This is a genomic window from Pantoea sp. R13S299, assembly GCF_048515925.1.
Lineage (GTDB): Bacteria > Pseudomonadota > Gammaproteobacteria > Enterobacterales > Enterobacteriaceae > Pantoea.
Window position 1 is genome coordinate 2,004,525 of record NZ_JBLYEF010000001.1, and the last position, 114,504, is coordinate 2,119,028.

The 114,504-nt window shown below is 55.4% G+C and carries 106 protein-coding genes, 6 tRNA genes, 1 other RNA gene and 1 pseudogene (1 of these 114 cut by a window edge); 45 read left to right on the top strand and 69 right to left on the bottom strand.

Going from position 1 to position 114,504, the window contains the following annotated elements:
- Positions 1-31 precede the first annotated feature (31 nt).
- The 16 genes and pseudogenes from ACN1CO_RS09545 to ACN1CO_RS09620 form a co-directional block, all read right to left on the bottom strand.
- Positions 32-1,423 carry a VasL domain-containing protein gene (locus ACN1CO_RS09545; RefSeq protein ID WP_419138742.1) on the bottom strand — a complete coding sequence of 464 codons (1,392 nt, stop codon included), beginning with the start codon at positions 1,421-1,423 and terminating at the stop codon, positions 32-34.
- A gap of 168 nt (positions 1,424-1,591) precedes the next feature.
- Positions 1,592-1,996, bottom strand: coding sequence for a hypothetical protein (locus ACN1CO_RS09550; protein WP_419138743.1), 405 nt, complete (start codon positions 1,994-1,996; stop codon positions 1,592-1,594).
- 95 nt (positions 1,997-2,091) lie between these two features.
- Positions 2,092-2,562, bottom strand: a complete 471-nt coding sequence (locus tag ACN1CO_RS09555) for a hypothetical protein (protein ID WP_419138744.1) — start codon at positions 2,560-2,562, stop codon at positions 2,092-2,094.
- 14 nt (positions 2,563-2,576) lie between these two features.
- Positions 2,577-3,032: a type VI secretion system baseplate subunit TssE gene (tssE, locus tag ACN1CO_RS09560; RefSeq protein WP_419139008.1), complete on the bottom strand. Its 456-nt coding sequence runs from the start codon at positions 3,030-3,032 to the stop codon at positions 2,577-2,579.
- Entirely contained in the window at positions 3,032-3,574 is a 543-nt protein-coding gene (gene tssJ / locus ACN1CO_RS09565; RefSeq protein ID WP_419138745.1) for a type VI secretion system lipoprotein TssJ, read from the bottom strand. The genes tssE and tssJ overlap by 1 nt, the downstream gene beginning before the upstream one ends.
- Positions 3,552-4,637: a type VI secretion system baseplate subunit TssG gene (gene tssG / locus ACN1CO_RS09570; RefSeq protein ID WP_419138746.1), complete on the bottom strand. Its 1,086-nt coding sequence runs from the start codon at positions 4,635-4,637 to the stop codon at positions 3,552-3,554. The genes tssJ and tssG overlap by 23 nt, the downstream gene beginning before the upstream one ends.
- A complete protein-coding gene (tssF, locus tag ACN1CO_RS09575) occupies positions 4,601-6,355 on the bottom strand; it encodes a type VI secretion system baseplate subunit TssF (protein ID WP_419138747.1) in 1,755 nt (584 codons plus the stop codon). Before tssF ends, tssG begins: the two co-directional genes overlap by 37 nt.
- Positions 6,356-6,397: 42 nt before the next feature.
- A complete protein-coding gene (gene tssA, locus ACN1CO_RS09580) occupies positions 6,398-8,602 on the bottom strand; it encodes a type VI secretion system protein TssA (RefSeq protein ID WP_419139009.1) in 2,205 nt (734 codons plus the stop codon).
- Positions 8,582-9,673, bottom strand: a pseudogene (locus ACN1CO_RS09585) (ImcF-related family protein); the annotation flags it as partial. The gene tssA and the pseudogene ACN1CO_RS09585, both read right to left, overlap by 21 nt.
- Entirely contained in the window at positions 9,595-9,840 is a 246-nt protein-coding gene (locus ACN1CO_RS09590; RefSeq protein WP_419139021.1) for a hypothetical protein, read from the bottom strand. The pseudogene ACN1CO_RS09585 and the gene ACN1CO_RS09590, both read right to left, overlap by 79 nt.
- A complete protein-coding gene (locus ACN1CO_RS09595; RefSeq protein WP_419138748.1) occupies positions 9,837-11,045 on the bottom strand; it encodes a hypothetical protein in 1,209 nt (402 codons plus the stop codon). The genes ACN1CO_RS09590 and ACN1CO_RS09595 overlap by 4 nt, the downstream gene beginning before the upstream one ends.
- A gap of 41 nt (positions 11,046-11,086) precedes the next feature.
- Complete coding sequence (locus ACN1CO_RS09600; protein ID WP_419138749.1) at positions 11,087-11,716, bottom strand: hypothetical protein; 630 nt, start codon at positions 11,714-11,716, stop codon at positions 11,087-11,089.
- A gap of 1,278 nt (positions 11,717-12,994) precedes the next feature.
- A complete protein-coding gene (locus tag ACN1CO_RS09605) occupies positions 12,995-13,597 on the bottom strand; it encodes a hypothetical protein (RefSeq protein WP_419138750.1) in 603 nt (200 codons plus the stop codon).
- 14 nt (positions 13,598-13,611) lie between these two features.
- Positions 13,612-15,042 (bottom strand): hypothetical protein, encoded by a 1,431-nt coding sequence (locus ACN1CO_RS09610; RefSeq protein ID WP_419138751.1) that lies wholly within the window; start codon positions 15,040-15,042, stop codon positions 13,612-13,614.
- 34 nt (positions 15,043-15,076) lie between these two features.
- Entirely contained in the window at positions 15,077-15,577 is a 501-nt protein-coding gene (gene tssB / locus ACN1CO_RS09615; RefSeq protein ID WP_419138752.1) for a type VI secretion system contractile sheath small subunit, read from the bottom strand.
- 567 nt (positions 15,578-16,144) lie between these two features.
- Positions 16,145-17,014 (bottom strand): helix-turn-helix domain-containing protein, encoded by an 870-nt coding sequence (locus ACN1CO_RS09620; RefSeq protein ID WP_419138753.1) that lies wholly within the window; start codon positions 17,012-17,014, stop codon positions 16,145-16,147.
- A 177-nt stretch (positions 17,015-17,191) separates the two neighbouring features.
- On the opposite strand from ACN1CO_RS09620, the gene ACN1CO_RS09625 reads away from it, so the two are divergent.
- Entirely contained in the window at positions 17,192-18,091 is a 900-nt protein-coding gene (locus tag ACN1CO_RS09625; protein ID WP_419138754.1) for a DMT family transporter, read from the top strand.
- A gap of 35 nt (positions 18,092-18,126) precedes the next feature.
- On the opposite strand, the gene ACN1CO_RS09630 is transcribed toward ACN1CO_RS09625, so the two are convergent.
- Positions 18,127-18,360 (bottom strand): hypothetical protein, encoded by a 234-nt coding sequence (locus ACN1CO_RS09630; protein ID WP_090958994.1) that lies wholly within the window; start codon positions 18,358-18,360, stop codon positions 18,127-18,129.
- A 285-nt stretch (positions 18,361-18,645) separates the two neighbouring features.
- On the opposite strand from ACN1CO_RS09630, the gene ACN1CO_RS09635 reads away from it, so the two are divergent.
- Positions 18,646-19,872, top strand: a complete 1,227-nt coding sequence (locus ACN1CO_RS09635; protein ID WP_419138755.1) for an MFS transporter — start codon at positions 18,646-18,648, stop codon at positions 19,870-19,872.
- Positions 19,873-19,920: 48 nt separating this feature from the next.
- Here ACN1CO_RS09635 and ACN1CO_RS09640 read toward each other — a convergent pair whose 3' ends face one another.
- On the bottom strand, positions 19,921-20,796 hold the full coding sequence (locus ACN1CO_RS09640; RefSeq protein ID WP_419138756.1) for an SMP-30/gluconolactonase/LRE family protein: 876 nt from the start codon (positions 20,794-20,796) through the stop codon (positions 19,921-19,923).
- A 263-nt stretch (positions 20,797-21,059) separates the two neighbouring features.
- On the opposite strand from ACN1CO_RS09640, the gene ACN1CO_RS09645 reads away from it, so the two are divergent.
- Positions 21,060-21,233 (top strand): hypothetical protein, encoded by a 174-nt coding sequence (locus tag ACN1CO_RS09645; protein ID WP_419138757.1) that lies wholly within the window; start codon positions 21,060-21,062, stop codon positions 21,231-21,233.
- 75 nt (positions 21,234-21,308) lie between these two features.
- On the opposite strand, the gene ACN1CO_RS09650 is transcribed toward ACN1CO_RS09645, so the two are convergent.
- The 4 genes from ACN1CO_RS09650 to ACN1CO_RS09665 form a co-directional block, all read right to left on the bottom strand.
- Entirely contained in the window at positions 21,309-21,590 is a 282-nt protein-coding gene (locus ACN1CO_RS09650) for a lipoprotein (protein WP_419138758.1), read from the bottom strand.
- A gap of 274 nt (positions 21,591-21,864) precedes the next feature.
- Positions 21,865-22,671 (bottom strand): hypothetical protein, encoded by an 807-nt coding sequence (locus ACN1CO_RS09655; protein WP_419138759.1) that lies wholly within the window; start codon positions 22,669-22,671, stop codon positions 21,865-21,867.
- Positions 22,672-22,680: 9 nt separating this feature from the next.
- Entirely contained in the window at positions 22,681-23,133 is a 453-nt protein-coding gene (locus ACN1CO_RS09660; protein ID WP_419138760.1) for a universal stress protein, read from the bottom strand.
- 7 nt (positions 23,134-23,140) lie between these two features.
- Positions 23,141-23,926 carry an IclR family transcriptional regulator gene (locus ACN1CO_RS09665; RefSeq protein WP_419138761.1) on the bottom strand — a complete coding sequence of 262 codons (786 nt, stop codon included), beginning with the start codon at positions 23,924-23,926 and terminating at the stop codon, positions 23,141-23,143.
- 149 nt (positions 23,927-24,075) lie between these two features.
- Between ACN1CO_RS09665 and ACN1CO_RS09670 the strand changes: the two genes are divergently transcribed.
- The 3 genes from ACN1CO_RS09670 (at position 24,076) to ypdK (ending at position 26,983) form a co-directional block, all read left to right on the top strand.
- Positions 24,076-25,674, top strand: a complete 1,599-nt coding sequence (locus ACN1CO_RS09670; protein ID WP_419138762.1) for an MFS transporter — start codon at positions 24,076-24,078, stop codon at positions 25,672-25,674.
- A 2-nt stretch (positions 25,675-25,676) separates the two neighbouring features.
- Entirely contained in the window at positions 25,677-26,705 is a 1,029-nt protein-coding gene (locus tag ACN1CO_RS09675; protein ID WP_419138763.1) for an HlyD family secretion protein, read from the top strand.
- A 203-nt stretch (positions 26,706-26,908) separates the two neighbouring features.
- Complete coding sequence (gene ypdK / locus ACN1CO_RS09680) at positions 26,909-26,983, top strand: membrane protein YpdK (protein WP_099257831.1); 75 nt, start codon at positions 26,909-26,911, stop codon at positions 26,981-26,983.
- A 51-nt stretch (positions 26,984-27,034) separates the two neighbouring features.
- Here the strand turns inward: ypdK and alaC are convergent, their stop codons facing one another.
- Together alaC and ACN1CO_RS09690 are read right to left on the bottom strand one after the other, a co-directional pair.
- A complete protein-coding gene (gene alaC / locus ACN1CO_RS09685) occupies positions 27,035-28,264 on the bottom strand; it encodes an alanine transaminase (protein WP_419138764.1) in 1,230 nt (409 codons plus the stop codon).
- 117 nt (positions 28,265-28,381) lie between these two features.
- Entirely contained in the window at positions 28,382-28,906 is a 525-nt protein-coding gene (locus ACN1CO_RS09690) for a GNAT family N-acetyltransferase (protein ID WP_419139010.1), read from the bottom strand.
- A gap of 279 nt (positions 28,907-29,185) precedes the next feature.
- On the opposite strand from ACN1CO_RS09690, the gene ACN1CO_RS09695 reads away from it, so the two are divergent.
- Both ACN1CO_RS09695 and ACN1CO_RS09700 read left to right on the top strand, forming a co-directional pair.
- The gene (locus tag ACN1CO_RS09695) at positions 29,186-30,856 is read left to right on the top strand and encodes a LytS/YhcK type 5TM receptor domain-containing protein (protein ID WP_419139011.1); all 1,671 of its coding nucleotides are present in this window, start codon (positions 29,186-29,188) and stop codon (positions 30,854-30,856) included.
- On the top strand, positions 30,853-31,581 hold the full coding sequence (locus ACN1CO_RS09700; protein ID WP_003848909.1) for a LytR/AlgR family response regulator transcription factor: 729 nt from the start codon (positions 30,853-30,855) through the stop codon (positions 31,579-31,581). Before ACN1CO_RS09695 ends, ACN1CO_RS09700 begins: the two co-directional genes overlap by 4 nt.
- A gap of 154 nt (positions 31,582-31,735) precedes the next feature.
- Here the strand turns inward: ACN1CO_RS09700 and glk are convergent, their stop codons facing one another.
- Together glk and ipdC are read right to left on the bottom strand one after the other, a co-directional pair.
- Positions 31,736-32,701, bottom strand: coding sequence for a glucokinase (gene glk, locus ACN1CO_RS09705; RefSeq protein WP_419138765.1), 966 nt, complete (start codon positions 32,699-32,701; stop codon positions 31,736-31,738).
- Between the two features lie 160 nt (positions 32,702-32,861).
- Positions 32,862-34,514 (bottom strand): indolepyruvate decarboxylase, encoded by a 1,653-nt coding sequence (ipdC, locus tag ACN1CO_RS09710; RefSeq protein ID WP_419138766.1) that lies wholly within the window; start codon positions 34,512-34,514, stop codon positions 32,862-32,864.
- Between the two features lie 219 nt (positions 34,515-34,733).
- Here ipdC and mgrA point away from each other — a divergent pair, with 219 nt between their 5' ends.
- Both mgrA and ACN1CO_RS09720 read left to right on the top strand, forming a co-directional pair.
- Positions 34,734-35,723 (top strand): L-glyceraldehyde 3-phosphate reductase, encoded by a 990-nt coding sequence (gene mgrA / locus ACN1CO_RS09715; protein WP_419138767.1) that lies wholly within the window; start codon positions 34,734-34,736, stop codon positions 35,721-35,723.
- Positions 35,724-35,893: 170 nt separating this feature from the next.
- Positions 35,894-36,307 (top strand): DUF2502 domain-containing protein, encoded by a 414-nt coding sequence (locus ACN1CO_RS09720; RefSeq protein WP_419138768.1) that lies wholly within the window; start codon positions 35,894-35,896, stop codon positions 36,305-36,307.
- Between the two features lie 273 nt (positions 36,308-36,580).
- Here ACN1CO_RS09720 and ACN1CO_RS09725 read toward each other — a convergent pair whose 3' ends face one another.
- On the bottom strand, positions 36,581-37,822 hold the full coding sequence (locus tag ACN1CO_RS09725; protein WP_419138769.1) for an Nramp family divalent metal transporter: 1,242 nt from the start codon (positions 37,820-37,822) through the stop codon (positions 36,581-36,583).
- A gap of 369 nt (positions 37,823-38,191) precedes the next feature.
- Here ACN1CO_RS09725 and ACN1CO_RS09730 point away from each other — a divergent pair, with 369 nt between their 5' ends.
- Entirely contained in the window at positions 38,192-39,382 is a 1,191-nt protein-coding gene (locus ACN1CO_RS09730; RefSeq protein ID WP_419138770.1) for a NupC/NupG family nucleoside CNT transporter, read from the top strand.
- 341 nt (positions 39,383-39,723) lie between these two features.
- On the opposite strand, the gene ACN1CO_RS09735 is transcribed toward ACN1CO_RS09730, so the two are convergent.
- Together ACN1CO_RS09735 and ACN1CO_RS09740 are read right to left on the bottom strand one after the other, a co-directional pair.
- A tRNA-Ala gene (locus tag ACN1CO_RS09735) sits at positions 39,724-39,799 on the bottom strand.
- A 44-nt stretch (positions 39,800-39,843) separates the two neighbouring features.
- Positions 39,844-39,919 (bottom strand) — tRNA-Ala (locus ACN1CO_RS09740).
- Between the two features lie 361 nt (positions 39,920-40,280).
- On the opposite strand from ACN1CO_RS09740, the gene ACN1CO_RS09745 reads away from it, so the two are divergent.
- Together ACN1CO_RS09745 and ACN1CO_RS09750 are read left to right on the top strand one after the other, a co-directional pair.
- Positions 40,281-41,069, top strand: a complete 789-nt coding sequence (locus tag ACN1CO_RS09745) for a formate/nitrite transporter family protein (protein ID WP_419138771.1) — start codon at positions 40,281-40,283, stop codon at positions 41,067-41,069.
- Between the two features lie 111 nt (positions 41,070-41,180).
- Positions 41,181-41,534, top strand: a complete 354-nt coding sequence (locus ACN1CO_RS09750) for a YfeC-like transcriptional regulator (RefSeq protein WP_419138772.1) — start codon at positions 41,181-41,183, stop codon at positions 41,532-41,534.
- 35 nt (positions 41,535-41,569) lie between these two features.
- On the opposite strand, the gene gltX is transcribed toward ACN1CO_RS09750, so the two are convergent.
- Positions 41,570-42,985 (bottom strand): glutamate--tRNA ligase, encoded by a 1,416-nt coding sequence (gltX, locus tag ACN1CO_RS09755; RefSeq protein ID WP_419138773.1) that lies wholly within the window; start codon positions 42,983-42,985, stop codon positions 41,570-41,572.
- A gap of 272 nt (positions 42,986-43,257) precedes the next feature.
- On the opposite strand from gltX, the gene ACN1CO_RS09760 reads away from it, so the two are divergent.
- The 6 genes from ACN1CO_RS09760 to ACN1CO_RS09785 all read left to right on the top strand — a co-directional run bounded on the left by ACN1CO_RS09760 (position 43,258) and on the right by ACN1CO_RS09785 (position 44,322).
- A tRNA-Val gene (locus tag ACN1CO_RS09760) sits at positions 43,258-43,333 on the top strand.
- 41 nt (positions 43,334-43,374) lie between these two features.
- Positions 43,375-43,450 (top strand) — tRNA-Val (locus tag ACN1CO_RS09765).
- A gap of 36 nt (positions 43,451-43,486) precedes the next feature.
- Positions 43,487-43,562 (top strand) — tRNA-Val (locus tag ACN1CO_RS09770).
- Positions 43,563-43,566: 4 nt separating this feature from the next.
- A tRNA-Lys gene (locus ACN1CO_RS09775) sits at positions 43,567-43,642 on the top strand.
- 43 nt (positions 43,643-43,685) lie between these two features.
- A non-coding RNA gene (locus tag ACN1CO_RS09780) (RtT sRNA) lies at positions 43,686-43,819 on the top strand.
- Between the two features lie 161 nt (positions 43,820-43,980).
- Entirely contained in the window at positions 43,981-44,322 is a 342-nt protein-coding gene (locus ACN1CO_RS09785; protein WP_419139012.1) for a FlxA-like family protein, read from the top strand.
- On the opposite strand, the gene ACN1CO_RS09790 is transcribed toward ACN1CO_RS09785, so the two are convergent.
- Complete coding sequence (locus ACN1CO_RS09790; RefSeq protein WP_419138774.1) at positions 44,319-45,239, bottom strand: LysR family transcriptional regulator; 921 nt, start codon at positions 45,237-45,239, stop codon at positions 44,319-44,321. The two genes, ACN1CO_RS09785 and ACN1CO_RS09790, sit on opposite strands and share 4 nt — an antisense overlap.
- A 95-nt stretch (positions 45,240-45,334) precedes the next feature.
- Between ACN1CO_RS09790 and ACN1CO_RS09795 the strand changes: the two genes are divergently transcribed.
- Positions 45,335-46,345, top strand: coding sequence for a bile acid:sodium symporter family protein (locus ACN1CO_RS09795; RefSeq protein ID WP_419138775.1), 1,011 nt, complete (start codon positions 45,335-45,337; stop codon positions 46,343-46,345).
- 27 nt (positions 46,346-46,372) lie between these two features.
- Here ACN1CO_RS09795 and ACN1CO_RS09800 read toward each other — a convergent pair whose 3' ends face one another.
- The 3 genes from ACN1CO_RS09800 to zipA all read right to left on the bottom strand — a co-directional run bounded on the left by ACN1CO_RS09800 (position 46,373) and on the right by zipA (position 49,691).
- The gene (locus tag ACN1CO_RS09800) at positions 46,373-46,591 is read right to left on the bottom strand and encodes a DUF3820 family protein (RefSeq protein WP_003848878.1); all 219 of its coding nucleotides are present in this window, start codon (positions 46,589-46,591) and stop codon (positions 46,373-46,375) included.
- The gene (gene ligA / locus ACN1CO_RS09805) at positions 46,584-48,611 is read right to left on the bottom strand and encodes an NAD-dependent DNA ligase LigA (protein WP_419138776.1); all 2,028 of its coding nucleotides are present in this window, start codon (positions 48,609-48,611) and stop codon (positions 46,584-46,586) included. Before ligA ends, ACN1CO_RS09800 begins: the two co-directional genes overlap by 8 nt.
- Positions 48,612-48,686: 75 nt before the next feature.
- Positions 48,687-49,691: a cell division protein ZipA gene (gene zipA, locus ACN1CO_RS09810; protein ID WP_419138777.1), complete on the bottom strand. Its 1,005-nt coding sequence runs from the start codon at positions 49,689-49,691 to the stop codon at positions 48,687-48,689.
- A 218-nt stretch (positions 49,692-49,909) separates the two neighbouring features.
- Here zipA and cysZ point away from each other — a divergent pair, with 218 nt between their 5' ends.
- The 6 genes from cysZ to crr all read left to right on the top strand — a co-directional run bounded on the left by cysZ (position 49,910) and on the right by crr (position 54,864).
- Positions 49,910-50,677, top strand: coding sequence for a sulfate transporter CysZ (gene cysZ, locus ACN1CO_RS09815; RefSeq protein WP_419138778.1), 768 nt, complete (start codon positions 49,910-49,912; stop codon positions 50,675-50,677).
- A gap of 141 nt (positions 50,678-50,818) precedes the next feature.
- Complete coding sequence (gene cysK, locus ACN1CO_RS09820) at positions 50,819-51,787, top strand: cysteine synthase A (protein WP_033733457.1); 969 nt, start codon at positions 50,819-50,821, stop codon at positions 51,785-51,787.
- A 20-nt stretch (positions 51,788-51,807) separates the two neighbouring features.
- Positions 51,808-52,002 (top strand): hypothetical protein, encoded by a 195-nt coding sequence (locus tag ACN1CO_RS09825; RefSeq protein WP_419138779.1) that lies wholly within the window; start codon positions 51,808-51,810, stop codon positions 52,000-52,002.
- A gap of 172 nt (positions 52,003-52,174) precedes the next feature.
- The gene (gene ptsH, locus ACN1CO_RS09830) at positions 52,175-52,432 is read left to right on the top strand and encodes a phosphocarrier protein Hpr (protein WP_003848868.1); all 258 of its coding nucleotides are present in this window, start codon (positions 52,175-52,177) and stop codon (positions 52,430-52,432) included.
- Positions 52,433-52,593: 161 nt separating this feature from the next.
- Positions 52,594-54,321 carry a phosphoenolpyruvate-protein phosphotransferase PtsI gene (gene ptsI, locus ACN1CO_RS09835; RefSeq protein ID WP_419138780.1) on the top strand — a complete coding sequence of 576 codons (1,728 nt, stop codon included), beginning with the start codon at positions 52,594-52,596 and terminating at the stop codon, positions 54,319-54,321.
- A gap of 42 nt (positions 54,322-54,363) precedes the next feature.
- Entirely contained in the window at positions 54,364-54,864 is a 501-nt protein-coding gene (crr, locus tag ACN1CO_RS09840; RefSeq protein ID WP_090958889.1) for a PTS glucose transporter subunit IIA, read from the top strand.
- A gap of 60 nt (positions 54,865-54,924) precedes the next feature.
- Here crr and ACN1CO_RS09845 read toward each other — a convergent pair whose 3' ends face one another.
- The 10 genes from ACN1CO_RS09845 to ACN1CO_RS09890 all read right to left on the bottom strand — a co-directional run bounded on the left by ACN1CO_RS09845 (position 54,925) and on the right by ACN1CO_RS09890 (position 63,701).
- A complete protein-coding gene (locus ACN1CO_RS09845) occupies positions 54,925-56,265 on the bottom strand; it encodes an ATP-binding protein (RefSeq protein WP_419138781.1) in 1,341 nt (446 codons plus the stop codon).
- The gene (locus ACN1CO_RS09850) at positions 56,262-56,942 is read right to left on the bottom strand and encodes a response regulator transcription factor (RefSeq protein ID WP_283547370.1); all 681 of its coding nucleotides are present in this window, start codon (positions 56,940-56,942) and stop codon (positions 56,262-56,264) included. Before ACN1CO_RS09850 ends, ACN1CO_RS09845 begins: the two co-directional genes overlap by 4 nt.
- Before the next feature lie 170 nt (positions 56,943-57,112).
- Positions 57,113-57,997, bottom strand: coding sequence for a cysteine synthase CysM (gene cysM / locus ACN1CO_RS09855; RefSeq protein WP_419138782.1), 885 nt, complete (start codon positions 57,995-57,997; stop codon positions 57,113-57,115).
- An 82-nt stretch (positions 57,998-58,079) separates the two neighbouring features.
- The gene (gene cysA / locus ACN1CO_RS09860; protein WP_419138783.1) at positions 58,080-59,168 is read right to left on the bottom strand and encodes a sulfate/thiosulfate ABC transporter ATP-binding protein CysA; all 1,089 of its coding nucleotides are present in this window, start codon (positions 59,166-59,168) and stop codon (positions 58,080-58,082) included.
- Positions 59,158-60,033 carry a sulfate/thiosulfate ABC transporter permease CysW gene (gene cysW / locus ACN1CO_RS09865; RefSeq protein WP_419138784.1) on the bottom strand — a complete coding sequence of 292 codons (876 nt, stop codon included), beginning with the start codon at positions 60,031-60,033 and terminating at the stop codon, positions 59,158-59,160. The genes cysA and cysW overlap by 11 nt, the downstream gene beginning before the upstream one ends.
- Positions 60,033-60,866 (bottom strand): sulfate/thiosulfate ABC transporter permease CysT, encoded by an 834-nt coding sequence (gene cysT, locus ACN1CO_RS09870; RefSeq protein ID WP_090958872.1) that lies wholly within the window; start codon positions 60,864-60,866, stop codon positions 60,033-60,035. The genes cysW and cysT overlap by 1 nt, the downstream gene beginning before the upstream one ends.
- On the bottom strand, positions 60,866-61,882 hold the full coding sequence (locus ACN1CO_RS09875) for a sulfate ABC transporter substrate-binding protein (RefSeq protein WP_419138785.1): 1,017 nt from the start codon (positions 61,880-61,882) through the stop codon (positions 60,866-60,868). The genes cysT and ACN1CO_RS09875 overlap by 1 nt, the downstream gene beginning before the upstream one ends.
- A gap of 253 nt (positions 61,883-62,135) precedes the next feature.
- Positions 62,136-62,753 carry an RpoE-regulated lipoprotein gene (locus ACN1CO_RS09880; protein ID WP_419138786.1) on the bottom strand — a complete coding sequence of 206 codons (618 nt, stop codon included), beginning with the start codon at positions 62,751-62,753 and terminating at the stop codon, positions 62,136-62,138.
- Between the two features lie 65 nt (positions 62,754-62,818).
- Positions 62,819-63,286 (bottom strand): DUF2919 family protein, encoded by a 468-nt coding sequence (locus ACN1CO_RS09885; protein ID WP_419138787.1) that lies wholly within the window; start codon positions 63,284-63,286, stop codon positions 62,819-62,821.
- Positions 63,276-63,701, bottom strand: coding sequence for a GNAT family acetyltransferase (locus ACN1CO_RS09890; RefSeq protein ID WP_003848834.1), 426 nt, complete (start codon positions 63,699-63,701; stop codon positions 63,276-63,278). The genes ACN1CO_RS09885 and ACN1CO_RS09890 overlap by 11 nt, the downstream gene beginning before the upstream one ends.
- 207 nt (positions 63,702-63,908) lie before the next feature.
- On the opposite strand from ACN1CO_RS09890, the gene amiA reads away from it, so the two are divergent.
- The 5 genes from amiA to ampH all read left to right on the top strand — a co-directional run bounded on the left by amiA (position 63,909) and on the right by ampH (position 70,549).
- Entirely contained in the window at positions 63,909-64,754 is an 846-nt protein-coding gene (gene amiA / locus ACN1CO_RS09895) for an N-acetylmuramoyl-L-alanine amidase AmiA (RefSeq protein ID WP_419138788.1), read from the top strand.
- A gap of 100 nt (positions 64,755-64,854) precedes the next feature.
- Positions 64,855-65,769 carry an oxygen-dependent coproporphyrinogen oxidase gene (gene hemF, locus ACN1CO_RS09900; RefSeq protein WP_419138789.1) on the top strand — a complete coding sequence of 305 codons (915 nt, stop codon included), beginning with the start codon at positions 64,855-64,857 and terminating at the stop codon, positions 65,767-65,769.
- A 346-nt stretch (positions 65,770-66,115) separates the two neighbouring features.
- Positions 66,116-67,066, top strand: a complete 951-nt coding sequence (gene tal, locus ACN1CO_RS09905; protein ID WP_090958850.1) for a transaldolase — start codon at positions 66,116-66,118, stop codon at positions 67,064-67,066.
- A 58-nt stretch (positions 67,067-67,124) separates the two neighbouring features.
- Complete coding sequence (gene tkt, locus ACN1CO_RS09910; protein WP_419138790.1) at positions 67,125-69,125, top strand: transketolase; 2,001 nt, start codon at positions 67,125-67,127, stop codon at positions 69,123-69,125.
- A gap of 260 nt (positions 69,126-69,385) precedes the next feature.
- Positions 69,386-70,549 carry a D-alanyl-D-alanine-carboxypeptidase/endopeptidase AmpH gene (gene ampH / locus ACN1CO_RS09915; protein ID WP_419138791.1) on the top strand — a complete coding sequence of 388 codons (1,164 nt, stop codon included), beginning with the start codon at positions 69,386-69,388 and terminating at the stop codon, positions 70,547-70,549.
- On the opposite strand, the gene ACN1CO_RS09920 is transcribed toward ampH, so the two are convergent.
- From ACN1CO_RS09920 to ACN1CO_RS09935, 4 genes are all read right to left on the bottom strand, one after another.
- Entirely contained in the window at positions 70,546-71,619 is a 1,074-nt protein-coding gene (locus ACN1CO_RS09920; RefSeq protein WP_419138792.1) for a DUF1176 domain-containing protein, read from the bottom strand. The genes ampH and ACN1CO_RS09920 overlap by 4 nt on opposite strands.
- Positions 71,620-71,804: 185 nt before the next feature.
- Positions 71,805-72,383, bottom strand: coding sequence for a GDP-mannose pyrophosphatase NudK (gene nudK / locus ACN1CO_RS09925; RefSeq protein WP_136196802.1), 579 nt, complete (start codon positions 72,381-72,383; stop codon positions 71,805-71,807).
- Positions 72,384-72,525: 142 nt separating this feature from the next.
- A complete protein-coding gene (gene ansP, locus ACN1CO_RS09930) occupies positions 72,526-74,022 on the bottom strand; it encodes an L-asparagine permease (RefSeq protein WP_419138793.1) in 1,497 nt (498 codons plus the stop codon).
- 280 nt (positions 74,023-74,302) lie between these two features.
- Positions 74,303-74,575 carry a DUF1471 domain-containing protein gene (locus ACN1CO_RS09935; RefSeq protein WP_136196800.1) on the bottom strand — a complete coding sequence of 91 codons (273 nt, stop codon included), beginning with the start codon at positions 74,573-74,575 and terminating at the stop codon, positions 74,303-74,305.
- Positions 74,576-74,826: 251 nt separating this feature from the next.
- Between ACN1CO_RS09935 and narQ the strand changes: the two genes are divergently transcribed.
- The 6 genes from narQ to ACN1CO_RS09965 all read left to right on the top strand — a co-directional run bounded on the left by narQ (position 74,827) and on the right by ACN1CO_RS09965 (position 82,806).
- A complete protein-coding gene (narQ, locus tag ACN1CO_RS09940; RefSeq protein WP_419138794.1) occupies positions 74,827-76,515 on the top strand; it encodes a nitrate/nitrite two-component system sensor histidine kinase NarQ in 1,689 nt (562 codons plus the stop codon).
- Between the two features lie 95 nt (positions 76,516-76,610).
- Complete coding sequence (locus ACN1CO_RS09945) at positions 76,611-77,240, top strand: response regulator (protein ID WP_419138795.1); 630 nt, start codon at positions 76,611-76,613, stop codon at positions 77,238-77,240.
- A gap of 168 nt (positions 77,241-77,408) precedes the next feature.
- Positions 77,409-80,525 (top strand): multidrug efflux RND transporter permease AcrD, encoded by a 3,117-nt coding sequence (gene acrD / locus ACN1CO_RS09950; RefSeq protein WP_419138796.1) that lies wholly within the window; start codon positions 77,409-77,411, stop codon positions 80,523-80,525.
- Positions 80,526-81,097: 572 nt separating this feature from the next.
- Entirely contained in the window at positions 81,098-81,466 is a 369-nt protein-coding gene (locus tag ACN1CO_RS09955) for an ArsC family reductase (protein ID WP_419138797.1), read from the top strand.
- A 1-nt stretch (position 81,467) separates the two neighbouring features.
- Positions 81,468-82,595 carry a succinyl-diaminopimelate desuccinylase gene (gene dapE, locus ACN1CO_RS09960; RefSeq protein ID WP_419138798.1) on the top strand — a complete coding sequence of 376 codons (1,128 nt, stop codon included), beginning with the start codon at positions 81,468-81,470 and terminating at the stop codon, positions 82,593-82,595.
- 22 nt (positions 82,596-82,617) lie between these two features.
- On the top strand, positions 82,618-82,806 hold the full coding sequence (locus tag ACN1CO_RS09965) for a YpfN family protein (protein ID WP_003848800.1): 189 nt from the start codon (positions 82,618-82,620) through the stop codon (positions 82,804-82,806).
- 31 nt (positions 82,807-82,837) lie between these two features.
- Here the strand turns inward: ACN1CO_RS09965 and ypfH are convergent, their stop codons facing one another.
- The 6 genes from ypfH to dapA form a co-directional block, all read right to left on the bottom strand.
- Positions 82,838-83,518: an esterase gene (gene ypfH, locus ACN1CO_RS09970; RefSeq protein ID WP_419138799.1), complete on the bottom strand. Its 681-nt coding sequence runs from the start codon at positions 83,516-83,518 to the stop codon at positions 82,838-82,840.
- Between the two features lie 73 nt (positions 83,519-83,591).
- Positions 83,592-85,565: a tRNA(Met) cytidine acetyltransferase TmcA gene (locus tag ACN1CO_RS09975; RefSeq protein WP_419139013.1), complete on the bottom strand. Its 1,974-nt coding sequence runs from the start codon at positions 85,563-85,565 to the stop codon at positions 83,592-83,594.
- Positions 85,565-86,431: a neutral zinc metallopeptidase gene (locus tag ACN1CO_RS09980; protein WP_090958789.1), complete on the bottom strand. Its 867-nt coding sequence runs from the start codon at positions 86,429-86,431 to the stop codon at positions 85,565-85,567. Before ACN1CO_RS09980 ends, ACN1CO_RS09975 begins: the two co-directional genes overlap by 1 nt.
- Positions 86,432-86,572: 141 nt before the next feature.
- The gene (gene purC / locus ACN1CO_RS09985; RefSeq protein WP_419138800.1) at positions 86,573-87,286 is read right to left on the bottom strand and encodes a phosphoribosylaminoimidazolesuccinocarboxamide synthase; all 714 of its coding nucleotides are present in this window, start codon (positions 87,284-87,286) and stop codon (positions 86,573-86,575) included.
- A gap of 145 nt (positions 87,287-87,431) precedes the next feature.
- Positions 87,432-88,463: an outer membrane protein assembly factor BamC gene (bamC, locus tag ACN1CO_RS09990; RefSeq protein WP_419138801.1), complete on the bottom strand. Its 1,032-nt coding sequence runs from the start codon at positions 88,461-88,463 to the stop codon at positions 87,432-87,434.
- A gap of 14 nt (positions 88,464-88,477) precedes the next feature.
- Positions 88,478-89,356, bottom strand: a complete 879-nt coding sequence (gene dapA / locus ACN1CO_RS09995) for a 4-hydroxy-tetrahydrodipicolinate synthase (protein WP_010260008.1) — start codon at positions 89,354-89,356, stop codon at positions 88,478-88,480.
- 143 nt (positions 89,357-89,499) lie between these two features.
- On the opposite strand from dapA, the gene ACN1CO_RS10000 reads away from it, so the two are divergent.
- Positions 89,500-90,081 (top strand): glycine cleavage system transcriptional repressor, encoded by a 582-nt coding sequence (locus ACN1CO_RS10000; RefSeq protein WP_419138802.1) that lies wholly within the window; start codon positions 89,500-89,502, stop codon positions 90,079-90,081.
- A gap of 150 nt (positions 90,082-90,231) precedes the next feature.
- Positions 90,232-90,699 (top strand): thioredoxin-dependent thiol peroxidase, encoded by a 468-nt coding sequence (bcp, locus tag ACN1CO_RS10005; protein WP_419138803.1) that lies wholly within the window; start codon positions 90,232-90,234, stop codon positions 90,697-90,699.
- Between the two features lie 98 nt (positions 90,700-90,797).
- On the opposite strand, the gene ACN1CO_RS10010 is transcribed toward bcp, so the two are convergent.
- From ACN1CO_RS10010 to ACN1CO_RS10050, 9 genes are all read right to left on the bottom strand, one after another.
- Positions 90,798-92,363 carry a sensor domain-containing diguanylate cyclase gene (locus ACN1CO_RS10010; protein ID WP_419138804.1) on the bottom strand — a complete coding sequence of 522 codons (1,566 nt, stop codon included), beginning with the start codon at positions 92,361-92,363 and terminating at the stop codon, positions 90,798-90,800.
- A gap of 160 nt (positions 92,364-92,523) precedes the next feature.
- Positions 92,524-93,354, bottom strand: a complete 831-nt coding sequence (locus ACN1CO_RS10015; protein ID WP_419138805.1) for a phosphodiesterase — start codon at positions 93,352-93,354, stop codon at positions 92,524-92,526.
- 10 nt (positions 93,355-93,364) lie between these two features.
- A complete protein-coding gene (locus ACN1CO_RS10020; protein ID WP_419138806.1) occupies positions 93,365-94,348 on the bottom strand; it encodes an ABC transporter ATP-binding protein in 984 nt (327 codons plus the stop codon).
- Positions 94,345-95,160, bottom strand: a complete 816-nt coding sequence (locus tag ACN1CO_RS10025; RefSeq protein WP_419138807.1) for an ABC transporter permease — start codon at positions 95,158-95,160, stop codon at positions 94,345-94,347. The genes ACN1CO_RS10020 and ACN1CO_RS10025 overlap by 4 nt, the downstream gene beginning before the upstream one ends.
- On the bottom strand, positions 95,157-96,035 hold the full coding sequence (locus ACN1CO_RS10030) for an ABC transporter permease (protein WP_419138808.1): 879 nt from the start codon (positions 96,033-96,035) through the stop codon (positions 95,157-95,159). Before ACN1CO_RS10030 ends, ACN1CO_RS10025 begins: the two co-directional genes overlap by 4 nt.
- Positions 96,035-97,057, bottom strand: a complete 1,023-nt coding sequence (locus tag ACN1CO_RS10035) for an ABC transporter substrate-binding protein (RefSeq protein WP_419138809.1) — start codon at positions 97,055-97,057, stop codon at positions 96,035-96,037. Before ACN1CO_RS10035 ends, ACN1CO_RS10030 begins: the two co-directional genes overlap by 1 nt.
- Positions 97,041-98,063, bottom strand: a complete 1,023-nt coding sequence (locus ACN1CO_RS10040; RefSeq protein WP_419138810.1) for a LacI family DNA-binding transcriptional regulator — start codon at positions 98,061-98,063, stop codon at positions 97,041-97,043. The genes ACN1CO_RS10035 and ACN1CO_RS10040 overlap by 17 nt, the downstream gene beginning before the upstream one ends.
- A 126-nt stretch (positions 98,064-98,189) precedes the next feature.
- Positions 98,190-98,798, bottom strand: a complete 609-nt coding sequence (locus tag ACN1CO_RS10045; protein ID WP_033733500.1) for a DsrE family protein — start codon at positions 98,796-98,798, stop codon at positions 98,190-98,192.
- 31 nt (positions 98,799-98,829) lie between these two features.
- Positions 98,830-99,435 carry a DsrE family protein gene (locus ACN1CO_RS10050; RefSeq protein WP_283547337.1) on the bottom strand — a complete coding sequence of 202 codons (606 nt, stop codon included), beginning with the start codon at positions 99,433-99,435 and terminating at the stop codon, positions 98,830-98,832.
- Between the two features lie 753 nt (positions 99,436-100,188).
- Here ACN1CO_RS10050 and ACN1CO_RS10055 point away from each other — a divergent pair.
- Together ACN1CO_RS10055 and arsC are read left to right on the top strand one after the other, a co-directional pair.
- A complete protein-coding gene (locus ACN1CO_RS10055) occupies positions 100,189-101,652 on the top strand; it encodes a M48 family metalloprotease (RefSeq protein ID WP_419138811.1) in 1,464 nt (487 codons plus the stop codon).
- A gap of 51 nt (positions 101,653-101,703) precedes the next feature.
- On the top strand, positions 101,704-102,045 hold the full coding sequence (gene arsC / locus ACN1CO_RS10060; RefSeq protein WP_419138812.1) for an arsenate reductase (glutaredoxin): 342 nt from the start codon (positions 101,704-101,706) through the stop codon (positions 102,043-102,045).
- Here the strand turns inward: arsC and hda are convergent.
- From hda to upp, 3 genes are all read right to left on the bottom strand, one after another.
- A complete protein-coding gene (gene hda / locus ACN1CO_RS10065) occupies positions 102,042-102,743 on the bottom strand; it encodes a DnaA inactivator Hda (RefSeq protein WP_195719715.1) in 702 nt (233 codons plus the stop codon). The two genes, arsC and hda, sit on opposite strands and share 4 nt — an antisense overlap.
- A 108-nt stretch (positions 102,744-102,851) precedes the next feature.
- On the bottom strand, positions 102,852-104,135 hold the full coding sequence (uraA, locus tag ACN1CO_RS10070) for a uracil permease (protein WP_179897003.1): 1,284 nt from the start codon (positions 104,133-104,135) through the stop codon (positions 102,852-102,854).
- A gap of 137 nt (positions 104,136-104,272) precedes the next feature.
- Positions 104,273-104,899 (bottom strand): uracil phosphoribosyltransferase, encoded by a 627-nt coding sequence (gene upp, locus ACN1CO_RS10075; RefSeq protein WP_009088774.1) that lies wholly within the window; start codon positions 104,897-104,899, stop codon positions 104,273-104,275.
- A gap of 229 nt (positions 104,900-105,128) precedes the next feature.
- Here upp and purM point away from each other — a divergent pair, with 229 nt between their 5' ends.
- Both purM and purN read left to right on the top strand, forming a co-directional pair.
- A complete protein-coding gene (purM, locus tag ACN1CO_RS10080) occupies positions 105,129-106,169 on the top strand; it encodes a phosphoribosylformylglycinamidine cyclo-ligase (RefSeq protein WP_033783865.1) in 1,041 nt (346 codons plus the stop codon).
- Positions 106,166-106,804 (top strand): phosphoribosylglycinamide formyltransferase, encoded by a 639-nt coding sequence (gene purN / locus ACN1CO_RS10085; RefSeq protein WP_419138813.1) that lies wholly within the window; start codon positions 106,166-106,168, stop codon positions 106,802-106,804. Before purM ends, purN begins: the two co-directional genes overlap by 4 nt.
- Positions 106,805-107,013: 209 nt before the next feature.
- On the opposite strand, the gene pstB is transcribed toward purN, so the two are convergent.
- From pstB to ACN1CO_RS10100, 3 genes are read right to left on the bottom strand one after another with little or no spacing between them, the layout of a single operon-like run.
- Positions 107,014-107,781: a phosphate ABC transporter ATP-binding protein PstB gene (gene pstB / locus ACN1CO_RS10090; protein WP_419138814.1), complete on the bottom strand. Its 768-nt coding sequence runs from the start codon at positions 107,779-107,781 to the stop codon at positions 107,014-107,016.
- 12 nt (positions 107,782-107,793) lie between these two features.
- On the bottom strand, positions 107,794-109,428 hold the full coding sequence (gene pstA / locus ACN1CO_RS10095; RefSeq protein ID WP_419138815.1) for a phosphate ABC transporter permease PstA: 1,635 nt from the start codon (positions 109,426-109,428) through the stop codon (positions 107,794-107,796).
- Positions 109,425-111,512, bottom strand: a complete 2,088-nt coding sequence (locus ACN1CO_RS10100) for an ABC transporter permease subunit (RefSeq protein ID WP_419138816.1) — start codon at positions 111,510-111,512, stop codon at positions 109,425-109,427. Before ACN1CO_RS10100 ends, pstA begins: the two co-directional genes overlap by 4 nt.
- Positions 111,513-111,662: 150 nt before the next feature.
- Here ACN1CO_RS10100 and ppk1 point away from each other — a divergent pair, with 150 nt between their 5' ends.
- Positions 111,663-113,723 (top strand): polyphosphate kinase 1, encoded by a 2,061-nt coding sequence (gene ppk1, locus ACN1CO_RS10105; protein WP_419138817.1) that lies wholly within the window; start codon positions 111,663-111,665, stop codon positions 113,721-113,723.
- A 5-nt stretch (positions 113,724-113,728) separates the two neighbouring features.
- Positions 113,729-114,504: the 5' portion of an exopolyphosphatase gene (ppx, locus tag ACN1CO_RS10110; RefSeq protein WP_419138818.1), read on the top strand. 751 nt of this gene lie beyond the right edge of the window; the window shows 776 of its 1,527 coding nt (coding positions 1-776); the start codon lies at positions 113,729-113,731; its stop codon lies beyond the right edge, outside the window.

Here is a 114,504-nt window from a genome sequence, read left to right on the forward strand (position 1 = left end):
AATTGGCTGCATCGTATGCTTCAGATATTTTTTATTTAAATGCATTCTGTTTTATTTCTGCATAACGGGCAGTCAGTTGCTTCAGATGCATCTCCAGCTGTGCTTTGGCAGCAGCAGGCAGAGGTTCGCCTGCGGGATTTTGTGATAATGCCCTTAGCTGCTCTTCAGCCGGTATCGATTGGTTGAAAGACTGCATGGCGGAAAAAACGACTGACTTCAGCTCACTGACCGTCATGTATTTACCTTTCTGCTCATCAAGCCCGTTAAGTCTGTCGCTGAGCTTTTGTAGCGTTGTCATTCCCTGATACCAGTCAGCGAGGTGTTCTGTCGGTAATGCCATCGCATTGAGTTGTTGCTGCCACTTTTGTGCCAGAGGTTTAGCCTGCTCTGGCGAAAGCACCTGCGCCTGTTCTACAAGCTGTCGACTGAAGTGAATATTCCAGTCAGGAGGCAGTTTATCCAGTCGGGAAAGCTGCTTCTGTGTCTGGGCGATAAAGTCCTGAGGTAACGGAATCTGCTGGCGCAACACATCAATCTGCTCAGGAGCGAGGGGTGCAGGCAAGGGTGCCAGAGATGTTGCAAGCTTAGTCTGAAGTGGGTCGGGGTTGTGAATATACAGCCAACCCGACGCTGCGACGGTAATGATAATCAGCATACTTCCCATACCGGCAGCGAAGGATTTCCACTTCTTTTCCGGGTTGGATATTACCGACTGTGCTTCCGCATGCGCCATCTGTTCCGGTTGCGAGACATCCTTACTCTTAACTGTGCTATCCGGACACGTTTGCTCTGTAACTGGTACGTTGCTCTGGGCATTCACTGATAACGCGGAATCCATCATAACGGTATCAGTCAGCATGATATCTGGCTGAGTGGTTACGTCTGTTTCCGAAATACTATCAATATGTTCCAGCCGTACAGCACTGTCATGTATTAATGTCCGCAATGTATCAAGCTGGCTGAGATGTTTAAGCTCCAGACGCTGCAAAACCTCCGACAGCGTGGCCAATAATTTCTCTGCCTGAAAGAGTTGACTTAGGTGGCTATTGTCCGGCGGGAGCATACGTATCAGTTGCTGCAGCCGCTGACTCAGAGTGCTGAGAATTTCCATGCGGGCATGAACAGGCTGAGGCCAAAGCGTAACCCACTGATGAGTTATCATGGTCTCCAGTATTCTCAGCCCCTCATTCATACCCGGTATTCCGGCCAGTTGCGCTCGCGCCAGCGTATACCAGGCCGCCGTCTGAAGATCCACACCGTTATTCCTGAACAATGAGCTACAGAGTTCATCTGCATATCTCCAGTTCACATCAGGACGCGCCGGATGAGTCAGCTTGCTGATTTCACTGCGTAAAGCGGTATATTCCGGCAACGTGCGTGGATCACCACCGGTTTTGAGTGTTTGTGAAGTGATGTCATTCATGACCATTTATCCATGTGACGTATCCGGACCTGTGAAAGATTTTCGTTTATGCGGCTCCACTTTCTGCATATTCAATACTCTGCAGATACTGAAGCGCCACGGGCTCGGCGACCTTTAATCCTGACTAGTTAATCTGAACAACGCGCAAAGACACTTTCCTGCGCCGTATTAATACTGATTTCCTGAACAGACGGGTAAATGGGTGTATCCGGGCTTATTGGCCATATAGAGGGGAGCGCATGTAGGTTGGCGGGGTTGCGTAGTGAGCGATTCGTCGTTTTCTGCAACGCTTTGCTGTTTCTGTTTAATTGCCGTAGTCGTCTTCTTCGTCTGTGATTTTCGGGTGGAAGTAGAAGGCTTTAACGGATTGCTGACTTCTGAAGATGAAGAACCATATCCGGAACAGAATCGTTTAGACTGACTCAGGCTACCGTCATTACAGACGAAACTACCGTCCGATGTACAATGTGAAATGCCGCCTTTTGAGCCAGAACAGGGCTGCCGGCCACGCGCAGCTTCAGCCTGCAGGGTGAAAAGGATACTCAACACCAGTAAGAGACTTATTTTTTTCATCGCTGTATCCATGAGTTATTCCAATAACTGCTTTCATAAGTTATTCACTGTTTCGCCGGGTAAACAGGGAAAAATCATTCATATTCCAGTACTCGCTATGACAGGAGCGCGATAATAAGTCCAAAAAAAGCGCTCTCATCAAATATCTTTCCATCACGGGATAAAACACCTGGCGGAGTAAGGGTCCAGTCACTTACGCTACCTGAACGCATGAATAAACGCCCCAGTGACGTCACTCGCCTTACATCATGGAAGGCCGTCTCCACACATCCGGTTACGCCCTGACCATACAAAAAAACCGGCGTAAATTTTACGCATTGGTCGTGGTAACGCAGAACGATACCGGCAATCTCAAAAGCCCCGCCCTCCACCAGCAGATCCGTGACGGATACAGTGAACGTTTCCACATTCAGCCCGGTACCTGTTAGCCACGCGTCCATCTGCTCCTGAAGCTGAGTTATTCGCTGGCGAAACTCTGCAATATCAGCCTGAGTCTTGCTGGTAAACGAGATCGGATCGGGCTGGCTGGCCTGTAGCTTTTTGAGGAACTGTGATTTTACTGACATGGCGTTGACTGGCCTTACATAGGGGTTGCTGTGTCGAGATATTGCTGTTGCTTCAGATGGCGTAACATGACCCGACCCTCGGGCATAAACTCGGTGCCGTAACGCACAAGGCCAATGCCCCTGAGCTCAGCATCAATGGCATAGCGCAGTTCGCCAGGGACTTTCTGTTCCAGCAGGATCACGTCTATGGTTTTCAGTCGGGGCTCATATTTAAGCAAGACTGCAGAGAGCGTAGAAAGCAGTTTATGCGCGGTGCCAGGAAGCCCCTGTAGAATATTGGTCATATCCGGCAGGCCGAAATCGGGTATATGCGCCAGAGTCCCGGCGCGGCAATTCAGGATCCGTTGCATATTATCCAGCACTGAGAGGATGACCTGGTTCTGTTCACTGATCTGATGCAGAGCAAGCCCTCCGGTAAAATTACCGGCCAGCATTTCATACAGTGAAGGTGTATTGTGTCCCTGGGGCATCATTCGTCCTTGAGAAGTTGCAGAGTCAGATGATTGTTACCGGCTTCCAGAATGCGCGGCTTATCCGGATCAAGGTCTTCGCGCCCTATCACCCGCTTCCAGGTGTTGTTGACCATATCCGGGTAACGGAACAGACCCACCACCGCCACAAACTGTGCATTGGCCTCCATAGGCATATTCAGATTCGCATCGCCGCCGGGCTTTACCACCACATCGCGGGTTGCCAGCAGGTCGGCTTTGAGCACTGTGTCACCCTCTTTCAGCAACTGCTGGTAGACCATTTTGTCGAAGGTTTTGTGGTCTTTCAGTTGATAAACACGTATTACAACCGGCTCAGAGAGGGAGTTACTTTCGCGCGAATCGGTGTTGAGTGCCTCACGAGCAGTAAAATCCAGGTGCAGCACCTTAATTTTTTTGTAGAACACGGCGTTGAAGGCCGATTTGGTGCCATCGGTGACGACCTGTGTTACCCCACAGCCTGCCAGGCTGAATGCCAGCAGCGGTAACATCCAGAACGTTTTAGTCAAACTTGTACGTAACACGTCGATTTCCTTGTTGGGGTGTTGCGGGCTGCAGGCCGGAGTAATAGCCCAATTCCGTCGTAAAGGCCTGCGGGATATCGTCCGGGAGGTTTTTCTCTTCCGCGCCCAGCACGCCATTCATCCCAAGCCAGAATGGGCCTTCTCCGAGTGGTGGAGCGGCCAGCAGGCGGGTCCGGGTGGTCAGTGTGATTTTTGCCTTAAAGCGCCAGCCGAGATAAACACGCAGCATCACCAGAAAGTCCTGATACAGCAAGCCATCCGGTTTCCAGTCCTTTGCTTCCTGTTCGTTGTCCGTCGTGAGCGCAACCAGCAGCTGGCTGCCCGCATCCATCGCTTCGTCACCCAGTGGTGTATTGCCGTCAAGCAGAAAATCGTCATCAGCATAAAAGCCCAGTGGCTGACTGATCTCCACCGGTCTGAGGCAGTACGGTCTGACCTTCACGGCGGTATCCGTTGCCAGCAGGCTCACTATTGCCTGCATTCCTTCCTGCGTTTTACCGGGCTGCTGCAGCACGCCAAGCAGCGACAGAAAACGGGATACCGGGGTAGCAATACGTTCTGCGGTACCCGGTATGCCCAGCCCTACCAGGCCCAACAGTGACTGCGAGATGCTGTCGGTACCACCCGGTTCAAAGGTGGCCGGGTAGGAATATTTACGCCAGATGCGGTAAAACTGCGTCAGGATGCGGTGGCTGAAAATATCCAGAAAGCCCTGCAGTGCGTCATGCCCTTCACGGCGCTGAGTGATGTCATCGAGATAGGCGGTCGGCAGTGGTGAATCCACGCCGTACATCCCCATAAACGTGGCGCGGATGAGCGGTGGTTTACTGTCATCCTCTTCGTCATACTCCACGGCTTTTAGTTCGCTAGCCGGAAACCCCATCCCAGGATGGGGGGCAAAGCGTACCGGGTCGTCTGCGGGATGGCTGGTTGTTCCCATGAGTGGTTTGCGCGGATTCTGCTTCTCCAGCAACTGACAGAAACGATAAAAATTAATGCGGTGAAGGTCGGCTTCCAGCCGCGGTGTCAGCCGGGAATGCGGCGGTTGTGCTTCTCTTCCCATTCCAGGCGTTCTCCGGTCGGTTGCAGAATGATAATCAGATGGTTAAACAGATAGATATCGGTGTAGAGCGCGAAAAAGCGACTCAGCATCTCGCCAAACAGACAGATGTCTCCACGCCCGGCGAAGCCGTGACTGTCCAGCGTCACTTCAATCTGCACACCACGGACCAGGTAACCCTGCTCAAAACGCTCAGTTTCGCTGTGCTTCACGTCGATAATGGCTTCCAGACGACGGCGATTCATCTCGCTATCGGTCCATTCATACAGCGCCAGGGTGCCGCGCAGCACGTCGGCATTATCCATCATCGACAGGAAGCCGCTGCCGAGGTGGCTCAACACGCGCCAGTGAAAACGGTCCTGCGCCGGGGGATAACAGGGCAGCGTCGGCGCGCACAGGTTACGCACGGCTATGCTGGCTGAGGTAGTTTTCATTACCGTATCGAGCACGGTACTCTGCAGCGCACGTCGTGGCAGTTGGCCGTTGGTGCCGGTGAGCGTCAGCGACAGACTTTCGTCTTCCGGTAGCGTGTGATTATCAAACGCTTCACCGCCGAGGATAAGCCAGGTGTTGTGCAGCCCGGACGGACCGCGGCGCACGCGGGTGTGATAGTAATATTCCGGGGCTTCGTGACGCATCATTCCGCCTTTGTGGCAAAAACTCGAAAACGGCACGTAGGTGTGCTGGCTGGATGACATCACCGAATCCACCGCGTATATCTCAGTGTGGCCATCCTGCACGCGCATCGGGCGCAGCATATATTCGGTCTGCAGAGAGTTTAGTGTCAGCGGGTCAGATTCCAGCGGGAACAGGTTAATCACCGGCACACAGTTCAGGCGCAGATGCTTTTCGGTAAAGCTGAAGTCATGCTCCCAGCGTTCTGCCAGCACCACGTCGATTTCAAACCAGGAGAGCTCAGCCGGAAAGGCCACGGTCTCCAGCCCACTCAGCCCCGTGAACATAAATTTCTCACGGAAGGTGAAATACTCCAGCAGCAATTGATAGCCGCTAAAGCTGCTGCTTCCCTTCGGCCACAGGTCATCGCCATCGCCAAAACCCAGCGCGATGAAATGCCCGTCGAGAGGTCTTCTGTCTATGTCACCCGGCATCCGCATCCAGAGGCGCGCCGCGTTCATGGTAAAGGCTTCATGCATGGCGCAGGCCAGCGGTGCGTCGGCATTGAAGTAGAGCGGGATATGGCTGAGATCGACACGACTCCAGTCGGCAAGCTGGCTGCAGTTAAAGCGAAGGCTGATGACCGAGCGCCCGTCAGGGTCAGTCGACAGGCGGGCGTACTCCAGCGACAATGGCTGAAGGGTAATCTCTTTGGTTGTTGTGTACCGACAGCGCGTGCCCTTCTCACCAATCGGCCGCGAGTTCACCTCGAAACCTTTGACGATGCGCATCTGCTCTTTCATTTCGCGCCAGTCAGGGGTCAACTCCACCACCGACATTGACGGAATGGTGCGCAGGTAGTGTGGCCACAGCAGGCTGACCAGCCCTTCGGTCAGTTCAGGCAGGTCATCATCAAGCTTTTCACGCAGGCGGCCCATCAGGAAGGCAAAGCCCTCAAACAGCCGCTCCACGTACGGGTCGCGCGCGCCCGCTTTATCGAGATTGAGCATTGCCGCCTGCTCGGGGTGAGCACGGGCAAACTCTTCGCCGGCTTCCAGCAGGTAGCGCATTTCAGCGTCATAGTAACGCAGGGTTAAGTCATCCATAAAAACCTGAATATGTGTATTAAAAATGTGTGCCAGGCGTTTTTACCCGCAAAGCACAGCACTGCTTGCCGGATCGAGTGCAATCAGACCGGACAGAAGCAAATCCATCTCGGGCTGAAGCCTTGATTTATCAGTTTCACTGCGGACGGCTTTCATACGCAGCAGTCTGAGGCGACGCGATTTCACTTCAAACAATAGTGCTGGTGTCCACTGCGTGAGGGTGATTGACTGTGCGGCACTGTCGAGCTCACCCAGCAGATGCAGGGCCAGTTCATTCCTGCCCTTCTGCTCGGCCACACGGGCCATCAGCAGACGCAGCAGCCATTTGTCTTTTGTGGTGTCAGTGCCTGGGCGGGTCTGCAACCAGTGAAGGGTGGCATCCAGACCGTCAGTGTCCGCTTTATCCAGCGCTTCCGGTTCAAGCGCAAGGATATCGTTATCCGTCTCACCGACGGCACTGACCGGCTCATCCCGCCAGCCGGACATATCGTCCAGCACGCTCTGATTTATCCAGTTCAGCGTGACCTCATCGGCAAACGGCGTACCGTCGTTAAAAGCCAGCGTTTCAAGTCCGCTAAGGCGGCGCAGCAGCCCTTTCAGGTCGGCGGTGATAATGTCGGCCAATACATCTTGCCCCGACTTCATCAGGGCCTGGTGGATATACCACTGCAAATCCAGCCAGAGATGATTGGCGCCGCGCGAAAAGGTGCTGTCCGCCTGCTCCTTTATCTCCAGCCAGCTCTGTTGCAGGTACAGGCGTTTGAGCATGGCTCGCTGGTCAGCCCGCGGCGGTTCGATGCGCGTTTTCCCTTCAGCATCCGGTGCCGGAATAGCTCTCAGGGTGTCATGACGCAGACTTTTCATCAGCCGGTGTGCGGCAAGCCAGCCTTCAGGCTGCTCACGAAGATACGCCGTCAGAGTTCGGGCCTGGGCCAGCAAATCCTGACCGGAGGTGATGCGGCTCAGGACCGGCGCGTCAGGCTCAGTTGTATGCGTAGAATTCTGTGGCTGCACCTTATTACCGGCGTTCTGCGGCACCACGGCATCCACACCACCGGCCATCATCAGGCGAGATTCCAGTGCGCTGTACAGGGCATTCAGCTCTGGTCGTGACGCTTCCGGCTCAGCCTCCAGGCTGTCGCGTATCAGCAGCAGTGCACCAACAGTGCGAAGGGCATACTCGCGTGCCACCTCTGGCCAGAGTGACAGACTGTCGAGTAGACGAGAGCCTGCGAGCCACTCCAGCGCCGGTTTACGGCTACGTTCGCGCTGGGGATAAAGTTGTGTTCCATAGCGCTGCAGCAATCCCGCCATCAGCTCAAGCCCTTCAGCAAAGCCGGCTTCGCCATCCTGGTGCAGGCGCGCCCAGCAGTAATAAGTCGCAACCCGGATATCTTTAGCCGCAGTGGTCAATAACTTTTCGGCAAGCGTGCAAATCAGCCCGGTATCGATGCCGGAAAGTTTATTGACCTCCTCCCGGATACGCTGAAAATCATCGTCATAGCCGGGATCTTCTCCGGTCGGACTGGCGTCACTGACCGGGGCAAGCCAGGGCTGCCAGTTACCCTCTTTGTGCAGCACCCCGCTAAGCTCTGTTGTCAGGAAGCGTTCAATACGTCCGCTGTCCTTGCGCAAAAACTCAGCCAGCATTGGCAGGGAGGCATCACTTTTACTCGCCGCAAACGGGAAACGCCCGTCAAAGGCGGTGTGCCAGTTCGCCACTACCGAACGGCTCCATTTATCATTCAGGCTCGCCGCCGAAGGCTCAAGCACGGTTTCCCAGGCCTGGGTCAGCGGCTGCACGAACATCGTGCGGCCAAAACCGCTCCACTCTTCACCCAGGCTTGCCGCCACCAGGCTGCCGTACTGCTGGGTATCGGTCAGATCGACGCTCTTGCCCTGAAACACGGTCTGGGCGAGGGTCTGCATCATCTCCTGTGGATCAGAAGCGCTTGCCACCTGCTGCAGGCGTAAACGCACACGGGTGATGCGGGTCAGGTAGGTTTGCAGACTAAGCGTGCTGTCCGAAGACATGACGCTGCTGGCTTTGTTTTTGCCCAGAAGCTGAAGCAGCGGCCCGAAGGTGTCATCCAACGGCCCCTGAGGTCCGGCAGCGGTTTGATCAATGGCGGGCCTGTCTTTACTGTCCATAAGATTTTTTGCCGACTTGATGAGCGAGTCAGACAGCCCTTCCGTCTGCTGCCCGCCCTGCCCCTGCCATGCCAGGGTGTTCATCAGGGCAATCATCGGCGACTGACGCACGTCGCTCATCAGCGTCAACTGGTCGGTCACGTCCGCAATATTCTGCACTGGGTTCCACTGCAGGCTGTTGAGGAAGTTCAGCCAGCTTCCGGCAAAATCGATGAAATAGCGCTGGGTCAGGCGGGCTTTCAATGCGTCCGGCGAGAGGTCAGCAGAAATGGCTTTGCGGCTGTCGCTCAACACCCAGTCAATTTCATCGCGGCGGGAGTTTGCGGCTTCTTCGATAGCCTGCTGAATACCGCCCTCCCACGCCTGACGGGTGAACATGCCCGGTACCACTTCATCAGTAGTGAACAGGCGGCGGGCATCAGTACCGCTTGTCATGTCTTCCAGTGACACATCGGCAAAGTTACGGCGCACCGATTTGAGCATGTTTTCATACAGCGTACTTTCCGCGTTACGGCGGCCAATTTGCTGCAACAGCACCTGACGACTCTGGCTGAGCAGTTGCCCATCAGGCGTAATTTTCCACTGCGGCTGTTTTGGTAATTCAGAAATATAGAACGCCCATAAATCCGGCGACAGGCTCTTCCACAGGCCAGTGGAGATCCCCATCCGTGTCGGCTGTACGGTTTTCAGGGTTTGTGCGTAAAACGCGCCGTCGGCTTTATCGGGGCGGGCCATCATCAGCCAGGCCTTCAGCTGGTCATAGCCCGGTTTCGCCAGCTGTGCCCGCTGGTCGCTATTGGGGGCTGAATTTGCCAGCGCGCTGAGTTTTTGCGTCAGGACGGCATTTGCCGGGTCGCGAATCAGGCGGTTGTTTGCCACGCCGTACCAGGGAAGCATCGCGTCGAGCAACGGCTGGTTATGATCCAGACCGAAGCGCTGATACCAGGGTGCACCTTCCTGAATACGGTGTTGCAGGCGACCGGCATCATTACGCAGAGTATGCAGGGCCGTAAGATGGTAATCCGATACGGAAGGATGCTCCACCAGGGCATGAGCCTGCTCGGCTACAGAGACTATCTGCATACGGTTCACCGCGAACGACAGCAGTATTCCCATGCCGCCGCCAGGAGAAACATCGATACGATAAGGGCAGATCCTGAAATACATCCGCCGGCGATGAGCCAGTGAATTTGCTGCTGACTTCCGTCTTCAATCCCGACTATATCCGGGTGCTTCCAGACCATGAACGTCATAACGGCCAACAGCAAAAAGAAAATAACTGCGACAGCAAGATAGCGGCCTTCCGTAGTCTTCGGTGCTAAGGGTAGCTTCACGGATCCATCTCCTGTCGGGAAGCAATCGGGGTAATGAGCGTGCTCCACAGCACATTCTGTGTGGTATCACCGCAGATAATCATCTGTGGTGACTGAGTTTGTCGGGCGATTTCGGTGGCGGCAGCGATAGCCAGCCAGGGGGCCGCGGCACCGGCATGTCCCATGGATGTATCGAGCGAAATGACGGTTTCGTCCTCTATAGACTGCGCAGGGTGCGCATTCTGGCACGCGATAACTTCTGCACGCTGCTCACCCGTCAGCCCGGCAATCCACAAATTTTTCACGATATTTTCTTTGAGCGGGACGTTATAGGCGGCCATGTTCATCCCCTCCCTCAATTCACCTGACGGAGCAGCATCTGGCCGATGCAGCAACGCGAGAGGTTCGAGTGCCTCCTGGGTCAAGCGGTTGCCAAGAAGCAAAGCAACGGCTGTTTCAGCAGTATTATTTGAAACAGCCGGATCCATCTGGAGACCAACAATCAATAACATCGCATCATCTTTAATGCGGTGATCCAGCCAGTGGTTGACTACCTCCGGCCCATTGCTGTCTGTGTACTCAAGCGCGCAGGTTATGCCACTCTCCTGCCAGGCTTCCTGCCAGATATTTCTGACAGCAGGGAGTGGCAGAGATGACGAGACATCGAGGATGACAACAAGCGAAGCGTTCTCAGGAAACTGGTGAACTGGAAGATCGGCAATAAGCTCAGAGAACAAACGTGAGATAACCAATCCAGGAGTATCTTCTGGTTCTGCCGTAATACGGCTCAGCCTCCTGCTTTTTTCGCCTTTCCAGTCCGACTGCGAAATGATAATGCTGTGATTATTGAGCATATCATCAGCGACAGAACGCTTTTCGTCTTCCTGATGGGCTGTAATAAATGTCGTATTCAACACCTGAAGCGCACGACGAGACCTACGGGTCTCACTTAAGATCCATTGCTCCCGACGCCGGTCAAAACCATTCGCTTTACTGTCCTGTAATGACCAGGCCCACATGCGAATAGTGAAACACACAATCCACACAACTAATGGTGTGCCAATGGCCAACACCCAGAAGTGACTGTTATCGATGTATCGTCCGAATATCCACATAAGAATCACGCTGATGACCAGCATCGCAACCAATACGGCAAGCCAACGGGATATTTTAGGTGGAACTTGCCGGGGATAACATTTCGGAAGATCTTTCAGGGAATAAGACATTCACACTCTCATGCTTTAAAATTTCCAAATTTTAACTAAGGCTAGTCACCATCAAATGAAATGCTCTCAAGCAATTTCAATGTTTCTTTAGATAGATCTTCACCTTTATTATCCGAAGAATTAACACCAGAACCACATAGGGCATTATTTTTATGTATCAAACAAAAATAAACACTCTGGCCTAGCGTCCCATCTTTAAGTTTCGCCATGGCATTAACAGCCATAAAACCAGATGCATCTTTGCTTTTAACTTGAAATAGAGATAGATGATTTGCCTTCCCATTTTTCACATATGTAGCATCCGGAATTGATTTCCATACCTTATTCTTGTAGTCATAAACAATTTTATTATCAGCGGCACTAACACTGACCCCCTTGTTGTTAACTTGCTGTACATCATATCCTGCTTCAAATGCTTCACCAGAATACAGGCAAGTCCACTCTGATATTGGTGATTTTTTTTGGAAGTACTCATCATCAGACAATGCGGGGTATTTAAAATCACTAAAATGCATATTGCATGCATCAAAATTGGATGACGAAGAAATGTTGGCACTTGAATCAGATGACAGGGTTCTAGTTACAGATACAAATCCTGCATTAGCAGCAAGAACAGAAACCATAGACAAAGAACTGAAACCGATGATTAATGGCATGTAAATTTTTTTCATAACATTACATCCTGTGCGTACATCCTTTCTGGGATATCCTAATGACTATGAAATTTCACTTCCCCCCAGAATTAGACTATCCATACAGTTTTTCAATTGATTATTTCTTTAACTCCATCTCTCACGCTTATATATCGAATGCAGTTATTTAAGACTTTTGAGGGAGATAGATCATGACTTTGGGGTGTTATCGTCATAAATCATATTAATCAGATCATGACCTTCAATCCTTACGTTAACAAAGTTATCACCGCATATATGCTTTATCTCTTTGAACTTTTTGTCCGCAGGGGAAAAGACAAATAACCTATAGATTTTATAAGTGCCCATTCCCTCATCCAGATACCAAATACTAAAATCTTTATAGCCATCACGATTGTAACCTTCAAATGTAATGTGATTTTTCTTCTCCGATGACATTAAAATTTTCTAGATTAATCTGCTTTCCGGCGTCTATAACTGATACTTCCAACGAATCATTATCTTTCAGCAAAACCTTTGCAGAAATTTTTTTCCATTATTAACATCTAAAATGCAATTATCACATCCAATTGCAACCTTTGTAAAAATGCACAGAAAAAAATATATTTCATGATAGCATCATTAGGAATTTTGAGTGATTCTCCTGCAGGGCTTACACAGGCTGTTGCTCAAGGATATCTATTAAATTCCCACGAGCTATTTTTCTCGCACGTTTTCAAAGTTATTATCATCCATAGGATCAAATTCTGACCCAACTGGCTTCAGATTTTCATTTGCAAGATTAAAAAAAAACCCTGATTGGTTCCGATATAGGTGAGATCCTTTCCTTTTATAAAATCAATGCTAAAAACACCTTCACTCACACTCTGGTCAATTTTTATATCTGTGCTCCAAAACTATAAGAATCACATTTGTATCATGAGGACTGCCCTCATTTATTATTTTCGGCTTACCCCAGAGAATTATTTTATCACCACTACATTTAACATTATAGCCATTGATAACAGTATCAAACTTAAGAGTCTTTGTATGATTTTTAATGTCAACGGTTATCGAGTCAGTACCATTAAATATAACTCCTGATACATATGCATTAAATGAAATAAAAAAACCGGCAATTATTGAAATAATAGGATTAATTTGTTAATCCATCTATATATGAGATACTCTTATCATCACCTTCTGCGGCAGTATCTCTACAATAAAATAATATGTAGTGTATTAATAAAACCTGTCAGCTTGAACTCTATTCATTATCAACGCGATCCTAGTGTAAATTAGCATCATCACTGAGTTTTATTTAGCACACTCCTCAGCGTTTTTTCCATCCACAGATAAACTCTCGAGGTCCTTTATTTTAATTTTGCCTGCAGCTAGTTTTGAACTAAAATCTTTTGAGAAGCAAAAAAAAATGTCAGAATAAAAATATATTTCTTCAGTTTTATCTGGTGTATCACCTTCTGACTGATATAAAGCCTCGGTCACATACCATTTAATATCTTTGTTACCTTTAATAATCTGCATTTTATCGATGCCGAGGCATGGTTCAGAATCTTCGGCATATCCAGATTTATAATTCCTGTTTGGTATGAGATATTGATCATTAACTTTGAGCACTACGTTACACCGACTGTATGGCTCATCTTTACCAGGTAGTCCTTCGCGATTAAAAACAAATGGGTATGCGTTCCCTTTAACTAACTTCTGGAAAATATAATAAGGAGGAAAACCGGTGTCAGGTGCATCAATTTGATATACTTGTGATAGGCCGTAAGGTTCTCCATCCTTTAAGGTATAGCTTTTAACTGCCGATAATACATCTATATCATTCGCAGACGCGCCCAATGAAAAAAAATTAATGGCACCAACAAAACCCAACAGTAAAATTGTATTATTCATAATTAACCACCATCTCACTTGCACTGCCTGGTGTAATCAACAGTGATTTTTACAGTACTACGACCTTTTTGTACTTGAACTGTTTCTTTGGCATTTGTTGTTACGGCATCATTTAAATAGTAGAACGCATACCGTGTATAGGCCTGTCGTTCAAAATATCCATACCCGCCACCATTAACTAGAACTGAACATCTACCAATTGATTCTGACGTAATTCCATTGTCCGGGACTCGATTAATATTAATTTCGTGACTATGATGTTTTGAAACCCAATAAAAACCAGCACTATCAGTTGCACAAAACGAATCTTCAGCAACAATTTTAGGATCGTAACGTGGGTACCAACTTTTTAATAGTTCATCGTCAATAACAGTGTGTTTTTCATGGGTATGTTTATCTACAACTGTCTTTCTTGGATCTGCCCAGTAGTGTTCACTTACATTTGTTATTCGGCTATCATCGTAAACATACCCTGAATTTTCATCAGGTAACTTCAATTTCGTTCTAAATTTTCTATAATCATCGAAATTTTGCGGCCAAGTTAGCTGCATGAAACCTCTGCCATAAAATGGCTGATAATACTCAGTCGCTGGGGACACAAACTTTCCTTTGCTATTTTCCTGCCCCTTTCCGCCTTCAGTCATTGTCCTGAGCATTCCAGTCTCAATATAAATCTGTCCTAAAAATGCAGAACGTCTTGGTGGGGATATTATATTGTACTTATTACACGTATTGTTAAAATCTTTCACATACTTCTCCCACCTACCAAACGAAGTAGCCCATGGAACTGTCACATTAACTGGTTTGCTGGGGTAGCCTTCATAATATTTCCTTGGAATCATGGAGGAAATTTCTTCATGGCTAAGCCAGCCGCACGCTCTCAAATTATTTATAAGTTTAGTAGGATTGAAGTGCCAAAGGCTTCCGCTACTGAATGCTGATTCAAAGCACAGCGCTTCTGCATGAGCTTTAAATTTTGCATAATCTTCTTCCGTCATCGGATCATGCTCTTCACTTCCCGTTTTCAGCCACGAGAAGCGGGTGTCGATCGTACTTTTTTCCCATTCAAACGGGAAATGACAGATTAGCTTTCCGCACTGGTTACCGAACTCACCATCTTTCTGAAGTTTCTTAATAGCGGCTGAATTACACTGGCTGTCGCTGTCACTATCGTCATCAACCAACTGCCAGCCCGTCCAGTGAGGGAAATCAGCGTCACTAAACTTTTTAATACCGGAATCAGCAAGATTGACTACCCCCTTTCCCCCCGGGTAATTGACCGTCATCGCCTGTGCGTCCTGCCAGATATCCAGTGCACTGAGTTCGGAGACCGGATGCAGATTGATTTTTTCAAACAGGGACGCATAAACCCCACCTGCTGCAGGACGTTCCAGCACCAGACTCTCGCCAACCGCAGCATTCTCATTTTTTACAGACATCAACATCTTCCTTTTTCAATCCGTTAAATCATCGTGACCGCTATGGCTGTTTTGGTGCCAGGGCTGAAAGTTCGGCTCTGAGCTCTGCGCTTAAGGCAGGATCGATCAGGATTTTTTCCAGCTCTTTTCGGAAAGCCTGGTTGTCCAGCAGGTTAGCTTTTAAATCGCGAAGCAAATTGCGCATGGAAAGCATCGCCTTCAGCTGAGGAATTTGTCGGGAAACCTGCTCGGGGGTGAAATCTTTCATGCTCTGGAATGTCAGTGAAACACTATTTTCACTACCGTCATCGGCAAGCGTGTTTTTAACGGTAAGATTGATTTTTGGGGAGTATTCGGAAAGCACTGAGTCAAAGTTATTTTTGTTCACATTAACTTTTTTGCGCTCATTCAGTGGCGCAGACTCCAGGCCATTGCTGAAGCCGCCTGCCACCAATAATTTCAGAGGCAGTTCGGTTTTCTTGCTTGCTCCGCCCGTATGCAAATCAAGCTTTAAATTAATACGTGCCTTCGGTATTTCGGACTGAAAGGAAGAGTTAGACATGGCTGTCCCTGGTCTATTGAGTGATAGAAACCGTCACAGCCAGTGTCAAATATTAAGAACGGCTTACCCTGCCAGAAAACATTCCTGCTTTTAAACATTCATCACAAAGCAGGACCTGCGGTCAGAAGCGAGTACATTCCATTTACTGGCGATATGACGCGGTGTAGAAGCGTGAATCCGGAGATTTATTTTTCAGATAAACACCCATGGCGCTAGTTTAAAAATAGTGGGTCAACTAAAGGAAATGATAAGGTGTAACAAAAGGTAACACAGGAGGGTTGTCGTCAATAAAAATATAGTGACATGATATATAAGAGTTTTCTTAAGATTACCGCTCACACGCGCATGACACTTGAGATTACCAAATGTTTCAGTCGGCTGTTCAAGCCATAAATGAGCAGAAAAATGCCATGTAGCTAAAAAGTGCGGTTAATGGTTATTTAAGAGAATGGAGTCAGAAAAGGATGACGAGACTTAACCGAAACAGGTTAGCTTTAATGATAATTTATGTTAATGGTTTGTGGTGCCATTATGCGCTGTACATCGCGCCTGTTGTCGCTAAGACGGTCAGCGACTTCCCCGCCGACATGCCGAAGGCGTCATGCCATAGACCTGACGGAAACGGTGGCTGAAGTGCGCTGAAGAGTGGAAACCACACTGAAGAGAAATATCGGTCAGCGTCAGATCGGGCCGCGCAAGCAACGTTCGCGCACGATCCATACGACGGCGCATCACAAACTGGTGCGGCGCTTCGCCCGTGGTGTGACGGAACATGCGGGCAAAGTGAAATTCACTTAGTGCCGCTTCCTGCGCCAGCACCGCCAGGGTCAAAGGCTGGTCGAGATGCGTTTCAATAAATTCCAGAACCCGCCTTAATACCACCGGAGCCAGTCCACCCCGCACCTGGGGCAGTTGCCACTTTACTTCACTGTAGTGCTGCAGCAGATGGGTCAACAGAAGAGTGGATGCACTGCTCAATGTCAGCTGGCTGGCGGGCTGTTGCCAGTCGCTGCTCAGCAGAAAGTGCCGATAGAGTTGGGTGATGCGGTCATCAGTGGAAAAGACTTTCTCATGCAGATTTAACTGCGCCGGGCTGCGGTCCCAGACCTGTTCGGCCAGCTGCCGCAACTGGTTCTCGCTGCAATAGAGATGAACAAAGGCGAGATCGGCACGCAGATCCCAAGTCGATTCCGTGCCTGCCGGCATCAGACAAAAACGATCCGGTGCGCCACCGTTACGCCAGCCGTGCGCGGTTTTATGCCAGGTATCGTAGCCGCCCGCGACATAAAGGCTCAGGGTGTGATGATCGCTGAGGTTGGTGACGCGATCGCCACTGTTAAACCAGGCCGCCAGCTGAATGCCGTTGTTAAGTTGCACCTGATCGCGCAGTTGTGCTTTGTGGCGTTGCAGCATGTCAAAGGTCTGGTAACGACTCATCGGGGTATCAGTTCAGGTAAACAGAGTGCCAGTTTACGGATTGTACGGGACAGAGAACAGGTCACATTGGGACAGACGACAAAAATGCGCAAGATTTTGCAAATCCTGCGCAAGCCATTGCAAGAACCGATCGCTTTACTGAGGCAGACTCGACGTTTTGCAGTGGAGAATCTGGCCGTGAATCTGTTTTTGTATCTCTCAGTGGTGCTCATCTGGGGCACGACATGGATTGCTATCTATGCACAACAGTCTGCAGGCATCAGTGCCGTCACCGTCGCTGTCTTCTGGCGTTTTTTGCTGGCTTCGCTGGTCATGCTTTTGCTGCTAAAGCTGATAAAACGGCTGCATAGATTGACGTTGCAGGACCATCTCTTCTGTATGCTGCAGGGCTGCTGCGTCTTTGGCTTCAACTTTGTCTGCTTCTATTACGCGTCCGGCTATATCAGCAGCGGACTGGAGTCGGTCATCTTCTCGATGGCCGTGATGTATAACGCCATTAATAGCTGGATATTTTTCCGTCAGCGCCCTTCAGCGCGTCTGATTCCGGCGATAGTACTGGGCATGGCAGGTATAGTTGCGCTGTTCTGGCACGATCTGCGTAGCACTCAGGCTTCTGCCGGATTGATGTGGGGGATTGGGTTAAGTGCGCTGGGCACGCTGGGATTTTCATTCGGCAATATGATTAGTCAGCGGCATCAGCGTTTGCAACGCGACGTGCTGACAACCAACAGCTACGGCATGTTATACGGTGCGCTGATGATGGCACTGGTCTCGCTGCTGCAAGGGGTTTCGCTGCAGCCAACCTGGAATATGCAGTGGATTGGGGCCTTAACCTATCTGGCTATCGTGGGATCGGTGATGGGATTCGGCGCTTACTTCACACTGGTGGGGCGTATCGGCGCCAGTCGTGCTGCCTATACAACGGTGTTATTTCCGCTGGTTGCGCTGGCGCTTTCAACCCGCTTTGAGGGGTTTGAGTGGCATGTCAGCGCCATCCCTGGCCTTGTCATGATTCTGCTGGGCAATATCGTGATGTTTGCCCGCTGGCCGGCAAGCCGTCGCCGGGTCACTGTCTGACGCGGAGCGGGCTCAGGCCCGCATCCGGCTGGGCATTACGCCCACTGCTGCTGAAGAAGTTTCTGTGGTTGATTGATCGCTTTACGCGCGATCCAGTAGAGCAGAACACGCTCATCGTCACTGTCACGATCGGCCATCGACAGGAGTTTCAGTGCCAGCGTCGATTTGGTTACAGGCTGTTGTTCTGTACTGAGTTCAATCACCGCCTGACCGATGATGCAGCAAACGTCATCTTCACTGGTGCTGGATTCATATGTCCGGTCTTTCATATTTCCTCCTGTTAAGTGAGCTGTAAGCCTGGCAAATAATCTGGAAACCTGCTCACAGAAACAGCTGCCTGAAACATTATCTTACGGCTGATTACGGTTATTCATTAAGTTGCCGCTTTGCTTACTCCTGACGCGGCGTCGCGAATCCTTTCCGATGCCATTCATACCGCCTGAATGGCATTTCATTCCCTGATCCGTTCCGTTCATGCCTTTACTGCTCACGCGCGCGAATCACTGCTTTATTCTGACCGCAGTTTCCAGATTCCCGGACGGGAGAGAAAAATTATGAACCAGACTCAACAGGCTTCTTACCAGCGTTCCCGCTGGCTTACGTTGTTCGGCACAGTCATCACTCAGTTCGCACTGGGGTCAGTCTACACATGGAGTTTGTTTAACGGCCAGCTGTCACAGAAGCTGGATGCCCCCGTCAGTAAGGTCGCTTTTTCATTTGGCCTGCTAAGTTTAGGTCTGGCTACCGCCTCTTCGCTGGCCGGGAAATTACAGGAACGTTTTGGCGTACGCCGCGTCACTATCGGTGCGGGTGTGTTGATGGCGCTGGGTTTCTGGCTCACCGCCCATGCGAATAACCTGATGATGCTCTATTTCAGTGCCGGATTGCTGGTGGGTCTGGCCGATGGCGCGGGTTACCTGATGACACTGTCAAACTGCGTGAAGTGGTTCCCGGAGCGCAAAGGGATGATCTCAGCCTGTGCAATTGGCGCATATGGACTGGGCAGCCTGGGATTCAAATTTATCTGCGGGGCATTGCTGGCGACGGTCGGTCTGGAGCAGACCTTTATGATCTGGGGCGTGCTGGCAATGTCGATGATTATTGTCGGTGCGCTGCTGATGCGTGAAGCGCCACTGCAGCAGAACGGACCGGCTACTAAGGGTCAGCAGCATGCGCGGGATTACACGCTGGCACAGTCAGTGCGTCTGCCTCAGTACTGGATGCTGGCGCTGATGTTCCTGACCGCCTGCATGAGCGGCCTCTATGTGATAGGCGTTGCCAAAGATATCGGCGAAGGACTGGTGCATCTCTCTACGCAGACTGCTGCCAGCGCGGTAACGGTTATCGCGATTGCCAATCTGAGCGGTCGTCTGGTGCTGGGTGTGCTCTCTGACAAAATGATGCGCATCAGAGTCATTTCACTGGCGCAAATTGTGTCGCTGATCGGAATGAGCGTGCTGCTGTTTACCCGGATGAATGAGATGACCTTCTTCCTGTCACTCGCCTGTGTCGCCTTCAGCTTTGGCGGCACCATCACAGTATTCCCGTCGCTGGTCAGTGATTTCTTTGGCCTCAACAACCTGACAAAAAACTATGGCCTGCTCTATCTCGGCTTTGGTATCGGTAGCGTGCTGGGTTCGCTGGTCGCCTCGCTGTTTGGTGGTTTCACCGTCACCTTCAGCCTGATTATGACATTGCTGGTACTTTCCCTGTTCCTGTCACTTACCATCCGCCTGCCGCAGAATTCTGCGACAGCAGAACCAGTGTTGCAACGTCATTAACGCTGACTGACAAATACAACGGGCCGCGATTAAGCGGCCCGTTTACGTTTAGCCGCGGAATCGCGGCTCTGCCATTCCCGCTACCGCGACGTCTACAGCAAAGATATCGCCCGACTGCGGATAGCGCGCCAGCTCCTCTTCGGTACGGTCTTCGCGCGAACTGGTGATGAACAGCGTTTTAAGATCGGCACCGCCAAAGGCCACCATGGTTGGCCATTTCACCGGCAGCAGGATCTCATCGACGATTTCACTGCTCTGCGGATCGATACGCACCACGCGTCCGCCATCAAACTGTGCTGACCAGTAAAAGCCTTCGCTATCCACAGCGGCACCATCCGGTAATCCTCCTTTCGCGTCGAATCGGCGGAACAGCGTGCGTTCGCCCGGTTCGCCCTGCTCATTTAACGGATAGCGATAGAGCGCCTCATTCGGCGTGTCGCTGTGATACATCCAGCGCCGGTCGGGAGAGAATGCCAGCCCGTTGGAAATTTTAATGTCGCGCGCTTTTACCTCCAGCTTTAGATCAGGCGTCACCCGGCACAGCAGCCCGCCATTTTTGTCCTGCGGTTCCCACAGGCTGCCGCACCAGAAGTTACCCCAGGGATCGACGCGGCCATCATTAAAGCGGCTTTGCGCGGCTACTCCCGGATTCTCTGCGATTTTCTTCTCAGGTTTACCCTGCGCATCCAGCAGCCACACACCACCACGTAGTGCGGCGATCAGCCCGCCCTGCTCACGCAGACCGATGCATCCCACCTCTTCCGCCTGCGGGAAAGTCTGCAGCTCGCCGCTGGCCGGATCAAAACGGTGAATGGCCGGAGCCAGAATATCGACACAGTAGAGCACCTGCTCTTCGACAGACCAGAGTGGGCATTCGCCCAGTTCAGCCTGCAGAGCCAGAATATTTTTCACGTCATGCGCCATGTTTTTCTCCCATTGAACTGACATGCTAATAATGTAGTGGTAAAAACTTTCAAATGAGAATTATTTTCGCTTGATTTTAAGACTATTCTCTTTGATAGTATTTATTATTCAGTTCATTCCGATTTATTTAATTCCCTCTGCTGCAAAAGGCAGCATTCTGAAATATTCCGTCATATCTTCCTAAATAACTCTACAAAGCCTGCATCTTCACTCCACTTTTCCAGCGTAATGTCGTAGTCATTGGAAAAGAGGAGAAGCTTCCGATGAAGAGATTAATTAAAGTCGCTTCGGTGGTTGCGCTGATGACGTTATTAAGCGGTTGTATCATCAGCCCCAGACACGACAATGGCTGGCACCGCGGCGGTGGCGGCGGATATCATGGAGGCTACTATGGAGGTTATCACGGTGGGTATCATGGCGGTCACCATCGCCACTAACGGGCAAAGATGTCACACAGCATAAAATAAAAGTAGTAAACTTTAAGGGCGGGATAATTATCCCGCCCGTTTTATTTAGCTTTTCACTGCATAATTACACTGGAACCAGGCTTTACTCAGCCCCGGAATATGACTCTCCTGCGCAGGCAGTGCCTCGACTTTATCAAATCCTTTACTACTGCAGTAATTCGCCAGATCAATATCCATTGCATCCCGATTGACCTTTTGCGGGTCAAAACGGTACTGCACGGTATTTGAGTCTGGATCTTCATCAACGCGTTCAAATGCCCCGGGTTTGCTGGCAGTACATCCACTCAGCAGAATCAGCGCAACTGCGCCGGTAATTAGTTTTTTCATTTAGTTATCCTCACGTTGCCGCGCAGTTTATGACGCAGCCTGTCACGCATCCATAGGATTAATGCGCGAAAAATCAAAACTTGAGAAGCTTTTACCGATTAATGTAATACGATTAAACGGCTATCACTATCATGTCGGAAGTGACAAGATGACTTCAGACAAAACGAAACGAAGACTGCACCACACCAGGAAATGCCAAAAATAAGAAAGCTGTTCCTCTCTCTTCCCTGCCCGCGCTTAGCGGGCTTTTTTTCGCCCGCTATTCCGCAACTGCTCACTGGCCTGTCATTGCCACCATTCTACGTAACAGGTTAGCGGCGCGCTTGTCAGGTAATGCCAGAATGGCACTGTAGAGATCGATCGACATGGCACACAGCGAAGAGCGATCAACCGCTGTATCGGCAGGCATATTCAGCTGCTGCAGCTTATCGCCCCACTTCAGATAGAGCCGGCCCACGATCTCCTGCAGATCGTGCTGCGCCTGCGTCTTATCCAGCGGCTGTTCGGGCGGAGGACTGTTGAGCAGCAGCTGCTCCATGGCATCTGCCTCTTTGCGATTCAGCGACGCCGGCAGCGTGGTCAGTAAATTGATGCCACCACTTACCTGCGGATAGAGATATCGGAAGCAGAGGCCTGGATCGATCTGGTTCAGCGCCTGCATCTCTTCAACCGAGACGCCGATATAGTTAACGACGGCGGCATCCGTTCCACGCATCAGTCGCTGATTAATCACCTCAATCAGCCAGCCCCTCAGCTCACCCGTTGCTTTATCTGCGGGTTCCCCTGCGCGGATTCGACGGGTCAGCTCCTGGGTCAGCAATAGCCACAACGACGGCTCCTGAGTCTGCAGCACCCGATAACCTGGCATCTGTGCCAGTTGATTTACCGCCTGCTCACGCTGAGTCGCCTGTACCTGATGCGGCGCGACCCAGCTGAACCAGAGCAGGTTCGCCAGTATCAATGGCAGCAGAAAGAGGATCAGCCCCTGCCATAAACGCAGCCGGGTCGTTTTGATCAACACAATGACGATGAGCGCCAGCAGCGCAAAGGCGGCCAGCGTAATAAAAAGCAGAGAATTCATGCTGCGGGGTTAATCCTTACGCACATCGATCAGCACAGGACAGTGAGCACGCTCGATAACCGATGCGCTGACCGAGCCTTTTAACAGCCGATTAAAAGAGGAGAGATGGCGGCGTCCCATGATAATCATGCTGGCCTTGAGCTGTTGTGACTGGGCAACGATGGTATCTGCCGCATCACCCGCCAGAATCATGCCACGCGCATTAATGCCCGCGCGCAGTAACGGGGCCAGTGCATGGCGCACCACCATTTCCGCCGTATTCTGCTCATCCTGCGCCACCACAAAATCAGCCGGGTCTTCACCCGCATCGATTTCCATCGGCTGATTACAGGAGGAGTAGGCAGGATCGACACAACAGAGCACCACCACATCAGCGCGATGCGCCAGCGCTTCTTCAATCGTTAAGGCAACCACTTTCTCCGCGACCGGAGAGTGATCAATGGCCATCAGCAGGGTTTTCATCAGATGCTTATCCTTCTATCGCGGCGACTTTGCCAATTTCACGCACCAGCGCCTCTTTGCACTTCAGCATCTCGTCACGAAAACGAGCTTCGTGTCGCAGAAAACGTGCAGAGGGCACCAGCAAAGAGATAGAAAAGCGACCAAACAGCGTATCCAGCGCAAACGCCATGGTAGAGATACCTTCCAGCGTTTCACCGCGATCCACGGCGATACCGGTTTCGCGCACTTCCCTGATAAGTTGCAGCAACTGCGGCAGCGTTTTCACCGTCATATCGGTTAACTCCTGCCAGGCGTCGCCGACGATCGTCCGTACATCTTTTTCACACTCCAGCGCCAGCAACGCCCGTCCACCGGAGGTGCTGTAGAGCGGCAGATTGAGTCCCATATGCGGAACGACCCGAAGCTCCCGCGACGCCACCACGTGGTGAATAATCGCCAGCTGGCTGCCACTGGCACGGGCCAGCGAGACGGTTTCATTGGTGTCGGAAGAGAGTTTTTCCAGCAGCGGACTGACCAGATCGACCACGTCGGTGTGGACACTGGAGATCAGTTTTAACAGTGCCGGCCCTAACCGCAATCCACCCGCCCCACTGCTGCGCACCAGTTCGGCGCTGTCGAGCGCGGCGACAATGCGCTGCACCGTTGAACGGGGCAGTTCCACCGCCTGAGCAATCTCGCCGAGGCTCATGCCGCCCGGCTGTTCGCCCAGCGCATTAAGAATTTTTGCCGCACGGGCGATGACCTGAATGCCGCCCGTTTTTTCCTCCTCGCGGCTGGAGGGTTGATGTGCCATAGCGTCGTCCTGTTTGAGCTGCCTTACTGTAGCGCGAATGCCGCACGTTTTACAGCCTGTACCACATTGCAATACAGCATACCGGGATGTAATATTACGCCCTGTATCACATCGCAGTACACTGCATCATAATAACGAGATCGCCTGCAATGAACGCTAAGCCAGCCGCCGCGCCGGCCCCTCATCCTTTTACACTGCGACTGGCCCTCGGCCTGGTCGGCGTGCTCATTGCTGCGCTGACCTCCGGGCTGAACGATCGCGTCAGTGATATCGCGCTGGCCGATATCCGTGCCGCGATCGGCATCGGTTTCGATCAGGGTAGCTGGATCATCTCCGGTTATCAGGCAGCAGAAGTGGCCGCCATGATGATCGCGCCCTGGTTCGCCGTCACCCTTTCGCTGCGGCGCTTTACGCTCGGCGTGTCGGCGGGATTTATGCTGACCGGCATTCTGCTGCCGCTGGTGCCGGACCCAACGCTGTTTATCAGCCTGCGCGTACTGCAGGGCTTGTTTGGTGGCGCACTGCCGCCGATGCTGATGACCGTCGCCCTGCGCTTTCTGCCGCCGCCCTTTAAGCTGTTTGGCCTGGCGGGCTATGCCCTGACCGCGACGTTTGGCCCCAACATGGCCGCTTCGCTGGCTTCGTTGTGGACCGACCATGTCAGCTGGATGATGGTGTTCTGGCAGGTAGTGCCCGGCATGCTGATTGCGATGGTGCTGATCAGCTGGGGGATACCGCAGGACCCAGTGCGTCCGGAACGCTTTCAGCAGATCGATCTGTTTGGCATCGTGACCGGCTGCAGTGCTGTCGCTCTGCTGGTTCTGGTGCTGACCCAGGGTGAGCGCCTCGACTGGCTGAACTCGCCACTGATCGCCGGAATGCTGCTTGCTGCGCTGCCGCTGCTACTGGTGTTCCTGATCAACGAGTGGTTTCACCCGCTGCCGCTGTTTAAATTGCAGATGCTCCGGCGCCCAAACCTGGCGCACGGCCTGCTCGGGCTGGCCTGTGTGCTTATTCTGGGGCTTTCTGGTTCCGCGCTGCCGTCGGCCTATTTTGCGCAGGTCAGTGGCTTCCGCACCCTTGAGTTTGCCCCGCTGGCGCTGACGGTGGGCCTGCCGCAACTGCTGATCGCGCCGCTGATTGCGGCCCTGCTGAATATTCGCTGGATTGACTGCCGCTGGATGCTCACGGCGGGTGTCGGCCTGCTGGTGACCTCCTGTCTGCTGGGCACGCAGATCACCAGTGACTGGGCACGACAGAATTTCTGGCTGCTGCAGGTCCTGCAGGCTTTCGGTCAACCGATGATTATTCTGCCGATACTGATGAGCGCCACCAGCGTTGTGGCTCCACCAGAAGGCCCGTTTGCCTCGGCGATGTTTAATACGGTTCGCGGCTTCTCCAGCATCACCGCCTCCACGCTGGTTGAGGTTTTCCTCTCCCATCGTGAGCAGTTTCACTCCAGTGTTCTGATTAATCAGGCCGCCAGCCGCAGCTGGCTGATGACTGCGCCGACGGCCGATCAGGCCAGCCTCAGCTTGCCGCTGTTGCCGGATGGCAGCATCAGCGCCAGCGATAATCTCAGTGGATTCGCCACGCTGGTCCGGCATCAGGCCACGGTACTGAGTCTGAGCGACAGCTGGCTAATGCTGACCGGTTTCGCCGTCTGCCTGTTATTGCTTACCGCCATCCTGCCAAAACGGGTCTGGCCGCCTCAAACTTTGATTCAAAACCCTTCCCGGAATAACTGAATATGCGTGCTTTCGAAATGAGAAGAACCCTGCTGCTGAGTCTGCTGCTACTGGTGTTACTGGCTATCGCTTTTGCAGTCTGGTCAATGATGACCGGCAACGATCACCGCACCAACGACGCTTACGTCAATGCGGATTACACCCTGGTGGCGCCGAAAGTCTCTGGTTACATCAGAAATGTGCAGGTGCAGGATAATCAGCAGGTCAAAGCAGGTCAGCTGCTGGCAACGCTGGACGACCGTGATTATCGTGTAGCGCTGGAGAGTGCCGAGGCTGATATGCAGGTAAGTCAGGCGAAACTGCTGAGCAGCCAGGCGCAGCTTGAGCAGCAGCAGTCGTTGATTGATCAGCAGAAAGCCAGCGTCGCAGCCAGTCAGGCTTCCGCGCAGTATGCCGGTCAGAGCGCCGATCGCTACAACCGCCTCTATAAAAGCGGCACCGTAGCCGCCGACGATCAGCAGAAATCCAGCGCTAACCAGCGCTCGGCGCTGGCAGCTGTGCATCAGAGTCAGGCTGCGCTGGCGTCGGCAGTGAAACAGGTGGGCGTGTTACAGGCTGCGGTACGTTCAGCGGAAGCGGATGTCGCCGCGGCTAAAGCCAGCGTCGATCAGGCCAGGCTGAATCTCTCCTACACGCGAATCACGGCTCCTGTTGACGGCATGGTCGGTCAACGCTCGGTGCGGATCGGCGCGTATGTGTCAGCCGGAACCCGTCTGCTGGCGGTGGTGCCTCTGCAGCAAACCTACATCACCGCTAACTACCTTGAGACGCAGTTAAGCGATGTGCGTCCGGGCCAGCGGGTGCGAATCAGTGTGGATGCCCTGCCAGGCGAGACGTTTACCGGCCATGTGGACAGCATCGCACCGGCCACCGGCGCAACTTTTTCGGCGATTGCTCCCGATAACGCTACCGGCAACTACACTAAAGTCGTTCAGCGTCTGCCGGTGAAAATTGTGCTGGATGGTGACCAACAGCATCTGGCCCAACTACGTGTCGGCATGTCGGCGATCCCCGAAATTGAGGTGCCATAAAATTGTGAGCAATATCTCAGAACGGACCTATTTCATTTGGGCGGGATTACGCGTAAATTAGCGCCTGATCCTGTTCTGAGAGTTATTCAGATCGACCCGGAAAAGAGCAGACCATTACTGAAATGGCGATCTCTTTTCCACATCTGTTCGCGTTGCACTGGTTTGGGATCGCCATCATCGTAACCGCTCAGAGGAGTTGCTTTGTGAAATATGCCTTGATGGGAATATCTTTTTTCGCGTTACTTTGGTTTGGAACCTTTGTTCTGCTGCTGAAGTAATGGCGTGACAGTGCCGCCACGGGGCGACCCTTGCGTCGCCCCTGCTGGCTGTCAGCTCTCTTCCGTTTTCATGCTGCCCGGCAATATGCCATCGGCACGAAACATCGCTTTAATTCCCCGTACCGCCTGACGAATACGATCGCTGTTTTCAATCAGTGCAAATCGCACGTGCGTGTCGCCATAGTCACCGAACCCGATACCGGGCGAGACACAGACTTTCGCCTCCTGCAGCATATGTTTGGCAAACTCCAGCGAACCCAGATGCGCATAGTGGTCAGGGATTTTTGCCCAGACGTACATCGAGGCTTTGGGGTTATCCACCATCCAGCCCGCTTCATGCAATCCTTTTACCAGCACATCACGGCGGCGTTTGTACTGCTCAGCGATGTCGCGCACGCACTGCTGATCCCCTTCCAGCGCCGCAATCGCTGCCACCTGCAGTGGCGTAAAGGTGCCGTAGTCATGGTAACTTTTGATTCGTGCCAGCGCGGCGACCAGCTCTTTATTGCCCACCATGAAACCGATACGCCAGCCCGCCATGTTGTAGCTTTTAGACAGGGTAAAGAATTCCACGGCGACATCACGCGCGCCGGGCACCTGCATAATCGACGGCGCTTTCCAGCCATCGTAGACAATGTCGGCATAGGCCAAATCGTGGATCACCAGTACGTTGTACTGCTTCGCCAGCGCAATCACCCGCTCGAAAAAGTCGAGCTCCACACACTGTGCGGTGGGGTTGGACGGGAAGCCGAGGATCATCATTTTTGGCTTGGGGTAGCTCTCCCGGATGGCGCGTTCCAGCTCATTGAAGAAATCGACACCCGCCACCAGCGGCACCGAACGCACCTGCGCACCGGCAATCACCGCACCGTAGATATGAATCGGATAGCTGGGATTGGGCACCAGCACGGTATCACCATGATCCAGCGTCGCCAGCATCAGGTGCGCCAGCCCCTCTTTGGAACCGATGGTAACAATCGCCTCAGATTCGGGATCGATCTCCACCTGGTAGCGATCGGCGTACCAGCGCGAGATCGCCCTGCGCAGACGCGGAATGCCGCGCGAGGTGGAATAACCGTGGGTATCGTCACGCTGCGCCACCTGGCATAACTTTTCGACGATGTGTGGCGGCGTTGGGCCATCAGGGTTGCCCATTGAAAAGTCGATGATATCTTCGCCGCGCCGACGCGCAGCCATCTTCAGTTCAGCGGTGATGTTGAAAACGTAAGGGGGTAAACGTTCAATACGCGAGAAACGACGGGGTGTGCTGTTATCAGCCATGATGTCCTCTGGATTACGTAAGCGCCCGGACCGTCCGAGCGACGCGGGTCACTGCGGTGACCCGTTACGAACATAACGTGGCGAGGATCATTTTGTCGAGGGTGGCGGAAAATTTTTTTATTTTTGCGGATTCAGCCGTCCCAGCAGCCAATCGTTCACCCAGCGGCCATTCAGCAGATAATTATCCCGCAGCGTGCCCTCCAGCTGGAAACCGTTTTTTTCCAGAATACGGCGTGACGCCCAGTTTCCTTCAATCACCATCGCCTTGAGTTTGTGGAAATCCGCGTCCAGTAAAAACTGACACAGCGCCGCCAGCGCTTCGCTGCCATAACCCTGGCCGCAGTGGCGATGAAGCAGCATGTAGCCTACTTCAGCCTGACGATGTGGTTCCCATTCGGGGCTGCAGCCAAACAGGCCAATCGGCTCACCGCTGTCGCGGCGTCGTGCCACCAGGCAGAGCATATGGAAACTGGCCGGTTGCCAGGGTGCCAGACGCGTGGTGAAGCGCTGACGGATATCCGCTTCATCGGGGATTTCGCTCACCCAGGTCATAGTGTCGCGATCTTCATGAACGGCACGAAACAGTTGCCAGTCTTCTGGCTGTAATTTACTCAGGGTTAATCTGGCGGTGACAAGTTGCATCTGCTGCTCCCGATGCGCGTGGTTTTCCAGCGGTCGCTGGCGCGCGTCATCGCGCAACATAGCAAAACGGCACCACAGCGACCAGCCTTAGCAGGCTGAAAAACTGTTCCCCTTTATTGCACTCAACCTTTCCCCTTTTTTACGGATTGGCCGTAAAAATTGATCTGAAACACGAACTCCCGGCGTGATTGATCGGGACGCTAGCGGTTCGCGATCACATTTTTTATGATAGAGGCACTATCCTTTGCCGACGAGTCGCCTGTGTCCTCCCACTTCACGATGTTACTGGCAGTATTTGACCGCGCCGCGCTGATGTTGATCTGCCTGTTCTTCCTGACGCGCACCCGTCCGTTTCGTCAGCTGCTGCAAAAAGATGAACATACCCGCGCCGAAAAAGTGGCGGTAACGGCCATCTTTTCCCTGTTTGCGCTGTTCAGTACCTGGTCGGGCGTCAATGTCGACGGCTCACTGCTGAATGTGCGGGTGATCGCCGTGATGGCAGGCGGCATTCTGTTTGGTCCCTGGGTCGGCATCGCCACCGGTGTGATTGCGGGTCTGCACCGTTTTCTGATCGATATTCACGGCGTGACCTCCGTGCCCTGCCTGATCACCAGCATCATTGCCGGTGTCGTCTCGGGCGGCATTAATCGCCGGGTGCTGAAAGAGCATCGCTGGCGCGCCGGTATCGTCGGCGGCATGCTGTGTGAAGCCCTGACAATGTTGCTGATCGTCCTGTGGGCGCGCCCTGCCTCACTCGGGCTGGCGATTGTGTCGGAGATTGCCCTGCCGATGATTCTTGGAGCCTCCAGCATCGGTATCATTGTGTTACTGGTGCAGAGCGTCGAGGGGGAAAAAGAGGCGATTGCCGCCCGCCAGGCCAAGCTGGCGCTGGAAATCGCCAACAAAACCCTGCCGCTATTTCGTCAGGTGAACAGCGACTCGCTGCGCAACATCTGTGACATTATCCGGCGCGAGATCAAAGCCGATGCGGTAGCGATGACCGATAAAAAGCAGATTCTGGCCTACGTCGGCTATGGCGAACACAACTATAAGCATGGCGATGATGGCATCAGCCCCACCACGGCGCAGTCGATCGCCAGCGGTAAAATCATCATTAAGAACAATGATGAAGCGCACCGCACCAAAGATATCCATTCGATGATCGTTATCCCGCTATGGGAAAAAGGCAAAGTCACCGGCACGCTGAAAATCTACTATCGCCGCGCACATCGTATTACCGGCTCGCTGAAGGAGATGGCGATCGGCCTGTCACAAATCATCTCAACGCAGCTTGAAGTGTCGCGAGCTGAACAGTTGCGCGAGATGGCCAATAAAGCGGAACTGCGCGCGCTGCAAAGTAAAATAAATCCCCATTTCCTGTTCAACGCGCTGAATGCTATCTCCTCGTCTATCCGGCTCAATCCCGATACCGCCCGCCAGCTGGTGATCAACCTGTCACGTTACCTGCGTTATAACCTGGAACTGAACGACGATGAGCTGATCGACATCCGCAAAGAGTTGTGGCAGGTGAAAGATTACATCGCCATCGAGCAGGCGCGGTTTGGCGATAAGCTGACGATGATTTATGACGTCGATGAAGATCTGCATTTTCTGCTGCCGAGTCTGCTGATCCAGCCCCTCGTGGAGAATGCCATCGTGCATGGCATCCAGCCCTGTAAAGGCAAAGGCGTGGTGACGCTGAGCGTCCGGGATCTGGGCGATCGGGTGCGGATCTCAGTGCGGGATACCGGCCAGGGCATCAGTGACGAAGTGATGGAGCGGGTAGCGCGCAACGAGATGCCCGGTAATAAAATCGGCCTGCTCAATGTGCATCATCGGGTAAAACTCCTGTCAGGCCAGGGGCTGAACATCGTGCGGCATCAGCCGGGCACCGAGATTTCTTTCACGCTGAGTAAAAACGGCCAGCGCCTGGCGGAGAATCTGTTATGAAAGCCATTATCGTGGAAGATGAATTCCTGGCGCAGCAGGAGCTGAGCTGGATGATTCAGCATCACAGCAAAATCGAGATTGAAGCCTGCTTTGATGACGGTCTGGACGTGCTGAAGTATCTGCAACAGCATCGCGTTGATGTGATTTTCCTCGACATCAATATCCCCTCGCTGGATGGCATGCTGCTGGCACAGAATATCCATCAGTTTGCCCACAAGCCGTTGATTGTCTTTATCACCGCGTGGAAAGAGCATGCTGTGGAGGCGTTTGAGCTGGAGGCGTTTGACTACATTCTCAAGCCCTATCAGGAGTCGCGGATTGTGACCATGCTGAACAAGCTGGAAGCTACCGCGCAGGCACAGCAGGCTGTGAGTCATCTTAGTGCCACACCCGCGCCGCAGACGGTCAACCTGATCAAAGATGAACGTATTATCGTCACTGACGTGAATGATATTTACTACGTTGAGGCGCATGAGAAACTGACGTTTGTGTATACCCGGCGCGAATCCTACGTGATGTCGATGAATATTACCGAGTTCTGTTCACGCCTGCCGGAGCAGCAGTTCTTCCGCTGCCACCGCTCTTACTGCGTCAGCCTCAGCAAAATCCGCGAAATCGAGCCGTGGTTTAACAACACCTATCTGCTTAAGCTGCGCGACCTGGAGTTTCAGGTGCCGGTCAGCCGCAGTAAGGTGAAGCAGTTCAGACAGCTGATGCGCCTGTAGCTTCAGACAGTTACGGAACGATTCAGGCATGGGAGTGGTTTTCAGGGAAACAGGAGAAGTCAGGCGGTGATTTCCCGATCCTGACTGGCAAAAGCCGCCAGGTCGGGAAAATCGATCGCGCGCACAGTGGCCGTGCGCGCGGGGTAAAGCAAAATCAGATTTCGCGACCCAGCGTCTGACGCAGATGCGCGCCCGCGCCCAGCAGGCCAGGCTGATCGTGCGTAATCATATAGACCGGGATGCTGGCAACATAGTCGCGGAAGCGGCCTTTATCTTCAAATGCCGCACGGAAGCCCGACGACTTAAAGAACTCCAGGAAGCGTGGCACGATGCCACCCGCAATGTAAACGCCACCAAAGGTGCCGAGATTTAGCGCCAGGTTGCCGCCGAAACGACCCATGATGACGCAGAACATCGACAGCGCACGACGGCAGTCGGTGCAGCTATCATCCAGCGCACGCTGGCTGACATCTTTCGGCTTCAGGTTTTCCGGCACGCGATTATCCACTTTCACAATAGCACGATAGAGGTTAACCAGACCGGCACCTGACAGCACACGTTCTGCTGAAACATGGCCCAGCTCTTCGCGCAGTACTTCCAGGATCTGATCTTCTTCTTCGCTGTTGGCCGCGAAATCGACATGACCACCCTCGCCCGGCAGGCTGACCCAGCGCTTGTCCACATGCACCAGATGGCTGACGCCTAAGCCGGTGCCGGCACCATAAATCGCGATAGGTTTATCTTTAATCGGCTCTGTGCCGCCAAACTGAATCACGTTTTCGGCGGTCAGCATCGGGATCGCCATGGATACCGCGGTGAAGTCGTTAATGATTTCCAGGTGTTCAAAACCGATGTTCTCTTTGAGCTTGCGCGTTGAAAACGCCCAGTCATGGTTGGTCATTTCAACCCAGTCATCGGTAATCGGGCAGGCGATAGCAATACAGCCATCTTTAACGTCCTGCTGTTGTTCATCAAGATAGTGGCGGATGACGGCTTCGAGGCTGTCGTATTCTGATGTTGAGAATGTTTTGGCCTGGGTGATGCTGCCGCTTTCCACCTCACACAGGGCGAGGCGCGCGTTAGTACCGCCGACATCGCCGACCAAGGCATAGGTTGTCATTCTTCTGTTGCTCCGCTTGGGGTCTTAAGAGTTGGAGGACACTATAAATTTCTGCCCATAAAACAACAACGCTCACCGGTGCGATTGGTGAGCGTCTTACTCAGTTGTGCTACAGCCTAACCGCGTTAGTCCACCCTGCACAGCGGCAACTATCTGAATCTTAGCCGCCGTTGCGTTGATTCAGGCAGGCGGTGACTTTTCTTAGTAGTGGCGGCAAATCATCTTTCGGCATAACCACCTCAACCAGCGACAGCCATTGAGGCGCTGAAAGTCGCGCCATCACCTCGTCTAACTGCACGGTTTCACTAATGCGCCAGCTCTGCGCCTGGCCCTGCAGGCTAAGAGCGTGTGGCAGTGCCGTCCAGTTCCACGGGGCGATATCATTGTAACGTTGTGTTGCGCCATGAATCGCCCGTTCGACGGTATAGCCTTCATTATTCAGTAAAAAGAGTATCAACCGCTGCTGATCGCGCAGCATCGAGCCCAGTTCCTGAATCGTCAGCTGCGCCGAACCGTCTCCGATGATCAGGATAACCCGGCGCTCAGGATCGGCAGTCTGCGCGCCAAACGCTGCCGGAAGAGTATAGCCGATTGATCCCCATAATGGCTGCACCACCAGCTGCGCCTGCGAGGGCAGTCGCAATGCCGCGGCACCAAAGGCGGCCGTTCCCTGCTCGGCCAGAATCAGGTCGCCGGGTTGCAGAAATTTCTGCATCGCCTGCCAGAAAGCGTGCTGGCTAATCACCGCCCCAGGTTCTGCTGGCTGCGCGGCAGGGATCGCGGCGGCAGGCTGCCACTGCCGGCCATAGCGTTCAAACAGCGGCTGCAGTTCACTGAGCGCATCCGCCATCGACAACGGCGCAAAGTTTTCACCGCCGACGCTGGCACTGAAGGGCTGCAGATCGATAAGTCGTTCAGGGTTAAACTGCTGAGTGAAGCCTGCGGTAATCGTGTCGGTGAAACGCACTCCGACGCAGATCGCCACATCCACCTGCTCAATTTGTTCGCATACCTGCCCTGCGCTGGCCTCACCGGCATAGGTTCCGACATAACCGGGTTGCTGCTCATCCAGTACCCCTTTGCCCATCAGCAGACTGGCGCAGGGAATTGCGCTCTGTTCACGCAGCGCGGCCAGGGCAGACTGCTGCTGCCAGCGCAACGCCAGAAAATCGGCCAGCAGTGAAACGCGCTGTGCCGGAGCCAGTAAACGTTCTGCCGCGGCCCTGAAAGCGCGGCGCGCGTCAGCCGAAGAGGGTTGATGAGTATTCAACGGCTGTGCGGGTGGCTGCACCTCTATCGCCGCCACGTCAACGGCCAGCGAGAGATAGCCGGGACGACGGGCCTGCAGCGCACTGATGATCACCCGATCAATCTCAGCCATGGCGTTGTCGGCAGTCAGCTGTGCCGTTGCGGCACTGACCTCTGCGGCCATGCGAATGAAATGCTGGAAATCGCCATCGCCCAGCGAATGATGCACACAGTCACCCTTCAACTGGGCCTGCGTCGCAGGTGCGCCGACGATGTGTATCACCGGCAGATACTCGGCATAACTGCCCGCGATGCCATTAATCGCGCTAAGCTCGCCCACGCCAAATGTGGTTAATAGCGCCCCCGCGCCGTTGCAGCGCGCATAGCCGTCCGCCGCATAGGCTGCGTTGAGTTCATTGGCGCAGCCAACCCAGCTGATTTCCGGATGGTCGATGACCCGATCAAGAAACTGCAGGTTATAGTCGCCCGGCACGCCAAACAGATGCTTTACACCAATCTCCTGCAGACGGGTCAGCAGGTAATCTCCAACAGTGAATGTGGACATTGCGCATTCCTTTCAGGGAAGAGTCGGGTTAAGTATCTGACAGAGGGTGGAATTAGCGAGGAGAGTGGCCATTTTCGCCAGCCGCAATGCCTGGAAAGTCGGCGTTACGCTGGCGGATTATTCTGTAAAAACGCGAACTGCTGCGCGCTGTCACTGAGTGTAACCGTATACACTGATAGACTTTTGGCACATATCCCCGTTTTTACTCAGGAGCGCTGAATGTCCTCTTTCCCCCATCCCGATCGCTATCAACAGATGGAATATCGTCGCAGCGGCCGCAGCGGCATCAAACTGCCCGCCATTTCGCTGGGACTGTGGCACAACTTTGGTGACAGCACCCGGGTTGATAACAGCCGTGAGCTGCTGCGTCATGCGTTTGATCTTGGCATCACCCATTTCGACTTAGCGAATAATTACGGCCCGCCTCCTGGCTCAGCGGAAGAGAATTTCGGGCGTATTCTGCGGGAAGATTTTCGTGCCCATCGTGATGAGCTGATTATCTCTACTAAAGCAGGCTACACCATGTGGCAGGGACCTTATGGGGATTGGGGTTCGCGTAAGTATCTGGTTGCCAGTCTGGATCAGAGCCTGAAGCGTATGGGACTGGAGTATGTGGATATTTTCTATCATCACCGTCCCGATCCGGAAACCCCGCTGGAAGAGACGATGCGCGCACTGGATCATGTCGTGCGCCAGGGTAAAGCGCTTTATGTGGCCCTCTCTAACTATCCGGCTGACCTTGCTGCTGAGGCGATCGCTATCCTGCGCGATCTCGGCACGCCTTGTCTGATCCACCAGCCGCGCTATTCAATGTTTGAACGCACGCCTGAGCAGGGATTGATTCAGACGCTGGGTGACGCGGGTGTCGGCTGTATCGCTTTCTCTCCGCTGGCAGGCGGCGTGCTTACCGATCGCTATCTGCAGGGTATCCCGGAAGATTCACGTGCAGCCAGCGGCAGCAAGTTCCTCAGTGAAAGCCAGCTGACCAAAGAGAAGATGGAGAAGGTCCGCAGGCTGAATGTGATTGCGCAGCAGCGCGAACAGAAGCTGGCGCAGATGGCGCTGGCGTGGGTGCTGCGCGATGATCGCGTCACCTCGGTGCTGATTGGTGCCAGTAAAACCGCTCAGATTGATGACGCCGTGGCGATGCTTGCCCGTCGTCAGTTCAGCGACACCGAATTAGCAGCCATTGACGCGGCGCTGATGTAACGGTTCACCGCCCGGCGCAGGTCGGGCGTTTTTTCGCCAGAATAGTCTCAATCTCCTTTCTCTCCCCAATTTCCTCACAATCTTCCGACACAATGATGCGGTAACAGCAGTAATACGCAGGCATAATCACTGCGCCGCAACAGCATCAGCCTGTTGATGAGGAGAATATAATGAAAAGAGCTCTTATTTTTGCTGCCCTGCTGGCACTGTTTTCGCCGCTGGCATATCACACAGCCGAGGCCTCCAGCGCCTCAATTTCTCTGGCCCCCGGCGTCACCCTGAATCTGGGCGATCGCGATAATCGTGGTAACTACTGGGATGGCGGTCGCTGGCGTGAACCCCGCTGGTGGAACGATCGTTATTCATACAATGAACGCCGCTGGTGGCGACACGAAGAGTGGCGTCGTCAGCAGCAGTGGGAGCGTGAACGCCGCTGGCAGGAGCGCGACCGTGAGCGCCGCTGGGATCATCAGTATCGCCGCGATCGTGACTGGGATCATCATGACCGCCGTGGTCCAGGTCCGCGTGGTTTTGGGCCTCACGGACACGATGGACCCGGCCCGCATGGCCACGATCGCCACTAATAAAAAACGCCCGGCATAGCCGGGCGTTTTTGTATGTCAGATAATGTTTGCTGTTATACGATGCATGCTCAGGAAACACGGTCAGATCGGAAAGACGCAAAAGATGTCATCCATGACGCGCTCGGCCCGCGCCGTCCATGGCGCGGGACGCTTTCCTCTTCTGACCGTGTTTCCTGCGCGTTGAGCTTGTTCGTTGCTGCCAGATAGCTGATGTGACTTTGTCTGTTGTCTAAACGCCCGAATAAACCTGACGCTTTTTGTTTCCCGGAACCCTTATAGCCCCAGCGCTTCGCCCACCAGCAGATAAAGATTCAGCGCAATCACCAGCAGCACGATCAGTCTTCCGGTGTTCTGCATCAGACGCGAGTTAACCATATCGTCGCCCATCAGCTCACGGTTGCCGGTAAAGGAGAGCAGCGGAATCAGCGCCAGCGCGATGCCAAAACTCAGCAGCACCTGGCTCATCACCAGCACCTTTGTTGGATCCCAGCCTGCCCAGATAACGATAAAAGAGGGCAGCATGGTGACCGTACGACGCACCCAGAGCGGAATATGGAAACGGATAAAGCCCTGCATCACCACCTGGCCCGCCAGCGTACCGACTACCGTCGAGGATAATCCGGCGGCCACCAGACTCAGACCAAACACCGTCGCCGCAGCCTGGCCTAACAAGGGTTGCAGCGTCAGATAGGCCTGATCGAGTTCAGCAATTTTACTGTGGCCGCTGAAGTGAAAGGCTGCTGCCGCGGTCGCCATCATCGCCAGGTTAACGAATCCGGCGATGGTCATGGCAATCGCCACATCCAGTTTGGTTGAGGAGTAACGCTGACCTTTGCTGTCCTCACTTTTACCCTGCGTCAGCGCAGAGTGCAGATAAATCACGTGCGGCATGATGGTCGCACCCAGCACACCGGCGGCCAGGAATACGGCATCCGACGTCGGTAACGCGGGCAGTGCCATGCCGACCACCAGCTCATTAATATTGGGCTGCGAAAAGAAGAGTTCGACGATATAGGCCGCCGCGACAAACAGCAGCAGTCCGCCAATCACCAGCTCCAGCGGCTTTTGTCCGCGACTCTGTAACATCAGAATCAGGAACGTGGCGATACCGGTCAGCACCGCGCCCTGCATCAGGGAAATGCCAAGCAGCAGTTTGAACCCCAGCGCGGCACCGATAAACTCCGCCAGGTCGGTCGCCATCGCGATAATTTCCGCCTGCACCCAGTAAAACCAGACGGCGGGCCGTGGAAAGCGATCGCGGATGTGCTCGGCGAGGTTCTTGCCGGTAGCGATGCCCAGCTTAGCGGACATCAGTTGGATCAGCATCGCCATGATGTTGGCCCACACCACCACCCACAGCAGTTTATAGCCGTAAGCAGCGCCCGCCTGAATGTTGGTCGCAAAGTTGCCCGGATCGATATAGCCGATAGCGGCGATAAAGGCGGGCCCCAGCAGTGCGAGTTTGACTTTTCTGACTCCGCGAGCAGCGCGCTCGGCGGTACGACTTTCAAACATATCCGGTACCCTGTCTGAACATTTGCCTGCCCCGGCAGCTTAGGGGATGGCTTGTGCAAGTGAAATTCGTTTATTGTTATTGGTGTAATAGATGCTGCTATAAAGTATAGCCATTGCTATACATTACAGTAAAGGAAGTGATTGCTAAAAATGTGAGCAACGATGTCACTCTACGCCCAGTGTAAAATTCAGACAATAATTATGTGGTTATCTGGAGTGAACGATTTGTAAACAGGACGTGATCTCTGGAACTTTTCTGGAAAATATAGCGATAGCGAATACTTATATTGTGGTTCAGATCTCGTTTTTAAGTAACGCGTTACATAGAATACGCAACAAAATACAACCCTCCTCAAATTTGGAGCAACCATGTCCCATATTTTGCAATTTCTTTTAGCACTGGTGGTGGTCGGGATACTGTCCTTGCTGGTCAGTCACGATCGTAAAAGCATTCGCATTCGCTACATTATACAGCTACTGGTGATTGAAATTGTGCTCGCCTGGTTCTTCCTGAACTCAGAAGCGGGACTCGGGTTCGTCAAAGGATTCGCGGGCTTCTTCGACCATCTGCTGAAGTATGCGGCCCAGGGCACCAACTTTGTCTTCGGCAACATGAGCGATAAAGGTCTGGCGTTCTTCTTCCTTAACGTGCTGTGCCCAATCGTCTTTATCTCTGCGCTGATCGGTATTCTGCAGCACTTCCGTATCCTGCCGTGGGTGATCCGCGGTATCGGTACCGTGCTGTCGAAAGTGAATGGCATGGGAAAACTGGAATCTTTCAACGCCGTGAGTTCTCTGATACTGGGACAGTCAGAAAACTTCATCGCCTATAAAGATATCCTGGGTAAGATGTCACAGCGCCGCATGTACACCATGGCCGCAACGGCGATGTCGACCGTTTCCATGTCTATCGTCGGTGCCTACATGACCATGCTGCAGCCGAAGTATGTGGTTGCTGCGCTGGTGCTCAATATGTTCAGTACCTTTATCGTGCTGTCGCTGATCAACCCTTACCGCGTTGAGAACGAAGACGACCTGCAGCTGCAGGATCTGCATAAAGGTCAGAGCTTCTTCGAGATGCTGGGCGAATATATCCTGGCCGGTTTCCGCGTCGCGATTATCGTTGCCGCCATGCTGATTGGTTTTATCGCGCTGATTTCAGGTCTGAATGCGCTGTTTGATCTGATCTTCGGTATCAGCTTCCAGGGCGTTCTCGGCTTTGTCTTCTATCCGTTCGCCTGGATGATGGGTGTACCTTCTGGCGAAGCGTTGCAGGTCGGCAGTATCATGGCGACCAAGCTGGTATCGAATGAGTTTGTGGCAATGATGGATCTGCAGAAAATCGCGGGTCAGTTGTCGCCAAACTCAGAAGGTATTCTGTCCGTCTTCCTGGTGTCGTTCGCCAACTTCTCTTCAATCGGCATCGTAGCCGGTGCGATTAAAGGTCTGAACGAAGAACAGGGCAACGTGGTTTCCCGCTTTGGCCTGAAGCTGCTGTACGGCTCAACGCTGGTCAGCGTGCTTTCCGCCGCTATCGCCGGTCTGGTTCTGGCGTTCTAAGACGAGTACTGAACATCAAAGGGCGAGCCTGGCTCGCCCTTTTCGTTTTGCGCCATCCCCACTCTGCTTCCGCTGATTCGTCCTTTCCGCTTTGCCTCTTCTTTTACCACTCCGCTTCCATTGCCCACCCTGCTCAAGTCTGGAGTTAAACCGTGCGCGACGGACAGCACGATGTCCCGCCAGGGGCGCTGGAGGCGTCACAGAAGGTCTTGCCAGTAAATAGCGTACGCAGCAGCGTGATGTAAATCGCAATGAATTTAGATTCGCAGAAAAAGGCGAATGAAAGATAAATCAGAAAGGATTTTGACAACAACGTGTCAGAAAATAGACGTGTCAGAAAATGGTGGAGATAAGCGGGATCGAACCGCTGACCTCTTGCATGCCATGCAAGCGCTCTCCCAGCTGAGCTATACCCCCACATCTGGAATCGTTTTTCAGTGCCAAACTTTTGGGAGGAAGTTTGGTGGAGCTAAGCGGGATCGAACCGCTGACCTCCTGCATGCCATGCAGGCGCTCTCCCAGCTGAGCTATAGCCCCGAACCGAAAAACTGTCGCGTTAAGCGACGGACGGCATAATATGAAACCCCCTCCAGGGTGTCAACGGCAAAATGACATTCTCTGTTTGATCGCTGAAAAAGGCGGCAACCTGCGAAGTTTCAGCAGCATGCTGCAGGTGAAAATCGTGTCTGAACAGGCAGGACCGTTTTTTAACTGTTATTCAGGCTGCCGTCAGGTTAATTCACGGTTAAATATGTTATAGGAATTTTCTTGTCTTCGTCTTTTTCGCATGCAAAACTTAGCCCGCTAATTTAGTGGCTGCCGGGACCCTCTCCCCGCGCGCCGCGCGTCCACCAGGCGTAATCGTCCCCATTAATCATAAAAAAACTATTGAGATACTATGTCGCTGCATACACCTAAAGAAATCGCACAACTGGCGATCCAGTCAGGCGTGGCTAAAAGCCGTTCGCCTGTCAGCATCCTTCTGATTCTCGGCTTTATGGCGGGCGCATTTATTGCGACCGGCTTCCTGCTGGATCTTCATGTTATTAACTCCCTGCCCGCTGAATGGGGCTCTTTTAGTGGCCTGTTAGGTGCTGCCGTCTTCCCGGTGGGTATCATTATGACTGTGCTGGCGGGTGGCGAGCTGCTGACCGGCAATATGATGACCTTACCGGTGGCCTGGTTCGCCCGTCGCATCAGCTTTATGAGCGTAGTGCGTAACTGGTTCTGGGTGACCCTGGCAAACTTCCTGGGCAGCGTGGCTGTCGCGTGGTTCTTTGGCCATATGCTGGGCATGACTGAAGGCGATTACCTGAAGAAGACCGTGGCTATCGCCTCTGCAAAAGTCCACGCCGATTTCCTGCACGCCTTTATTTCAGGCGTGGGCTGTAACTGGCTGGTTTGTCTGGCGGTCTGGCTGGCATTTGCCAGTAAAGATATGGTCGGCAAGATCTTCGGCATGTGGTTCCCGGTGATGGCGTTTGTTGCTATCGGCTTCCAGCACGTTGTCGCCAACATGTTTATTATCCCGGCTGCCATTTTTGCCGGTCAGATGAGCTGGGCAGAGTACTTCCCTAACTTCGTTGCCGTCTTCCTGGGCAATGCCGTAGGTGGCGCTGTCTTCGTCGGCCTCGCTTACTTCCTGGCCTACCGCCCTGCCGCTGAACCCGCCAGTAATCCGCAGTAATTCTGTTTTGCCTTTTGTCATCAGACAAAAGGCAATTTCAGCTTCAGTTACTTTTCACCGTTACGTTTTGCTGTAATATGTACCGCTAATGTATTTAACAGGGACAGCATCGTGAAAAAGGAATGGCTCACCCCCGAAGAACTGGCTGCAGAAACGGGTTACAGTCGGCAAACGGTGAATAAATGGATTAAGCGGGAGAACTGGACAACCACGCCAAAGCCCGGTGTTCAGGGCGGCAAGGCGCGTCTGATTCATATTGATGAGCGCGTAAAAAGCTTTATTCAGTCGACCCGCAATCTCAACGAACCCGCAGCAACCTATGGTGCAGTAGCGAATTCGTTACCTGCGTTATTGATAAGTTCCATCCAGCAAATGAGTCAGGACGAACAGGATCAGTTCACCGCATTAATCTTACGCGAAGGAATTAAAGGCGTGCTGGAGCGGCTGGGAATCGGTGAAGAGTAAAGAAACCGGAAGCATGACGCTTCCGGCTGAGTTTATTAAGCCTGGGCTTCGCGCTCACTGATAAAGGCTAGAGCCTTTTCGATACGCGCCACACTGCGACTGCGGCCAATCGCTTCGACTGTGACATCCAGACCCGGTGACTGACCGGCACCGGTCACGGCCACACGCAGCGGCATGCCCACTTTGCCCATTCCGACTTCAAGCTCATCTGCGGTGCTCTGAATAGCCTGATGTACGTTTTCAGCGGTCCAGTCAGTGATCGCGGCCAGCTTATCGCGCACAAGTTCCAGCGGCTGACGCGCAACCGGACGAAGATGTTTCTTCGCCGCATCCGCATCAAACTCAGCAAAGTCTTCATAGAAGTAGCGACAGGATGCCGCCATCTCTTTCAGCGTTTTGCAGCGATCGCCCAGCAGACCCACCAGCTTCGCCAGTTCCGGACCGGTACGGGTATCAATTTTCTGCTCTTCAATATGCCACTGCAGATGTGTCGCCACATATTCTGGCGGCAGCGTGGTGATGTAGTGATGGTTCAGCCACTGCAGTTTTTCAGTATTGAACGCACTGGCAGATTTACTGACGGCATCCAGGGTAAACAGCTCAGCCATTTCCGGCACGCTGAAGATTTCCTGATCGCCATGTGACCAGCCCAGGCGAACCAGGTAGTTGAGCAGCGCTTCCGGCAGGTAGCCATCATCACGATACTGCATCACCCCTACTGCGCCATGGCGCTTGGAGAGCTTTTTGCCGTCATCGCCCAGGATCATTGAAACGTGGGCATAAACCGGAACCTCTGCGCCAATCGCTTTGAGGATGTTGATCTGACGTGGTGTGTTGTTGATGTGGTCTTCACCGCGGATAACATGGGTGATGCCCATATCCCAGTCATCGACGACGACGCAGAAGTTGTAAGTTGGCGAACCATCGGTGCGGCGGATGATCAGATCATCCAGTTCCTGGTTGCTGAACTCGATCGGGCCACGGATCTGGTCGTCAAAGATCACCGAACCTTCCTGCGGATTGCGGAAACGCACCACGCACGGCTCATCATCGGCATGATGTTCATGGCTGTCACGGCAGCGTCCGTCGTAACGCGGCTTTTCGTTGTTCGCCATCTGCTCTTCACGCAGCGCTTCCAGGCGCTCTTTAGAGCAGTAGCATTTATAGGCGGTGCCCGCTTCCAGCATTTCATCAATGACCGCGTTGTAGCGATCAAAACGTTTAGTCTGGTAGTAAGGGCCTTCGTTCCAGTCGAGGCTGAGCCAGTTCATGCCATCCATGATGGCTTCGATAGCTTCCGGCGTGGAGCGCTCCAGATCGGTATCTTCAATACGCAGCACGAACTCGCCCTTGTTGTGACGGGCAAAGAGCCAGGAGTAAAGCGCGGTACGGGCGCCACCGACATGCAGATAGCCGGTCGGGCTGGGCGCGAAGCGTGTTTTGATTTTCATTGAGTATTGCCTTAGATGCGCGGGTTCTCTGTCTGGATGACAAAAAACAGGTTAGACGCGAAAAAACAGTGGGCACATTCTAGCATCTGACAGTGAATCCTCAATGCATGCCCGCCGGTTGCTCCCCGGGAAAAGCGGCTTTTCTGCCAGTAAAACCAGCGCATTGGCTAAAAGCGCGACAGGATGTTTAAAAATAAACCGAACGCACATTTATGTTTTAAAAAGCGTTGACTCAAAATCAACTATCCCTATAATGCGACTCCACACAGCGGGGGTGATTAGCTCAGTTGGTAGAGCATCTCCCTTACAAGGAGGGGGTCGGCGGTTCGAACCCGTCATCACCCACCACTCTAAAGAGTGTTGCCCGCAGTGAACAGGTATGAAGATATGGGTGATTAGCTCAGTTGGTAGAGCATCTCCCTTACAAGGAGGGGGTCGGCGGTTCGAACCCGTCATCACCCACCATATCCAGCCTGTTAAAGTAGTAGTGAAGTACGAAGTGGGTGATTAGCTCAGTTGGTAGAGCATCTCCCTTACAAGGAGGGGGTCGGCGGTTCGAACCCGTCATCACCCACCACTTCGGGTCGTTAGCTCAGTTGGTAGAGCAGTTGACTTTTAATCAATTGGTCGCAGGTTCGAATCCTGCACGACCCACCAATTCAGAATAAAGCGCCTTTTGGGCGCTTTTTTCGTTTCCGGGGCACGGACTTCACTGTGCAGGATGAGAACCTGCTGCAGGTTCGACTGAATCGCCAGGCGATTCAGGCTGATGCGACAGCATCACCCGGAGGGCGAGGCCCACAATGGGCCGAGGCTATCCTGCACGACCCACCAATTCAGAATAAAGCGCCTTTTGGGCGCTTTTTTCGTTTCTGCTGCACAGGACATTGGCTTCTAAAATAAGCTCCCGCCTTTTCGAAACCTTAACACTCTGCGCTCTCAAGTCGTTTCGCAGCGTGCCGATAACGTATGTGACCACTTACAGGGAGAAAATGATGTCTTCAATTTCCGGAATTTTAAGCAGTGCGGTCAGTGGCGGTGATAGCGGCGGCGGCAGTGTGGCCTCGCAGGTCTCTGCGCTGAATAAACAGATTCAGAATGTGTTAACTCAGGTCAAAGAGCTGGCCGACAACAAAGAACTGACTGACCAGCAGAAGTCTGAAATGCAGCAGATGTACCAGTCACAAATCACCATGCTACAGGCGCAGATTGCTCAGCTGGAACAGAAGCAGGCGGAGCAGGATCAGCCAAAAAGTGACAGCACGCCTGTCAGTGAAAACAAAGCGGACGGCATTAACCGCCCTACCGATACCAACAAAGTTGACGTCTATATCTAAAACGCGGGCCTGGCTTCGCGTTGTTGCGCCAGCAGCGTTGCCTGCTGGCGCACCTCCTGCCAGATCGCCTCGGCTGCCGGTGTGAGCGAGCGGTTTTTGCGTTTGATCAGCGTCAGGCTGCGATTGATTTCCGGATAGAGACGCCGCACCGTGAGGGCGCGGTCCGCCGGTAGCGGTAAGGCCAGCGCGGGCAGAATACTGATGCCAATCCCTACCTGCACCATCGGAAACAGCGTGGCCGGATGACCAATCTCCTGCACCACTTCAGCCCTGATATTCTGCTGCTGCATCGCCGCATCGATCAGTACCCGACTGCCAGAGGCGTAATCCTGCAATACCATGGTTCGGCCATCCAGCATCGACCATTCTGCCCTCTCCACCTTCGCCAGCGGATCATCATCGCGGCATAGCAGCAGGAACGGCTCATCCAGAATCGCGATGCTGTCGAAATCGCTGTCGCTGAGCGGCCCAATTACAATCCCGAAATCGACCTCGGCATTACGCACGCTTTGCAGTACCCACTGCTGGGCGCGATCGTGCAGTATCACTTTGATATCGGGAAAATGGTGCTGACTGGCGGCCAGGCATTGCGGCATCAGATGCGCGGAAATAGTCTGGCTGGCGGCGACTCTGACGGTGCCACTGCGCTGCTCGCCGAAACTGCGGATATCCAGCAACGTGGTATGAATCTCCTCCAGCAGGCGCTCCATGCGTGACGCCAGCTGTTTGCCTGCCTCGGTCAGCATCACCTCACGCGTGGTGCGATCCAGCAACCGCACGCCGGTTTCCGCCTCCAGCTCTTTAATGCTGTGACTGACCGCCGACTGACTCAGCCCTATCGCCTGCCCCGCCTGACTGAAACCACCGTAGTGGGCCACCGCAATAAAGGTACGAAGCTGACGCAGGGTGTAATTCATCGATTGCGCTCATAGATTAATTCAATAAATCAATTTTATTTCTAAAACTACTTATCGCACAATCGCGCTATTGAAAAATTTACCGGATTTTAACAATGGGATTTTTAAAGCTTGATCCGATGATGGTTAAACTCATCATCACCGTGCTGCTGGCCTCCTTCCTGCCAGCGAAAGGGATCTACGTCGATATCTTCAGCTACCTCGCGACGGCAGCGATAGCGCTGTTGTTCTTTATGCACGGTGCCAAACTTTCGCGCGAAAAGATCATTGCAGGCAGCAGTCACTGGCAGCTGCATCTGTGGATTATGTTCAGCACCTTCGTGCTGTTTCCGGCGCTGGGTCTGCTGCTGGTCTGGTGGCATCCGGTCGATGTCGGCCCGGAAATTTATACCGGCTTTATCTATCTCTGTATCCTGCCTGCTACCGTTCAGTCCGCCATCGCGTTTACCTCAATGGCGGGCGGTAATGTCGCGGCAGCGGTATGCAGCGCCTCGGCGTCGAGCCTGCTGGGTGTGTTTATTTCGCCGCTGCTGGTGAACCTGGTGATGGATATTCACAGCAGCGCGCCGAGTGATGGCCTGGAGCAGATTGGTAAGATTATGCTGCAACTGATGGTGCCTTTCATTCTGGGTCACCTGTCACGTCGCTGGATCGGTGGCTGGATTGAGAAACATCGCAGCCTGATTGGTAAAACTGACCAGACCTCGATTCTGCTGGTGGTCTATTCCGCCTTTAGTGAAGCGGTGGTGAACGGCATCTGGCATCGTGTTGGCCTGATTACGCTGCTGTGGATTGTGGCGGGTTCCATCATCCTGCTGACCGCCGTGCTGATTATCAACCTGCTGGCCTCGCGCCTGTTCCGCTTTAAACGCGCCGATGAGATTGTGGTGCTGTTTTGTGGTTCGAAGAAGAGTCTGGCGAATGGCGTGCCGATGGCGAACATTCTCTTCCCGGCCAGTACCGTGGGGATCATTGTACTGCCGCTGATGATTTTCCATCAGGTTCAGTTGATGGTCTGCTCGTTTATTGCCGGACGCTACAAGAAGACCAATGAGAAACAGCAGACTCTGAAGGTTAAAGATTCGGTGATGGAGTCACAGAAGTAAAACCGTTGCCCGCTTGCGCGGGCACTTTTACTTGCGGGTCTGGAGCGGTTTAACTAATCCCTCCAGACCTTCTATTTTTATCGTCAGGGTCAGCTGCATCAAATCTCCCAGCAACCCGGACGGGAAGTCGCCACTGCGGGCAAACCACAGCAGATAAGGCTCGGGCAGATCGATCAGCATCCGCCCTTTATATTTGCCAAACGGCATAGGCGTATTGGCTATCGCCACCAGCTGATGTTCATCCATTTCTGGCACCCAGCAGACGGATCATTTCCGCTTCATCAATCACTTCTATACCCAGTTCCTGTGCTTTTGCCAGCTTAGAACCGGCCGCTTCACCGGCGATCAGCAGATCGGTTTTCTTCGATACGCTGCCGCTGACTTTTGCGCCCAGCGCGTTCAGCTGCGCTTTAGCATCATCGCGGTTCATCTGTGACAGCGAGCCGGTCAGCACCACGGTTTTTCCGGCGAACGGACTGTCGATCTCTTCGGCTTTCACCACTACCACCTGCGGCCAGTGAATGCCAATCTCTTCAGTCAACTGGCGGATAACCTCACGATTACTCTCCTCTTCCATGAAGTTGCGCACGTGCGCGGCAACGACTTTGCCGACATCCGGCACAGCAATGAGCGCTTCAAGGTCGGCATCCATCACCTTCTGCAGCTCACCGAAATGGTTAGCCAGATTGGCGGCGGTCGCTTCACCGACTTCACGAATACCCAGCGCATAGAGGAAACGCGCCAGCGTGGTCGACTTCGCTTTCTCCAGCGCGTCGACAATATTTTGCGCCGATTTCGGCCCCATACGATCCAGCCCGGTCAGCTTGCCCGCCGTGAGACGGAACAGATCGGCAGGCGTATTGACGTACTCTTTCTCCACCAGCTGGTCGATAATCTTATCGCCCATGCCATCGACATCCAGCGCCCGACGCGAGACAAAATGCTTCAGGGCCTCTTTGCGCTGCGCGCCGCAGATCAGACCGCCGGTACAGCGCGTGACCGACTCGCCTTCGACCCGCTCAACCTCTGAACCGCAGACCGGACAATGAGCCGGGAACAGAATTTCACGCGTCTCTTCAGGGCGCTCAGCAATCACCACATTGACCACCTGAGGGATGACATCACCAGCGCGGCGAATCACCACACGATCTCCGATGCGTAATCCCAGCCGCTCGATTTCATCCGCATTATGCAGCGTGGCATTACTGACAATCACGCCTGCGACCTGTACCGGCTCAAGGCGCGCTACCGGCGTGATAGCGCCCGTTCGCCCAACCTGAAATTCGACGTCCCGCACCCAGGTCAGCTGTTCCTGTGCCGGGAATTTAAAGGCAATCGCCCAGCGCGGCGCACGCGCTACAAAGCCCAGTTGCTCCTGCAGAGCCTGTGAGTCGACTTTGATCACCACACCATCAATATCAAAACCCAGGTTCGGGCGCTGTTGCTCAATATCACGGTAGAAGGCCAGCGCTTCTTCCGCGTTGTGCACCAGCTTAATGCGGTCGCTGACCGGCAGGCCCCAGGCTTTGAACTGTTGCAGACGCCCCATATGACTGTGCGGCATCTCACCGCCTTCCAGCAGGCCAAAACCGTAGCAGAAGAAGGTCAGCGGACGTTTCGCAGTAATGCGCGGATCAAGCTGACGCAGAGAACCCGCCGCTGCGTTACGCGGGTTAGCAAAGACTTTGCCATCCGTGCGGCGCGCTTCTTCATTCAGCTTTTCGAAGCCGCGCTGGGTCATAAACACTTCGCCGCGCACTTCCAGTCGGGCAGGAATGTTGTCGCCTTTGAGCCGCAGCGGGATAGCGCGAATGGTACGGACGTTGGCGGTAATATTCTCGCCGGTCGTGCCGTCACCCCGCGTGGCTGCCCGGACCAGCAGGCCATTTTCATACATCAGGCTGACCGCAGCGCCATCGAGCTTGAGCTCACAGCAGTAGGTAATGTCCTCACTGCTTTTCAGTCGATCCTGTACCCGCTTGTTGAAGGCCAGAAACGTGGCTTCATCAAAGGCGTTGTCCAGTGAGAGCATCGGGACTTCATGGCGCACCTGCTCAAAGACCGTCAGCGGTGCAGCACCCACGCGTTGTGTCGGCGAGTCCGGCGTAATGAGATCGGGATGTTCTTCTTCCAGCTGACGCAGTTCACGCATCAGGCGATCGTATTCAGCATCCGGCACTTCCGGCGCATCCATGACGTGATAGAGATATTCGTGATGGCGCAACGTGGTGCGCAGTTCGGTGATGTGATCCTGGACGGATTTCATAAAGCCCCATCAGATAAAAAACCCCCGACAGGCGGGGGTTTGTTTTAACAATTCAGATAGCGGTTAGCGCAGGTCTCAGACGCCAACCACATCGCGGATACGCGCTTTGTAGGTTTCCAGCTTCTGTGGCGTCATCATGCGACGCTCATCATCCAGCACCACGCCGCCAACATCGTCAGCGATACGCTGTGCTGACTGCAGCATCAGCTTGAAGTTCTGATTCGCATCGCCATACGAAGGGACCATCATAAAGATAGAGATGCCAGGCGTGCTGAAATCGGTCATCAGGTCAGGGTTGAACGAGCCAGGCTTAACCATGTTAGCCAGACTGAACAGAACCGGACCGCTGCCAGCCGGACTGAGATGACGATGGAAAATGTTCATTTCACCAAACTGGAAGCCCGCCTGCAGAATCCCCTGCAGCAATGCCTCACCGTTCAGTTCACCGCCCGAATGGGCAGCAACATGTAACACCAGCACCGCTTCTTTCGGCTTTTCCGCTGGCGCTTTAGCCGCAGGCTGTTCTGGCGCAGGAGCCGGTGTCACTTCAGGTTGTGGCTGCGGCTCAGGTTCGGCCTGGTACTGCGGTGCAGGTTGTACGGATTCCAGTGGATCGAGATCCAGCAGCGGGTCGGCCTGAACGGGTGGCGCGACAAAAGTCGGCGCGGGCTGCTGACGAACCGGTTCAGGGCGCGACTGCGGAGCAGACTTGGGTGCCGTATTGAAAAGCGGGTCGTTGTCAGTTTCGGGTTGCGGTGCGGGTCGTGGCGCAGGCTGACGCACAGGCTCAGCGGGCGCTTGCTTACGCGGCGCTTCTGGCTGTGGCTCGCGGATCTCATCGAAACGCGGTTCCTGATGGACGTTGCGCTCAGAACGAACACGAACCTCGCCGACGCCGTCATCTTCGTCGTCAATCAGGTCCTGCTCATCATGTTCATCACGTTGTTTTAGACGTTTGTGCGGGCGATCGCGGAACACTGACGAACGCTCTTTACGGCTGGTCCACAGCCCGTGAAGAAGGAGCGCTATAATGGCGATCGCGCCAACAACGATTAATATCAGACGCAAATCCTGCATCATTGTATTCTCTGTTGTTCCAATACCTTGCCACCGCGGCAAACTTTATCCTCTAACTGTATTTGCCCTGCTACACAAGTGCAAGTCTGTGCAGTATTTTCTGACAAATAAGATAGGCAACCCACGCTTTTTCGCTGTTTTTTTACCCAAACGGCACCTGGCCTGGAGAAAAAGCCAGGTTATAGTGAGCGCGCCTTGACACCTTCAGGAGAATTGGCTTTATGGCCATTGAGAATTCCGTCTCAAATTTTAACGGCATGCACTACTTTAGCCAGGGCTGGAAACTGGTCCGTCTGCCTGGCATTCGCCGCTTTGTGGTAATGCCACTGCTGATCAACATCATCATGCTGGGCGGCGCGTTCGTCTGGCTGTTCTATCGGCTTGGTGACTGGATCCCGCGCCTGATGGCCCATATTCCTGACTGGCTGCAGTGGCTGAGCTATCTGTTATGGCCGCTGTCGGTGATTGCGATTGTACTGGTGTTTAGCTACTTCTTCTCGACGCTGGCAAACCTGATTGCCGCCCCTTTTTGCGGCCTGCTGGCCGAGCAACTCGAAGGCCGCCTGACCGGTAAGCCTCTGCCCGATAGCGGCTGGGCGGGAATGATTAAAGATGTGCCGCGCATCATGAAGCGCGAGATGCAAAAACTGGGCTATTACCTGCCCCGCGCGCTGGGACTGCTGCTGCTCTACTTTATCCCTGGTTTTGGTCAGACGGTTGCCCCGGTACTGTGGTTCCTGTTCAGCGCCTGGATGTTATCCATTCAGTATTGCGACTATCCGTTCGATAACCACAAAGTGCCCTTTCAGCAGATGCGTAACGCCCTGCGTCGACACAAAACGGCTAATATGCAGTTCGGCGCGCTCACCAGCCTGTTCACCATGATTCCGATTCTGAACCTGGTCATCATGCCGGTTGCCGTCTGCGGTGCCACCGCCATGTGGGTTGATCGCTACCGGCCACAGCTGGCCCGCAGTGAGGTGCGTTAAACTGTTCAGCGCGCCTTATGCTCTTTTTTGCAGGGCTTATTGCCGGGGGACATATAGATATACGATTTCTTTCCTTCCGCCCCCAGGCAGAACAGGTATGCTCATAGGGATCCCAATAATTCATACAGTTAAGGGCAGGCTATGAGTAAGATCTATGAAGACAACTCTCTGACAATTGGTCATACGCCGCTGGTTCGACTGAACCGCATCGGTAACGGCCGCATTCTTGCGAAAGTTGAATCCCGTAACCCGAGCTTCAGCATTAAATGCCGTATCGGTGCCAATATGATTTGGGACGCAGAGAAACGCGGTATTCTGAAACCAGGCATCGAACTGGTTGAACCGACCAGCGGTAACACCGGTATCGCCCTGGCCTACGTTGCCGCTGCGCGCGGTTATAAACTCACGCTGACCATGCCGGAAACCATGTCAGTGGAGCGCCGTAAATTGCTGAAAGCGCTGGGCGCGAAGCTGGTGCTTACTGAAGGCGCTAAAGGCATGAAAGGCGCCATCGGCAAAGCGGAAGAGATTGTCGCCAGCGATCCGGACAAATATGTGCTGCTGCAGCAGTTCAGCAACCCGGCTAACCCGGAAATCCACGAAAAGACGACCGGCCCGGAAATCTGGGAAGACACCGATGGTGAAGTGGATGTGTTTATTGCCGGCGTCGGCACCGGCGGTACGCTGACTGGCGTGAGCCGCTACATCAAAAACACCAAAGGCAAGAAAGATCTGATTACGGTCGCGGTTGAGCCGACTGATTCACCGGTGATTGCTCAGGCACTGGCGGGTGAAGAGATCAAACCTGGCCCACACAAAATTCAGGGTATCGGTGCCGGTTTTATTCCGGGCAACCTGGAGCTGAATCTGGTTGACCGCGTGGTGGCTATCACCAACGAAGAAGCGATCAGCACAGCGCGCAGGCTGATGGAAGAAGAAGGTATTCTGGCCGGTATCTCATCCGGTGCTGCCGTCGCCGCCGCGCTGAAGCTGCAGGAAGACGAAACCTTCGCCAACAAAAACATCGTGGTGATTCTGCCCTCCTCCGGTGAACGTTATCTGAGCACCGCCCTGTTCGCCGATCTCTTCACTGAAAAAGAGCTGCAGTAGCAGAGGCAGATAGTCTGAAAATGGAGAAAAAAGCACCCGCACGGGTGCTTTTTTGTGGTGCAGATCTCACTTTCATCACCCGGCAGATTGATTTCAGTGACGCCGATCTGGTATTCAGACTGCCAATTATTTCGATGCCTGAAATTAATCCGCGCTTGAAGTGGATCAAGCTGAATCGATTTACGGATTCAGTGAAACGGCGAATCACGGCATAATTAACCGGTGACGTGTAGAATCGGTTTTGAGACGCAACGGATTGTAGATTTGACGCATGCGCGTCTTTGGTCAGCATGAAGCTATACCCGCGCACCTACACAGGCTAAAGTGAAGGCTCCAGGCTAGACTTTAGATCCATAACACTCATCCTGATAACGTTGGGGAAATAGAATGTTCCAGCAAGAAGTTACCATTACTGCACCAAACGGTCTGCATACTCGCCCAGCTGCGCAATTCGTAAAAGAAGCCAAAGCTTTCCAGTCAGAAATTACCGTGACCTCTAACGGTAAATCAGCGAGCGCAAAAAGCCTGTTCAAGCTGCAGACACTGGGTTTAACCCAGGGAACGGTTGTGACCCTTTCCGCGGAAGGTGAAGACGAGCAGAAAGCAGTTGAGCATCTGGTCAAACTGATGGCTGAACTGGAGTAATCTCCACTCAGTTCGCCAGCCAATCGACTCCTCTGCGCCATTGAGTGCAAACATCTTGATCGCGGACAATCTGTCCGCGTTATTGCTTTCGTAGAGTACGTGTCCCGCGACAATGGCACCGCATAGAGTCCCATCAGCCATCGTGATTAAAAGGTAGCGTTATGATTTCAGGCATTTTAGCATCACCAGGTATCGCTTTCGGCAAAGCACTGCTGCTGAAAGAAGACGAGATCGTCATCAACCGTAAGAAAATTTCTGATGACCAGGTTGAGCAGGAAGTTCAGCGCTTCCTCGATGGCCGTAGCAAAGCGGCATTACAACTGGAAGCGATTCGCGTCAAAGCAGCTGAAACCCTCGGTGAAGAGAAAGCATCAATCTTCGAAGGCCACATTATGTTGCTGGAAGATGAAGAGCTGGAGCAGGAAATCATCGATCTGATTAAAAAAGATCACGCTTCTGCCGATGCTGCTGCCAACTCTGTCATTGATGGCCAGGCGAAAGCCCTGGAAGAGTTAGATGACGAATATCTGAAAGAGCGTGCGGCTGACGTGCGTGACATCGGTAAGCGTCTGCTGCAAAACATCCTCGGGCTGCACATCGTTGACCTGAGCGCGATTCCGGACGAATCCATTCTGGTGGCTAAAGATTTAACGCCGTCAGAAACTGCACAGCTGAACCTGAAAAAGGTGCTGGGCTTTATCACCGATCTGGGTGGCCGTACCTCACATACCTCAATCATGGCGCGCTCGCTGGAAATCCCAGCCATTGTCGGCACCGGCAATGTGACCGTCACGGTTAAAAACGGCGATTTCCTGATCCTGGATGGCGTTAACAACGCGATTCACGTCAATCCTTCCGAAGCGCTTCAGGAAGAGCTGAAAGCCGTACAGAACCAGTATCTGTCGGAAAAACACGAATTAGCCAAGCTGAAAGATCTGCCGGCCGTCACGCTGGATGGTCATCAGGTTGAAGTCTGCGCCAACATTGGTACCGTGCGCGATATCGCCGGTGCTGAGCGTAACGGTGCGGAAGGCGTGGGCCTCTACCGTACCGAATTCCTGTTCATGGACCGTGACTCTCTGCCAAGCGAAGAAGAGCAGTTCCAGGCGTACAAAGCCGTTGCTGAAGCGATGGGCTCACAGGCCGTTATCGTGCGTACCATGGACATCGGCGGTGACAAAGATCTGCCTTACATGAACCTGCCGAAAGAAGAGAACCCGTTCCTCGGCTGGCGCGCGATCCGTATCGCCATGGACCGCAAAGAGATTCTGCATGCACAGCTGCGTGCCATCCTGCGCGCCTCCTCCTTCGGTAAACTGCGCATCATGTTCCCGATGATCATTTCGGTTGAAGAAGTTCGCAGCCTGAAAGCGGAACTGGAACTGCTGAAAGCGCAGTTGCGTGAAGAAGGGAAAGCCTTCGATGAAAGCATCGAAGTCGGCATCATGGTGGAAACCCCGGCTTCAGCGGTGATTGCGCATCATCTTGCGAAGGAAGTCGACTTCTTCAGTATTGGGACAAACGATCTGACGCAGTATACTCTGGCGGTTGATCGTGGTAATGATTTGATCTCGCACCTGTACAACCCAATGTCGCCGTCTGTGCTTAACTTAATCAAGCAAGTCATTGATGCATCTCACGCTGAAGGTAAATGGACCGGCATGTGTGGTGAGCTGGCAGGTGATGAACGTGCTACACTACTGTTACTGGGAATGGGGCTGGACGAGTTCAGCATGAGTGCCATTTCTATCCCTGGCATCAAGAAAATCATTCGTAATACTAATTTTGAAGATGCGAAGGCATTGGCAGAGCAGGCACTGGCTCAACCGACTGCGGATGAGTTAATGAACCTGGTTAACAAGTTCATTAAGGAAAAGACGCTCTGCTAATCTGCATGATGCTGGCCCCAAATTACTGCTTAGGAGAAGATCATGGGTTTGTTTTCTAAACTTTTTGGCGAAAAAACGGATAGCGCTGGGACAATCGACATCGTAGCGCCTCTGTCAGGCGAAATCGTGAACATTGAAGACGTACCAGATGTGGTGTTTGCAGAGAAAATCGTGGGCGACGGTATTGCGATCAAACCCAGCGGCAACAAAATGGTTGCGCCTGTGGATGGCACTATCGGCAAGATTTTTGAAACCAATCACGCTTTTTCGATCGAATCAGACAACGGCATTGAGCTGTTCGTCCATTTCGGTATCGATACGGTTGAACTGAAAGGTGAAGGCTTCAAACGCATCGCTGAAGAAGGCCAGAAGGTCAAAAAAGGCGACGTGGTTATCGAGTTCGATCTGCCGTTGCTGGAAGAGAAAGCGAAATCAACCCTGACACCGGTTGTCATCTCCAACATGGATGAAATCAAGGAATTGGTTAAGCTGTCTGGCCAGGTCACCGTCGGCGAAACGCCGGTGATTCGCATCAGAAAGTAAGCATTCGTTTATAACATAACGGCACCCTCGGGTGCCGTTATCGTTTCTGCGGTATCCGTTTCAGGGCTGCCAGTGCGGCAGACGCAGCGTCAGTTCAAGCCCGCCTTCCGGCCGGTTCCTCGCCTCGACTTCACCATGATGTGCCAGCACCACTTTGCGCACAATCGCCAGTCCCAGGCCATAACCTTTGCCCATCAGCGGCGAATTCACCCGCACAAACGGATCGAAGATGCTGGAGAGTTTCTCCTCATCGACGCCTGGCCCCTGATCGCGCACCTGAATCGCCAGCCACTGCTGCTCTGCACGCAAATCGACCTCAATCCGCTGGCCTGGCAGGGAGAAGCGCAGCGCGTTGCGTAGCACGTTCTCGACGCCGCGCCGTATCAGCTCTGCGTTGCCACGCACGGTGTAATCGGCCTGATCCCCGACCTGAAATTCTACCTGCACGCCAGGGATCTGCGCTTCATAGCGGACATCGGTGATCACCGCCTCCAGCAAACCGGTCAGGTCAAAATATTGCTCATCCGGGATGCTTTCATGCTCGGCCCGCGACAGCGTCAGCAGTTCACCGATCATCTTGTCCAGCCGCCGCGCTTCTTCATCAATGCGATCAAGGGAGCTATTCACGCTTTCTGGCGTCTGTCTGGCCAGGCCGGTCGCCAGCTGCAGTCGGGCCAGCGGAGAACGAAGCTCATGTGAGATATCGTGCAGCAGCTCTTCGCGGGCACGCACCAGCGTATCCAGCCGCTCGACCATGGCATCAAAGGCTTCTGCCACGTTTGAGATCTCGTCGTGGCGCTTACGCATGATTGGGAACAGCCGCACGCTCAAATCGCCTTCAGCCACGCGGGAGAATCCTTCCCGCAGCTGACGCATGGGACGCGTCAGGTTCCAGGCCAGCAGCAGACTGAACAGCAATCCCACCGAACCCGCGAAGACAAACATCGGCTCAGGGATATTCAGAAATTTGCGCGGCATCATGTTATGCGTGCTGTCTTTACGCATGCCATCCAAATCGTAGCGCAGCTGATACTCTTTGCCATCGGCACCGCGAACCCAGCGCACCACCTCTTCAGGAAGGCGGCCCACGTAATCCAGGTTACCGCTGTTTTGTGATTGTGGCGATTTGGTCTGCTGCGTCACGTGGAAAAACTGCCGGTCGCTGCGATCCCAGTCCGACAGCATCGCATTGAGTGCATCAGGCCCGGCCCGCTCCAGCACCGACGCGGCAGAGGTCATCTGCAGATCCACAATGCGACGGACAGCCAGGATTTCAGGCGGTTCGTGCCGTTTACCGGAGAGCGTGAAGCCGAGCCAGATGAGCTGGCTCATGATGACAAAAACGATCCAGAAGCCGATAAAGATCTTCCAGAACATCCGTCCACGGTAACTCTGTCTCATCGAATGCGGTAACCGATGCTGCGAACGGTTTCGATGTTGATGCTGTCAGCGGTTAACGCGCTGAGCTTCTGGCGGATGTTGCTGATATGCACATCGACACTGCGGTCATAAGCTTCACGCGGACGCCCAAGCCCCTTTTCAGAAAGCTCATCTTTCGATACCACTCTGTCCGGCGCGCGTAGCAGCAGATCCAGCAGATTAAATTCCGACGCAGTCAGATCGAAGGTTCGGCCCTGCCATTCGCTCATGCGGGTGGCGGGATTCAGCGTCAGCTCACCCCAGCGCAGCGGCTCTTTGGCGTCTGGCTGCGGCACCTGCTCTTCGAAACGTCGCAATACCGCGCGCAGGCGGGCTACCAGCTCGCGGGGATAACAGGGCTTAGGCATATAGTCATCCGCGCCCATCTCCAGACCGATGACGCGATCGATATTATCGCCTTTGGCGGTCAACATGATCACCGGTATCCGGCTGTTCTGGCGCACCTGACGCAGCACATCAATGCCGCTCATGTCGGGCAGCATGATGTCCAGAATCATGGCGGTGAACTCTCCCGACAGCGCCCCCTGAATCCCGGCGCTGCCCGTCAGAACCAGCTGCGCATCAAACCCTTCAGCGATCAGGTACTGACTTAACATCGTGCCTAATTCGACATCATCATCAACAAGCAAAATTTTCATGGTTATCTCTCAACAGAATTGGCGCTATTTTGTCCTGTGCCGGGCATTCGCGCAGCCTGATTTACGCGATCCTTACAGATTCAGTCTATCTGGCGCGCGAAATCCTTGCTCAAAAAAAGGCCTGTGGGCAGCAAACGCGCGCACAGGCCTGATTTTCGCATCAGCAGAGGTTACTGATGATAAAGCCCGGTCGAGAGATAACGATCGCCGCGATCGCAAGCGATCGCCACCACCACGCTGCCTGGATTCGCCTGCGCAATCCGCAGCGCACCCGCCACCGCGCCGCCTGAGCTGACGCCACAGAAAATGCCTTCGCGGCGTGCCAGCGCCCGCATGGTCTCTTCCGCTTCTTTCTGCGTCATATCCATCACATCATCGACCAGATCAGGCCGGTAGATCCCCGGCAGATAGGCCAGCGGCCAGCGGCGAATGCCCGGAATGCTGCTGCCTTCGCTCGGCTGTAAACCGATGACCTGCACGCCCGTGTTGTGCTCTTTCAGGTAACGACCTACGCCGGTAATGGTGCCCGTCGTGCCCATGCTGGAGATGAAATGGGTCATGCGCTGGTTCGACTGCTGCCATAACTCCGGCCCGGTGGTCTGATAGTGACCCAACGGGTTATCGGGATTATTAAACTGATCCAGCACCCGACCTTCACCACGCGCCGCCATCGCCTGCGCCAGATCGCGCGCCCCTTCCATGCCCTGCTCTCGCGGCACCAGAATCAGCTCTGCGCCGTAGGCCCGCATCGCGTCCTGCCTCTCCTGACTCATGTTGTCCGGCATCAGCAGGCGAAGACGATAGCCTTTCATTGCCGCGATCATTGCCAGCGCAATACCGGTGTTGCCGCTGGTGGCTTCAATCAGCTGATCGCCGGGTGAAAGTTCACCGCGCAGTTCCGCCTGATTGATCATCGACCAGGCCGCGCGATCTTTTACCGAGCCTGCCGGATTATTGCCTTCCAGCTTGAGCCAGACCTCACTGCCGTTGGCAGGCGTCAGACGCTGCAACTTAATCAGCGGGGTATTGCCGATGGTATTTTCAAGAGTCGTCACGGTGCATGTTCCTGGCATCTTACAAACTAGCGGCGAAAAAAAGGCGGGAGTCACACTCCCGCCCGCTGTTGATGAGAAAATATCAGGCGCTCTGTGCAAAGGCAACTGCGCGCAGCGGCGTATCGCCTTTATAGAGGCGCGCCTGCTGCAGGCCAACGAACAGGCGTTCGCCGCGAATCGGGGCCGTCTGCTCACCTTCGAACACGACCGAGACCGGCTCGCTCTGCCAGCCTGCAGGCTGAACCACCAGCTGCCAGAAGTGGCCACGCGGGCTGACTTCCAGCACCTGCACCGGCAGCGGAGTTTCGAGGCTGCTGCGGCGTGACACATCGATTTCCCACGGACGCAGGAACAGCTCAACCGCGCCCTGATGTGCCGAGGTATAGCCCAGCGGCCAGTGATGCGCGCCAACGTGGAACTGCGATCCCTGAATTTCGCCATCAAAGCGATTCACTTCACCCAGGAACTCCAGCACAAAGCGGGTCGCCGGATCGCGCCATACATCATCTGGCGTGCCGACCTGTTCGATGTTGCCCTGACTCATCACCACCACGCGATCCGCAACTTCCATCGCCTCTTCCTGGTCGTGGGTCACAAACACGCTGGTGAATTTAATCTCTTCATGCAGCTGACGCAGCCAGCGGCGCAGCTCTTTACGAACCTGCGCATCCAGCGCGCCAAAGGGTTCATCCAGCAGCAGAATCTGCGGCTCGACCGCTAACGCACGCGCCAGCGCTACACGCTGCTTCTGGCCGCCCGACAGCTGTGCCGGGAAGCGGTTCGCCAGATGAGCGAGCTGCACCATCTCCAGCAGACGGGTTACACGCTGTTTGATCTCCGCCGTTGAAGGACGTTCACGACGCGGCAGCACGGTCAGGCCAAAGGCGATGTTGTCGAACACCGTCATGTGACGGAACAGCGCGTAGTGCTGGAAGACGAAACCAACCTGACGATCGCGCGCATGCAGGCGGCTGACATCGTTGCCGTGAAAACGGATCTGACCGCTGTTCTGATGCTCCAGCCCGGCAATAATGCGCAGCAGCGTGGTTTTACCCGAGCCTGATGGGCCAAGCAGCGCCACCATTTCACCCGAGGCAATATCCAGAGAGATATCGTTCAGCACCGAGGTGCGACCAAAGGACTTGTTGATCTTGTTAATCTCAATGCTCATGATTTCCCTCCTGTTGCAGGCGTTTGTGCTGTTGCTCTAAACGCCACTGCACAATGCTTTTCAGAAACAGCGTTACGATTGCCATCAGGGTTAACAGGGCGGCTGCGGTGAACGCGCCAACGGTGTTGTAGTCCTGATGCAATAATTCAACCTGAAGCGGGAGCGTGTAGGTCTCACCGCGAATCGATCCCGATACCACCGAGACCGCACCAAATTCACCAATCGCACGGGCGTTGGTCAGGACGATGCCATACAGCAGCGCCCAGCGAATGTTCGGCAGCGTCACACGACGGAACATCTGCCAGCCGGAAGCGCCTAACAGCACCGCCGCTTCATCTTCGTGGCTGCCCTGACTCAGCATCACCGGGACCAGTTCGCGCACCACAAACGGACAGGTCACAAACACCGTCGCCAGCACCATGCCAGGCCAGGCAAACATAATCTGGATGTTATGCGCATCCAGCCAGCCGCCCGCCGGGCCATTAACGCCCCAGAACAGCAGATACATCAGACCGGCCACGACGGGTGACACGGCAAAAGGAATATCGAACAGGGTCAGCAGCAGCTGACGGCCTGGAAAGGTAAAGCGCGTCACCAGCCAGGCGAGCAGCGTGCCGAACACCAGGTTCACCGGAACGGTAATCAGCGCCACCATCACGGTCAGCCAGATGGCGTGCAGCATGTCCGGGTCGGCCAGATTACCCAGCGCGACAATCAGCCCCTGATTCAGCGCTTCCCAGAAGATGGAGGCCATCGGCACCACCAGCAGCAGAATCGAGATCAGAGTGCCGATACCAATCAGCAGCCACTTGCCCCAGTTCACCGGCTGACGCGCCGCGTGATTAAGCTGTGAAACCTCAGCCATTAGTGACCTCCCAGACGACGGCCAAAGCGGCTCTGTAATGTGTTAATCGCGAATAACAGAATCAGCGAGGCCGCCAGGATCACCGAGGCGATGGCGCTGGCCGCCGGATAGTCGAACTCCTGCAGCCGGACAAAAATCATCAGCGAGGTGACTTCGGTTTTCCAGGCGATGTTACCGGCAATAAAGATCACCGCACCAAACTCACCCAGGCTGCGGGTAAACGAGAGCGCGGTGCCAGCCAGCAGCGCAGGCGCCACTTCCGGCAGCACCACGCGGCGGAAGCTCTGCCACGGCGTGGCACCCAGCGTTTCGGCCGCCTCTTCATACTCCGGGCCTAACTCCTCCAGCACTGGCTGGACGGTACGCACCACAAACGGAATGCTGGTGAAGGCCATCGCAATGGCGATACCAATCCATGTGTAGGAAATTTTGATGTCGAAATGGGCGAACCACTGTCCGTACCAGCCGTTGACTGAAAAGAGTCCGGCCAGGGTCAGACCCGCTACCGCCGTAGGCAGTGCAAACGGCAGATCCATCAGGCCATCGAGCAGTGCCCGGCCCGGAAAGCGATAACGCGTCAGGATCCAGGCCATCAGCATGCCGAACACCGCATTAAACAGAGAGGCGACACCGGCAGAGAGCAGCGTCACTTTATAAGCGGCAATCAGCTGAGGGTTAGTCACCACATCCCAGTACTGCTGCAGCGTCATCTGCGACAGCTGCATGATCACCGCGCTGATCGGCAGCAGCAGAATCAGGCAGGTAAAGAGCAGGCTGGTGCCGAGGCTGAGACCAAAGCCGGGCAACACACGTTTCTGGCTGGCTGCAAACATTATCCACGCCCCGCCGCTAACAATTTATCAAGCTCACCGCCGCTGGCGAAATGCGTCTTCATCACTTTGTCCCAGCCGCCAAAGGCATCTTCCACCCGGAACAGGCTGGTCTGTGGGAAACGATCTTTCTGTTCGGCCATCAGCTGTGGATTGTTCACGCGATAGTAGTAGTGCGTAATAATATTCTGCGCTTCAGGCGTGTAGAGATAGTTCAGGTATGCGCTGGCCGCATCCGCCGTTTTGTTGATGGCGACGTTCTTATCCACCCACGCCACCGGAAACTCCGCCAGAATATTGGTTTTCGGCACCACGACTTCATACTCATCTTTGCCGAACTGGTTGCGGATGTTATTCACTTCCGACTCAAAGCTAATCAGCACGTCGCCCAGACCGCGCTCAGCAAAGGTCGTCGTCGCGCCGCGACCACCGGTGTCGAACACTTCCACGTTTTTCAGGAACTGAGTCATAAAGGCCTGGGTTTTGGCCTGATCGCCGCCGTCCGCTTTATCCGCTGCGCCCCAGGCGGCCAGATAGGTATAGCGGCCATTACCGGAGGTTTTCGGGTTCGGGAAAATCAGCTTCACATCGCTGCGGGTCAAATCTGACCAGTCGTGGATCTGCTTTGGATTTCCTTTACGCACCAGAAACGCCATGGTGGAGTAGAAAGGTGAGCTGTTGTTCGGCAGACGGCTTTTCCAGTCTGCGGCAATCAGGTTGCCTTTATCGTGCAGCACCTGCACATCCGTGACCTGATTATAGGTAACCACATCCGCGCGCAGTCCCTGCAGAATAGCCAACGCCTGCTTTGATGAACCGGCGTGCGACATCTTGATGGTCAGGGGATCGCCAGGATGGCTGGCATCCCACTGTTTAACAAACGGAGCATTCAGGGCGACAAACAACTCCCGCGACACATCGTAAGAGCTATTAAGCAGTTCAGTGGCATTGGCTGCGCCGGCCAGGCTCAGCGACAACGCGATACCGCTCACGATTTTTTTCATCGCTTGTAATGTCATTTGGCACCCTGAAAAAGTTTGATGCGGATCTCACCCGCTGAGGCACCAGTTTATTTATAACTCAGTGAAAACCAGTAACGGTTTTATATATCGTTTGATGATTTCAAAGTCGAAAAAAGCATAAGACGGCGGCAGAGTTTATGCAGAAATCAGCAAAAGCCGATGGGGAGAGAGAACCGCGTGCCGCGTGGGCTGGCAGGGATTTTGGGCGGATCAGCGGCCGCCAGACGGGCGGCGCGCTGATAAGGCAGGCTTAACGCTGCCAGACAATCTTGCTGATTTTCCAGTTTTTCAGAGTATCGTCAGAAGGCATCAATCCTTCCGGCCCGTGCCAGTCGCCATGATAGACATAGGTCAGATGCTGGCTGCCTGGCGCACGACACGCCACGTCACGCGCATCGGTGCCGCTGGCTAAGGAGCAGTTGTCGAAGGCTTTGCTGAACTTATTGCTGAAGGCATCACCCACTTTGCTGCCGTCGCTGCTGGCAATCGCGCTGTCCATGACCTCAATACGGTCGATCTGCGACTGCCCGTAAACCACCAGCTTAACCTTGCCGTCATTCAGCGCCTGCCAGAAGGCGATTACCTGGCCGTTCTGGCTGCGCATGCCCTGACGGAGGGTATAGTCACCGTTCAGTCCGTCCTTAATCGCGTCCTCTTTCATGGCGGTCGAGGCAGTTAGCCCACCCACACCCTGTTCAGTCGCGGTCAGCGTGGAACCGAACCAGTTCCACGGCAGCGCCGAAGACCAGTGATACGTCAGCGGATTCCACCAGCTTGCCTGCTGGCTGCTGTCAGCGCCGGAACCCGAACTGGCACAGCCGCTCAGTACAACGGCGGCGATCAGTAGCGTGGAACGAACAGCTTTCATGAGAACTCCTGTAAATGCGATGCCGGAAAGGCGGAACTGATTGGAGTCGCAAAGCGACAAAAAGTTTAGTTGAGATGATGTTCAGGCAGAAAGCAGTCGCGGCAACGGCGATTGAACTGCAGCCAGATCAGCGCCAGCAGGTCGAACAGCGTCAGCAGCAAGGGCAGCGGTGAGCTGAGCAAATCGCCCTGCATAAATTGCCAGCCCTGCCAGAGCAGGTTGATCAGCAGCGACAGCGCCAGTACGCTGCGCCAGGATTGCCAGAGTCGCGGCAGGCGCGTGCGATACCCGGTCAGCAGCAGGCCCGCCAGCGCCGGTAAACCCAGCGCCAGACCAACCCAGAACGCCTGGCGATCCGGATAGAACAGCGCCAGCAGATCGTTGCCCTGCTGCCGTGACGCCCCGGCCATCACCAGCAGCAGCCAGGTGCGCGCCTGAAGTAACAGGATCAGCCAAAAAAGAAACGGCAGCCGTAGCTGCCCTCTGGCGTCATACTCATCCGGCTGATAGCCAGACAACGGATTAGTATTCACGGTCTTCAATCAGACGTTTACCAAACAACAGCGCATCGACCGGCTCATAATCGAGCTTCTCATAGAACGCCACCACCTGATCGTTCTCTTCACGAATCATCAGATGCAGTTTCGGACAGCCACGCGCGATCAGCTTCTTCTCCAGACGGTTCATCAGCGCATTCGCAAAGCCGCGTCCCTGATAGTCAGGATGTACAGCCAGATAATACGCCGCGCCGCGATGACCATCGTACCCGCCCATCAGCGTACCGACGACCACGCCGCCCACTTCGGCAACCAGAAAGAGATCGGGGTCGTGATTCATTTTGCGTTCGATATCCAGCTCCGGATCGTTCCATGGCCGTAACAAATCGCAACGTTCCCATAAGGTGATCACTTCTTCAAAATCTTCCTGGCGGAAGGCGCGGATTTCCATCGTCTTTACCTGCAAATAAGCACAATTTGCTGATTATCACGCATTCTCTGCTGCACGCAACCCTCCATGACGGGCGACAAATAAAAAAGCGCAAATTTTCTGTTCGCGACCTGCAATACAAAGTAATGCCCTGAAATGTTTCTGTGATCGCAGCCAGCAGAGGCTTAGGCTATAACACCGGCAAGATTCCTGTTACCGGACCCGCACATGCACCTGCTTAAACGTTTGATTCATCGTCGCCAGTTACTGCTTTCCGGGCTGGCTCTGGCCATTTTATCGCCGCGCGCGGTTCAGGCTAAAGAAAACGCCCTTACCGGGGCAAATCGTCATACGCGCCCTGCTCCGCCAGCGAAAAATGGCAAACGTATCGTGATGATCGATCCCGGCCACGGTGGCATCGACTCCGGTGCCGTTGGCGAAGAGGGGTCTGAAGAGAAACACATCGTGCTGGAGATTGCTGGCAACGTGCAGCGCCAGTTGCAGAGCCACCCACGCATTGAAGTACGCCTGACCCGCGACAGTGACCACTTTATTCCGCTCTATCAGCGGGTCGAGATCGCTCATCAGCACGGCGCCGATCTCTTTATGTCGATCCATGCCGACGGCTTTACCAGCCCTGATGCCAGCGGAGCGTCGGTGTTTGCGCTTTCTAACCGGGGTGCCAGCAGCTCAATGGCGCGTTATCTGTCACAGCGCGAGAACGATGCAGACAAACTCGGCGGCGTGAAAGCGCAACAGCAGGATCACTATCTGCAGCAGATCCTGTTTGACCTGGTGCAGACCGATACCATCAAAAACAGCCTGACGCTGGGCAAGCACGTGCTGGACCAGATCCGCCCCGTGCATCATCTGCACAGCCAGCACACCGAGCAGGCGGCCTTCGCGGTGCTCAAGTCACCGTCGATTCCCTCAGTGCTGGTCGAGACCTCCTTTATTACCAATCCGCGCGAAGAGCAGCTGCTCGGCACCACCGCGTTTCGCCAGAAAATTGCCTCTGCGATTGCCAGCGGCATCGTCAATTACTTTGATGAGTTTGACCGCCGCAACGCCTGATGCGCGAAGCGGGTTTCCGCCGGGCGGCGTGCCGCACTCATGCAAGCGGCGCGGTTTTGCGTATAATCGCGTCAGACTTTGACAAACGATAAGCGAAAAGATGGCTGATATTTCACGCGTAAAAGCATTCCTGCTGGCATTGCAGGATGAGATTTGTAACCAACTGGCAGCGGAAGATGGCGGCGCACAGTTTGCCGAAGATAGCTGGCAGCGCCCTGGCGGCGGCGGCGGTCAGAGCCGCGTCCTGCGCAACGGCACGGTGTTTGAGCAGGCGGGCGTCAACTTTTCGCATGTGCATGGCGATCAGATGCCGGCATCGGCTACCGCACACCGGCCAGAACTGGCGGGTCGCAGCTTTGAGGCGATGGGCGTGTCGCTGGTGATCCACCCGAACAACCCCTATGTGCCCACCAGCCACGCCAACGTGCGCTTTTTTATCGCCGAGAAACCGGGTGCCGATCCGGTATGGTGGTTTGGCGGCGGGTTTGACCTGACCCCTTTTTATGGCTTCGAAGAAGATGCGCTGCACTGGCATCAGACCGCAGCGAATATCTGTCAGCCCTTTGGCGAGGATGTCTATCCGCGCTATAAAAAATGGTGTGATGACTACTTCTATCTGAAGCATCGGGATGAGCAGCGCGGCATTGGCGGCCTGTTTTTTGACGATCTCAATACGCCCGACTTTGAGCAGAGCTTCAGCTTTATGCAGGCGGTGGGCCGTGGCTTTATCGACGCCTATCGGCCGATTGTGGCGCGTCGGAAAGATCATCCGTGGGGCGATCGTGAGCGCCAGTTCCAGCTCTACCGTCGTGGTCGCTATGTGGAGTTTAATCTGGTGTGGGACCGCGGCACCCTGTTTGGCCTGCAGACCGGTGGCCGCACGGAATCGATCCTGATGTCGATGCCGCCGCTGGTGCGCTGGGAATATGATTATCAGCCTGATCCTGACTCGCCTGAAGCGGCCCTCTACCGCGATTTCCTGCCGGTGAAAAACTGGCTGAACCTGCCCGTCTGATTGTTTCTGCCTCTGCGGCGTGGGCCACAACCCGCGCTGCGCTTACCTCTCGCCTGATCGGCCTCTTCTTTTTTACAGGGCACAGATTGCTACAGTGTGGCCTGCGTCATTCCTCCTGACTGCTATGCTTATGGATGGAATATGGCGCACCCCACGGTAAATACCGCATGACGGCTCCTTCGCACCGCCTCGCAGCGCAACAATCAGAGAAACCGCATTTCCATCAGAAAGTCTCTGTTGCAATGTTATGGGTTCGCGTCACCGGTAGCAGAACATGCCACAGACCGGCTGCGAGGCCTGAGGTGCTCCCTGTTCGCTTTCATTTTTCTTTTCAAGGAGTTTAGAGATGAACCAGTTAGAAGCCCTAAAACAGTTCACCACAGTGGTGGCGGACAGTGGCGATATCGAATCGATTCGTAATTACCACCCGGAAGATGCCACCACCAACCCCTCACTCATTCTGAAAGCGTCCGGTCTCGAAGGGTATAAACACCTGATGGATGACGCGATTGAGTACGCCAAAAAACAGGGCGGCAGCAAAGAGACGCAGATTATTAATGCCAGCGACAAAGTGGCGATCAACCTCGGTATGGAAATCCTGAAAAGCATACCGGGCCGTGTTTCGACCGAAGTGGATGCGCGCCTCTCCTTCGATCGTGGCATGTGTGTCACCAAAGCAGAAAAACTGATTCGCATGTACGAAGAGCACGGCATCGACCGCTCGCGCGTACTGATCAAGCTGGCCTCGACCTGGGAAGGCATCCGCGCAGCGGAAGAACTGGAAAAGAATGGCATCAAGTGCAACCTGACACTGCTGTTCTCCTTTGCCCAGGCGCGTGCCTGTGCCGAAGCGGGTGTGTTCCTGATCTCCCCGTTCGTGGGCCGCATCTACGACTGGTACAACTCACGCAAGCCAATGGAACCCTATGTGGCGGATGAAGATCCAGGCGTGAAGTCTGTGCGTCGCATCTACGATTACTACAAAAAGCATCGTTACAGCACCGTCATCATGGGCGCCAGCTTCCGTAAAGTGGAGCAGATTGTGGCACTGGCTGGCTGCGATCGCCTGACGCTGTCGCCGAACCTGCTGGAAGAGTTGCAGAACAGCGATGCGCCGCTGGAGCGCAAGCTGGAGCCATCCACCGAAGGCTTCCATCAGCCGTCGCCGCTCTCTGAAGCGGAATTCCGCTGGGAACATAACCAGGATCCGATGGCAGTTGAAAAACTCTCAGACGGCATCCGCCAGTTCGCGGTTGACCAGCAGAAGCTGGAAGATGTGCTCGCCGCACGCCTGTAGTCTTCATTTTAGTCGGGCGGGACTTTCCCGCCCTGATGCATAACTAAGGGAGAACTTTATGTCCTCACGCAGAGAGTTGGCAAACGCGATTCGTGCACTAAGCATGGATGCAGTTCAGAAGGCAAACTCAGGTCACCCCGGTGCGCCGATGGGTATGGCCGATATCGCCGAAGTGTTGTGGCGCGACTTCCTCCAGCACAATCCGACCAATCCCGCCTGGCTTGATCGCGACCGCTTTATCCTCTCCAACGGCCACGGCTCGATGCTGCTTTATAGCCTGCTGCACCTCAGCGGTTATGACCTGCCCATTGAAGAGCTGAAAAATTTCCGTCAGCTGCATTCTAAAACGCCGGGTCACCCGGAAATCGGCTACACGCCTGGCGTAGAAACCACGACCGGCCCGCTGGGTCAGGGACTGGCAAATGCCGTGGGTCTGGCGATTGCAGAACGCACGCTGGCCGCGCAGTTTAACCGTCCGGACCATGAAATCGTTGATCACCACACCTATGTGTTTATGGGCGATGGCTGTCTGATGGAAGGGATCTCGCACGAAGTCTGTTCACTGGCGGGCACCCTGGGTCTCGGCAAACTGATCGGCTTCTACGACCATAATGGCATCTCTATCGATGGCGAGACCGAAGGCTGGTTTACCGACGACACGCATAAACGCTTTGAGTCCTACAACTGGCATGTGATTGGCGACATCGACGGACATGACGCCGATGCCATTCGTGAAGCGATCAAAGAAGCGCAGAGCGTCACCGATAAGCCTTCACTGATTATCTGCCGGACCATTATCGGTTTCGGTTCACCGAACAAAGCCGGTAAAGAGGAGTCGCACGGCGCGGCGCTGGGTGAGGCCGAAGTTGCCCTGACCCGTAAGCAGCTCGGCTGGAACTATCCGGCGTTTGAAATCCCGGCTGAAATCTATCAGCAGTGGGATGCCAAAGCAGCGGGTGCCGAACGCGAAAAAGCCTGGGATGCGAAATTTGCGGCTTACAAGCAGGCCCATCCTGAGCTGGCAAAAGAGTATGAGCGCCGTATGAATGGCGAAATGCCTGCCACATGGGAAACGGAAGCGAACCGTTTCATCCAGGAGTTGCAGGCTAACCCGCAGAAAATCGCCAGCCGTAAGGCGTCTCAGAACTCACTGGAAGCCTACGGCAAAATGCTGCCGGAATTCCTGGGCGGTTCAGCTGACCTGGCACCGAGTAACCTCACCATCTGGTCAGGCTCTAAGTCGATCAAAGAGGATCCGGCCGGTAACTACATTCACTACGGCGTGCGTGAATTTGGTATGACGGCGATTGGTAACGGTATCGCGCACCACGGCGGTTTCGTTCCTTACACCGCAACCTTCCTGATGTTTGTCGAATATGCGCGAAACGCCGCGCGTATGGCAGCGCTGATGAAGGCGCGTCAGATTATGGTCTACACCCATGACTCCATCGGTCTGGGCGAAGATGGCCCGACGCACCAGCCGGTTGAGCAGATCGCCAGCCTGCGTCTGACGCCAAACATGAGCGTATGGCGTCCATGCGACCAGGTGGAAACGGCTGTGGCGTGGAAAGCCGCTGTCGAACGCCATCACGGCCCTACTGCGCTGATCCTCTCCCGTCAGAACCTGCTGCAGCCGGAACGTACCCCGGAGCAGATCGAAAACATTAAGCGCGGCGGCTACGTGCTGAAGGATTGCGACGGCACACCAGAAGTGATTCTGATCGCGACCGGTTCAGAGATTGAGATCACTCTGGGTGCAGCGGAGAAGCTGACCTCAGGCGGCCACAAGGTGCGGGTAGTGTCACTGCCTTCAACTGACCTGTTCGATGCGCAGGATGCGGCTTACCGCGAATCTGTGCTGCCGAGCGGCGTGAAAGCGCGCGTGGCAGTCGAAGCGGGTATCGCTGACTACTGGTTCAAGTATGTCGGTCTGGATGGCGCGATTGTCGGTATGACCACCTTTGGTGAGTCAGCGCCGGCCAGTCAGCTGTTCGCCGAGTTTGGCTTCACGGTAGAGAATATCGTCAGCCACGCTGAAGCATTACTCAAGCCAGTTTAATGCCTCTGCCCTTCCCGGCTCACCGGGAAGGGCCATTTCATCTTATAGCCTGAATCAGAAAAATTTCTCTATTCCCCTCTTCCCGCCCCGCGCAAACTGATTACTATAGAGCCGTCATACTTAATGCTGCCTGTGCACGGGCTGTCCGTCTGTTCCTGCTGATGTTCCTGCCGGGATAACGCGGCTCAGCGAGCGAGTGCATCCCGATGAGTGAAGGCAGATTTCTTCCGATATTTATAGCGAAGCCACTTCCGTTGAACATGCGCACACCCTATTTACTGGCCCTGATGGTTTCACTGCTTCCTTTAAAAAGCATGGCGCAGGTCGCGCCCGATCCCCTGCTGGCCTCTCAGATTGTTGATCGCTATGCGGAACATATCTTTTATGGCAGCGGTGCAACCGGCATGGCGCTGGTAGCGATTGATGGCAATCAGCGGGTGTTCGCCAGCTTCGGTGAAACCCGTCCCGGCAACAATGTTCGTCCGCAGAAAGATTCGCTGATTCGCATCGCCTCGCTGAGTAAGCTGATGACCAGTGAAGTGATGGTGAAGATGGCTGAGCGTGGACAGATTCGCCTCGACGATCCCCTGAGTAAATATGCACCGCCGGGCGCACGCGTGCCGACTTACAATGGTCAGCCGATTCGCCTGATTAATCTCTCAACCCACACCAGCGGACTGCCGCGTGAACAGCCAGGCGGCAAAGCGCAGCGTCCGGTGTTCGTCTGGCCGACGAAAGGTGAACGCTGGGCGTGGCTGGCGCGCGCTAACCTTAAAGCAGCGCCGGGCAGCAGTGCCGCCTACTCCAACCTGGGCTACGATCTGCTGAGCGATGCATTGTCGCGCGCCGCTGGTACACCTTATCCGTCGCTGTTTCAGCAGCTGATTACCCGTCCGCTCGGCATGAAAGACACTACTTTTACGCCGTCGCCTGAGCAGTGTGGACGCCTGATGGTGGCGGAGAAAGGGGCCAGTCCCTGCAACAACACGCTGGCGGCGATTGGCAGCGGCGGTGTGTACTCCACGCCGGATGATATGGGCCGCTGGATGCAGCAGTTCCTGAACTCGTCGGTGAACCATCGCACGCCACAGATCGACCGGCTGCAGACGCTGATTTATCGTCGCGATCAGCTGAACAAAGTCGAAGGCATGGATGTGCCGGGTAAAGCGGATGCGCTGGGTATGGGCTGGGTCTTTATGGGGCCGAAAAATGGTCGCCCTGGCATCATTCAGAAAACCGGTGGCGGCGGCGGATTCATCACCTATATGGCGATGGTGCCGCAGCATAATGTGGGCGTATTTGTGGTGGTGACGCGCTCGCCGCTGACCCGCTTCACGCCAATGAGCGACGGCGTGAACAATATGCTGGCCGAACTGGTCGGCAACCAGCTTGGCTCACCCATGATGGTGCAGGCTATTCCTTAACGCTGCTGTACGCCACCGTCAGACTGGCTGACCCACAGGGTTGGCCAGTCATCACTGCTGTGCCAGGCGTCACAGGTCGACTCTTCCGCATACTCCGCTAACACAAAACGCGTGCCATCAAACTGCCAGCGAGTGGCCCTGCCACAGTCACCTAATCCACGTCCTTTACCAAAGGTGTAGAGCTGGCCGCTGGCCGCATCATATTCCGCGTTAATCAGCTCAAGCTGTCGATCGCCTGCACCCGGCGGCGTAAACGGCAGCGTTAAGGTGATGCCGCGCGCCACGTAAGGCTGACTGCGCGTCACTTCAAACGCCAGATCGATGACGTTATAAGCCCCCATTTCACAACTCACCAGCAGCAGCGCGCGCTGGTCGGTGAGTGGCGCAACGCTGACTTCACGACGCAGCGGATCGAGTGAGCAGGAGTCGGTATTGACCCGCCAGGTGCCGTAATCAATTAATCCGCTGGTTTCATCGCGCGTCAGTGCCGCGGGTGGCTCAACAGCAGGCGGCAAGGGCGGCAGCGCAGGCGGCGGCGGAACGTCCCAGCTGGCGCGGTCGCCACGCTTGATCCACGCGCTCATGCTGTTGACGCGTCCCTGGATGTCATCCATCAGCAGCAGCGCGGCTTTCATGCCGCGCAGGGAGATCAGCGCATTGGCATCAAAGGTGAGCTGCAGGGTTTTCGCCTCCATCACCAGATCAAGAAACTCATCAATGGCGATGGCATTGCTGGTGGCGAGATGATGGGGTTCGACCGTCCAGTGTTTGAGGTCGGGTTTCAGGCGGCGCTGGTCGAGCAGCAGGTTATCCTGAAGCGGACCGCCAGGCAGCGCGCCGCTGTAAGCGCTGCCATAGTCGATTCGCAGCAAGGGGCGATCGTTGACGCCCGCATGACGCGAAATCGTCATCACCAGCCCTTTGTCGCCCGGAATATTGCGCGCCACGCAAAAGGCTTCGTTGTTGCAGGTGATTTGCCAGTCGTTGAATGACTTTTGCAACGGTTCCGCCTGAACACAGGCAATCCACAGAGACGGCAACAGCCACAGCGATTTCATCCAATACGACATTAAGAAGATCGATCCCCGAATACCCAGAGTGGAGAGGATAGCGCATCAACGGGCCTGACAGGGTTCGCATTCTGTGAACCTGTGCAAAAAGCGCAGTTAACTGCTTAAAAAGCGTGCATAAACTGAAGACTCGCCCTTCCACTTTCAACGCTGTCGCGCGGCAACTGGCTTCACGGCACAGTTATCTATGGCTTCAGCCAGCCCGCAATCTGCGCATGCTGTAACAGCATAATGGTTTTGCCGTCGCGAATGCGGCCGTCGGCGACCATCGCCAGCGCATCCGGGAAACTCAGTTCCAGCACATCGATTGACTCATCTTCGACGCCACCGCCTGCGTTGTCACGCAGCGATTCATTATAAACCGCAGCGAAAAAGTGGATGAGTTCGGTCACGCCGCCCGGCGACATATAGCAGGCATAGAGTTTCTCCACCTCGCCCACCGCATAACCGGTCTCTTCAATCGCCTCTTTACGGATGCAATCTTCCGGGGAGTCGTCGTCCAGCAAGCCTGCGCAGGCTTCGATTAACATGCCGCCATCGTTGCCGTTGACATAAGTAGCAATGCGGAACTGGCGCGTCAGGACCACGCTGTTCTTTTCACGGTTATAAAGCAGGATGGTCGCCCCGTTTCCGCGATCGTAGACTTCGCGTTTATGGCGGATAACCTCGCCACGGCGATCGGTGATGTCATAGGTGTAGTTACGCAGCACAAACCAGTTTTCAGACAGGAGCTTATCTTTGATGATATTGATCTTAAACGACATGGAGACTCCGCTACCGCATAAAGGGAGTCGTTCATCATAGGGGCAAGCCGGCGGGAAAACTATCCTAATTCGCGTCGTAACATGTCGATTTCCGGGCAAAAAAAAGCCAGCCCGGAGGCTGGCCTGATTGCGGCAGAACTTATCAGCGTGAGGTGTCGTCAGCCAGTCGGGTCGGCTGAGGTTCCTCTTCGTGATGATCCTGTTCGGTCTGCGCGACGGCGTGAACACGCTTACGCACGCCAAACCATCCCAGCACCAGCAACACCGCAATCAGCGGAATCGAGGCGATGGTGTAAGTCCCGTTCGGGTAATCAAACGCCATCAGCACCAGCACGCTGAACAGGAACAGCAGCGTCAGCCATGAGGTAAACGGTGCGCCTGGCAGCTTGAAGCTGACATCATCCGCCTTGCCCTCTTTAATCGCTTTGCGCAGACGCAGCTGGCACACCACGATAAAGGCCCAGGAGGAGATGATACCCAGCGAGGCGACGTTCAGGACGATCTCAAACACCTGAGAAGGCACATAGTAGTTAAGGACTACGCCAATCACATAAACGGCGATGGTCACCAGAATACCGGCATAAGGCACCTGCTGACTGTTCATCTTCGACATGAATTTCGGTGCCGAGCCCCCCATCGACATGGAGCGCAGAATACGTCCGGTCGAGTAGAGGCCGGAGTTCAGGCTGGAGAGCGCCGCACTCAGGACTACGATGTTCATGATGCTGCCGACGTATGGCACGCCCAGCTTCGAGAAGAAGGTCACGAACGGACTCTGACCCGCCTGATAGGCGTTCCATGGCAGCAGCAGCACCAGCAGGACCACTGAGCCAACGTAGAACAGGCCGATACGCCAGATCACGCTGTTGATCGCTTTCGGCAGCATGGTTTTCGGGTCTTTACATTCGCCGGCCGCCGTACCCACCAGTTCGATAGAGGCAAAGGCGAACACCACACCCTGAATCAACACCAGCGCGGGCAGTAAGCCATGCGGGAACATGCCACCGTTATCGGTGATCAGATGGAAGCCGGTGCTGTTACCATCCAGCGGTTTGCCGGTGCCAAGGAACACCACGCCCACCACCAGGAAGATCACAATCGCCAGCACTTTCACCAGCGCAAACCAGAACTCCATCTCGGCAAACCACTTAACGCCGATCATGTTCATGGTGCCGACTATCGCCAGCGCGCCCAGGGCAAACACCCACTGTGGCACATCACCAAACGCGCCCCAGTAGTGCATGTAGAGCGCAACGGCGGTGATATCGACGATACCGGTCATTGCCCAGTTAACGAAGTACATCCAGCCCGCCACGTAGGAGGCTTTCTCACCCAGGAACTCACGGGCGTAGGAAACGAAACTACCGCTGCTGGGACGGTGTAAAACCAGTTCGCCCAGTGCACGCAGAATGAAAAAGGAGAAGATGCCACACACCAGATAGATGATGGCTAAGGCGGGGCCAGCAGCCTGCAGACGGCCACCTGCACCCAGGAACAAACCGGTGCCGATGGCACCGCCGATCGCAATCATCTGTACATGACGGTTACCCATCGCTTTCTGGTAGCCAGCATCATGAGAGTTCAGCCAGCGGCGTTTCGCAGCGCGCATCTCACTTGGGGTTTTCTTTTTAGATTTCATAGCATTCCTGTTTGTCCGGACCATCAGTCGTCGTCTCCCCAATGCGGACGTAACGTCCTGCAAAATGGGGGATTTTCCTCTGTGCCTTTGCCCGTGAGTGAGTGCCGGGCAACGCGGGAATTTACGGCGATGAATCCTACCCGTTCTGCAAGAACGAAGCAAAATATACCGGGCAGATGCACAGGCTGATTTGTAAGAATCCATCCTGATGCACAAAAACAAAAAAACCGGCCATTTTCAGGCCGGTAAAAGCTACAGGGATGGAAACAGGAGGGCTGGGTTAGCGATAAATCTCTGCGGTGCCACTCCACAGGCTGGAATCGCCTGGATTATCGACACCGATAACACGGTAATGGCTGGCGCCCATCTCTTCCGCTTTTTGCGACAACTGACGATTTGCATCGTCCAGTGATCCGCGAACGCCAGAGACCGACACGCTGCCGATGCTCTGCATACCCTGCGCCTGCGACTGATCGACGGGCGCGGCGGCGAAAGTGGCAAATGAGGCGGTAGCCAGTAAGGCACCCGCCAGTACAGCATTCAGCTTTTTCATGGGATGCTCCTTAATCTGAGAGGGTTGAGCTGATGACTGAATGGATTATTAACGCTGCAATGAAAAGCAACATCGGGCCGATGTAAAACTGTCCCTTTTTTAACCGTAAAACCGTAGCGCATCCTGGGAACTGTCAGTCGCGGTCATTTTGTGTGCGATGTGTTACGTCCTGTGCGATAAACAGGAGATGGATCATTTGCGTTACGTTACTGCGCTCTTATAATTCCCGCACTCTGAACAGGGCCATTCATGTGATCGTAAAACGTTCCGTTACACAAAGCATCGCTCAGGCGCTCAGCGCCATTGTCCTGCTGTCGCTGCTCACCACCGGCCTGGCCTTAGTCACGCTCCTCAGCAGTCAGCGCGACGCCGAGGCGATCAATCTGGCGGGTTCACTACGCATGCAAAGCTATCGCATGGCCTGGGATGCGAGTCGTCAGCCGCAAAACCTGGCGCACCATTTCGCGCTCTATCAGCAAACGCTGGATGCGCCGGTGCTGCAGAAGCTGGATCGGCCCTGGGTGCCACGTGAAGTGAGCGTTCGCTACCAGCGACTGCGCGCCGCCTGGCCTGCCCTGCAGCAGCAGTTTCAACAGGGCGATAGCGTGGCGTACCAGCAGCAGGTGCCGATATATGTCGGTGAAATCGATCGCTTTGTGCTGGGTTTGCAGCGTTACACCGAACTGAAAATGCATCTGGTGGCCGCCAGCAGCCTGGTGGGTGTCATTGCGATTGTGGCGCTGGCTCTGATGACAATTCGCTTTACCCGACTGAAGGTCGTGCGACCACTGAATGCGCTGGTCACGGCCAGTCGCTACGTCGAGAGCGGCAACTTTGCGTTTCCGCCGCTGCACGTTGAGCAGCAGAATGAGCTGCAGGTGCTGTCGCACGCTTTCAGCGGCATGGCGGCCCGTCTGCATTCCCACTACCAGCTGCTGGAAAGCACGGTTCGCGAAAAAACAGAAGATTTAACCCAGGCGAACCGCACGCTGTCACTGCTCTATGACAGCTCTCAGATGCTGACCGCCAGCCCGCTGCATCCGGCGTTGTTTGAAGCGGTACTGACCAATGTACTGACGCGCGAAAAGCTGACGGCGATCCGGCTCGACAGCGACCAGTTCCGGTTCCGCGCCGGTGATGAAAAGACTGCCGGTGAGTGGCAACGTCAGCCGTTACAGCAGGATGATCAGCAGATTGGTGAACTTCGCTGGCAGAAAGCGGGCGCCACTCCGCCGGATGAGATGATGCGTAGCCTGGCGGCGATGCTGGGACGCGCGATCTGGATCTGGCAGGCGCAGCAGCAGTATCAACAGATGCTGGTCATGGAAGAGCGCGCCACCATTGCCCGGGAATTACACGACTCGCTGGCGCAGTCGCTCTCTTTTTTACGCATTCAGCTGACCCTGTTGCGCCGCACTGTGGATAAAGAAGACAGTGCCGCCCACACCATTATCGCTGACTTCGATCAGGCACTGGCTGATGCCTACCGCCAGCTGCGCGAACTGCTGACCACCTTCCGTCTGACCATCGAACAGGCGGATCTCGTGGCGGCGATGCAGGCAATGATCGCCTCGTTACAGGAAAAGAGCAGCGCAGAGATACAGTTTAACTATCAGACCGGCCTGCAGAGTCTGGAGGCGCAACAGCAGGTGCATGTGTTACAGATCGCCCGTGAGGCGCTGCTGAATGCGGTTCGTCACGCCAGCGCGCAGGTTATCCGCGTGGACTATCAGCACAGTGAGCAAGGTGAGCACTTACTGACGGTTACGGATGACGGTGTGGGCATCAACAGCACTGACGAACCGCCGGGTCATTATGGCCTGACCATTATGGCTGAACGTGCCCAGCGCCTGAGCGGCAATCTGACCATTCACGCACAGCAACGGGGCACGCGGGTGGAGCTGCGCTTTCCTCCGCAACCGGCACGGCAGCTGGCGTAATTAGCCAGCCCTGATTTCAATCAATTTAAACAATCCATCGGCTGCAGACAGCAGGCTCTGCCCCACCACAGTCTGAACCGATAAACGGAGAAAATATGCAACAGTCGGCATTAACCTTGATGATTGTGGATGATCACCCGCTGATGCGGCGCGGCGTGCGTCAGCTACTTGCGCTGGATCCCCGGCTGGAAGTTATCGCCGAGGCCAACAATGGCACCGAAGCGCTGGCGGAGGCCCGCCGTCAGGAACCGGACATCATTCTGCTCGACCTGAATATGAAAGGGATGTCCGGACTGGATACGCTTAAGGCGCTGCGCCACGAAGGGATTAGCTCGCGCATTCTGGTGCTGACCGTCTCCGACACCCGCAGTGATATTTTCGCCATGGTGGATGCCGGTGCCGATGGCTATCTGCTCAAGGACAGCGAGCCGGAGATCCTGCTGGGACATATCCTGCAGGCATCACGGGGTGAGAGAGTCTTCAGTGAAGGCGTCGCCAGCTATCTGGATAATCGTCAGCACAGCGCCGATCCTCTGCGTCAGCTCACCGAGCGCGAGCGGGATGTGCTGCAGGAGGTGGCGCGCGGCCTGTCGAACAAAGAGATCGCCGGGATTCTGCATATCTCTGAAGAGACAGTAAAAGTGCATATCCGCAACCTGCTGCGCAAGCTGGATGTCCGCTCCCGAGTCGCCGCCACGGTGATGTGGCTCGAAAGCCGCAAATAGCCAACGAATTTACATTTTCTCCTCATTTTCTCCACGATTTCCCCCGCTGCCGCACGTAAAGTGAAAGGCGGCGGAGAATCGTGGCAAAGCCCCTCCGTTCTTTCTGCCTGTGCGCCCGTTGCCGGTGGGCCTGACCTATAATAATAAGTCCTGAGGAGTGTCGATTTAATGTCGAATTTCTTTATCGACCGCCCCATCTTTGCCTGGGTGCTGGCGATTCTGCTGTGCCTGTGCGGCACGCTTTCGATTATTTCGCTGCCTGTTGAACAGTATCCCGACCTGGCACCGCCCAATGTGCGCATCACCGCTAACTATCCCGGCGCATCCGCCGAGACGCTGGAAAACACCGTCACCCAGGTGATCGAGCAGAACATGACCGGCATCGATAATCTGATGTACATGTCCTCGAACAGCAGCAACACCGGCCAGGCGCAAATCACCCTCACCTTTACTGCCGGGACCAATCCCGACGAAGCCCGTCAGCAGGTTCAGAACCAGTTGCAGTCCGCGCTGCGTAAGTTGCCGCAGGCGGTGCAGTCGCAGGGCGTGACAGTCAATAAAACCGGTGACAGCAATATTCTGATGGTGGCGTTCGTCTCGACTGACGGCAGCATGGATAAGCAGGATATTTCAGACTATGTCGCCAGTAATATTCAGGACCCGCTGAGCCGTATTGATGGCGTCGGCCAGGTTGACGCTTACGGCTCGCAATATGCGATGCGCATCTGGCTCGATCCCAACAAACTGATTGCTTACGCGCTGACCACCGACGATGTGGTCAGTGCCATTCAGTCGCAGAACACTCAGGTTGCCGTGGGTCAGGTCGGTGGCCTGCCATCGGTGCAGAAGCAGGCACTGAACGCCACGGTCAACGCCCAGTCGATGCTGCAGACTCCCGAGCAGTTCCGGGCCATTACGCTGAAGAACAATCCCGACGGTTCTGTAGTGACGCTGGGCGATGTCGCCACCGTGGCGCTGGGCGCGGAGAAGTATGATTATCTGAGCCGCTACAACGGCCAGCCCGCGTCAGGCCTGGGCGTGAAGCTTGCATCCGGTGCCAACGAGATGAACACCGATAAGCTGGTGCGGGCGCGCATTGAGGAGCTGTCGCACTACTTCCCGCACGGGCTGGAAGCGAAAATCGCCTATGAAACCTCGCCGTTCGTTAAAGCGTCGATCACCGATGTGGTGAAGACGCTGCTGGAGGCGATCGTGCTGGTCTTCGGCGTGATGTATCTGTTTATGCAGAACTTCCGCGCCACCCTGATTCCGACCATCGCAGTGCCGGTGGTGCTGTTCGGCACCTTCAGCGTGCTCTATGCCTTCGGCTTCAGCATTAATACCCTGACCATGTTTGCCATGGTGCTGGCCATCGGGCTGCTGGTGGATGATGCCATCGTGGTGGTGGAAAACGTTGAACGTATCATGCATGAAGAGGGACTTTCGCCGCGTGCCGCCACACGAAAATCGATGGGCCAGATTCAGGGCGCGCTGGTAGGGATCGCGCTGGTGCTCTCTGCGGTGTTTGTGCCGATGGCGTTTTTCGGCGGTACCGTCGGCGCCATCTACCGCCAGTTCTCGATCACCATTGTCTCGGCGATGGTGCTGTCGGTGCTGGTGGCGATGATCCTGACGCCCGCGCTGTGTGCCACGTTGTTAAAACCGGCGCCACAGGGCGAGCAGCATGAGCGTCGCGGTTTCTTCGGCTGGTTCAACCGTCACTTTAATCACAACGCTGACCGCTACGAGCGCGGCGTAGCGGGCATCCTGCGCACAGGTGGCCGCTGGCTGCTGCTCTATCTCGGTATTATCGGCCTGATGGCGTTTCTGTTTCTGCGCCTGCCGACGTCGTTTCTGCCGCTGGAAGATCGCGGCGTCTTCCTGACTCAGGTTCAGCTTCCGGCAGGCGCGACGCTTGAGCAGACGGCCAGCGTGGTAGCCAAAGTCGAAAACTATTATCTCACCCAGGAGAAGGCCAACGTGCTGTCGGTCTTCTCCACCATTGGCGCAGGTCCGGGCGGTAATGGACAGAACGTGGCACGTCTGTTTGTGCGGCTGAAAGACTGGGAAGCACGGCCCGGTGCCGATCGCACCTCGTTCGCCATTATCGATCGCGCAACGAAGGCGTTTCAGAAGATCAAAGAGGGCCGGGTGATTGCCAGCAGTCCGCCTGCTATCACCGGTATGGGCAGCAGCTCCGGCTTTGACATGGAACTGCAGGATCACGCCGGTATCGGTCATACCCAACTGATGGCGATGCGCGACAAGCTGCTGGAGATGGCGGACAACGATAAGTCACTGTCACGGGTCCGGCACAATGGACTGGATGACAGCCCGCAGCTGCAGATTGATGTGGATGCCCGCAAAGCGCAGGCGCTGGGCGTGTCGCTGGATACCATCAACGACACGCTGACCACGGCCTGGGGCTCTACCTATGTGAACGACTTCCTGGATCGGGGTCGGGTGAAAAAGGTCTATGTGCAGGCCGCCGCCGAATTCCGCATGCTGCCGGATGACGTCAACAAATGGTATGTGCGAAACAGCAGCGGCAAAATGGTGCCCTTCTCCGCGTTTGCCACCAGTCGCTGGGAGACCGGATCGCCGCGACTTGAACGCTACAACGGCTATTCATCGCTGGAGATTGTTGGCGAAGCGGCCAATGGCGTCAGCAGCGGCACGGCGATGGATGAGATGGAAAAGCTGGTGAATGCCCTGCCGCTGGGCGTCGGGTTCCAGTGGACCGGAGCCTCTTATCAGGAGCGGCTCTCCGGTTCGCAGGCACCGGCGCTTTACGCCATTTCGCTGCTGGTGGTGTTCCTCTGCCTGGCCGCGCTGTATGAGAGCTGGTCGATCCCGTTCTCGGTGATGCTGGTAGTGCCGCTGGGGGTGGTGGGCGCGCTGATCGCCACCTGGATGCGTGGGCTGGAGAATGATGTCTATTTCCAGGTTGGCCTGCTGACGGTGGTCGGGCTATCCGCCAAAAACGCCATCCTGATTGTGGAATTTGCTAACGAGATTAACAGCCGTGGACGGGAACTGGTGGAGTCCACGCTGGAGGCGTCGCGTCAGCGTCTGCGGCCGATTCTGATGACCTCGCTGGCCTTTATCTTCGGGGTGCTGCCGATGGCAATCAGCAGCGGCGCAGGCTCCGGCAGTCAGCACGCGGTGGGAACCGGCGTGATGGGTGGGATGATCTCCGCTACGCTGCTGGCGATCTTTTTTGTCCCGCTGTTCTTTGTGCTGGTCCGCCGTCGCTTCCCGCTCAAAGAGAAGCCGCAGGACTAGCGGCAAATAAAAAGCGGTCACTGATTTCAGTGACCGCCTTATTTATGTGTGTGTTAAGAATTCCAGCAAGCGGGATAGTCCTGCTTTTTTCTTAGCGTGTTACTTGTTGCGTAACATCGCTTCGATAAATTCTTTCCAGGTTCCCATTTCGGTGTCAATCATAATGCCCTCTCTTATTGTGCTGGCAATATTACGCTCTTTTTTTAATCAGGTGAATACGTTTACACCTGTTATATCTATCGGCAAGCCTCACAAAAACATGAATGTTGCTGATTCTGGAAGCTGACGCACATTTCAGCAACCCCTTAACCTCATTGAAGATAATTTATTATAAGCCTAACGGTAGACTATTTTATCTACATGGCGAAATTCTTAAGCACTTATTGATAAGCAGGGTAATAATTGCCAGCGAAATTGATAGCGTTTACCTGGGGCGAAATGACGGTACGCCGTGCAGGCTATCCGGACCGATTACCGCGCCCGTGCAGATGCCTCAACGGATCACACTATGGTAAACTCCCGCTTTGGCTGCTTTTTCAGCTTTCTTCTCACAGGACAATAAGGATCGGGCAATGAGCACGCAGTGGGTGATGTTCGGGATTAAAAATTGCGACACCATAAAAAAAGCCCGGCGCTTTTTAACAGACGCAGGCGTTGAGTATCACTTTCACGACTACCGTGCTGACGGCCTGAGCGATGCCCTGCTGCAGGCGTTTATTGATGCGCTGGGCTACGAAGCCCTGCTTAACACCCGCGGCACCACCTGGCGTAAACTGCCCGAAGCTGACCGTGAAGCGGTGACCGATGCCAGCAGCGCCAAAGCGCTGATGCTGGCGCATCCCGCTATGATTAAGCGTCCGCTGTTGCGCGCCCCGGATGGCTCCCTGCTCGCCGGTTTCAGCGAAGCCACCTATCAGAATGCTATCCAGGAGAAGTCATAATATGTTTTGCCCGGTCATTGAGCTGACGCAGCAGCTTATTCGTCGCCCCTCTCTCAGCCCCGATGATGCCGGATGTCAGGCTCTGCTAATCGCCCGTCTTGAAGCTATTGGCTTCAAGATTGAAACGATGAACATCGACGACACCCTGAATTTCTGGGCCACCCGTGGCGAAGGTGAAACGCTGGCGTTTGCCGGTCACACCGATGTGGTGCCGGCTGGCGATGCCAGTCGCTGGATTAATCCGCCATTTGAACCGACGATCCGCGATGGCATGCTGTTTGGCCGCGGTGCGGCCGACATGAAAGGCTCGTTGGCGGCCATGGTGGTAGCTGCTGAACGTTTTGTGGCGGTGCGTCCCAATCACAGAGGGCGACTCGCCTTTATGATTACCTCTGATGAAGAGGCCAGCGGGGCCAACGGCACAGTTAAAGTCGTTGAACGGCTGATGGCGCGCCGCGAACGGCTCGACTATTGTCTGGTCGGAGAGCCGTCCAGCACCGAAGTCGTCGGTGACGTGGTGAAGAACGGCCGCCGTGGCTCAATCACCGCCAATCTGACGGTGCATGGCGTGCAGGGCCACGTCGCCTATCCGCATCTGGCGGATAATCCGGTTCACCGGGCGATGCCAGCACTGACTGAACTGGTCGCGACAGAGTGGGATCAGGGAAATGAGTTTTTCCCGGCCACCAGTATGCAGATTGCCAACGTTCAGGCGGGCACCGGCAGTAATAACGTGATCCCCGGCGAGCTGTTTGTGCAGTTTAACTTCCGCTTCAGCACCGAACTCACCGATGAGATGATTCGCCAGCGGGTCGCAGAGCTGCTGGATCGTCACCAGTTGCGTTACACCATCGAGTGGAAACTTTCGGGTCAGCCCTTCCTGACCACGCGCGGTAAGCTGGTTGATGCCGTCGTGAAAGCTGTAGCGCACTATAATGAAATTAAGCCGCAGCTGCTGACCACCGGCGGGACCTCCGATGGCCGCTTTATTGCCCGGATGGGCGCGCAGGTGGTGGAACTGGGTCCGGTGAATGCCACCATTCATAAAATCAATGAGTGTGTGAAAGCCTCCGACCTGCAGATGCTGAGCCGGATGTACCAACGCATCATGGAACAACTGATCGCCTGACGGCGGTTTTAAGGAGCAGCAAATGGAATTTATTAAAGATTACTGGTGGATCCTGGTGATCCTGCTGATGGTTGGCGTGCTGATGAACGTTTATAAAGATCTGAAACGCATCGATCACAAAAAATTTATGGATAATAAACCGGACCTGCCGCCGCATCGTGATTTCAACGATAAATGGGATGACGACGACAACTGGCCGAAGAAGAAGTAAATGAAAAAGCCCCTGCAATGCAGGGGCTTTTTTACATCATTGCGATAACATCATCATCACCGGGTTTTGCGCCGCTTAACGCCTCATCGAAGTAGCGTTTTGGCACCGTATAACGCAGATGATTCAGCGCCAGTTCCATGCTGCGGTGATCGATGGCGTGCGCCAGATCGTCAACGATATCCAGCGTGACGTCGCCACCGCAGGCGGTCAGCCGCTGTTCTGCCTCCCGGGCATGGTGCAGCGGGATCTGCTCATCATAATCACCGTGGATCAGGTGAATCGTGGTGCGGGTACTGGCCTTCTCTGGCAGGGTAATAAACCGGCCATTAAACACCACTGCCCGGCCCGCCAGATTCGGATACGCTTTGACCCCTTCCAGCACCATACTGCCGCCCTGCGAAAAGCCGACTAAGGCTGTCGCTTCCGGCCGCACGCCGCTCTTTTTTTGCCAGTGCCGCACAGACTCAACAAACTGCGGCATCGCAGCATCAACCCGCTGCTGGATAGTCTGATCGTGCAGGTCAGTTTCGCCAAACCACTGACGAACCGTGCCAGGCGAGCCGACGGAAACTACCAGCGCGTCGGGAAAGGTTTTCGCAAACCAGTTGCCAATCTCACCCATTGAATCCGGGTTATCGCCAACGCCGTGGTAGAGCAGAAACAGCTGTGCTGTGGTGGCAGGCTGTTGAACGATTACATATTTCAGTGTCATGTTGACCTCCTGTGTTCACTCTACGCCACGTGGAACAAAATGATATGAGGATAATTTGAGGCAGATAGTCGAATTATTTCAACGGACGCTGCAGCGAGTCCGCCGTAATGCCCAGGCTTTCGAGGGCTGAAGCCGCCTGCTGACGCAGCTTAGCGATCAGCGCTTTGCGGCCGCTTACGCCCGCCTGCCGGGCCAGCTCGCTTAGCGCATGAGGTGCAGCAACCGCGGCGGCCAGCAACGGGTCGGGCGCGGCACTGGACTCAACCAGACGCTGCAACACCGGCAGACTCGCTTCGAATGGCCGCTGCGCCCAGGCAAAACCGGCCGCAAGATGGATATCCTGCACGGTCAATCCGTCATCCGTGACCTCTTCAAACTGCAGCTCCAGCGCAATGTGCTGGCGCAACAGTGGCCAGTCACGCGCCAGCTGTGCTGCCGCCTGGCGCGCTAATACCCGGCCTGCAGCAGAACAGGGCAGGATAGCCATCGCCGCGTAACAGCCGCTGCTGGCTTCCCGCTGGCTGCCAATCCGCACCAGGGTAAAGCCACAGGCGCGCCAGAACGCCCAGAGTGATTCAGTGTAGCCGAAGCTGACGGAGAGATAGTCGTGATCGGCAGCCGCCCTGGCCGCCGCCGCAACAAGCTGCTGGCCGGTTCCCCGGCGACGGATTTCAGCCGCCACGGCAATGCGGCTGATCCGTAGCGAGCGCAGGGTTGCCGCTTCAGCCAGACCGCCGTGCGCTGCCAGTGACTGTGCCACCAGATTTCCGCGCGGTCGTCGGGTGCCCGCCCAGACCGCCTGCGCCAGGTCAGGTTCAAGACCGCCCTCCTCCACCAGCCAGAGCGCGCCCTGCAACATGGGTGCCTCGCCCGCCCGCCACAACTCCATACCCGGCGCATCCAGCAGGCGGCGCAGATCCAGCGGCGAAGTGCGGTAGTGCGCGCTGGTCAGCAGACGGTAGGCGGCCTCCAGCGTGCTGAAATCGTGACGTTCAACCCGATGTGGCGTTACCGGGGAGTCGGGTACAGTCGCGCTGGCATCGTCAAACAGCAGCGCCTGATTCAGCCACTGCTCCAGCGGATCGAAACGTGACCAGCGCAGCGGCTCATCCAGCGTGAAATAGTGTGCATCAGCAAGTCCGGCACAGAATTTAAGGATAAATCCACGCCCGCTGCCTTCGTAGCCCTGCACGGTGGTAGTCAGCAACACGCGGGGATACCGGCTGACCAGCGCCTGCAGCAGCGGTGCCGGGATCGCCGCAGCTTCATCCACAATCAGCCATTCCGCTGGTGGCGGCGTCTCCAGCGCCAGCAGTGCATCGGGTGCCATAAATTGAAAATGCTCACCAGCAAAGGTGGCCAGCACCTCTGTTGAAGCTTTGGCCGGTGCAGTGACCAGACAATGACCATTCTGCCGGGCCAGCATCCCTGCCAGCGCAGATTTACCCCGTCCGCGGGCGGCGGTCAGCACGGCAACACCCGATGACAGCGTCATCAGCTGATCGAGTATCGCCTGCTGTTGCTGCGGAGCCTGACAGTACCACTGCGGCCAGTCGCGCTGCGCCGGAAAACGGCAAGGCTGATGCTGCCGCTCCAGCAGCACCTGGTCATCCGCCAGGATCAGCTGTTGCAGGTGGTGAACAAAATGAGGTGTTGGGATGGGTTCAGCGACGTCCGCCCAGCGCAGGCTGTCGGTATCAGGCTGTTGCGACCACTGATCCCAGGGCGGCACCAGCAGCAGCAGCCAGCTACCGGCGGTGAGCGTACCAGCCAGCACGGCGAAAGCCTCGGCATGAAAGCCCTGACGGGCATCGAATATTGCATGATGAAATTCACGGCCAAGCAGCGTGCGAACCGCGCCTGGCGTTTTATGCAGGTCTGACACTTCAGAGGAAGCAGAGAAGAGCGGCTCCGGGCTCAGCTCCAGCCAGTCGCCTGGCAACGCTTCACGCCACTCCGCAGCCCGTGATAAGCACCAGGCTGGGTCGCCGCTGATCACTGCCAGACGACGCACACCGGCCTGTTGCATAAACGGCTCTGCGATCATCAGTTGCTGGCGAAGGTGTTGCACTGTCCTGGATCGCCACCATCAAATCCGCGCTTGAACCAGGTATAGCGCTGCTCAGAAGTACCGTGAGTAAAGCTGTCGGGCACCACGCGGCCCTGACCTTTCTGCTGCAGGCGATCATCACCAATTGCCTCAGCGGCATTCAGCGCTTCCTGCAGATCGCCCGCTTCAAGGATGTTCTCCTGCTGCATGTAGTGTCCCCAGACACCGGCAAAACAGTCTGCCTGCAGTTCCATTTTCACGGAAAGCTGATTGACCTGCGTCTGGCTGGCGCCCTGCTGCATTTCGCGCACTTTCGGTTCGATGCCCAGTAGTTTCTGAACATGGTGGCCCACTTCATGCGCGACGACATAGCCCTGGGCGAAGTCACCGCCCGCGCCGAGTTTGGTTTTCATCTCGTCATAGAAAGAGAGGTCGATGTAGACGGTCTGGTCGGCAGGACAGTAAAACGGTCCCATCACAGACTGTCCGGTCCCGCAGCCGGTGCGGGTTGCACCGCGATACATCACCAGCTTCGGCGCGACATACTGTTTGTTCATCTGTTTGAACAGTTTGCCCCACGTATCTTCCGTGGTCGCCAGAATCACCTTAGTGAATTTAGCGGCCTCATCATCATTGGCGCTGACGCTACGCTGTTGCTGCTGGCTGGTCGGTGCGACTTCGCCACCCGTCAGCAGTGCGGTCAGGTCGTAACCGTAATAACCCGCGACAGCCACCACGATCAGCAGCACAATACCGCCTTTACCGCGCGGCAGACGAATCTGACGGCCTCCGCCACCTAAACCGGATGATTGATCGCGACGGTCCTCTACATTGTCGCTTTCGCGACGCCCTTGCCAGCGCATGCTGTATTCCCTCAGTCATTTTTTCAGATGGCATGATTTTAGTTGTGTGAGGGAGCAATCACCAGCTTTACACCAAAATGAAAAAAGGAGAGCCGGGGCTCTCCTCTTTCTTTCTGCTTTCTTTGTACGCTGCAGGCAAACTCAGTCGAGTTTCACGCCCAGTCGCTGTGCCACGGCTTCATAGGCTTCGACCACGCCGCCGAGGCTCTGGCGGAAGCGGTCTTTGTCCATTTTATCCAGCGTCTCTTTGTCCCACAGGCGTGCACCGTCTGGCGAAAACTCATCGCCCAGCGTGACTTCACCGTTAAACAGACCAAACTCCAGTTTGAAGTCGACCAGAATCAGACCGGCATCGTCGAACAGCTTGCTCAGCACCTCGTTGGCTTTAAAAGTCAGCTCCTGCATCCGCGCCAGGTTCTGTTTGCTGACCCAGCCAAAGGTTTCGCAGTAGGATTCGTTGACCATCGGGTCATGCTTTGCATCATCTTTGAGGAAAAGATCAAACAGCGGCGGATTGAGCACCATGCCCTCTTCCACGCCCAGACGTTTTACCAGTGAGCCTGCGGCGCGGTTACGAACCACGCACTCTACCGGCACCATCTCCAGCTTCTTCACCAGCGCTTCGGTATCGGACAGCAGCGCTTCCATCTGGGTCGGGATACCCGCTTCCTGCAATTTGGTCATGATGAAGTGGTTAAACTTGTTGTTAACCATTCCCTTGCGATCAAACTGCTCAATTCGGGCGCCATCACCTGCTGACGTATCGTTGCGGAATTCGAGTATCAGCAGATCCGGGTTATCGGTGCTGTATACGGTTTTCGCTTTACCGCGATACAACTCAGCTCGCTTTTGCATCTTGTTCACTCCAGACTTGAAATAACGGGTGTTCAGCGGCCAGTGCCGCTGCGGCGATTGCCTTGACGCAATCGTTTACTTCGCCGCGCGCTATTATGCCAAAAACAAAATAAAAAGGCCGGAGAATCTCCGGCCTGAGGCAACTTTATTTGTTCAGCGCCGCCTGGAACACGGCCACCAGCGCATCGTTCTGCGACTGGGTCAGCACATGCCCTTTCGGGTCGATGAATTGCAGACTGGTGCGGTTGTCGAGATCACCGACCTGCACTTTGTAATCACCGTTTTCTAATTCCGGATCTTTCGCACCCACTGAATCCCAGTCGCTGCTGCTCAGTGACTTGTAGGTCACCTTCATGCTGCCGGTAGAGCGGGTGGTATCGGTCACTTCCATCCCGACGCGTTTCATCGCATCTGGCAGACGCTGCCATGCCACGTTGTATGGCGTACGCAGGATCAGCATGGGCAGGCCGGTATCATCTGCACCGCTCTGCACATCAACGGCACCACTCACGCGACCCGCCGCCGCGTTTTCACTGGCGGTATCAATCTTGTCCAGACCGGTGCTGAGTTCATTCAGCATCTGCGCGGTGTAACGCTGGATCTGCACAGGTGAGGTAATGGTTTTACCATCCTGCTGCAACTCCAGCAGACGCACGGTGAGCTGCTGCTGATAGCTCTGCGACTGCACGCTGATCTGGTAGCGGCCACGGTACTGCTGATCTTCATCAGCACGGTTCCACTGCACCCAGTCGGTCGTCAGCTGCTGGCCAGCGTCATTACGTGAGGCAATCGGGAATTTGTTTGACTGCACGACGCTGACGACGCGTGGCCAGACTGAACCACGATTGCTATCAATCATCAGTGCGCCAGTGTTGTTGGTGAACTGCGCGCGGGTACCGTTCATGAGCGCCAGCGGCTGAGCTGGCGGACGGATGTCGAGCTGCTTGCCGGTCGGTGCCTGGCTGGTGATGCGCGGCACGTCGTAATCACCACGCTGAACCGGCAGGATCATTCCGGCAGGCGCTTTCAGTTCACTTAACTGACTGGCTTCAAGATAAGATTCGTCACCGCTGACCTGGCGCTTATAACGCTGATCGCTTGAACAGGCCGACAACAGCATCAGGGTAGAAAGCCCCACCACTGTGGCTACTGTTGACCGCTTTACTGAGTAATTCATTCAAACTCCCTAAATTATCGCAAACCCGCTTTCACCAGCGCCTGCTCCACTTTCGGCTGGCCGGCTGCAGTCAGTGGCGTCATTGGCAGACGCAGCGTGTCGTTAGCGATTAATCCTAGCTGTTTCGCAGCCCATTTCACCGGGATAGGATTGGGTTCACAGAAAAGCGTCTGGTGCAGATGCATCAGACGCTGATTCAGGCGGCGTGCCTCGACGAAATTGCCCTGCTGTGCAAGTTGACACAGTTCGACCATTTCGCGCGCAGCGACGTTTGCGGTCACCGAAATGACGCCTTTACCGCCCAGTTGCATAAAGTCCAGCGCAGTCGCGTCATCGCCACTCACCAGAATGAAATCTTCATTAACCAGCTCTTGGATCTGACTAACCCGCGATAAGTTCCCGGTTGCCTCTTTGATTCCGATAATATTTTTGATTTCGGCCAGGCGGGCAACGGTTTCCGGCAGCATGTCACAACCGGTACGCGAGGGAACGTTATACAGCATCTGTGGCAGGCTGGTGCTATTCGCAATCGCTTTAAAGTGCTGGAACAGCCCTTCCTGCGTCGGACGATTGTAATAAGGCGTCACGGTCAGGCAACCCACTACGCCGGAATTTTCAAAACGCTTCGTCAGAGAGATGCCTTCAGCGGTAGCGTTTGCACCGGTTCCGGCAATTACCGGAATTCGGCCATCGGCCAGTTCCAGGGTCAGCATCACCACATCACCATGTTCTTCATGGCTCAGGGTTGCAGATTCGCCTGTGGTGCCGACGGAAACGATCGCCGCGGTGCCGCTGGCGACGTGATAATCAATCAGTTTTTTCAGACTCGACCGGCAGACATTACCGCTGTCATCCATTGGCGTAACGAGTGCAACAATACTTCCCGTAAACATTGGCGATCCCCTCGACAAACAAGTGCTTCATGGTACGTTTTACACTTAGGGAAAAGCAAGCAAGCCACGCCATTCCCGCGCTTGTCAGCAGTTTTTTTTATGTTTACCTTATGGTTATTAGCGAAAGCAGAGGAAAAGCCATTTTGCCGCAATCTCAGCCCCATCATCTGGTGATCACCGCGCTCGGTGTTGACCGTCCGGGTATCGTCAATACCATTACCCGACACGTCAGCAGCTGCGGTTGCAATATCGAAGATAGCCGTCTTGCCATGCTCGGGGATGAGTTCACCTTTATTATGCTGCTGTCGGGCAGCTGGAACGCGATCACACTGATTGAATCGACCCTGCCACTGAAAGGGGCAGAGCTGGAACTGCTGATCGTCATGAAGCGCACCAACGCCCGGCTCCGTCCGCCAATGCCGGACACGGCGTTCATTCAGGTTGAAGTCGCCGATTCGCCACATATTATTGAGCGCTTCACCGATCTCATCGATAAGCATCAGATGAATGTGGCCGAACTGGTGTCGCGCATCACACCTGCGCAACACGATTTGCCGCCAACGCTCTATATTCAAATGACCGCCCACAGTCCGACGCGAACCAGTGGCACGACGTTTGAGCAGGCATTTAATACCCTGTGTCAGGAGCTGAATGCGCAGGGGACGCTGCGTCTCTACAGTGTGTCAGACGCCGACAGCAGCGAATCTGTCACCGCAGTACGCTAAGCTTTGGTCCATAAACCGGAGTTATTTCTCCACATAACTGACGCGTGCGCGGCTATGTGGTGAAATACCCCTGATGGTAATCCTGCCTCTGGCCGTTTCTGGCCAAATGGTGTATTACCCACAGCCTGAATAAGAAAATGGAGAGATGTGATGAATCCACTGAAAGCCGGAGATACTGCACCCGCATTTAGCCTGCCAGACCAGGACGGCGAACACGTGAATCTGACCGACTTCCAGGGACAGCGCGTTCTGGTGTACTTCTACCCGAAGGCGATGACACCAGGCTGCACCGTGCAGGCGTGCGGTCTGCGTGACAACATGGATGAGTTGACGAAAGCGGGTGTGGAAGTGCTGGGTATCAGCACCGACAAACCAGAAAAGCTGTCAAAGTTTGTCGAAAAAGAACTGCTGAACTTTACGCTGCTGTCAGATGAAAATCATGAAGTCTGCCAGGCGTTTGGCGTCTGGGGTGAAAAAACGTTTATGGGGAAAACCTATGACGGTATTCATCGCATCAGCTTCCTGGTGGATGCTGAAGGCAAGATCGAAAAAGTGTTTGATAACTTTAAGACCTCGAATCACCACGACATGGTGCTGGATTACATTAAGTCAGCCTGATGTTGAGGGGCGCGGTAGCCTGATCGCCGCGCCCTGCTTAACTCCCCTTCCCAGCACATCTTTACCCTGCCATTACGAAACATCCAGAGTTCAGGCGATTAAGCTGCAGCAACAATAACGCAGTTACGCCCGGCATTTTTCGCCTCATAGAGTGCCGCATCGGCCTGTTTTAAGCTGCTTTCCAGTCCGGCATCCTGCGACCCGTTCCAGGCCGCGACGCCGATAGAGAGGGTAATTCGCCCCACGTCGGTGAGCCAGGCTTCGGCAATGCCGAGCCGCACGCGCTCTGCAATAATCTGCGCCTCATCCAGTGCCGTTCCCGGCAACAGCATCAGGAATTCCTCTCCGCCATTGCGGCAGACGACATCAGACTGACGGGCACTGGCACGCAGTGTGCTCGCCACCTGCTGAATCACCCGGTCGCCCACGTCGTGGCCCCAGCTGTCGTTGACGTTTTTGAAGTGATCGATATCCAGCGCCAGTACCGAGAAAGGCTGGCGCACCGTACGGTAATACTCCAGCACGGCATTAAGACCGCGGCGGTTCAGCAACTGGGTCAGCGGATCGGTCTGCGCTTCCGAGTTAAGGCGGCCGATTTTGTCCTGCACCAGACCAATCCCGGTGAGCAGCGCGCGCTTAACCTGCGCCGCCTCAAAATACCAGGCGGTGATGCCGCCAATCTCTTTTGAAACGCCCTGCGCATCCATCCGGCTGGCTTTACGGGCCAGCTGGAAAAGTGGCCGGGCAATCAGGCGCGCCAGCACCACAGCCACCAGCAGGGTCAGCAGCGCAAACGGCACCGAGTTTTTCAGGACCTTCATTAACAGACCCGACAGCGGATCCAGCGTGACGTTAATCGGCTTCAGCGCCACCACCGTCCAGCCGGTGGTCGGCACCACCGCAAAGCCAGCCAGCTGAGTCGTATTGCCCGGACCGGCCATCATCAGCGAGCCATTAGTCTGATCATCACGCGGACTGACGAGGGCGGGCAGCGTTTTGCCAATCAGCTGACGATTCTGGTGATACAGCACCTCATTATTGCTGTCGAGCACGTAGACCGTGGTGCCATCCCGGTAGAACTGCTCACCCAGCAGCGCATTCAGAATGCTTTTTTTCTTCAGATAGATAGTGCCGCCGATATAGCCCAGGTAATCACCCTCGGGGCTCCAGACTGGCCAGGATACAAACACCAGCAGATTATTGGCGGCAGAAAGCGTGGGTTTACTGATGATCGGCTGTCGCAGCGTGATCGCCTCCCGCGAGGCATCACTGGTGAGGTGCATCCCTTTCAGCGTCAGGGATTCGGGCGAGATCGCTTTGATTACGCCCTGCGCATCCACTATCGCGACTGAGTTGAAACTGGTGGTCTGCTCACGCAGGCGGCTAACTTCACTTTCCAGCAGCCCCGCATTAGTAAAGTCACGGCTGAGCTGGTTGGCGCTGTAGTGCAGTTGCGACTGTGCCAGCTGAAAGAAAATTTCACTGGTTGAGGCGAGCTTGGCGGCATAGGCCCGGTTCGCCTCCAGTGTGGAATCGATCAGCACCTGGCGCTGAACCCGCCAGGTAGCGTAAAGCGTATTCGCGAGCGTGATAACAATGCTGACAATCACCAGCAGGGCGATCAGATTGCGCAAATCGGCCTTGGGCCGAAAGAGCTTTAGCATGGCGTCGCCGCCCCGGAGATGAATGTCATGTCGTAAATGCCTGATTATATTTTTATGTGTGCCAGAGGCCCTGATATCCGGGCTTAAGTCTACACTGTGTCGGCATTTTTGAGCAGCACTAAGACAAATTTCACCCCGCTTAATACAGATTTGGCTGGCACTAATCGATTAATCCCTGGCTGTCGTAAAAGGGCCAGGGGCCTGAAAAGTGACCAATTGCACACTGATGCGTGACCATTCCCTGCCCAGGTTGCCAGCAGTGCAGCAGAAAGCCCGGCGGTTCCAGAATAAAGTGAGCCGGTCCCTCGGGATGCAGATCCAGCGCCACCTGATGCGACACGCCCGGTGCGACGCAGGCCAGGGTACCGGCAAAGCGGGTCTGCAGGCTGCGATGCAGATGGCCACACAGCACCCGCTCAACCTGCGGATGACGGGCAACGATCGCCTCAAGGGCCTCCGGCTGACGCAGCCGTTGCCGATCCATATGCGCAATGCCACAAACAAAAGGAGGATGATGCAGCATCACCAGCGTGGGCTGATCGGCGGCCGCGCTCAGTGCCTGATCCAGCCATTGCAGCTGTTGTTCGTCCAGCTCCCCCCACGGTTGTTGCGGCACGCTGGAGTCCAGCGCCAGCAGCCTGACGCCGCCCACGCTGAGCTGCCAGTTCAGGGGCGGCCCCGCCTGCAGATAGGCATGATCCGGGAAGGCCGCACGTAGCGCCTCGCGGTCGTCGTGATTGCCTGCCATCAGATATAACGGCAGTTGCAGGCGCTGCAGGGCTTCGCGCAGCGTCTGATACTCTTCCGGCCTGCCAAAATCGACCAGGTCGCCGGTAATCACCACCGCATCGGGTCGTGGCTGCAGCGCGTTAAGGGTGTCGATCACCTGCAGTAACGCCGCATGGGTATCGACCTGTTTGTAAGAAAGGCGGCCATTGGCCTTGATATGCAGATCGCTGATTTGCGCGATCACCGTGGGTTGAACAGACACAACAGCCTCCTTAGCAACTGAATTCCAGCGCGGCCTGACTGGTCAGCGACCAGCTGATGCGCTGCCCCGCCTGCCAGATTTCGCGGGCATGACGTTCAACCTGAATGGGGCTATCCAGCCCGATATCGATCAGTAAGCGCTGCGAGGCGCCGAGAAACGTGCTGCCGACCACCACGCCGCGCTGCGGATAACGGGTGTCGTCGGCGAGTAGCACATCTTCCGGGCGGCAAAAACGCAGGGGCTGACCCGTGGGATCGTGCGCAATGCAGTTAATGGCGCCGACAAAATCAGCCACAAAGCGGGAGGCCGGGCGCTGATAGATGCCCTGCGGCGTATCGAGCTGCACCAGACGGCCCTGCTCCATCACCGCGATGCGATCGCCCAGCGCCATCGCCTCCTGCTGATCGTGCGTGACGTAAACGGCGGTGATCGCCAGCCGCTTGAGCAGCGCGCCGATCTCAAGTCGCAATCTGTCGCGCAGCCTGGCGTCAAGCGCCGCCAGCGGCTCATCAAACAGCAGCACTTTAGGCCGGGCGGCCAGCGCACGTGCCAGCGCCACCCGCTGCTTCTGCCCGCCGGATAACTTATCAATCGTGCGATGTGCCAGATGGGTCAGATCAACCAGCGCCAGCATCTCCGCGACGCGCGCCTCACGCTCGGCACGCGGCACGCCCTGCACCTTCAGGCCATAGGCAACGTTCTGCGCCACGTTGAGCGTCGGGAACAAGGCGTAGTTCTGGAACACCATGCCGACATTACGTTTCTCAATCGGCAGCGCGGTGACATTCCGCTGATCAAACCAGATCTCGCCCGGTGCATCGCTGCTTTCCAGACCGCTGATGATACGCAGCAGCGTGGTTTTTCCGCAGCCCGACGGCCCCAGCAGCACCAGCGTTTCTCCGGCGTGGACCCGCAGATCGAGCGGATGCAGCGCGACCTGCTGATTGAAGCGACGCGAGCAGTGGCGCAGTGTCACATTGACGGCCTCTTTCATACGGTTTCCTCTTTCTGCTGCCGCGACGTTTGCCGTTCCAGCCAGTGATTACAGGCGTTGAGCAACAGCAGCAGCGGCAAAATCATCATGATAAAAATCAGGGTGTAGGCGGATCCGACTTCCAGCCGCATCGAGGTGTAGCTGTCGGCCAGCCCGACTGGCAGGGTTTTAGTCAGTGGCGTATGCAGCATCCAGGTAATGTTGAACTCCCCCACTGAAAGAGTGATCACCATAAACGCACCCGCCAGAATGCCGTTGCGGCAGTTCGGGACAACCACAGTAAAGAAGCGATGCCAGAAGCCCGCGCCCAGGCTGGCGGCGGCCTCTTCGAGGCGCGGCAGATCAATCGCCTGCATCACCGACAGCACCGGCCGGATCATAAAGGGCAGCGTAAAGAGCACCTGGCCGATCAGGATGAATAGCCAGCTGTCGCGCAACGCGCTGAACTGACCATAAAGCAGAATGATGCCCAGCGCGGTGGCAAGGCCCGGCAACGCCACCGGCAGCATCAGGCACTCTTCAATGCGTGAGGCCCAGCGTGACGGTGACTTCAGTAAGCCCCATGCGGCGGGCACACCAGCAATCACCGTTACCGCCAGACAACTCAGCGCGATCAGCAGCGACAGCCAGAAAGTGTCGGCATACATCTGCCACACCTGTTCCACCCACTTCAGCGTCAGGCCGCTGCGCAAACCCGCGAAGTAGTTCTGCGTCACGCCCGCCAGCATTGAGAGCACGACCGGCGCGATCATAAACAGCGCGGTGAGACTGGTGATCGCCACCTGCAGCCAGAACAGGCCCCGGCGCTTCATGATGATCGCTCCTTGCGGCGTGCAGCAAGCCCATTAGCCAGCATCAGCGCCAGCCAGGCCACCGCCCCCATCACCACCGAGAGTGCCGCCGCAGTGGCAAAGTTGGCGTAATTGGTGAATTCGCCATAAATGGTCAGCGGCAGCACGGCGAGTTCGGTGCCAAGGGTGAAAGCGGTGCCAAACGCGCCCATGCTGGTGGCGAAACAGAGCGCGCCACAGGAAAGCAGCGCCGGTTTCAGCCCGGGTATAATGACGTCCATTATGATGCGCCACTGGCTGGCCCCCAGTGAACGGGCCGCCTCTTCCAGCGAGCGATCCAGCTTCTCACTGGCCGCCACCAGCGTCACGATGGCGCGCGGCAGCGAAAAGTAGAGATAGCCAATAAATAAGCCGCTGAGCGAATAGGCGAAGACCCAGCGTTCATGAAACAGGCTGAGGCTGAGTTGTGCCAGCACACCCTGACGCCCCGCCAGCATCACCATCAGAAATCCCACCACCACACCCGGAAAGGCCAGCGGAAAGGTCAGCAGCGCCAGCAGCGTGCCTCGTCCGGGAAAGCGCTGCCGCGCCAGAAAGCAGCCTACTACCGCAGCAATCAGCAGCGTCACCAGCGTCACCGCCGCCGAGAGCAGCACGGTATTCAGCAGGCTTTGCAGATACTGCGGCTGGCTGATCACCGTCCAGTAGCCGCTGTGGTGCGTGGTGCGATCCTCTGTCATACCGATCTGCAACAGGCGGGCAAACGGCAGCAGCCAGAAGGCCGCGAAGAAGAGCAGCGCAGGCAACAGCATCCACGGCCAGTTGGCCCCCAGCGGCCGGAGCCGGTGGCGAGCCGATCCGCCAGAGGCAAACGGCTTGATAGCTGAGAGTGACATCAGCGAATCTCACTCAGATAGCGGGCAGAGAAGCCCTTCTGCGCATCGGCCATCTGCTGATAATCGACCGTGTGGGCACGCGCATAATCGCTGTCAGGCAGGAAATATTTTTTCGCTTCGGCTGACATTGCGCCAGCCCGCACCGGACGCAGCCAGGCATTGGCCCAGATCGCCTGACCGGCATCTGACAGCACAAAATCAATCACCTTCTTACCGTTGGCCGGATGCGGCGCGTTCTTCACCAGACTGATGACGTATGGCACCGTGACCGTTCCCTCGCTCGGGATCACAAACTCGACGTTGGCGTGATCTTTGTAGCGGGCACGATAGGCGTTGAAGTCGTAGTCGATCAGAATCGGGATTTCGCCCGAAATCAGCCGCGCATAGGCGGTCTGCTTAGGCACAATCGGCTGGTTACGTTGCAGCGCTTTGAACCAGTTAATCGCCGGGGTGAAGTCATGCAGGCTGCCGCCTTTGGCCTGATTCACCGCGACCGCCGCAACATAGCCCACAAAGGCGCTGGCCGGATCGAGATAGCCCACCATGCCTTTATATTCCGGCTTCAGCAGATCATCCCAGGAGCGTGGCACTGGCGCGCCACCTAAGGCATCAACATTGACCATAAAGCCCATGGTGCCGGAGTGCAGCGCCACCCATTTGCCATTCGGATCCTTCATGCCAGCCGGGATCTGATCCCAGTTAGCCGGTTTGTAAGCGCTGACCACGTCGGCGCTGACGGCCTGAATGCCGAAGCTAACGCCGTAATAGACCACATCGGCGACCGGATTGTTTTTCTCGGCGACCAGCTGCGCCAGCGCCTGACCCGAATTTTTATTGTCCTGCGGCACATGAATGCCGGTGGCTTTTTCGATCGCCTGGAGCTGTGTGGCCCAGTCGGCCCACTCTGGCGGACAGTTGTAGCAGATCGCATTTTCCGCCGCCTGCGCCCACGAACTGGTGAGCGCGCATCCGGCCAGCAGTGCAGCGCTGGCGATCTGTCTGATATTAACGGTGAGTGACATGATGTTTCCCTGAAATAGAACTATGAAATGCCGGGGCGATACTCTCCCCGAGCCGTAAGTGATGGGCCAGCAGGTGGGTTTTGCCGCCCGGATTCAAAAGCAGATCAATGGCGCGCGTGCCCATCAGCGCAATCGGCTGAACCACGCTCGCCAGTGACGGTGAAAGCTGTTCGCCCAGCTCAATGCCGTCGAAACCGATGACGGAGAGCTGGTGGGGTACGCTGACGCCAGCGCGCGCTGCGGCACCCAGCAGGCTGATAGCCAGCAGATCGTTACTGCAAATCACCGCCGTCAGCGGCGAAGAGGCATTCATCAGCGGCAGCAGCGGTCTGAAATCGGAGTGGATATGGCTGGGCATCTCAATCATCGCCTGCGGCTGGAGACCCGCCTGCTGCATGGCCTGGCAGTAGCCGAGATAGCGCAGACGGGCACGGTCAGATTGCTGCATCGGGCCAGCGGCCATAACGATGTGGCGGTGGCCGAGAGCGATGAGATGGGCGGTCGCTTCCGCCATCGCTTTGCGATTGTCGACGCACAGCGCGGGCCATTCATGCTGTTGCGGCACGTTGTGGGTCAGCACAAAAGGCATCTTCGCCGCCGACAGCGTCGGCAGCAGCGCACTGCTGTCGGCGTCTGCTACCGTCAGAACCAGACCGGCGACACGCTGGTGCAGCATATGTTCGACTATGGCCGCTTCCCGCTCCGCCTGATAATCACTGGTCGCGACCAGCAGCGCATAGCCTGCCTGTCGGGCCTGCTGCTCCATCGCCTGCAGCTGCAGGGCAAAAACCGGATTGAGCAGTGAAGGCAGCAGAACGCCAAGCGTGGTGGAGTGCTGAGTGCGGAGTTGACGGGCAATATGATTCGGGCGAAAGCCCATCTTTTCGGAGGCGGCAAGCACCTTTTGCAGCGTGCCAGGTTTCAGCAGGTGAGGATCAGAAAAAGCACGCGCAGCGGTTGCGCGGGAGACCCCAGCCAGTCTGGCTACGCTGATTAAATCGGTCATGACGGCCTCGTTTATCGTGAATGAGATCGATCTCATTGCGACGTAAACTAGCGGCGTTATATGACAGGCGTATCACAGCAATTTGACTGGCAGGTGACAGCGGCAGTGACGCCGCTGTGGGGGAAATTAAAGCATCAGGAAGGCGTAACCGCTGTTTTCCAGGGTGGCAACGGTGGTGCCGCTGGAGATGGTGTGGGTGACCATCGGGTCGATCCAGTTACGATCGAGCTGATGAAACGCTACAGACTGATCGCAGATAGTGACCTGAACGCCCGCTTTTTTCAGCTCGCTGATTAGCTTCAGGTTCGGGTTATCGACGCCGTAGGCTTTGCTGAACTGGTCATTATTCAGGGCTGATGAAACGGCGTCGCCGTTAATCGACACCACAAATTTCAGCTGGTCGAGAGGTACACCCGCCGCATAATAGAGGTTGGTGACACGCGCAACGCGCTCCAGACCCAGATTCGGCTTACGAATATCGCCGTCATTGTGGTTAATCTGGAAAACAATTTTATTACTCAGACCCGCTGTCGTGCCGGGTTTAAATGCAGGCGTATCGACATAATGTATTTTGCCGTAACCTTCGATTGCTGGCGTACTCCAGAAATCAGCCGGCTCGGATTTATTATCTGCCATTTTGCCGCTGACCTTATCGAATAATTCCGGCAACTGTAAAACATTGCCCCCGATAAATCCTGCTACGGCTGCCATCACTACTAAAGCTGCTGGACGCATTAATTCTTCTCCCGGTCGTTTAAAACATCAATTACATTGCCAGCCACGCGTAGCCCTGATTTTGCAGGGTGGATACGGTGGTCGGACTTGAAAGTGCATGGATGACTGATTTATCAATCCAGTTATTCGGATAGTGATGGAATGCCACGGACTGATCGCAGACCGAGACTTTCACCCCCGCCTGATTCAGCTCATTAATCAGCTTCAGGTTTGGATTTTCAATGCCATAAAACTTTTTGAAATGGGCGTTATCCAGCATAGCTGGCGTCGCGTCACCGGTGACCGAAACCACGAACTTCAGCTGGTCGGCCGGCACGCCAGAGGCGATATATAAATTCACCACGCGCGCCACACGCTCCAGTCCCAGATTCGGTGCGGTCATCGCGCCGTCACTTCGGGTGATCTGGAAAACAATTTTGTTGCTCAGGCCCGCGACCGGTTTAAACGCGGCATCAGGCTCGTAATGAATTTTTCCGTACCCTTCAATCGCCGGTGTGCTCCAGAATCCTGGGGCTTCCTGTGGCTCGGTGGCAAAATGACGTGTCACTTTGTCGTAAATATCGCCACTCTGTGTGACAGCCGCGCCAACGACGCCGCCAATAATGGCGATTAACGCGTATGAAACAACTGAACGCATAACACTTCTCTCCGGCAAATAATGTCTGGCAGATTCAGGACTGAATCAGGTCGGCTATCTATACCACAGCGCCGATATAATTCTCGCTTCTGTAAATCCGGGTCAACGCGCGGCTGATAACCGCTGAAATTATTCATGGCAGGAATTAATCGAAAAGTTTCATCATGCGAAAAAAAACCTCTTACCGGGAATGGACCTGACTATTTCGCCCGTTCTCTTTGTGAATGAACGTAGCCGGAAAAAATAACAGCCAGGATAATCTGGAATCAGGAAGGGTAAAGCGGCAGAGACGATTTATATTTTCGATGACGGAGAGACGTTTAGCGGCTTAGCGCGCAGAGTTTTTTCAGAGTAGACCTGGAAAAACTCGTGCCATATTCAGTTTTTTTGAGTGAATTTACATAACTTTATAAAAAGAACGTGAACTGCGTCAGGTGTCTGGCAGCATATTCTGCTTTAATCCGCCGGAGCATTACCGCAATAAAGAGCTAAGCGGCAACTTAAGTGCCTGCGCCCCCGGCGACAACGCGCCAGCCTTTACTCGTTTAACCACCGTTTAAGTTGCAGGATGTTCAATTTTTTTCTTCATAATCGGCAATCTTGCACAAATCGCGCCGGGAGTCTGCGAGAAAACGACATTTCATTCTTTTGGTGCTCTGGTTAAGATAGTCACGAACCGTCGTTATCTGCGAAAAATGGAACATTCCCGCTGCGCACCTGTCCATTTTCAGGGCCTCTCTACAGGATTAAGGCATGTTGAACCGGTTAAAGAAAACGCTGATCGCCGCGCTCCTTCCGACGCTCATTTTCACCACTCTGACACCTGCCAGGGCCGATGTCAGTGATTCACTTCCCGATATTGGCACCACGGCCGGTTCGACGCTGTCGATTAATCAGGAACTGCAGATGGGCGATTTTTATGTGCGCCAGCTGCGCGCCAGTGCGCCGCTGATCAACGATCCGCTGCTCAATCAGTACATTAATCAGCTGGGACAGCGGCTGGTGTCGCACGCCGATTCGGTGAAAACCCCGTTCCACTTCTTTCTGATCCAGAATGATGAGCTTAATGCCTTTGCCTTTTTCGGTGGCAACGTGGTGCTGCACTCGGCGCTGTTCCGCTTTACCGACAATGAAAGCCAGCTGGCCTCCGTCATGGCGCATGAAATCTCACACGTCACCCAGCGCCATCTGGCGCGCGCCATGGAAGATCAGAAGCGCAATGCGCCGCTGACCTGGGTCGGCGCGCTGGGCTCTATTCTGCTGGCGATGGCGAGTCCGCAGGCTGGCATGGCCGCACTGACCGGCACCCTGGCGGGCACGCAGCAGGGGATTATCAGCTTTACCCAGGGCAATGAGCAGGAAGCCGACCGCATCGGGATTCAGGTGCTGCAGCGCTCAGGATTTGACCCACAGGCGATGCCAAACTTTCTGCAGAAGCTGGCCGATCAGAGCCGCTTCTCCTCGAAGCCGCCTGAAATCCTGCTGACGCATCCCCTGCCCGACAGCCGTCTGGCGGATGCCCGTAACCGCGCCAACCAGATGCGGCCGGTGGTGGTGCAATCGACTCAGGACTTCTATTTCGCCAAAGTCCGGTCGCTGGGCATGTACTCCACGGGCCGTAATCAGCTTACCGACGAACTGCTGAGCCAGTATGCCAGCGGCAATTCCCGTGAGCAGCTGGCGTCACAATATGGCAAAGCGATACAGTTTTTGCAGGCGAAGAGTTATGCCGATGCGAAGCGCATTGTCACGCCGCTGCTGGCAAAGCAGCCTAATAATGTCTGGTTCCTGGACATCATGTCGGACATTGATATCGGCCTGAATCAGCCACAACAGGCTATCGCCCTGCTCACCGCCGCCACCGGTGCCAAAAACAGCCCGGTGGTGCAGCTCAACCTGGCGAATGCCTACGTGGAAGCGAAACAGTATGCCAGCGCCAGCCGTATTCTGAACCGCTATACCTGGGATAATAAAGACGACCCCAACGGCTGGGATTTACTGGCTCAGGCCTCTGCGCAGCAGGGATTGCATGATGAAGAGTTATCGGCGCGGGCAGAGAGTCTGGCGCTGAATGGCCAGCTTGATCAGGCGATCACCACACTGAGCAACGCCAGCGCACAGGTGCCCCTCGGCAGCCTGAAACAGGCACGCTACGATGCGCGTATCGATCAGCTGCGCCAGTTACAACAGCGCTTTAAGCAGTATCAGAAAGGCTAAGCACTCACGCTGCCAGCGCGGCGTGAAGAGAGAATAAAAGGAGAGTCTGAGATGGTGACGATTTATCACAACCCGCGCTGCAGCAAGAGCCGCGAAACGCTGGCGCTGCTGAACGCCCGCGGCATTGAGCCAGAAGTGGTGCTCTATCTGCAGACGCCACCCGATCGCGAGACGCTGCAAATCCTGTTAAAGAAACTGGGGATGCAGAGCGCAGGAGAGTTAATGCGGACGAAAGAGGCGATCTACAGTGAGCTGGCGCTCGGCGACAAAGGCGAAAGTGCGCTGCTGGATGCGCTGGTAGAAAATCCGGTGCTGATTGAAAGGCCGATTGTGATCAACGGCGACAGGGCGCGGATCGGACGTCCGCCTGAAGCGGTGCTCGACATTCTTTAAAGGCCGAGCGTCTCTTTAACAAAGGGAATGGTGAGTTTTCGCTGCGCGCTGATCGAGGCGCGATCAAGCCGATCCAGCGTATCAAACAGCGTACGCATTTCACGATCCAGTCGCTTCAGCAGGAAGCGACCCACATCTTCCGGCAGCTCAAATCCACGTAATCCGGCACGCAGTTGCAGCGCCTGCAATTTGTCTTCATCGGAGAGCGGTTGCAGTCGATAGATCTGTCCCCAGTCCAGCCGCGAGGCGAGATCGGGCAGCTGCAGATTGAGCTGGCGTGGCGGACGATCGCCGGTGATAAACAGGCGCGTATTGCCGGTTTCCAGAATACGGTTATAGAGATCGAAGATCGCCATTTCCCACTCCGGCTCGCCTGCAATGCATTCGATATTATCGATGCAGACCAGTGACAGCTGCTCCATCCCTTCCAGTACTTCCGGCACAAACCAGGTGCGTTTATCCAGCGGAACGTAACCGACCGCTTCGCTGCGCGCTGACATTTCGGCGCAAGCGGCGTGCAGCAGATGGCTCCGCCCACCGCCTTCGCGTGACCAGAAGTAGAGATAGCTGCCATGTTGTTGATTAAGAGCGCCTTTTAGGGCGGCAATCAGCGACGGGTTTTCCCCCGGCCAGAAGCTGGAGAAGGTTTCATCGTCAGGTAAATAGAGTGGCAATGACAATTGTGCCGGCGTGTTCAGAAGCACCTCAGCAAGAGAACAAGCAAAAAATCGGGGGAAGTCTAACACAGTTTTCAGAAAGAGATGAATGGGGCGTCCCTGCCCCGGATCCTCTCAGGCTCGCTGCGATCAATGCTCGCGCGGTTCTTCAGCCTCCAGCACCACTTCTTCCGGTCTGAGCCACGAAATCACCCGGAAGATCAGCGCCAGGCCGACACCCACGATCGTCGCCAGCGCCATGCCTTTCAGCTCCGCCGCACCGATATGCACCTTCGCACCACTGACGCCGATGATCAGGATCACCGAGGTAAGGATCAGGTTCTGCGCTTTGTTGTAATCCACTTTGGATTCGATCAACACGCGGATACCGGATGCGCCAATCACGCCATACAGCAGCAGCGATACGCCGCCCATGACCGGAACCGGGATCGCCTGGATCACCGCCGCCAGTTTGCCGACGCAGGAGAGCAGGATCGCCAGAATCGCCGCGCCGCCAATCACCCAGGTACTGTAGACGCGGGTAATTGCCATCACACCAATGTTTTCGCCGTAGGTGGTATTGGGCGTGGAGCCAAAGAAGCCGGAGATCACGGTGGATAAGCCGTTGGCAAACATCGAACGATGCAGGCCAGGATCGCGAATCAGATCTTTTTTCACGATGTTGGCGGTGACCACCAGATGACCGATATGCTCAGCAATGACCACCAGCGCCGCAGGCAGAATCGTCAGCATCGCCACCCACTCAAAGCGCGGCGTATAGAAGGTTGGCAGCGCAAACCACGGGGCTTTGACTACGCCGCTCCAGTCAACGATGCCCATAAACGCGGAGAGCAGATACCCCGCCACCACGCCCACCAGAATCGGGATGATCGCCAGGAAGCCACGGAACAGCACCGAACCGAAGACCGTGACGCCCAGCGTGACCAGCGAAATCAGCACGGTTTTACTGTCGGGCGCACTGCCTTCAGCGGGCAGCAGGCCGGCCATATTCGCGGCGACACCCGCCAGCTCCAGACCGATGACGGCGACAATGGCGCCCATCGCCGCAGGCGGAAACATCACGTCGAGCCAGCCGGTTCCGGCGCGTTTCACAATCAGCGCAACGATGCAGAACAGCACACCGCACAGGATAAATCCGCCCAGCGCAACCTCGTAACCCAGCGGCAGCAACAGCAGCACCGGCGAGATAAAGGCAAAGCTTGAACCAAGGTAGGCAGGAATTTTGCCTTTACAGATAAAGAGATAAATCAGTGTGCCGACGCCGTTAAATAACAGCACCGTCGCCGGGTTGATGTGGAACAGAATCGGAACCAGTACCGTGGCACCAAACATGGCGAACAGGTGTTGCAGGCTGAGTGGAATGGTTTGCAGTAACGGCGGTCGTTCACTGACGCCAATGGCGCGACGAGTCATCATTTATCCCCTTATGTTTTTTTATCCCCGGGGATTCGCGCCTCTGGCACAGCAGCAGGTGCGCCTTGCGGCAGAACGAATCCATTCGGGGCGTTTTTTTGCCAAAAAAAAGCCGACTCTCTGGTCGGCTGTGCGATTTATTTGGTTCCGAAAATCTTGTCCCCGGCATCGCCGAGCCCGGGAATGATGTAACCCTTTTCGTTCAGTCCCTGATCCACTGACGCAGTATAAAGCTCAACGTCAGGATGCGCTTTCTCCAGCGCGGCAATCCCTTCTGGTGCGGCAACCAGAACCAGTACTTTGATGCTGGTGCAGCCCGCTTTCTTCAGCAGGTCGATAGTAGCAATCATGGAGCCACCGGTCGCCAGCATCGGGTCGACCACCAGCGCCAGGCGCTCTTCGATGTTAGAGACCAGCTTCTGGAAATAGGGAACCGGCTCCAGAGTCTCTTCATCACGGTAAACACCGACCACGCTGATACGTGCGCTGGGAACGTGCTCCAGCACCCCTTCCATCATGCCCAGGCCGGCACGCAGGATCGGGACCACCGTGATTTTTTTGCCTTTGATCTGATCGATCTCTACCGGGCCGTTCCAGCCCTCAATGGTGACGCGCTCTGTTTCCAGATCGGCGGTCGCTTCGTAGGTCAGCAGGCTGCCCACTTCAGAGGCCAGCTCGCGAAAACGCTTTGTACTGATATCATGCTCACGCATCAGGCCCAGTTTATGTTTGACCAGCGGGTGTCTGACTTCCACGATCTTCATTGGTGTTCTCCCGGAATGAGTTGAGCTAAAAAAAATCGCGGGATTATACCGCCTTTTGCGCTCTGCGCCACCTGCTCTTGCGCAAAGCCGCGGGATTTACCGGGACAAATAGAGGATTAATGAAAATCGCCCGATGCGCAATGCCGGACTCGCAAACGTTTGCCTGCACTGATAGAATTGCCGCGCTTTATTTTAAACCACCAACCGCAACTCGCGTGGGGACCTCGCAGTGACCGACAAAACCTCTCTCAGTTACAAAGACGCCGGTGTTGATATTGATGCTGGTAACGCTCTGGTTGACCGTATTAAAGGCGTAGTGAAAAAGACGCGTCGCCCGGAAGTGATGGGTGGACTGGGCGGTTTTGGTGCGCTTTGCGCGCTGCCGCAAAAATACCGTGAACCTGTGCTGGTCTCCGGCACCGATGGCGTTGGCACCAAGCTGCGTCTGGCGATGGATCTCAAACGTCACGATGCCATTGGCGTTGACCTGGTCGCGATGTGCGTTAACGACCTGGTGGTTCAGGGCGCTGAGCCGCTCTTCTTCCTCGACTACTACGCCACCGGCAAACTGGATGTGGATACCGCCTCTGCGGTGATCACCGGCATCGCCGAAGGTTGTCTGCAGTCGGGTTGTGCGCTGGTAGGCGGTGAAACCGCTGAGATGCCAGGCATGTATCACGGCGAAGATTACGACGTAGCCGGTTTCTGTGTCGGCGTGGTGGAAAAGTCAGAAATTATTGATGGCAGCAAGGTGCAGGATGGCGACGTGCTGATCGCCCTCGGCTCCAGCGGCCCGCACTCCAACGGCTATTCACTGGTGCGCAAGATTCTGGAAGTCAGCAACACCGATCCGCTGGCTGAACAGCTGGAAGGCAAACCGCTGGCCGATCATCTGCTGGAACCGACCCGCATCTACGTGAAAAATATCCTGAGCCTGATTGAGCAGGTCGATGTGCACGCTATCGCACACCTGACCGGCGGCGGCTTCTGGGAGAATATTCCGCGCGTGCTGCCTGACAATACCCAGGCCGTCATCGACGAGAAGAGCTGGCAGTGGCCGGCGGTCTTCAGCTGGTTACAGCAGGCGGGCAACGTCAGCCGTTTCGAGATGTACCGTACCTTTAACTGCGGCGTCGGCATGATCATTGCTCTCAGCCCGGCTGATGCGGACAAAGCGATTGCGCTGATGCAGGCCGCAGGCGAGAAAGCCTGGAAGCTCGGCGTGATTAAAGCGTCTGATGCCGAAGAGCGTGTGGTCATCAACGGATGAAGAAGCTGGTTGTACTGATTTCCGGCAACGGAAGTAACCTTCAGTCCATCCTTGACGCCTGTGAAAGCGGGCGGATTCACGGCAGCGTCGCTGCCGTGTTCAGCAACCGTGCCGCCGCTTATGGCCTGACGCGGGCGCAGGAGGCGGGGATTCCCGCCCACGCGCTTGCCGCCAGCGACTTCGCTGACCGTGAAGCCTTTGATCGTCGGCTCATTGCTGAAATCGAAGCCTACCGTCCGGATTTGATCGTGCTGGCCGGTTATATGCGCATTCTCAGCAGCGCTTTCGTGGCGCATTTTCACGATCGCCTGCTGAATATCCATCCTTCCCTCCTGCCGAAATATCCGGGTCTGCATACCCATCGTCAGGCGCTGGAAAATGGCGACAGCGAACATGGCACTTCCGTACATTTCGTGACGGACGAACTGGATGGCGGTCCGGTGATCCTGCAGGCCAAAGTTCCGGTCTTTCCTGGCGACAGTGAAGCGGAGATTACCGAGCGGGTGCAGCATCAGGAACACGCGATCTATCCGCTGGTGATCGGCTGGTTTGTTGAGGGTCGGCTATTGATGCGTGACGGCAAAGCCTGGCTGGATGGCGAACCGCTGCCACCGCAGGGCTATGCTAACGACTGATGCACCGGAAGCCAGGGCTTCTTATGAAGTACTGGCAGAGTAAAGGCTCAGGGAGCCTATGCCCTCCGTAAAGACGCAAAAAATGCCATCCATGGCAGCTCAGCGCGGGCCATCCATGGCCCGCGATGCTTTACTACGGGCATAGGCTCCCATCGCTTTAAGCATATGAGCCGCCTGACACAAAAACCTGTTCTGCTCCCGATGCTGGCTCAGCCGTAGCGTCCCGTAATGTAATCTTCAGTCCGTCGCTGCTTCGGCGCGGTGAAAATCCGGTCGGTCTCATCAAACTCCACTAACGCGCCCTGATGCATAAACGCGGTGTAATCTGACACGCGCGACGCCTGCTGCATGTTATGCGTCACCAGCACCAGCGTGAAATGCTGCTTCAGCGTGGTCATCAACTCTTCAATCACCAGCGTGGAGATGGGGTCCAGCGCGGAGGTCGGCTCATCCAGCAGCAGTACTTCCGGCTCAATCGCGATGGCGCGGGCAATCACCAGCCGCTGCTGCTGTCCGGTCGAGAGCGTCAGCGCATTCTGTGACAGCTGATCTTTGACCTCACTCCACAGCGCGGCCGCGCGCAGCGCACGTTCACAGGCTTCATTAAGCACTCGCCGATCGCGTACACCCTGCAAACGCAGCCCGTAAACCACATTTTCATAGATTGATTTTGGAAACGGATTGGGCCGCTGGAACACCATGCCGACCCGACGGCGCAGCGCGGAGAGATCCTGCTCAGGCCGCAGAATCGGCAGCGAACCCAGCAGCACATCACCCTCTACCCGGCAGTGATCAATCACGTCATTCATGCGATTAAAACAGCGCAGCAGCGTCGATTTGCCACAGCCCGACGGGCCAATCAGCGCGGTAATCCTGTTTTTCGGCACCTGCAGAGAAATATCCTGCAGCGCCTGGCGCTCGCCATACCACAGCGACAGATGGTTAACGGTCAGCGCGATATCCGTGTCGGACGTCATAGTCATAGCCTGTTATTGAGTCATAAGGCGATAGCGTTCACGCAGACGGTGACGCAGGCCCATCGCCAGCAGATTAAGCGACAGAATAATCAGCACCAGCAGCAGCGCGGTGGCGAACACCAGCGGCCGGTCAGCTTCAATATTCGGACTCTGAAACGCCAGATCGTAAATCTGGAAGCCCAGATGCATAAACTTGCGATCCAGATGCAGATAAGGGAACACCGCGTCGACCGGCAGTTCCGGCACCATTTTTACTACGCCAACCAGCATCAGCGGCGCGGTCTCACCTGCAGCACGCGCCACCGCCAGAATCAGGCCGGTCAGCATGGCGGGCACCGCCATCGGCAGCACCACGTTCCACAGCGTTTCCGCCTGGGTCGCGCCCAGCGCCAGCGAGCCCTGCCGCAGGCTGTTGGGAATACGGGATAAACCCTCTTCGGTCGCCACGATCACCACCGGCAGCGTCAGTAACGCCAGGGTCAGCGATGCCCACAGCAAACCCGGCGTGCCAAAGGTAGGACTGGGCAGTGCGCTGGCGAAGAAGAGCTGGTCAATGGTGCCACCCACCAGCCAGACAAAGAAGCCCAGACCAAACACGCCATACACGATTGAGGGAACGCCCGCCAGATTGACTACCGCGATACGCACCAGTCTGGTCAGCGCATTGCGTCCGGCATATTCGTGCAGCCAGATGGCGGCGATGACGCCCAGCGGCATCACCACCACCGACATCAGAAGCACCATCAGCACGGTGCCAAAGATCGCCGGAAACGCCCCGGATTCACTTTCACCCTCGGCGGGTGTGTCACTGACGAAGCGCCACAGCTGATGCAGAAAATGCCCGGTTTTGCCGGTCAGCGTCATCGCATTCGGCTTCCAGCTGTCGACGATTTCGGTCAGCGGAATCGCATGTTCGGTGCCCTGCACATCCCGCAGGATTAACAGATCGCGCTGACTCTGCAGTTGCAGAGAAGCCAGAGTCTCACTCAGCTGATTAAAGCGCCGCTGTAAGGCCGCCTGATTGGCCTGATATTCCGATTCTGCCTGCAGATCAAAGCGCCCGGCAGCACGGTTTGTGGCCGCCTGCTCATCAAGCTGCTCACGCTGGCTGTTGATGCGCGCCATATCAACCCGGCGGATCTGGTTGGCCTGCCGCACCAGCATCTGCACCTGTGCGAGCCGCTGATGCAGCAGTGCATCGGGATCCTGCGCCGTTAACTCTTCATTATCTTCACGCAGGCCGACAAACCAGCCATAAGCCTGGCCGTGGCTGCGGCGTTGCAGCACCATGACATCTGCTGGCTGGCTGACCTTCGCAGCCGCGCGGCTGTAGACGACGCGGAAATCGGGTGCGTCCCAGTCACGGTTACCGGTTTTGATCAGATAGCGGTTCACCTGGCCGCCGCGGTTGCCCTGCTCATCGGCCGGAGCCGGAAAACGCCGCTGATGTTCCAGGGTTTCGCCCAGCAGACGTGTTTCGCCGCCTTCAGGCTGACTGAACGTATAAAGGTCAACGCGCTGCGGCCAGAAAGCGCGAACGCCCTGCCAGGCCAGCAGCCCGATCAGCAGCGTAAAGGCCAGCAGACAGACGGCGACGGCACCGGCGGTTAACCAGCGCCAGCGGTCATTCTGTCGCATCGCCTTCATGCCTGCTCCTCGTGCTGGCTGTAGCGCTGACGCAGTCGCTGACGGATCAGCTCGGCAACCGTGTTAATCACCAGCGTAAACAGTAACAGCATCAGGGCGCTGAGAAACAGCACACGATAGTGGGCACTGCCTGCCGCCGCTTCCGGCATCTCAATGGCGATATTGGCGGAGAGCGCGCGCAGCCCGCTGAACAGGCCACCTTCACTTTGCGGCGTGTTGCCGGTCGCCATCAGCAAAATCATGGTTTCTCCTACGGCGCGTCCCAGACCAATCATCAGAGCGGCAAAAATACCGGCGGACGCACCCGGCAGCACGACGCGGGTCAGGGTCTGCCACGGCGTCGCGCCCAGTGCCAGCGAGCCCTGCCCCAGCGCCGCGGGCACACTGAACAGCGCATCTTCAGAGAGGGTGAAAATCAGCGGCACCAGCGCAAAGCCCATCGCCAGCGCAGCCACCAGCAGATTGCGCTGCTCGTAATGCGGCAGCCAGTCGCCCGCATCCGGTATCAACAGCGTGGGCAGCCACAGTGTCAGCAGCGTGACCAGCAGCAACAGCGGCAGCAGAATCAGCACCTCACGGCCGGGCTGACGCCAGCGCGGTGGTAATCGTGCGCTGAACACCCCGCACAGCAGCAGCGAACCCGCCAGCGTCAGCGGCAGCAGCAGCACGCCCACCAGCGCCTGACCAATATGCGGCGCGAGCCAGATCCCGGCAATCAGCCCCACCACGACGCTCGGCAGCGCGCCCATCATCTCAATGGCCGGTTTAACCCAGCGTCGCAGGCCTGGTGCCATAAACCACGCGGTGTACATCGCCGCAGCCAGCGCCAACGGGGTGGCAAACAGCAGCGCTAAACTGGCCGCTTTCAGCGTTCCCATCACCATCGGCATCAGGCTGAACTTAGCCTGATAGCTGTCACCGGCCGCGGTCGATTGCCAGACCCAGTCGGGTCCGGGGTAGTTTTCATACCAGATTTTTTGCCAGAAATTGCGCCAGGTGACGTCCGGCCACGGATTATCGAGTCGCAGCGTCTGCCAGCTTCCCGGTCGCTCAATCAGCAGGCTGTCGCCACGAGGGGAAAACTGCGCCTGTACAATGCCAGGTTCCAGCTGACGCTGCAGTATCGGACCGTTTTGCTTGCTTGCGAAGAGACGCAGCATCCCCTGTTTACTGAGCGTCGCAAACACGCGACGTTGTGATTCCGTCACCAGAATCGTCTCGCCGTCGCTATGGTCAAAGGTCCGGATGCGCTGCAGTCGCGGCCCTTGATCGCTGGCGATAGCAAACCACTGCGTCACGCCGCTGTGATCCTGAATCAGGAGGCTTCGGCCACCCACCAGCAGATGCAGACTTTTTGGCGGCGTCGGCAGAGTGTGCGTTTCGCGCAACAGTGCCCGATCATCATCAAGTTGCCAGACCCGCAGCAGATTGCCTTCGGTGGTATAGAGCAGATCGCCGGATGGTGAGAGCGCCAGCAAATCCAGCTGACCTTGTGGCAACGGGATAACCGAGGCCTGACGATCGGTACCCAGCGTCAGCACCCGCAGTCCCGCCTCTGTCAGTGCGGCAATGCGCCACTGACCCGCATGGCGCGTCGCCAGCGCCATCTTTGTCACGGCACCATCAGGCAGATGAAAAGGTTTGTCGCCCAGCGGGAAACGCCACTGCTGGTCGGTTGTGGGCTGCATCAGCGTCAGTGCGCCCTGCATATTCAGCAGCAACGTCTGCCCATCGGCACTCTGAACGGCGTCATCGGGCGCGGGCGTCAGCGCCAGCGCCGGTTCTGCAGGCTGACCATCCAGCGGAATAAAACGGGCCGCACCGCGCGCGCTGATACGCCAGCCGGTATTGCCCTGATTGCCCATCGCTAAGGCTGGCGCACGATCCCAGAGTTGCTGGCTGGCCGCAATTTGCAGGCCAGGCGCATTAAACAGCGGCAAGACCACGCCAATCAGCCAGCAGAACAGCAGCAGCATCAACAGCAGGATCGCCACGCCACAGCAGGTGACCAGCCGCCGCGTCAGACGATCAACGGCACGACGCTTACGATCGCTGAATTGGACAGGAATGTGGTTTGCGCTCATGCGGTTCCGGTGGCAGCCTGAAATAAGCCGCTATGTTGCCCGTAGCCGATTGATAAGACAACTCCTGGCGTTGGACAACGCTGCCATACTCTCGCCATAATGTTGGTGGATACTGGATCTTCAGTCCTGCAACCGCTAAATGGAGTGAGAATGGGTCAGGTAAAGCTTTATATTGAAAAAGAATTAAGCTGGTTATCCTTTAATGAACGGGTTTTGCAGGAAGCAGCAGACAAAAGCAATCCACTGATTGAGCGGATGCGCTTTCTGGGTATCTACTCCAATAATCTCGACGAATTCTATAAAGTGCGTTTTGCCGACCTCAAACGCCGCATTCTGATTGGTGAAGAGCAGGGTTCCGCCAGTACGCCACGCCATCTGTTTAAGAAAATTCAGCAGCGGGTGATGAAGTCCGATCAGGAGTTTGACGCGCTCTATAACGATCTGCTGCTGGAAATGGCACGCAACCAGATCTTCCTGATCAACGAACGTCAGCTCTCATCCAATCAGCAGGCGTGGCTGCGCCACTACTTCAAGCATGAACTGCGTCAGCATATCTCGCCGATCCTGATCACTCAGGAAACGGATCTGACCGAATTCCTTAAAGATGACTACACCTATCTGGCGGTTGAGATCATTCGCGGTGACAATATTCAGTATGCGCTGCTGGAGATCCCGTCCGATAAAGTACCGCGTTTCATCAATTTACCGGCAGAGCCACCGCGCCGCCGTAAGCCGATGATCCTGCTGGATAACATTCTGCGTTACTGCCTGGATGACATTTTTAAAGGCTTCTACGACTACGACGCGCTTAACGCCTATTCAATGAAAATGACGCGCGACGCCGAGTACGATCTGGTCACGGAGATGGAGTCGAGCCTGCTGGAGCTGATGTCCTCCAGCCTGAAGCAGCGACTGACGGCGGAACCGGTGCGTTTTGTCTACCAGCGCGATATGCCCGACACGATGGTGTCGCTGTTGTGCCACAAGCTTTCCATCTCTAACCTGGACTCCATCCTGCCAGGCGGCCGCTACCATAACTTCAAAGACTTTATCGGCTTCCCGAACGTCGGCAAAAATAACCTGGTGAACCGCCCGCTGCCGCAGATTCGCCACATCGGTTTTGATGGCTTCCGCAACGGCTTCGATGCGATTCGCGATCGCGATGTGCTGCTCTATTATCCGTACCACACCTTTGAGCATGTGCTGGAGCTGCTGCGTCAGGCGTCGTTTGACCCCAGCGTGCTGGCGATCAAAATCAACATCTACCGCGTCGCGAAACACTCCCGCATCATGGATGCGATGATCCATGCCGCCTATAACGGTAAAAAAGTCACGGTGGTGGTGGAGTTGCAGGCGCGCTTTGATGAAGAAGCCAACATCTACTGGGCCAAACGCCTGACCGAAGCGGGCGTGCATGTGATTTTCTCTGCGCCTGGCCTGAAGATCCACGCCAAGCTGTTCCTGATCTCGCGCCGCGAAGGCGAAGAGATTGTGCGCTATGCACATATCGGTACCGGCAACTTCAACGAGAAAACCGCGCGCCTCTATACCGACTACTCGTTGCTGACCGCGGATGCGCGCATCACCAATGAAGTGCGCCGGGTGTTCAACTTTATTGAGAATCCTTACCGGCCTGTGACGTTCGATCACCTCATGGTGTCACCGCAGAACTCGCGCCGGATGCTGTATGAACTGATCGACACCGAAATCGCCAACGCCCAGCAGAAGAAGCCCTGCGGCATTACTCTGAAAATCAACAATCTGGTGGACAAAGGTCTGGTTGATCGGCTTTATACAGCCTCCAGCGTAGGGGTGAAGGTCAATCTTCTGGTGCGCGGCATGTGCTCATTGATCCCTGACTTGCCCGGGATCAGTGAAAATATTCGTGTCATCAGTATTGTTGACCGTTATCTGGAACACGATCGCGTCTATATTTTTGAGAATGGCGGCGATAAGAAGGTGTTCCTCTCCTCCGCTGACTGGATGACACGTAATATTGATTACCGTATCGAAGTGGCAGTGGCGATCCTCGATCCCCACATCCGGCAGCGCATACTCGACATTATTGCTATTCAGTTGAGTGATACGGTAAAAGCCCGCATCGTCGATAAAGAGTTGAGTAACCATTACGTCCAGCGTGGCAATCGCCGTAAAGTGCGCTCGCAGCTGGCCATCTATGATTACATCAAGAAACTGGAACAACCTGAATAAATCCTATGCCAATTTCTCATAAAAGTACGCCAAAACCCCAGGAGTTTGCGGCGATTGACCTGGGCTCGAACAGTTTCCATATGGTGATTGCGCGGGTTGTCGATGGTGCGATGCAGGTACTGGGCCGCCTTAAGCAGCGCGTCCATCTGGCTGACGGGCTGGATGCTCAACACAACCTCACTGAAGAAGCGATGGAGCGGGGCTTAGCCTGTCTGGCCCTGTTCGCCGAGCGTCTGCAGGGATTCAGTCCCAGCAACGTGACGATTGTCGGCACCCATACCCTGCGCGAGGCGATTAACGCTGAAACCTTCCTGCAGCGCGCTGCCGAGGTGATCCCCTATCCGATCGAGGTGATTTCCGGCCACGAAGAGGCGCGTCTGATCTTCATGGGCGTTGAACACACGCAGCCGGAGAAAGGTCGCAAGCTGGTGATCGACATCGGCGGCGGCTCCACCGAGCTGGTGATTGGTGAGGATTTTGAACCGCAACTGGTTGAGAGCCGGCGCATGGGTTGTGTCAGTTTCGCCCAGCTCTATTTCCCGAAAGGCGAAATCAGCCGTGAAAACTTCCGTCGTGCCCGCTTAGCGGCTGCGCAGAAGCTGGAAACGCTGGCGTGGCAGTATCGTCTGCATGGCTGGCAATATGCACTGGGCGCCTCCGGTACCATCAAAGCCGCCTGCGAAGTGCTGCAGGCGATGGATGAGAAAGAGAAGCTGATTACGCCAGAGCGCCTCGAAAAGCTCTATGACGAAGTGATGAAACACAAATCCTTCTCTGCACT

What these genes read in the sequence shown, in the direction of transcription:
- ACN1CO_RS09545 (WP_419138742.1), bottom strand. Translation starts at nt 1,423, where the DNA reads ATGAATGACATCACTTCACAAACACTCAAAACCGGTGGTGATCCACGC.
- ACN1CO_RS09550 (WP_419138743.1), bottom strand. Translation starts at nt 1,996, where the DNA reads ATGAAAAAAATAAGTCTCTTACTGGTGTTGAGTATCCTTTTCACCCTG.
- ACN1CO_RS09555 (WP_419138744.1), bottom strand. Translation starts at nt 2,562, where the DNA reads ATGTCAGTAAAATCACAGTTCCTCAAAAAGCTACAGGCCAGCCAGCCC.
- tssE (WP_419139008.1), bottom strand. Translation starts at nt 3,032, where the DNA reads ATGCCCCAGGGACACAATACACCTTCACTGTATGAAATGCTGGCCGGT.
- tssG (WP_419138746.1), bottom strand. Translation starts at nt 4,637, where the DNA reads ATGGGAAGAGAAGCACAACCGCCGCATTCCCGGCTGACACCGCGGCTG.
- tssF (WP_419138747.1), bottom strand. Translation starts at nt 6,355, where the DNA reads ATGGATGACTTAACCCTGCGTTACTATGACGCTGAAATGCGCTACCTG.
- tssA (WP_419139009.1), bottom strand. Translation starts at nt 8,602, where the DNA reads ATGATTGCCCTGATGAACACCCTGGCATGGCAGGGGCAGGGCGGGCAG.
- ACN1CO_RS09595 (WP_419138748.1), bottom strand. Translation starts at nt 11,045, where the DNA reads ATGTCTTATTCCCTGAAAGATCTTCCGAAATGTTATCCCCGGCAAGTT.
- ACN1CO_RS09600 (WP_419138749.1), bottom strand. Translation starts at nt 11,716, where the DNA reads ATGAAAAAAATTTACATGCCATTAATCATCGGTTTCAGTTCTTTGTCT.
- ACN1CO_RS09605 (WP_419138750.1), bottom strand. Translation starts at nt 13,597, where the DNA reads ATGAATAATACAATTTTACTGTTGGGTTTTGTTGGTGCCATTAATTTT.
- ACN1CO_RS09610 (WP_419138751.1), bottom strand. Translation starts at nt 15,042, where the DNA reads ATGTTGATGTCTGTAAAAAATGAGAATGCTGCGGTTGGCGAGAGTCTG.
- tssB (WP_419138752.1), bottom strand. Translation starts at nt 15,577, where the DNA reads ATGTCTAACTCTTCCTTTCAGTCCGAAATACCGAAGGCACGTATTAAT.
- ACN1CO_RS09620 (WP_419138753.1), bottom strand. Translation starts at nt 17,014, where the DNA reads ATGAGTCGTTACCAGACCTTTGACATGCTGCAACGCCACAAAGCACAA.
- ACN1CO_RS09630 (WP_090958994.1), bottom strand. Translation starts at nt 18,360, where the DNA reads ATGAAAGACCGGACATATGAATCCAGCACCAGTGAAGATGACGTTTGC.
- ACN1CO_RS09635 (WP_419138755.1), top strand. Translation starts at nt 18,646, where the DNA reads ATGAACCAGACTCAACAGGCTTCTTACCAGCGTTCCCGCTGGCTTACG.
- ACN1CO_RS09640 (WP_419138756.1), bottom strand. Translation starts at nt 20,796, where the DNA reads ATGGCGCATGACGTGAAAAATATTCTGGCTCTGCAGGCTGAACTGGGC.
- ACN1CO_RS09645 (WP_419138757.1), top strand. Translation starts at nt 21,060, where the DNA reads ATGAAGAGATTAATTAAAGTCGCTTCGGTGGTTGCGCTGATGACGTTA.
- ACN1CO_RS09650 (WP_419138758.1), bottom strand. Translation starts at nt 21,590, where the DNA reads ATGAAAAAACTAATTACCGGCGCAGTTGCGCTGATTCTGCTGAGTGGA.
- ACN1CO_RS09655 (WP_419138759.1), bottom strand. Translation starts at nt 22,671, where the DNA reads ATGAATTCTCTGCTTTTTATTACGCTGGCCGCCTTTGCGCTGCTGGCG.
- ACN1CO_RS09660 (WP_419138760.1), bottom strand. Translation starts at nt 23,133, where the DNA reads ATGAAAACCCTGCTGATGGCCATTGATCACTCTCCGGTCGCGGAGAAA.
- ACN1CO_RS09665 (WP_419138761.1), bottom strand. Translation starts at nt 23,926, where the DNA reads ATGGCACATCAACCCTCCAGCCGCGAGGAGGAAAAAACGGGCGGCATT.
- ACN1CO_RS09670 (WP_419138762.1), top strand. Translation starts at nt 24,076, where the DNA reads ATGAACGCTAAGCCAGCCGCCGCGCCGGCCCCTCATCCTTTTACACTG.
- ACN1CO_RS09675 (WP_419138763.1), top strand. Translation starts at nt 25,677, where the DNA reads ATGCGTGCTTTCGAAATGAGAAGAACCCTGCTGCTGAGTCTGCTGCTA.
- alaC (WP_419138764.1), bottom strand. Translation starts at nt 28,264, where the DNA reads ATGGCTGATAACAGCACACCCCGTCGTTTCTCGCGTATTGAACGTTTA.
- ACN1CO_RS09690 (WP_419139010.1), bottom strand. Translation starts at nt 28,906, where the DNA reads ATGCAACTTGTCACCGCCAGATTAACCCTGAGTAAATTACAGCCAGAA.
- ACN1CO_RS09695 (WP_419139011.1), top strand. Translation starts at nt 29,186, where the DNA reads ATGTTACTGGCAGTATTTGACCGCGCCGCGCTGATGTTGATCTGCCTG.
- ACN1CO_RS09700 (WP_003848909.1), top strand. Translation starts at nt 30,853, where the DNA reads ATGAAAGCCATTATCGTGGAAGATGAATTCCTGGCGCAGCAGGAGCTG.
- glk (WP_419138765.1), bottom strand. Translation starts at nt 32,701, where the DNA reads ATGACAACCTATGCCTTGGTCGGCGATGTCGGCGGTACTAACGCGCGC.
- ipdC (WP_419138766.1), bottom strand. Translation starts at nt 34,514, where the DNA reads ATGTCCACATTCACTGTTGGAGATTACCTGCTGACCCGTCTGCAGGAG.
- mgrA (WP_419138767.1), top strand. Translation starts at nt 34,734, where the DNA reads ATGTCCTCTTTCCCCCATCCCGATCGCTATCAACAGATGGAATATCGT.
- ACN1CO_RS09720 (WP_419138768.1), top strand. Translation starts at nt 35,894, where the DNA reads ATGAAAAGAGCTCTTATTTTTGCTGCCCTGCTGGCACTGTTTTCGCCG.
- ACN1CO_RS09725 (WP_419138769.1), bottom strand. Translation starts at nt 37,822, where the DNA reads ATGTTTGAAAGTCGTACCGCCGAGCGCGCTGCTCGCGGAGTCAGAAAA.
- ACN1CO_RS09730 (WP_419138770.1), top strand. Translation starts at nt 38,192, where the DNA reads ATGTCCCATATTTTGCAATTTCTTTTAGCACTGGTGGTGGTCGGGATA.
- ACN1CO_RS09745 (WP_419138771.1), top strand. Translation starts at nt 40,281, where the DNA reads ATGTCGCTGCATACACCTAAAGAAATCGCACAACTGGCGATCCAGTCA.
- gltX (WP_419138773.1), bottom strand. Translation starts at nt 42,985, where the DNA reads ATGAAAATCAAAACACGCTTCGCGCCCAGCCCGACCGGCTATCTGCAT.
- ACN1CO_RS09785 (WP_419139012.1), top strand. Translation starts at nt 43,981, where the DNA reads ATGTCTTCAATTTCCGGAATTTTAAGCAGTGCGGTCAGTGGCGGTGAT.
- ACN1CO_RS09790 (WP_419138774.1), bottom strand. Translation starts at nt 45,239, where the DNA reads ATGAATTACACCCTGCGTCAGCTTCGTACCTTTATTGCGGTGGCCCAC.
- ACN1CO_RS09795 (WP_419138775.1), top strand. Translation starts at nt 45,335, where the DNA reads ATGGGATTTTTAAAGCTTGATCCGATGATGGTTAAACTCATCATCACC.
- ACN1CO_RS09800 (WP_003848878.1), bottom strand. Translation starts at nt 46,591, where the DNA reads ATGGATGAACATCAGCTGGTGGCGATAGCCAATACGCCTATGCCGTTT.
- ligA (WP_419138776.1), bottom strand. Translation starts at nt 48,611, where the DNA reads ATGAAATCCGTCCAGGATCACATCACCGAACTGCGCACCACGTTGCGC.
- zipA (WP_419138777.1), bottom strand. Translation starts at nt 49,691, where the DNA reads ATGATGCAGGATTTGCGTCTGATATTAATCGTTGTTGGCGCGATCGCC.
- cysZ (WP_419138778.1), top strand. Translation starts at nt 49,910, where the DNA reads ATGGCCATTGAGAATTCCGTCTCAAATTTTAACGGCATGCACTACTTT.
- cysK (WP_033733457.1), top strand. Translation starts at nt 50,819, where the DNA reads ATGAGTAAGATCTATGAAGACAACTCTCTGACAATTGGTCATACGCCG.
- ACN1CO_RS09825 (WP_419138779.1), top strand. Translation starts at nt 51,808, where the DNA reads ATGGAGAAAAAAGCACCCGCACGGGTGCTTTTTTGTGGTGCAGATCTC.
- ptsH (WP_003848868.1), top strand. Translation starts at nt 52,175, where the DNA reads ATGTTCCAGCAAGAAGTTACCATTACTGCACCAAACGGTCTGCATACT.
- ptsI (WP_419138780.1), top strand. Translation starts at nt 52,594, where the DNA reads ATGATTTCAGGCATTTTAGCATCACCAGGTATCGCTTTCGGCAAAGCA.
- crr (WP_090958889.1), top strand. Translation starts at nt 54,364, where the DNA reads ATGGGTTTGTTTTCTAAACTTTTTGGCGAAAAAACGGATAGCGCTGGG.
- ACN1CO_RS09845 (WP_419138781.1), bottom strand. Translation starts at nt 56,265, where the DNA reads ATGAGACAGAGTTACCGTGGACGGATGTTCTGGAAGATCTTTATCGGC.
- ACN1CO_RS09850 (WP_283547370.1), bottom strand. Translation starts at nt 56,942, where the DNA reads ATGAAAATTTTGCTTGTTGATGATGATGTCGAATTAGGCACGATGTTA.
- cysA (WP_419138783.1), bottom strand. Translation starts at nt 59,168, where the DNA reads ATGAGCATTGAGATTAACAAGATCAACAAGTCCTTTGGTCGCACCTCG.
- cysW (WP_419138784.1), bottom strand. Translation starts at nt 60,033, where the DNA reads ATGGCTGAGGTTTCACAGCTTAATCACGCGGCGCGTCAGCCGGTGAAC.
- cysT (WP_090958872.1), bottom strand. Translation starts at nt 60,866, where the DNA reads ATGTTTGCAGCCAGCCAGAAACGTGTGTTGCCCGGCTTTGGTCTCAGC.
- ACN1CO_RS09875 (WP_419138785.1), bottom strand. Translation starts at nt 61,882, where the DNA reads ATGACATTACAAGCGATGAAAAAAATCGTGAGCGGTATCGCGTTGTCG.
- ACN1CO_RS09880 (WP_419138786.1), bottom strand. Translation starts at nt 62,753, where the DNA reads ATGAAAGCTGTTCGTTCCACGCTACTGATCGCCGCCGTTGTACTGAGC.
- ACN1CO_RS09890 (WP_003848834.1), bottom strand. Translation starts at nt 63,701, where the DNA reads ATGGAAATCCGCGCCTTCCGCCAGGAAGATTTTGAAGAAGTGATCACC.
- amiA (WP_419138788.1), top strand. Translation starts at nt 63,909, where the DNA reads ATGCACCTGCTTAAACGTTTGATTCATCGTCGCCAGTTACTGCTTTCC.
- hemF (WP_419138789.1), top strand. Translation starts at nt 64,855, where the DNA reads ATGGCTGATATTTCACGCGTAAAAGCATTCCTGCTGGCATTGCAGGAT.
- tal (WP_090958850.1), top strand. Translation starts at nt 66,116, where the DNA reads ATGAACCAGTTAGAAGCCCTAAAACAGTTCACCACAGTGGTGGCGGAC.
- tkt (WP_419138790.1), top strand. Translation starts at nt 67,125, where the DNA reads ATGTCCTCACGCAGAGAGTTGGCAAACGCGATTCGTGCACTAAGCATG.
- ampH (WP_419138791.1), top strand. Translation starts at nt 69,386, where the DNA reads ATGCGCACACCCTATTTACTGGCCCTGATGGTTTCACTGCTTCCTTTA.
- ACN1CO_RS09920 (WP_419138792.1), bottom strand. Translation starts at nt 71,619, where the DNA reads ATGTCGTATTGGATGAAATCGCTGTGGCTGTTGCCGTCTCTGTGGATT.
- nudK (WP_136196802.1), bottom strand. Translation starts at nt 72,383, where the DNA reads ATGTCGTTTAAGATCAATATCATCAAAGATAAGCTCCTGTCTGAAAAC.
- ansP (WP_419138793.1), bottom strand. Translation starts at nt 74,022, where the DNA reads ATGAAATCTAAAAAGAAAACCCCAAGTGAGATGCGCGCTGCGAAACGC.
- ACN1CO_RS09935 (WP_136196800.1), bottom strand. Translation starts at nt 74,575, where the DNA reads ATGAAAAAGCTGAATGCTGTACTGGCGGGTGCCTTACTGGCTACCGCC.
- ACN1CO_RS09945 (WP_419138795.1), top strand. Translation starts at nt 76,611, where the DNA reads ATGCAACAGTCGGCATTAACCTTGATGATTGTGGATGATCACCCGCTG.
- acrD (WP_419138796.1), top strand. Translation starts at nt 77,409, where the DNA reads ATGTCGAATTTCTTTATCGACCGCCCCATCTTTGCCTGGGTGCTGGCG.
- ACN1CO_RS09955 (WP_419138797.1), top strand. Translation starts at nt 81,098, where the DNA reads ATGAGCACGCAGTGGGTGATGTTCGGGATTAAAAATTGCGACACCATA.
- dapE (WP_419138798.1), top strand. Translation starts at nt 81,468, where the DNA reads ATGTTTTGCCCGGTCATTGAGCTGACGCAGCAGCTTATTCGTCGCCCC.
- ACN1CO_RS09965 (WP_003848800.1), top strand. Translation starts at nt 82,618, where the DNA reads ATGGAATTTATTAAAGATTACTGGTGGATCCTGGTGATCCTGCTGATG.
- ypfH (WP_419138799.1), bottom strand. Translation starts at nt 83,518, where the DNA reads ATGACACTGAAATATGTAATCGTTCAACAGCCTGCCACCACAGCACAG.
- ACN1CO_RS09975 (WP_419139013.1), bottom strand. Translation starts at nt 85,565, where the DNA reads ATGATCGCAGAGCCGTTTATGCAACAGGCCGGTGTGCGTCGTCTGGCA.
- ACN1CO_RS09980 (WP_090958789.1), bottom strand. Translation starts at nt 86,431, where the DNA reads ATGCGCTGGCAAGGGCGTCGCGAAAGCGACAATGTAGAGGACCGTCGC.
- purC (WP_419138800.1), bottom strand. Translation starts at nt 87,286, where the DNA reads ATGCAAAAGCGAGCTGAGTTGTATCGCGGTAAAGCGAAAACCGTATAC.
- bamC (WP_419138801.1), bottom strand. Translation starts at nt 88,463, where the DNA reads ATGAATTACTCAGTAAAGCGGTCAACAGTAGCCACAGTGGTGGGGCTT.
- dapA (WP_010260008.1), bottom strand. Translation starts at nt 89,356, where the DNA reads ATGTTTACGGGAAGTATTGTTGCACTCGTTACGCCAATGGATGACAGC.
- bcp (WP_419138803.1), top strand. Translation starts at nt 90,232, where the DNA reads ATGAATCCACTGAAAGCCGGAGATACTGCACCCGCATTTAGCCTGCCA.
- ACN1CO_RS10010 (WP_419138804.1), bottom strand. Translation starts at nt 92,363, where the DNA reads ATGCTAAAGCTCTTTCGGCCCAAGGCCGATTTGCGCAATCTGATCGCC.
- ACN1CO_RS10020 (WP_419138806.1), bottom strand. Translation starts at nt 94,348, where the DNA reads ATGAAAGAGGCCGTCAATGTGACACTGCGCCACTGCTCGCGTCGCTTC.
- ACN1CO_RS10025 (WP_419138807.1), bottom strand. Translation starts at nt 95,160, where the DNA reads ATGAAGCGCCGGGGCCTGTTCTGGCTGCAGGTGGCGATCACCAGTCTC.
- ACN1CO_RS10030 (WP_419138808.1), bottom strand. Translation starts at nt 96,035, where the DNA reads ATGTCACTCTCAGCTATCAAGCCGTTTGCCTCTGGCGGATCGGCTCGC.
- ACN1CO_RS10035 (WP_419138809.1), bottom strand. Translation starts at nt 97,057, where the DNA reads ATGTCACTCACCGTTAATATCAGACAGATCGCCAGCGCTGCACTGCTG.
- ACN1CO_RS10040 (WP_419138810.1), bottom strand. Translation starts at nt 98,063, where the DNA reads ATGACCGATTTAATCAGCGTAGCCAGACTGGCTGGGGTCTCCCGCGCA.
- ACN1CO_RS10045 (WP_033733500.1), bottom strand. Translation starts at nt 98,798, where the DNA reads ATGCGTCCAGCAGCTTTAGTAGTGATGGCAGCCGTAGCAGGATTTATC.
- ACN1CO_RS10050 (WP_283547337.1), bottom strand. Translation starts at nt 99,435, where the DNA reads ATGCGTTCAGTTGTTTCATACGCGTTAATCGCCATTATTGGCGGCGTC.
- ACN1CO_RS10055 (WP_419138811.1), top strand. Translation starts at nt 100,189, where the DNA reads ATGTTGAACCGGTTAAAGAAAACGCTGATCGCCGCGCTCCTTCCGACG.
- arsC (WP_419138812.1), top strand. Translation starts at nt 101,704, where the DNA reads ATGGTGACGATTTATCACAACCCGCGCTGCAGCAAGAGCCGCGAAACG.
- uraA (WP_179897003.1), bottom strand. Translation starts at nt 104,135, where the DNA reads ATGACTCGTCGCGCCATTGGCGTCAGTGAACGACCGCCGTTACTGCAA.
- upp (WP_009088774.1), bottom strand. Translation starts at nt 104,899, where the DNA reads ATGAAGATCGTGGAAGTCAGACACCCGCTGGTCAAACATAAACTGGGC.
- purN (WP_419138813.1), top strand. Translation starts at nt 106,166, where the DNA reads ATGAAGAAGCTGGTTGTACTGATTTCCGGCAACGGAAGTAACCTTCAG.
- pstB (WP_419138814.1), bottom strand. Translation starts at nt 107,781, where the DNA reads ATGACGTCCGACACGGATATCGCGCTGACCGTTAACCATCTGTCGCTG.
- pstA (WP_419138815.1), bottom strand. Translation starts at nt 109,428, where the DNA reads ATGAAGGCGATGCGACAGAATGACCGCTGGCGCTGGTTAACCGCCGGT.
- ACN1CO_RS10100 (WP_419138816.1), bottom strand. Translation starts at nt 111,512, where the DNA reads ATGAGCGCAAACCACATTCCTGTCCAATTCAGCGATCGTAAGCGTCGT.
- ppk1 (WP_419138817.1), top strand. Translation starts at nt 111,663, where the DNA reads ATGGGTCAGGTAAAGCTTTATATTGAAAAAGAATTAAGCTGGTTATCC.